The 100,049-nt window shown below is 71.9% G+C and carries 74 protein-coding genes, 1 tRNA gene and 5 pseudogenes (1 of these 80 only partly in view); 44 read left to right on the top strand and 36 right to left on the bottom strand.

The window, feature by feature from the left end:
- From ABZ078_RS02255 to ABZ078_RS02275, 5 genes and pseudogenes are all read right to left on the bottom strand, one after another.
- A protein-coding gene (locus ABZ078_RS02255; protein WP_356570749.1) for a DUF4185 domain-containing protein crosses the window boundary here: on the bottom strand, positions 1-318 show its start. 918 nt of this gene lie to the left of the window's left edge; the window shows 318 of its 1,236 coding nt (coding positions 1-318); its start codon is at positions 316-318; the stop codon falls past the left edge of the window.
- Between the two features lie 19 nt (positions 319-337).
- The gene (locus ABZ078_RS02260; protein ID WP_356570751.1) at positions 338-2,218 is read right to left on the bottom strand and encodes a sialidase family protein; all 1,881 of its coding nucleotides are present in this window, start codon (positions 2,216-2,218) and stop codon (positions 338-340) included.
- Between the two features lie 284 nt (positions 2,219-2,502).
- Positions 2,503-3,366 carry a formate dehydrogenase accessory sulfurtransferase FdhD gene (gene fdhD / locus ABZ078_RS02265; protein ID WP_356570753.1) on the bottom strand — a complete coding sequence of 288 codons (864 nt, stop codon included), beginning with the start codon at positions 3,364-3,366 and terminating at the stop codon, positions 2,503-2,505.
- A gap of 8 nt (positions 3,367-3,374) precedes the next feature.
- Positions 3,375-3,772: pseudogene (locus ABZ078_RS02270) on the bottom strand (2Fe-2S iron-sulfur cluster-binding protein).
- A gap of 64 nt (positions 3,773-3,836) precedes the next feature.
- Positions 3,837-4,034, bottom strand: a pseudogene (locus ABZ078_RS02275) (2-dehydropantoate 2-reductase N-terminal domain-containing protein); the annotation flags it as partial.
- 223 nt (positions 4,035-4,257) lie between these two features.
- Between ABZ078_RS02275 and ABZ078_RS02280 the strand changes: the two are divergent.
- From ABZ078_RS02280 to ABZ078_RS02380, 21 genes are all read left to right on the top strand, one after another.
- The gene (locus tag ABZ078_RS02280; RefSeq protein WP_356570755.1) at positions 4,258-5,589 is read left to right on the top strand and encodes an OFA family MFS transporter; all 1,332 of its coding nucleotides are present in this window, start codon (positions 4,258-4,260) and stop codon (positions 5,587-5,589) included.
- Positions 5,570-5,704 (top strand): hypothetical protein, encoded by a 135-nt coding sequence (locus ABZ078_RS02285; protein ID WP_356570757.1) that lies wholly within the window; start codon positions 5,570-5,572, stop codon positions 5,702-5,704. Before ABZ078_RS02280 ends, ABZ078_RS02285 begins: the two co-directional genes overlap by 20 nt.
- A 150-nt stretch (positions 5,705-5,854) precedes the next feature.
- Positions 5,855-6,793 carry a beta-ketoacyl-ACP synthase III gene (locus ABZ078_RS02290; RefSeq protein WP_356570759.1) on the top strand — a complete coding sequence of 313 codons (939 nt, stop codon included), beginning with the start codon at positions 5,855-5,857 and terminating at the stop codon, positions 6,791-6,793.
- 142 nt (positions 6,794-6,935) lie between these two features.
- On the top strand, positions 6,936-7,613 hold the full coding sequence (locus ABZ078_RS02295) for a GntR family transcriptional regulator (protein ID WP_356570761.1): 678 nt from the start codon (positions 6,936-6,938) through the stop codon (positions 7,611-7,613).
- Between the two features lie 189 nt (positions 7,614-7,802).
- Positions 7,803-8,984 (top strand): ROK family transcriptional regulator, encoded by a 1,182-nt coding sequence (locus tag ABZ078_RS02300; RefSeq protein WP_356570897.1) that lies wholly within the window; start codon positions 7,803-7,805, stop codon positions 8,982-8,984.
- A 138-nt stretch (positions 8,985-9,122) separates the two neighbouring features.
- Positions 9,123-10,643, top strand: coding sequence for a sugar ABC transporter ATP-binding protein (locus ABZ078_RS02305; protein WP_356570763.1), 1,521 nt, complete (start codon positions 9,123-9,125; stop codon positions 10,641-10,643).
- Positions 10,640-11,659, top strand: coding sequence for an ABC transporter permease (locus tag ABZ078_RS02310; RefSeq protein WP_356570765.1), 1,020 nt, complete (start codon positions 10,640-10,642; stop codon positions 11,657-11,659). Before ABZ078_RS02305 ends, ABZ078_RS02310 begins: the two co-directional genes overlap by 4 nt.
- Positions 11,660-11,676: 17 nt before the next feature.
- Positions 11,677-12,714, top strand: a complete 1,038-nt coding sequence (locus ABZ078_RS02315) for a substrate-binding domain-containing protein (RefSeq protein ID WP_356570767.1) — start codon at positions 11,677-11,679, stop codon at positions 12,712-12,714.
- 55 nt (positions 12,715-12,769) lie between these two features.
- The gene (locus ABZ078_RS02320; protein ID WP_356570769.1) at positions 12,770-13,978 is read left to right on the top strand and encodes a Gfo/Idh/MocA family oxidoreductase; all 1,209 of its coding nucleotides are present in this window, start codon (positions 12,770-12,772) and stop codon (positions 13,976-13,978) included.
- Between the two features lie 14 nt (positions 13,979-13,992).
- Positions 13,993-14,991, top strand: a complete 999-nt coding sequence (locus tag ABZ078_RS02325; protein ID WP_356570771.1) for a sugar phosphate isomerase/epimerase family protein — start codon at positions 13,993-13,995, stop codon at positions 14,989-14,991.
- Between the two features lie 106 nt (positions 14,992-15,097).
- Entirely contained in the window at positions 15,098-17,617 is a 2,520-nt protein-coding gene (locus tag ABZ078_RS02330) for a PQQ-dependent sugar dehydrogenase (protein WP_356570773.1), read from the top strand.
- 16 nt (positions 17,618-17,633) lie between these two features.
- Positions 17,634-19,028 carry a ThuA domain-containing protein gene (locus ABZ078_RS02335; RefSeq protein ID WP_356570775.1) on the top strand — a complete coding sequence of 465 codons (1,395 nt, stop codon included), beginning with the start codon at positions 17,634-17,636 and terminating at the stop codon, positions 19,026-19,028.
- 107 nt (positions 19,029-19,135) lie between these two features.
- On the top strand, positions 19,136-20,338 hold the full coding sequence (locus tag ABZ078_RS02340) for an inositol-3-phosphate synthase (protein WP_356570777.1): 1,203 nt from the start codon (positions 19,136-19,138) through the stop codon (positions 20,336-20,338).
- Positions 20,339-20,879: 541 nt separating this feature from the next.
- On the top strand, positions 20,880-21,905 hold the full coding sequence (locus tag ABZ078_RS02345) for a sugar phosphate isomerase/epimerase family protein (RefSeq protein WP_356570779.1): 1,026 nt from the start codon (positions 20,880-20,882) through the stop codon (positions 21,903-21,905).
- Entirely contained in the window at positions 21,902-22,756 is an 855-nt protein-coding gene (locus tag ABZ078_RS02350; RefSeq protein ID WP_356570781.1) for an EboA domain-containing protein, read from the top strand. Before ABZ078_RS02345 ends, ABZ078_RS02350 begins: the two co-directional genes overlap by 4 nt.
- Entirely contained in the window at positions 22,756-23,700 is a 945-nt protein-coding gene (locus ABZ078_RS02355; RefSeq protein WP_356570783.1) for a TatD family hydrolase, read from the top strand. Before ABZ078_RS02350 ends, ABZ078_RS02355 begins: the two co-directional genes overlap by 1 nt.
- A 3-nt stretch (positions 23,701-23,703) precedes the next feature.
- Positions 23,704-24,909 (top strand): metabolite traffic protein EboE, encoded by a 1,206-nt coding sequence (gene eboE / locus ABZ078_RS02360; RefSeq protein WP_356570785.1) that lies wholly within the window; start codon positions 23,704-23,706, stop codon positions 24,907-24,909.
- A gap of 62 nt (positions 24,910-24,971) precedes the next feature.
- Positions 24,972-26,351: a nucleotide pyrophosphatase/phosphodiesterase family protein gene (locus ABZ078_RS02365; RefSeq protein ID WP_356570898.1), complete on the top strand. Its 1,380-nt coding sequence runs from the start codon at positions 24,972-24,974 to the stop codon at positions 26,349-26,351.
- An 89-nt stretch (positions 26,352-26,440) separates the two neighbouring features.
- Positions 26,441-27,499: a sugar phosphate isomerase/epimerase gene (locus ABZ078_RS02370; RefSeq protein WP_356570787.1), complete on the top strand. Its 1,059-nt coding sequence runs from the start codon at positions 26,441-26,443 to the stop codon at positions 27,497-27,499.
- 383 nt (positions 27,500-27,882) lie between these two features.
- Positions 27,883-27,967: transfer RNA gene (locus ABZ078_RS02375), tRNA-Leu, on the top strand.
- 209 nt (positions 27,968-28,176) lie between these two features.
- Complete coding sequence (locus ABZ078_RS02380) at positions 28,177-28,785, top strand: response regulator transcription factor (protein ID WP_356570789.1); 609 nt, start codon at positions 28,177-28,179, stop codon at positions 28,783-28,785.
- A gap of 6 nt (positions 28,786-28,791) precedes the next feature.
- Here the strand turns inward: ABZ078_RS02380 and ABZ078_RS02385 are convergent, their stop codons facing one another.
- The 4 genes from ABZ078_RS02385 to lanKC form a co-directional block, all read right to left on the bottom strand.
- Positions 28,792-30,768, bottom strand: coding sequence for an ABC transporter ATP-binding protein (locus ABZ078_RS02385; RefSeq protein WP_356570791.1), 1,977 nt, complete (start codon positions 30,766-30,768; stop codon positions 28,792-28,794).
- Positions 30,765-32,576: an ABC transporter ATP-binding protein gene (locus ABZ078_RS02390; RefSeq protein WP_356570793.1), complete on the bottom strand. Its 1,812-nt coding sequence runs from the start codon at positions 32,574-32,576 to the stop codon at positions 30,765-30,767. The genes ABZ078_RS02385 and ABZ078_RS02390 overlap by 4 nt, the downstream gene beginning before the upstream one ends.
- A gap of 75 nt (positions 32,577-32,651) precedes the next feature.
- Positions 32,652-32,780, bottom strand: coding sequence for a SapB/AmfS family lanthipeptide (locus ABZ078_RS02395; protein WP_356570795.1), 129 nt, complete (start codon positions 32,778-32,780; stop codon positions 32,652-32,654).
- Between the two features lie 6 nt (positions 32,781-32,786).
- Complete coding sequence (lanKC, locus tag ABZ078_RS02400) at positions 32,787-35,399, bottom strand: class III lanthionine synthetase LanKC (protein ID WP_356570797.1); 2,613 nt, start codon at positions 35,397-35,399, stop codon at positions 32,787-32,789.
- 671 nt (positions 35,400-36,070) lie between these two features.
- On the opposite strand from lanKC, the gene fusA reads away from it, so the two are divergent.
- On the top strand, positions 36,071-38,155 hold the full coding sequence (gene fusA / locus ABZ078_RS02405) for an elongation factor G (RefSeq protein ID WP_356570799.1): 2,085 nt from the start codon (positions 36,071-36,073) through the stop codon (positions 38,153-38,155).
- A gap of 140 nt (positions 38,156-38,295) precedes the next feature.
- A complete protein-coding gene (locus ABZ078_RS02410) occupies positions 38,296-39,957 on the top strand; it encodes an N-6 DNA methylase (RefSeq protein ID WP_356570801.1) in 1,662 nt (553 codons plus the stop codon).
- 69 nt (positions 39,958-40,026) lie between these two features.
- On the opposite strand, the gene ABZ078_RS02415 is transcribed toward ABZ078_RS02410, so the two are convergent.
- The 5 genes from ABZ078_RS02415 to ABZ078_RS02435 form a co-directional block, all read right to left on the bottom strand.
- Entirely contained in the window at positions 40,027-44,073 is a 4,047-nt protein-coding gene (locus ABZ078_RS02415) for a DNA methyltransferase (protein WP_356570803.1), read from the bottom strand.
- On the bottom strand, positions 44,073-47,027 hold the full coding sequence (locus tag ABZ078_RS02420) for a helicase-related protein (protein WP_356570805.1): 2,955 nt from the start codon (positions 47,025-47,027) through the stop codon (positions 44,073-44,075). Before ABZ078_RS02420 ends, ABZ078_RS02415 begins: the two co-directional genes overlap by 1 nt.
- A gap of 29 nt (positions 47,028-47,056) precedes the next feature.
- Positions 47,057-53,320 carry a protein kinase gene (locus ABZ078_RS02425; protein ID WP_356570900.1) on the bottom strand — a complete coding sequence of 2,088 codons (6,264 nt, stop codon included), beginning with the start codon at positions 53,318-53,320 and terminating at the stop codon, positions 47,057-47,059.
- 231 nt (positions 53,321-53,551) lie between these two features.
- Positions 53,552-53,944, bottom strand: a complete 393-nt coding sequence (locus tag ABZ078_RS02430; protein ID WP_356570807.1) for an SCO5389 family protein — start codon at positions 53,942-53,944, stop codon at positions 53,552-53,554.
- A 56-nt stretch (positions 53,945-54,000) separates the two neighbouring features.
- Positions 54,001-54,984, bottom strand: a complete 984-nt coding sequence (locus ABZ078_RS02435) for an ATP-binding protein (RefSeq protein ID WP_356570809.1) — start codon at positions 54,982-54,984, stop codon at positions 54,001-54,003.
- A gap of 178 nt (positions 54,985-55,162) precedes the next feature.
- Here ABZ078_RS02435 and ABZ078_RS02440 point away from each other — a divergent pair, with 178 nt between their 5' ends.
- From ABZ078_RS02440 to ABZ078_RS02460, 5 genes are read left to right on the top strand one after another with little or no spacing between them, the layout of a single operon-like run.
- Positions 55,163-55,699: a GNAT family N-acetyltransferase gene (locus ABZ078_RS02440; protein WP_356570811.1), complete on the top strand. Its 537-nt coding sequence runs from the start codon at positions 55,163-55,165 to the stop codon at positions 55,697-55,699.
- Positions 55,700-55,702: 3 nt separating this feature from the next.
- A complete protein-coding gene (locus ABZ078_RS02445) occupies positions 55,703-57,190 on the top strand; it encodes an ABC transporter substrate-binding protein (RefSeq protein WP_356570813.1) in 1,488 nt (495 codons plus the stop codon).
- Between the two features lie 3 nt (positions 57,191-57,193).
- Complete coding sequence (locus ABZ078_RS02450) at positions 57,194-58,981, top strand: ABC transporter permease subunit (protein ID WP_356570815.1); 1,788 nt, start codon at positions 57,194-57,196, stop codon at positions 58,979-58,981.
- A complete protein-coding gene (locus ABZ078_RS02455; protein ID WP_356570817.1) occupies positions 58,978-60,201 on the top strand; it encodes an MFS transporter in 1,224 nt (407 codons plus the stop codon). The genes ABZ078_RS02450 and ABZ078_RS02455 overlap by 4 nt, the downstream gene beginning before the upstream one ends.
- Positions 60,202-60,211: 10 nt before the next feature.
- Complete coding sequence (locus tag ABZ078_RS02460; RefSeq protein WP_356570819.1) at positions 60,212-60,649, top strand: GNAT family N-acetyltransferase; 438 nt, start codon at positions 60,212-60,214, stop codon at positions 60,647-60,649.
- A 4-nt stretch (positions 60,650-60,653) separates the two neighbouring features.
- Here the strand turns inward: ABZ078_RS02460 and ABZ078_RS02465 are convergent, their stop codons facing one another.
- Entirely contained in the window at positions 60,654-61,415 is a 762-nt protein-coding gene (locus ABZ078_RS02465) for a CDP-alcohol phosphatidyltransferase family protein (RefSeq protein ID WP_356570821.1), read from the bottom strand.
- Positions 61,416-61,523: 108 nt separating this feature from the next.
- Between ABZ078_RS02465 and ABZ078_RS02470 the strand changes: the two genes are divergently transcribed.
- From ABZ078_RS02470 to ABZ078_RS02490, 5 genes and pseudogenes are all read left to right on the top strand, one after another.
- A complete protein-coding gene (locus ABZ078_RS02470; RefSeq protein ID WP_356570822.1) occupies positions 61,524-62,507 on the top strand; it encodes a zinc-binding alcohol dehydrogenase in 984 nt (327 codons plus the stop codon).
- A 179-nt stretch (positions 62,508-62,686) separates the two neighbouring features.
- Entirely contained in the window at positions 62,687-63,085 is a 399-nt protein-coding gene (locus ABZ078_RS02475; RefSeq protein ID WP_356570824.1) for a 6-carboxytetrahydropterin synthase, read from the top strand.
- Entirely contained in the window at positions 63,082-64,290 is a 1,209-nt protein-coding gene (locus tag ABZ078_RS02480; RefSeq protein ID WP_356570826.1) for a glycosyltransferase family 4 protein, read from the top strand. The genes ABZ078_RS02475 and ABZ078_RS02480 overlap by 4 nt, the downstream gene beginning before the upstream one ends.
- The gene (locus ABZ078_RS02485) at positions 64,287-65,324 is read left to right on the top strand and encodes a class I SAM-dependent methyltransferase (protein ID WP_356570828.1); all 1,038 of its coding nucleotides are present in this window, start codon (positions 64,287-64,289) and stop codon (positions 65,322-65,324) included. The genes ABZ078_RS02480 and ABZ078_RS02485 overlap by 4 nt, the downstream gene beginning before the upstream one ends.
- A pseudogene (locus ABZ078_RS02490) lies at positions 65,321-66,385 on the top strand (lysylphosphatidylglycerol synthase transmembrane domain-containing protein); the annotation flags it as partial. The gene ABZ078_RS02485 and the pseudogene ABZ078_RS02490, both read left to right, overlap by 4 nt.
- A 98-nt stretch (positions 66,386-66,483) precedes the next feature.
- Here ABZ078_RS02490 and ABZ078_RS02495 read toward each other — a convergent pair.
- The gene (locus ABZ078_RS02495) at positions 66,484-67,272 is read right to left on the bottom strand and encodes a creatininase family protein (protein ID WP_356570830.1); all 789 of its coding nucleotides are present in this window, start codon (positions 67,270-67,272) and stop codon (positions 66,484-66,486) included.
- 41 nt (positions 67,273-67,313) lie between these two features.
- Here ABZ078_RS02495 and ribA point away from each other — a divergent pair, with 41 nt between their 5' ends.
- The 4 genes from ribA (at position 67,314) to ABZ078_RS02515 (ending at position 71,463) form a co-directional block, all read left to right on the top strand.
- The gene (gene ribA / locus ABZ078_RS02500) at positions 67,314-67,982 is read left to right on the top strand and encodes a GTP cyclohydrolase II (protein ID WP_356570832.1); all 669 of its coding nucleotides are present in this window, start codon (positions 67,314-67,316) and stop codon (positions 67,980-67,982) included.
- Positions 67,983-68,103: 121 nt separating this feature from the next.
- Positions 68,104-69,249, top strand: coding sequence for an FAD-binding oxidoreductase (locus ABZ078_RS02505; RefSeq protein WP_356570834.1), 1,146 nt, complete (start codon positions 68,104-68,106; stop codon positions 69,247-69,249).
- Positions 69,246-70,307 (top strand): saccharopine dehydrogenase, encoded by a 1,062-nt coding sequence (locus ABZ078_RS02510; protein WP_356570836.1) that lies wholly within the window; start codon positions 69,246-69,248, stop codon positions 70,305-70,307. The genes ABZ078_RS02505 and ABZ078_RS02510 overlap by 4 nt, the downstream gene beginning before the upstream one ends.
- Positions 70,300-71,463 (top strand): saccharopine dehydrogenase family protein, encoded by a 1,164-nt coding sequence (locus ABZ078_RS02515; RefSeq protein ID WP_356570838.1) that lies wholly within the window; start codon positions 70,300-70,302, stop codon positions 71,461-71,463. Before ABZ078_RS02510 ends, ABZ078_RS02515 begins: the two co-directional genes overlap by 8 nt.
- Before the next feature lie 4 nt (positions 71,464-71,467).
- On the opposite strand, the gene ABZ078_RS02520 is transcribed toward ABZ078_RS02515, so the two are convergent.
- The 3 genes from ABZ078_RS02520 to ABZ078_RS02530 all read right to left on the bottom strand — a co-directional run bounded on the left by ABZ078_RS02520 (position 71,468) and on the right by ABZ078_RS02530 (position 74,690).
- Positions 71,468-72,700, bottom strand: a complete 1,233-nt coding sequence (locus tag ABZ078_RS02520) for a serine hydrolase domain-containing protein (RefSeq protein ID WP_356570840.1) — start codon at positions 72,698-72,700, stop codon at positions 71,468-71,470.
- Between the two features lie 65 nt (positions 72,701-72,765).
- A complete protein-coding gene (locus ABZ078_RS02525) occupies positions 72,766-74,115 on the bottom strand; it encodes an MFS transporter (protein WP_356570842.1) in 1,350 nt (449 codons plus the stop codon).
- Positions 74,112-74,690: a TetR/AcrR family transcriptional regulator gene (locus tag ABZ078_RS02530; protein ID WP_356570844.1), complete on the bottom strand. Its 579-nt coding sequence runs from the start codon at positions 74,688-74,690 to the stop codon at positions 74,112-74,114. The genes ABZ078_RS02525 and ABZ078_RS02530 overlap by 4 nt, the downstream gene beginning before the upstream one ends.
- Before the next feature lie 162 nt (positions 74,691-74,852).
- Here ABZ078_RS02530 and ABZ078_RS02535 point away from each other — a divergent pair.
- Positions 74,853-75,048 (top strand): annotated as a pseudogene (locus tag ABZ078_RS02535) (VOC family protein); the annotation flags it as partial.
- A gap of 76 nt (positions 75,049-75,124) precedes the next feature.
- Here the strand turns inward: ABZ078_RS02535 and ABZ078_RS02540 are convergent.
- The 9 genes from ABZ078_RS02540 to tkt form a co-directional block, all read right to left on the bottom strand.
- On the bottom strand, positions 75,125-75,790 hold the full coding sequence (locus tag ABZ078_RS02540) for a TetR/AcrR family transcriptional regulator (RefSeq protein ID WP_356570846.1): 666 nt from the start codon (positions 75,788-75,790) through the stop codon (positions 75,125-75,127).
- A gap of 145 nt (positions 75,791-75,935) precedes the next feature.
- Positions 75,936-77,381: a membrane-associated oxidoreductase gene (locus ABZ078_RS02545; RefSeq protein WP_356570848.1), complete on the bottom strand. Its 1,446-nt coding sequence runs from the start codon at positions 77,379-77,381 to the stop codon at positions 75,936-75,938.
- 73 nt (positions 77,382-77,454) lie between these two features.
- Entirely contained in the window at positions 77,455-78,042 is a 588-nt protein-coding gene (locus ABZ078_RS02550) for a histidine phosphatase family protein (RefSeq protein WP_356570850.1), read from the bottom strand.
- Positions 78,043-78,048: 6 nt separating this feature from the next.
- Positions 78,049-78,927: a phosphogluconate dehydrogenase (NAD(+)-dependent, decarboxylating) gene (gene gnd, locus ABZ078_RS02555; RefSeq protein ID WP_356570852.1), complete on the bottom strand. Its 879-nt coding sequence runs from the start codon at positions 78,925-78,927 to the stop codon at positions 78,049-78,051.
- A gap of 1 nt (position 78,928) precedes the next feature.
- Positions 78,929-80,581, bottom strand: coding sequence for a glucose-6-phosphate isomerase (pgi, locus tag ABZ078_RS02560; protein ID WP_356570902.1), 1,653 nt, complete (start codon positions 80,579-80,581; stop codon positions 78,929-78,931).
- A 16-nt stretch (positions 80,582-80,597) separates the two neighbouring features.
- Positions 80,598-81,533 carry a glucose-6-phosphate dehydrogenase assembly protein OpcA gene (gene opcA / locus ABZ078_RS02565; protein WP_356570854.1) on the bottom strand — a complete coding sequence of 312 codons (936 nt, stop codon included), beginning with the start codon at positions 81,531-81,533 and terminating at the stop codon, positions 80,598-80,600.
- On the bottom strand, positions 81,530-83,059 hold the full coding sequence (zwf, locus tag ABZ078_RS02570; protein ID WP_356570856.1) for a glucose-6-phosphate dehydrogenase: 1,530 nt from the start codon (positions 83,057-83,059) through the stop codon (positions 81,530-81,532). Before zwf ends, opcA begins: the two co-directional genes overlap by 4 nt.
- Entirely contained in the window at positions 83,056-84,204 is a 1,149-nt protein-coding gene (tal, locus tag ABZ078_RS02575) for a transaldolase (RefSeq protein ID WP_356570858.1), read from the bottom strand. Before tal ends, zwf begins: the two co-directional genes overlap by 4 nt.
- An 18-nt stretch (positions 84,205-84,222) precedes the next feature.
- On the bottom strand, positions 84,223-86,298 hold the full coding sequence (tkt, locus tag ABZ078_RS02580; RefSeq protein ID WP_356570860.1) for a transketolase: 2,076 nt from the start codon (positions 86,296-86,298) through the stop codon (positions 84,223-84,225).
- A 176-nt stretch (positions 86,299-86,474) separates the two neighbouring features.
- Between tkt and ABZ078_RS02585 the strand changes: the two genes are divergently transcribed.
- Positions 86,475-87,389 (top strand): AraC family transcriptional regulator, encoded by a 915-nt coding sequence (locus tag ABZ078_RS02585; RefSeq protein ID WP_356570862.1) that lies wholly within the window; start codon positions 86,475-86,477, stop codon positions 87,387-87,389.
- A 56-nt stretch (positions 87,390-87,445) separates the two neighbouring features.
- On the opposite strand, the gene ABZ078_RS02590 is transcribed toward ABZ078_RS02585, so the two are convergent.
- Entirely contained in the window at positions 87,446-88,843 is a 1,398-nt protein-coding gene (locus ABZ078_RS02590) for a glycoside hydrolase family 16 protein (protein WP_356570864.1), read from the bottom strand.
- A gap of 210 nt (positions 88,844-89,053) precedes the next feature.
- On the opposite strand from ABZ078_RS02590, the gene ABZ078_RS02595 reads away from it, so the two are divergent.
- Entirely contained in the window at positions 89,054-89,341 is a 288-nt protein-coding gene (locus ABZ078_RS02595; RefSeq protein ID WP_356570866.1) for a DUF1905 domain-containing protein, read from the top strand.
- A gap of 217 nt (positions 89,342-89,558) precedes the next feature.
- Here the strand turns inward: ABZ078_RS02595 and ABZ078_RS02600 are convergent, their stop codons facing one another.
- The 3 genes from ABZ078_RS02600 to ABZ078_RS02610 all read right to left on the bottom strand — a co-directional run bounded on the left by ABZ078_RS02600 (position 89,559) and on the right by ABZ078_RS02610 (position 92,470).
- Positions 89,559-90,314: an IclR family transcriptional regulator gene (locus tag ABZ078_RS02600; protein ID WP_356570868.1), complete on the bottom strand. Its 756-nt coding sequence runs from the start codon at positions 90,312-90,314 to the stop codon at positions 89,559-89,561.
- 179 nt (positions 90,315-90,493) lie between these two features.
- Positions 90,494-91,852 carry an MFS transporter gene (locus ABZ078_RS02605; RefSeq protein WP_356570870.1) on the bottom strand — a complete coding sequence of 453 codons (1,359 nt, stop codon included), beginning with the start codon at positions 91,850-91,852 and terminating at the stop codon, positions 90,494-90,496.
- Between the two features lie 99 nt (positions 91,853-91,951).
- On the bottom strand, positions 91,952-92,470 hold the full coding sequence (locus ABZ078_RS02610; protein WP_356570872.1) for a MarR family transcriptional regulator: 519 nt from the start codon (positions 92,468-92,470) through the stop codon (positions 91,952-91,954).
- Positions 92,471-92,591: 121 nt separating this feature from the next.
- On the opposite strand from ABZ078_RS02610, the gene ABZ078_RS02615 reads away from it, so the two are divergent.
- Genes ABZ078_RS02615 through ABZ078_RS02630 form a run of 4 tightly spaced genes read left to right on the top strand, consistent with a single transcriptional unit; the run spans position 92,592 to position 96,373 of the window.
- A complete protein-coding gene (locus ABZ078_RS02615; RefSeq protein ID WP_356570874.1) occupies positions 92,592-93,509 on the top strand; it encodes an SDR family oxidoreductase in 918 nt (305 codons plus the stop codon).
- 11 nt (positions 93,510-93,520) lie between these two features.
- Positions 93,521-94,396, top strand: a complete 876-nt coding sequence (locus ABZ078_RS02620) for an amidohydrolase family protein (RefSeq protein WP_356570904.1) — start codon at positions 93,521-93,523, stop codon at positions 94,394-94,396.
- Between the two features lie 10 nt (positions 94,397-94,406).
- Positions 94,407-95,909 (top strand): long-chain fatty acid--CoA ligase, encoded by a 1,503-nt coding sequence (locus tag ABZ078_RS02625; RefSeq protein WP_356570876.1) that lies wholly within the window; start codon positions 94,407-94,409, stop codon positions 95,907-95,909.
- A gap of 8 nt (positions 95,910-95,917) precedes the next feature.
- The gene (locus ABZ078_RS02630; RefSeq protein WP_356570878.1) at positions 95,918-96,373 is read left to right on the top strand and encodes a MaoC family dehydratase; all 456 of its coding nucleotides are present in this window, start codon (positions 95,918-95,920) and stop codon (positions 96,371-96,373) included.
- Here the strand turns inward: ABZ078_RS02630 and ABZ078_RS02635 are convergent.
- From ABZ078_RS02635 to ABZ078_RS02650, 4 genes and pseudogenes are all read right to left on the bottom strand, one after another.
- Positions 96,364-97,194 (bottom strand): PaaX family transcriptional regulator C-terminal domain-containing protein, encoded by an 831-nt coding sequence (locus ABZ078_RS02635; RefSeq protein ID WP_356570880.1) that lies wholly within the window; start codon positions 97,192-97,194, stop codon positions 96,364-96,366. The two genes, ABZ078_RS02630 and ABZ078_RS02635, sit on opposite strands and share 10 nt — an antisense overlap.
- Before the next feature lie 24 nt (positions 97,195-97,218).
- A complete protein-coding gene (locus tag ABZ078_RS02640) occupies positions 97,219-98,067 on the bottom strand; it encodes a hypothetical protein (protein ID WP_356570882.1) in 849 nt (282 codons plus the stop codon).
- Positions 98,067-98,465: pseudogene (locus ABZ078_RS02645) on the bottom strand (histidinol-phosphatase); the annotation flags it as partial. The gene ABZ078_RS02640 and the pseudogene ABZ078_RS02645, both read right to left, overlap by 1 nt.
- 41 nt (positions 98,466-98,506) lie before the next feature.
- On the bottom strand, positions 98,507-100,049 hold a 1,543-nt coding region (locus ABZ078_RS02650; RefSeq protein ID WP_356570884.1), incomplete at its 5' end, for a LamG-like jellyroll fold domain-containing protein.

The following is a 100,049-nucleotide window of genomic DNA, read 5'->3' on the forward strand; positions in this document are numbered from 1 at the left end:
GGGCGGCGCGTACACCCGCCCGAGGTAGGTGTCCGAGAACAGCCACAGCAGCCGCCCGTCCGGCAGCCGCACCGAGTGGGTGCCGTCGCCGCCGGTCCAGTCGTCGGCGCGGGTGGGATCGTCGCCGTAGCGGGCGAACTCGGCGGTGAGCTTGTCGTCGGCCGACCAGGACGCGACCGTGCGCGGTGCGCACGCGCCGCCGCCCTCCCGTTCGCCGTCGTCCGGGAGGGCGGTGAGCAGCACGGCCGCGAGAACCAGGGCCAGCAGCAGTCCGAGGCCGGCTCCCGTACGCTGCCGTGCTCGTGTGTCGTCGGGCACCCCTGGGACGGTAGTGGCCTCAGCGCACCCGGTCCATGGGCAGCCACAGCACGGTGTCGCGGGTGGCCGAGGACTTACGGCCGGTGACCTGCGCCGCGGCCTTGACCTCGGTGTCGCCGAGCGCCCGGTTCCACACGCGGACGTCGTCGATCGCGCCGGTGAGGAAGGCGCGGCTGTCCATGCGCTGGCCGATGTGCACGCCGAACGGCGAGTTGCGGCTGACCGAACCGGCCACGTCCGCGGTGCTGATGGCCGTACCGTCGAGGAAGAGCGTCAGCTCGCCGGCGCCGCGCCGCAGGACGAGGTGGTGCCAGCGCCCGTCGTTGTGCGCGCCGTCGGCCCAGACGGAGGCGGTGCGCACGGTCCGGAATCCCTCCCGCGTGGTGATCAGGGCCCGCACCCGGTCGTTGTCGGGCTCGCCGCGCAGCCAGATCTGGGGCTGGGTGCTGCCGATCCCGCCCATCCACAAAAACGGCTGCTCGCCGCCGGTGGCGGAGTAGCGGAAGAAGAGCGAGGCCGTGAAGTCCCCCGTCCCGAGCGGGAGTCGGGAGCGGTACGGCAGGCGTACGGCGTCGTCCGCGCCGTCGAACTCCAGGGCCCGGCCGAACACGCCGTCGGTCGTGGCGGCACCGCCGAGGACGGTCGCGCGGGGCGCGCGCGGCGCGAGGTCGGGGGTGGTCGGGTCGGGGCCGCGGCGGGGACCGAGCCAGTCCTCCGTGAAGCGGGCGAAGCGGATCTCGTCGCGCGCGTCGACGGCGCCGCCCTCGTACATCAGGCCCACCGTGGACGCGTCGATGCCCACCATGTCGGAGTACCCCGACCAGTCCGTGGTCACGACCTTGCCGCGGTCCACGCTGTCCCAGGTGGTGCCCCCGTTCCAGGAGGACCGGACCATCATGGTCCGCCGCCGGTCGGGGTCGGCGGGCGCGGACAGCAGCATGCGGTCGCCCAGGCGGAGCGTGGCGCCCTGCACCTGGGGCGTGTAGAGGTCCGCAAGGCCGCGGAACGGGCCGGTGAAGCTGTCGCCGCCGTCGCGGCTGTACGTCTGGGAGCGGTGCCCGAGATCCGTGCCGTCCTGTTCCCGGCCGCTGATGAGGATCGTGCCGTCCGCGCGCTCGGTGAGGGTCACCTCGGACGGCTTCTGCCGGAAGGTGCCGTCGTCGGCGGCGATGGGCCAGGAGTCGGTGGCGCCGATCCGCCAGTTGTCGCCGCCGTCGTCGCTGACGATGAGGGCGGCGTGGTTGGCGGTGACCCGACTGCCGTCCCAGGTCTCGGTGTTGACGCCGAAGACGAGGCGCCCGGCGTGCTTGCCCCGGGTGAGCTGGATGCCGTGCACGGGGCCGGTGGCGTACCAGGAGTTCCAGTGCGCGGGCAGTATCTCGTCGCTCAGATCGCGCGGCTCGGACCAGGTCCGTCCGTCGTCGTCGCTGTACTGCAGATGCGGAGTGCGGTCACAGGGGACGGAGCAATTCCCGCTGTCCGTACGGCCCGTGTTGTACGTCTCCGCCAGCAGGATGCGGCCGGTCTCGCGGTCCACGATCGGCGCCGGGTTGCCGTGGGTGTCCCCGTCGCCCTCGTTGACGACCTGGAGCGGCCCCCAGGTGCGGCCGCCGTCGGTCGACCGCTTGAGGACGATGTCGATGTCGGCGGCGTCACCGCAGTTGAGCACCCGTCCCTCGGCGAAGGCCAGTAACGTGCCGCTCTTGCTCTTCACGATCGCCGGAATGCGGAAGCAGGCGTAGCCCGGATCCTGACCGGCCCGGAACAGCACCTGTTGCTCGAACGGCGCGGTCCGGGCGGTGGGTTGGGACTGCGCCGGACTCAATGCCGCGGCCGTCGCCGTAGTGGCGACGGCCGCGACGAGGGCAGCTCTGAGACGTGCGCGAACTCTTGACGGCATGATGCGGCCCGCCCTTCATCGTCTGGTCGGGTGTCCAGGCATCTGAACATTCGGACATCCCACGTCCAAGGTGCGCATCACAGACGTTAGTTGGGCTATCGCACACATCACAAGAACCGTGCACGTGTCACTCACGGATGGAGTAGTGGGTGTACGGCGGCATCGCCACCCACGCTGACGGCGTTCACGGCGGCAGAGCTTCTGATCACGGCGGGGCCCCTGCACGGCGCAGGGGGCGCTCCCCGCCGATCCGGGGCCCCGCCGCCGTGTCGCGGGGAGCCTTCTCAGCCCTGGGCGGCCGCGCTCCGCAGGGCGAGCCGGTGTTCGCCCGCGTACACGTTCATGGAGCTGCCCCGTAGGAAGCCCACCAGTGTCAGCCCCGTCTCCGCGGCGAGGTCCACGGCCAGCGACGAGGGCGCCGAGACCGCCGCCAGCACCGGAATCCCCGCCATCACCGCCTTCTGGGCGAGCTCGAAGCTGGCCCGCCCCGAGACCAGCAGGACCGTCCGGGACAGCGGCAGATCCCCCCGCTGCAAGGCACGGCCGACCAGCTTGTCGACCGCGTTGTGCCGGCCCACGTCCTCCCGTATGTCGACCAGTTCGCCGTCCTCCGTGAACAGGGCCGCCGCGTGCAGCCCCCCGGTCCGGTCGAAGACCCGCTGGGCCGCGCGCAGCCGGTCGGGGAGGCTCGCGAGCAGGTCGGGGGCGAGCCGGACCGGGGGAGCGTCACCGCCGTGCGTGTCGTCGACGGGCCAGCGGGCCGTCGTACGGACCGCGTCCAGCGACGCCTTGCCGCACAACCCGCAGGACGAGGTGGTGTACACGTTGCGTTCGAGGGTGATGTCGGGGATCACCACTTCCGGCGCCGTCGTCACGTCCACCACGTTGTACGTGTTCGACCCGTCCACCGTGGCGCCCGCGCAGTACACGATGTTCCGCAGGTCATCCGCCCCGCCCAGCACGCCCTCGCTCACCAGGAACCCCGCCGCCAGCGCGAAGTCGTCGCCCGGCGTGCGCATCGTGATCGCCAGCGGCTTGCCGTTGAGCCGGATCTCCAGCGGTTCCTCGGCGACGAGCGTGTCCGGCCGGGTGGAGACGGCCCCGTCCCGGATGCGGATCACCTTGCGTCGTTCCGTGACTCGTCCCATGTCGCGCCTCAGTCCCGGTTCTGTACGTGCTGGTAGCCGAAACGGCCCTTGATGCAGAGGTTGCCGTGGGTCACCGGGTTGTCGTGGGGAGAGGTGACCTTGACAATCTCATTGTCCTGCACGTGGAGCGTGAGGTCGCAGCCCACTCCGCAGTACGCGCACACCGTGCCCGGCTCGACCCTCCGCGAGCACGCCGGGACCAGGGTCCAAGACCCCTCGACCTCCACCACGCACACCCGGCGGGCGTTCTTGGGCGTGAGCGTGTCCCCTGGCACAGCGTGGGGACGTCCTTCCCGGCGGACCGGCACGCGTCGAGGATCGTCGAGCCCGCGGGGACCCTGGCCTCCTCGCCGTCGACCGTGAACTCCACCGGCCGGCGCGGCACTCCCAGCGGTATCGCGGTCATTCGTACGCCGCACCCGGCCCTTCGAGTTCGGTCGCGGGGTAGACGACACAGCCGACGGCCCGTTGCCGACCTCGGCCGGGTCGTCGGTCGCGTGCGCGCGGGCGGTGAAGTCGCCGCACGGACTGAGCACCCGCACTCCGTGCCACCTCATGGCCGCCAGATGCGGTCCACGGGCGACGAGGTGCACGTCCGCACCGGCGCGACGGAGCGCGGCTCCCACGTAGGCGCCGATGGCACCGGCGCCGAGGACTGCAGCTTTCACTTCGGAACGCTCCGTTCGGTCGAGGGAGTACCGCGGAGGTGGCTGGGAAGCAGTGCGAAACCAGTCGAATCCTGTCGACGAAATATTGTCTACAGTATGGATCGAGGTCGGCAAGAGGTCGCGCACGGCGTTCGACCGTTCGTCGCGTCCTGGATACCGCTCATCGCACACGATCGACGCGGCGGCTTCTCAACTCCCCTCTTCCTCCTTACCGTTCGGGATCATGAGTCCACCGGTCGCACCCCCGGGATGGAGCCGCTGGCTGGTTCCGCCCGCCGCTCTGTCGGTCCATCTGTCCATCGGCCAGGCCTACGCCTGGAGCGTGTTCAAGCCACCGCTCGAATCCGCGCTCGGCCTCAGCGGCACCCAGAGCGCTCTGCCGTTCCAGCTGGGCATCGTGATGCTCGGACTGTCGGCCGCGTTCGGCGGCACGCTGGTGGAGCGCAACGGACCGCGCTGGGCCATGACGGTCGCCCTGGTCTGCTTCTCGTCCGGCTTCCTGCTCTCCGCCCTCGGCGCCGCCACCGAGCAGTACTGGCTGATCGTCCTCGGCTACGGCTTCGTCGGCGGGATCGGCCTCGGCATCGGCTACATCTCGCCGGTCTCCACCCTGATCAAGTGGTTCCCGGACCGGCCCGGCATGGCCACCGGCATCGCGATCATGGGCTTCGGCGGCGGCGCGCTCATCGCCTCGCCCTGGTCGGCGCAGATGCTGGAGTCGTTCGGCGGCGACAGCTCCGGGATCGCGCTGGCGTTCCTGGTGCACGGGCTGACGTACGCCGTCTTCATGCTGCTCGGTGTGCTACTCGTCCGGGTGCCGCGCACCGAGCGGCCGGTCGGTGACGGGCCCAGCGCCTTCGACGGGCCCCAGGTGTCCGCGCGCGACGCCGTGCGCACACCGCAGTTCTGGTGTCTGTGGATCGTGCTCTGCATGAACGTGACCGCCGGCATCGGCATCCTGGAGAAGGCCGCGCCGATGATCACGGACTTCTTCGCGAACACCTCCACACCGGTGTCGGTGTCGGCCGCCGCGGGCTTCGTCGCCCTGCTGTCCGCCGCCAACATGGCGGGCCGCATCGGCTGGTCGTCGACCTCCGACCTGATCGGGCGCAAGAACATCTACCGCCTGTACCTGGGTGCGGGTGCGCTCATGTACGGGCTGATCGCACTGGCCGGCGACTCGTCGAAGCCGCTGTTCATCCTGTGCGCGCTGGTGATCCTGTCCTTCTACGGCGGCGGTTTCGCGACGATCCCCGCCTACCTGAAGGACCTCTTCGGGACCTACCAGGTCGGCGCCATTCACGGACGGCTGCTCACCGCCTGGTCCACGGCCGGCGTCCTCGGACCGCTGATCGTGAACTGGATCGCCGACCGGCAGGAGGAGGCGGGCAAGGACGGCTCGTCCCTCTACACCATGTCCCTGTTCATCATGATCGGGCTGCTCGTCGTCGGCTTCGTCGCCAACGAACTCGTCCGGCCCGTCCACCCCCGCCATCACGTCCCCGCCCCGGCGGTGAAGGAGAAGGAGGCCGCGGATGTCCAGCGCCAGCAGTAGCGGTCCGCCCGGCCGGCGAGGGCTGATCGCCTTCGCTTGGGTGTGGGTGGGGGTGCCGCTCGGCTACGGGCTCTACGAGCTCGTCCGCAAGGCGACGCAGCTGTTCACCGGGTAGGCGTTCGGGAACGCTCCGGGCGACGGACGGCTCTGATGGAAGCCGACAACACGGACCCGCGATTCCTGTGGCATCACATGCAGCCGTACCCACGAGTCACTGATCAGACTGGTGAATCCCGCTACCCGATGTTCGAGGGGATCACCATCGATGAACGGCTCGCGCATCGCCGCAGTCGGCCACTACCAGCCCGCCAAGGTGCTCACCAACGAGGACCTGGCGGGCATGGTCGACACCAGTGACGAGTGGATCAGGAGCCGGGTGGGCATCCGTACCCGCCACATCGCCGGGCCCGACGAGCCGGTCGACGAGCTGGCCGCGCACGCCGCCGCCAAGGCGCTCGCCGCGGCGGGTCTCGCCCCCGGCGACATCGACCTCGTCCTCGTCGCCACCTCCACCGCCATCGACCGCTCCCCGAACATGGCCGCCCGGGTCGCGGCCCGGCTCGGCATCCCCTCGCCCGCCGCGATGGACGTCAACGTCGTCTGCGCCGGCTTCACCCACGCCCTGGCCACCGCCGACCACGCCGTCCGCGCGGGCGCCGCGGGCCGGGCACTGGTGATCGGCGCCGACAAGATGTCCGACGTGACCGACTGGGCCGACCGCACGACCTGTGTGCTCGTCGGCGACGGAGCGGGCGCGGCTGTCGTGGAGGCGTCCGAGGAGGCCGGCATCGGGCCGGTGCTGTGGGGTTCGGTGCCCGAGATGGGGCACGCGGTGCGCATCGAGGGCCAGCCCGCGCGGTTCGCGCAGGAGGGGCAGAGCGTCTACCGCTGGGCGACGACACAGCTTCCGGCCATCGCGCGCCGGGCCTGCGAGCGGGCGGGGCTCGCGCCGGAGGACCTCGCCGGGGTCGTGCTGCACCAGGCCAACCTGCGCATCATCGAGCCGCTCGCCCTCAAGCTCGGCGCGGTCAACGCCGTGGTCGCGCGCGATGTCGCCGAGTCCGGGAACACCTCGGCGGGGAGCATCCCGCTCGCGTTCTCCAAACTCCTGGAGCAGGGCAAGATCTCCAGCGGGCAGCCGGTGCTGCTGTTCGGGTTCGGCGGAAACCTGTCGTACGCCGGACAGGTCGTCCGCTGCCCCTGACCCCTGTCGTGTGAGGTGGCCGTCTCTCCGATTCCCTGGTCCTTGTGCGCCGTAGACTGTAGACGAAAGACAATCGATCTGGCTTTCCGGTGACGGCCGGCTACCGACCGCAGTCGCAGGTGTTCGCCCAGGAGGGGAACCGATGTTGTCGACAGGACTGCCGCAGGGCGCGGTGCCCAAGCTCGAACGGCCCGGTCCGCTGCGTGACCGCGTCTACGAGGCGCTGCTCGAACTCATCACGACCCGTGCCCTCCACCCGGGCCAGCACCTGGTCGAGAGCGAACTGGCCGGTCATCTCGGCGTCTCGCGGCAGCCGGTGCGCGAGGCGCTCCAGCGGCTGAACACCGAGGGCTGGGTCGATCTGCGGCCCGCGCAGGGCGCGTTCGTGCACGAGCCGACCGAGGAGGAGGCCGACCAACTCCTCACCGTCCGCACCCTCCTGGAGGCCGAGGCCGCCCGGCTCGCCGCCGCCCGCGCCGACAGCGCCGGCATCGCGGCCCTGGAACAGCTGTGCGCGGACGGGGAGGAGGCCGTCGCCGCCGACGACGTGGACGCGGCCGTCGCCCTCAACGCCCGCTTCCACGCGAAGATCATGGAACTCGCGGGCAACGCGGTCCTCGCCGAACTGGCCGCGCAGGTCGACCGCCGGGTCCGTTGGTACTACACGCCCGTCGCCCGCCGGCGCGGCCGGCAGTCCTGGATCGAGCACCGGGGCATGATCGCCGCGATCACCGAGCGGGACGAGCAGCGCGCCACGCAGTTGATGCGGGAGCACACCGAGCACACGCGACGGTCGTACCACGCACGCGCCAAGTCCTGAGCACCGCCGCGGCGTTCCGGGTCGCGTCTCTTCTTTGTCCTGTGAGTGGCGAAAGTTGAGGGCAATCTCTGCGCAACTTCTTCCCAGTCCCGACGGCCGCTGCTACGTTCCCCTCGAAAGCAGGCCACTGATGTGGCCGAAACCCGGCGCGCACAGGCCGATTGGGGCGGGGAGGGGCTCGTGAGACGCATGACGGCGCGACCCGCGAACGCCCACCAGGCCCGGCTGCTGAAGCTGCTGCGCGACGGCGGCCCCAACTCCCGTGCCCAGCTGGGCGACCAGATCGACCTCTCACGGTCCAAGCTGGCCGTGGAGGTGGACCGGCTGCTGGAGACGGGCCTGGTCGTGGCCGACGGACTCGCCGCCTCGCGCGGCGGGCGCCGCTCCCACAACATCCGGCTCAACCCGGGGCTGCGTTTCCTCGGCGTCGACATCGGCGCGACCTCGGTCGACGTCGCCGTCACCAACGCCGAACTGGAGATCCTCGGTCACCTCAACCAGCCCATGGACGTGCGCGAGGGTCCGGTCGCGGTCTTCGAGCAAGTCCTGTCCATGGCCGCGAAGTTGAGGGCATCGGGGCTCGCGGAGGGATACGACGGCGCCGGCATCGGCGTCCCGGGTCCGGTCCGCTTCCCCGAGGGCGTCCCCGTGGCTCCGCCGATCATGCCGGGCTGGGACGGCTTCCCCGTGCGGGAGGCGCTCAGCCAGGAACTCGGCTGCCCGGTCATGGTCGACAACGACGTGAACCTCATGGCGATGGGGGAGCAGCACGCGGGCGTCGCACGCTCCGTGGGCGACTTCCTCTGCGTCAAGATCGGCACCGGCATCGGCTGCGGCATCGTCGCGGGCGGTGACGTCCACCGCGGTGTCACCGGCAGCGCGGGCGACATCGGGCACATCCAGGCCGTGCCCGACGGCCGCCCCTGCGCCTGCGGCAACCGCGGCTGTCTGGAGGCCCACTTCAGCGGCGCGGCCCTCGCCCGGGACGCCGTGGAGGCGGCCCAGCACGGACGCTCCGTCGAACTGGCCACGCGGCTGGAGGCGGGCGGCACCCTGACCGCCGTCGACGTGGCCGCCGCGGCCGCCGCGGGCGACGCCACCGCACTCGACCTGATCCGCGAGGGCGGCAACCGCGTCGGCCAGGTCATCGCCGGTCTCGTCAGCTTCTTCAACCCCGGCCTGGTGGTGATCGGCGGCGGGGTGACCGGCCTCGGCCACACCCTGCTCGCCGCGATCCGCACCCAGGTCTACCGCCAGTCGCTGCCCCTCGCGACCGGCAACCTCCCCATCGTCCTGGGCGAGTTGGGCCCCACCGCCGGAGTCATCGGCGCGGCCCGGCTCATCAGCGACCACCTGTTCTCACCCGCGTAGGCCCCAGCTCCACACGGCTCACCAGAACGGCCCGCTGCTCCACCCTGCCTGCTCTGCCCGCTTCTGCCCTGTCCCAACCTGCTCTGCCTTGTCCCACCTTGCCCTGAAACCGGCCCGCACGCCCGCCAAGGGGACCTCATGGCACCAGAACCACCGCTGCTCAGCATGTCCGGCATCACCAAGTCGTTCCCCGGAGTCCGGGCCCTCGACGGCGTCGACCTGGACGTCCAGGCCGGTGAGGTGCACTGTCTGCTCGGTCAGAACGGGGCCGGCAAGTCCACCCTCATCAAGGTCCTGGCCGGTGCCCACCAGCCCGACACCGGCACGATCCACTGGCGCGGCGAGACGGTCACGCTCCGCTCGCCGATCGCCGCCATGCGCCTCGGCATCGCCACCATCTACCAGGAACTCGACCTGGTCGAGCACCTGTCGGTCGCCGAGAACGTCCACCTCGGCCATGAACCCACGGCCGCCGGCTTCGTCGTACGGGGAAAGGCGGCCCGCACCTCGACCGCCGCTCTGCTGCGGCGACTCGGGCACCCCGAGATCGATCCGGCACGCCTGGTCGGCGCGTTGTCGGCGGCGCAGCAGCAGATCGTGTCCATGGCGCGGGCGCTCTCCCACGACGTACGCCTGATCGTGATGGACGAGCCGTCCGCCGCCCTCGACCCGGACGAGGTCGACAACCTCTTCCGCATCGTCGGCGATCTCACCGCCGCCGGAGTCGCCGTCGTCTACATCTCCCACCGGCTGGAGGAGATCCGCCGCATCGGCGACCGGGTGACGGTGCTGAAGGACGGGCGGGCCGTGGCGGGCGGGCTGCCCGCGAAGACGACGCCGACGCGCGAGGTCGTGGCTCTGATGACGGGCCGCACCGTGGAGTACGTCTTTCCCGAGCGGCCGGCCAAGGACGTGACAGCCGGGAAGCCGCTGCTGGAGGTGCGCGGACTCGCCCGGGACGGCGAGTTCGAGCCCCTCGACCTGGCCGTGCGGCCCGGGGAGATCGTCGGGCTCGCCGGACTGGTGGGCTCCGGGCGCTCCGAGATTCTGGAGACGATCTACGGAGCCCGCAAGCCGACCGCCGGTCAGGTCCTCGTGGAAGGGCGGGCGCTCAGGCCCGGCAGCGTGCGGGCCGCCGTACGCGCCGGGCTGGGGCTCGCCCCCGAGGAGCGCAAGGCGCAGGCGTTGCTGATGCTGGAGTCCGTCACCCGCAACGTGTCGGTGTCGTCCATGTCCCGTTTCTCGCGCGGCGGCTGGATCGACCGCGCCGCCGAGCTGAGGGCCGCGCGGGCCGCGACCCGCGAGCTGTCGCTGCGGCCCGACAACCCGTCCGCGCCGGTGCGCACCCTCTCCGGCGGCAACCAGCAGAAGGCCGTCCTGGCCCGCTGGCTGCTGCGCGGCTGCCGTGTCCTGCTGCTCGACGAACCCACCCGAGGCGTCGACGTCGGCGCCCGCGCCGAACTGTACGCGGTGGTCCGGCGGTTGGCGGACGAGGGCCTCGCCGTACTGCTGGTCTCCAGCGAAGTCCCCGAAGTGCTCGGCCTCGCCGACCGGGTGCTGGTGCTCCGCGAAGGCAGCGTCGTCCACACCGCCCCGGCTCGCGAACTCGACGAACACCGTGTCCTCGACCTCGTCATGGAAGGAAGCCCGGCGTCATGACGCAGCACGCCTCCCCGCCCCGGGACAGCACCGGCAAGGTGCCGTCGGCCGGGGGACCGCCCGCCTGGCGCGGCCTGATGGCCCGCGCCGACGTGCGCACCCTCTCCCTGCTCGGCGTCCTCGCCGTACTGATCGTCATCGGCGGCATCACCAAGCCGGACGAGTTCCTGGACACCCGCAACCTCCAACTCGTCCTCACCCAGGCGTCCGTGATCGGCGTCGTCACCGTCGGCATGACGTTCGTCATCACCTCCGGCGGCATCGACCTGTCCGTCGGCGCGATCGTCGCGCTCGCCTCGGTGTGGGCGACGACGGTGGCGACCCAGGAGTACGGCTTCGGCGGCATCCTCTTCACGGCGGTGATCGTCGGTGTGGGATGCGGACTGGTCAACGGGATGCTCATCGCGTACGGCGCGATGGTCCCGTTCATCGCCACGCTCGCCATGCTCGCCTCCGCCCGCGGACTGGCCCTGCAGATCACGGACGGCAAGACGCAGATCGTCACCGTGCCCTCCGTGCTGGACCTCGGCGAGCGCGACGCGTACGTGCTCGGCATCCCGCCGCTCGTCATGGTGTTCGCGGTCGTGACGATCATCGGCTGGCTGATCCTGAACCGCACCACCTTCGGCCGGCGCACGGTCGCCGTCGGCGGCAACGCGGAGGCGGCCCGGCTCGCCGGCATCGACGTCCGCCGCCAGCGGCTCTACCTCTACCTGCTGTCCGGGCTGTGCTGCGGCATCGCCGCCTTCCTGCTGATCGTCCTGTCCGGCTCCGGCCAGAACACCAACGGCAACCTCTACGAACTCGACGCCATCGCCGCCGCGATCATCGGCGGAACGCTGCTCAGCGGGGGCCGCGGCACCATCACCGGCTCGGTGCTGGGTGTCCTGGTCTTCACCACGATCACCAACATCTTCGCCCTGAACAACCTGCAGAGCGACGTCCAGCAGATCGCCAAGGGCGCGATCATCGTCGCCGCGGTGCTGGTCCAGCGCCGTACCGCGAGCACGACCTGAGGAAAGGGTTCACCGCCATGTCAGAGCTCACCAGTCGCAGAGGGCTGCTGTTCGGCACCGCCGCCATAGGTGCGGGCGCCCTCCTCACGGGTTGCACGAGCAACGAGTCCAAGGACGAACCGGCCGCGAACGACCAGCCGGCCGCCGACGACAAGCCCGGCAAGCGGGTCACCATCGGTTTCGCCGGACCGCAGGCCGACCACGGCTGGCTCAACGCCATCAACGACAACGCCAAGAGCCGGGCGGAGAAGTACTCCGACGTGACGTTGGAGATCACCGAGGGCTCCAACGACACCGCCGCGCAGATCGGCCAGATCGAGACACTGATCAACAAGAAGGTCGACGTGCTGGTGGTGCTGCCCGCCGACGGCAAGGCGCTCACCCAGGTCGGCCTGAAGGCGATGCGCGCGGGCATCCCGGTCGTCAACCTCGACCGGATCTTCAACACCCCGCAGGCATACCGCTGCTGGATCGGCGGCGACAACTACGGCATGGGTCTCAACGCCGGGCACTACATCGGCGAGAAGCTCAAGGGGAAGCCGAACGCCCGCGTCATCGAGCTGGCCGGCCTGGACAACCTGGAGCTGACCAAGCAGCGCACCCAGGGCTTCGACGACGCCCTGAAGAACTACCCCAACATCAAGAAGGTCGCCCGGCAGGCCGCCGAGTTCACCGTCGAGTCCGGTCAGGCCAAGATGGCCCAACTGCTCCAGGCCCAGTCGAAGTTCGACGCGCTGTGGAACCACGACGACGACCAGGGGGTCGGCGCTCTGCGCGCCATCGAGCAGGCCGGGCGCGACGACTTCCTGATGGTCGGCGGCGCGGGCGCCCTGTCCGCCTTCCAGGCCATCAAGCAGGACGACGGCGTCCTGAAGGCGACGGTGCTGTACCCGCCGACCATGGCCGCCTCCGCGATCGACCTCGCCCGCGCCCTCGGTCAGGGCCAGGGCATCGACGGTATGGCCGAGTTCGAGATCCCCGCGTCGATCACGCTCTACTCGGCCGTCGTCGACAAGACCAACGTCGACCAGTACATGCCCACCGGCTTCAAGTGATTCCGCCCGCACCCCCCACGTGCGCCACCCCGACCAGGACGAGGAGGACACCCGTATGGGACAGCCGCAGCAGCCAGAAGGGACCGAGGCAGGCAAACCACCCCTGCGCGTGGGGATGGTCGGCTACGCCTTCATGGGCGCCGCCCACTCCCAGGGCTGGCGCACCGCGGGCCGCGTCTTCGACCTGCCGCTGAACCCCGTGCAGGCCGTGATCTGCGGCCGGGACCGGTCCGCCGTCCAGGCGGCCGCCGACCGGCACGGCTGGGCGTCCGTCGAGACCGACTGGCGTGCCCTCGTCGAACGGGACGACGTCGACCTCGTCGACATCTGCACCCCCGGTGACAGCCACGCCGAGATCGCGCTGGCCGCCCTGGCCGCAGGCAAGCACGTCCTGTGCGAGAAGCCCCTCGCCAACACCGTCGAGGAGGCCACGTCGATGGCGCGGGCGGCGGAGGAGGCGTACGGCCGCGGGCAGGTGGCGATGGTCGGCTTCAACTACCGCCGAGTGCCGGCCACCGCCCTGGCCCGCCGGATGGTCGCCGAGGGCCGCCTGGGCGCGCTGCGGCACGTGCGCGTGACGTATCTCCAGGACTGGCTGGTCGACCCCGGCTTCCCGCTGACCTGGCGGCTGCGCAGGGATCAGGCCGGCTCGGGCTCGCTCGGCGACCTGGGCGCCCACATCATCGACCTGGCGCAGTACCTGACGGGGGAGCGGCTGGCGGGCGTCTCCGCCCTGACGGAGACCTTCGTACGCCGGCGGCCTCTGCCCACCGGCGCCACCAGCGGACTGTCCGCCGTCTCGGCCGCCGGCACCGGCCAGGTCACCGTCGACGACGCCGCTCTGTTCACGGCCCGCTTCCCCTCCGGCGCCCTCGCCTCCTTCGAGGCCACCCGCTACGCCACCGGCCGCAAGAACGCCCTGCGCATCGAACTCAACGGCGAGCGCGGGTCGGTGGCCTTCGACCTGGAGCGCCTCAACGAACTGTCCTTCCACGACGGCACGGCACCCGGCGCGGAGGCCGGCTTCCGCCGCATCCTCGTCACCGAACCCGACCACCCCTACCTGGACGCCTGGTGGCCCCCGGGGCACGGCCTCGGCTACGAGCACACCTTCGTCCACCAGGCCCGCGACCTGGTCCACGCCATCGCGGAGGGCCGGCAGCCCGAACCCTCCTTCGCCGACGGGCTGCAGGTACAGCGCGTGCTCGCGGCGGTGGAGGAGAGCGCCGAGAAGAACTCCGTCTACACCCCGATAGCGGTCTGAGGAGGCTGACGCGCATGCCGCGCACGTTCACGCTGTTCACCGGTCAGTGGGCCGACCTGCCGCTGGAGGAGGTCTGCCGGCTCGCCCGGGACTTCGGCTACGACGGACTCGAACTCGCCTGCTGGGGCGACCACTTCGAGGTCGACAAGGCGCTGAGCGACCCCTCGTACGTGGAGTCCAGGCACCAGCTCCTCGACAAGTACGGCCTCAAGTGCTGGGCGATCTCCAACCACCTGGTCGGCCAGGCCGTCTGCGACGCCATCATCGACGAACGCCACCAGGCCATCCTGCCGGGCGACGTGTGGGGCGACGGAGACCCGGAGGGGGTCCGGCGCCGCGCCGCGGACCGTATGAAGGACACCGCGCGGGCCGCGGCCGCCTTCGGCGTCGACACGGTGATCGGCTTCACCGGTTCCGCCATCTGGCACCTGGTCGCCATGTTCCCGCCCGCACCCGAGTCGATGATCGAACGCGGCTACGACGACTTCGCCGAGCGCTGGAACCCGATCCTGGACGTCTTCGACGCGCAAGGCGTGCGGTTCGCGCACGAGGTGCACCCCAGCGAGATCGCCTACGACTACTGGACGACCCAGCGCGCCCTGGCGGCGGTGGGGAACCGTCCCGCCTTCGGTCTCAACTTCGACCCCTCGCACTTCGTGTGGCAGGACCTCGACCCGGTCGGCTTCCTGTGGGACTTCCGCGACCGGATCTACCACGTCGACTGCAAGGAGGCCCGCAAGCGCCTCGACGGCCGCAACGGCCGCCTCGGCTCCCATCTGCCCTGGGGCGACCCGCGGCGCGGCTGGGACTTCGTCTCCGCCGGGCACGGCGACGTCCCCTGGGAGGACGTCTTCCGGATGCTGCGCTCCATCGACTACCAGGGCCCGATCTCGGTCGAGTGGGAGGACGCCGGCATGGACCGGCTCCAGGGCGCCCCCGAGGCGCTGACCCGTCTCAAGGCGTACGACTTCGAGCCGCCGTCGGCCTCCTTCGACGCGGCGTTCGGCAACTGACCTGTCTTCGCGCGGACCTGTCGAGCTCCGCTTCGACTCTCCGGGATGACGGCGCATCCCGGCGCACGCACCCGCCCGTACAACCGGCCCCTTTCTGGAGGCACTCGTGCACGGGAACGACCGCACCACCAGCACCGACAGAAACGAGACCCACAGACGACGGCTGTCCTTCCGCAAGGCGGTGGCGCTGCTCAGCGGCGCACTGCTGGCGGGCGCCACCCTCACCTTCACCGCACCCCAGGCCGGCGCAGCCGTCGCCGCCGAGGGAGCCGCCGCGGCCGCTGCCCGGGCCGCCGCGGCCGAGGACTTCCAGCAGGTCACCCTCGCCAAGGGCGAGCCGGAGGTCGGGGAGCCCATGTCGCTCGCCGTCCTCCCGGACCGTTCGGTCCTGCACACCTCCCGCGACGGCGAGCTGCGCCTCACCGACGCGGCCGGCAACACCAAGCTCGCGGGCAAGCTCGCCGTGTACACGCACGACGAGGAGGGCCTGCAAGGCGTCGGCGTCGACCCCGGATTCGCCGAGAACCGCTTCATCTACCTCTACTACGCACCCCCGCTCGACACCCCGGCCGGCAACGCCCCCGAGACCGGGACGGCGGCCGACTTCGCTTCCTTCGACGGCGTCAACCGCCTCTCCCGCTTCGTCCTGAAGACCGACGGCACGCTCGATGCGGCCAGCGAGACGAAGATCCTCGACATCCCCGCCTCCCGCGGCCTGTGCTGCCATGTCGGCGGCGACATCGACTTCGACGCGGCGGGCAACCTGTATCTCTCAACGGGCGACGACACCAATCCGTTCCAGTCGGACGGCTTCATCCCGATCGACGAGCGCTCCAACCGCAACCCCGGCTTCGACGCCCAGCGTTCCTCCGGCAACACCAACGACCTGCGCGGCAAGATCCTGCGCATCAAGGTCCACGCCGACGGCTCGTACTCCATCCCGGACGGCAACCTCTTCGCGCCCGGCACGGACAAGACACGCCCCGAGATCTACGCGATGGGCTTCCGCAACCCGTTCCGCTTCAGCGTCGACAAGGAGACGGGCATCCTGTACGTCGGCGACTACGGCCCCGACGCCGGCGCCGCCGACCCGGCACGCGGACCGGCCGGCCAGGTCGAGTTCGCCCGCGTCACCGGCCCCGGCAACTTCGGCTGGCCGTACTGCACGGGCGACAACGACGCCTACGTCGACTACGACTTCGCGACCGGCCAGTCCGGTGCTTCCTTCGACTGCGCCGCGCCGAAGAACACCTCCCCGAACAACACCGGCCTGACCGAACTGCCCCCCGCCCAGGCCGCCTGGATCCCCTACGACGGCGGGTCCGTGCCCGAGTTCGGCACCGGCTCCGAGTCCCCGATGGGCGGCCCGGTCTACCGCTACGACGCCTCGCTCGACTCGCCGGTGAAGTTCCCCGAGGCGTACGACGGGAACTTCTTCGCCGGGGAGTTCGGCCGCCGCTGGATCAAGCGGATCGTCAGCGACGACTCCGGAACCGTGCAGTCGATCGACGACGTCCCGTGGACCGGCACCCAGGTCATGGACATGGCCTTCGGCCCGGACGGCGCGCTGTACGTCCTCGACTACGGCACCGCCTGGTTCGGCGGCGACGAGAACTCCGCCCTGTACCGCATCGAGAACGCCACCGACGGCCACTCCCCGGTGGCGCAGGCCGCGGCGAGCAGGACCTCGGGGCAGGCGCCGCTGAGGGTGCGGTTCTCCTCGGAGGGCACGACCGACCAGGACGGCGACGCGTTGTCGTACAGTTGGGACTTCGGCGACGGCGGCAAGTCGACGGCGGCGAACCCGGCGTACCGCTACCAGAGGAACGGCACCTACACCGCGACGTTGACCGCCAAGGACCCCTCCGGCCGCACCGGCAGCGCCAGCGTGCAGATCGTGGTCGGCAACACCGCGCCCAAGGTGACGCTGGAACTCCCGAAGGACGGCCAGCTGTTCAGCTTCGGTGACGCGATCCCGTTCAGGGTGCGGGTCACCGATCCGGAGGACCGGACGATCGACTGCTCGAAGGTCAAGGTCACCTTCATCCTCGGCCACGACACCCACGGCCACCCGCTGACCTCCGCGAACGGCTGCACCGGCACCCTCCGGACCAGCGCCGACGGCGGCCATGACGAGGACGCCAACATCTTCGGCGTCATCGACGCCGAGTACACCGACGGCGGAGGCGGCGGCCAGGCCCCGCTCACCACGCACGACCAGAACGTCACCCAGCCCAGGCACCGGCAGGCCGAGCACTTCGGCAACGGCTCCGGCGTCTCGGTCATCACCAAGGCCACCGCGCACGGCGGCAGGACCGTCGGCAACATCCACAACGGCGACTGGATCTCCTTCACGCCGTACCTCCTCAGCAACGCCACGAAGATCACCGCGCGTGTCTCCTCCGGCGGTGCGGGCGGCACGCTCGAGGTCCGTGCCGGGTCCTCGACGGGCACCCTGCTCGGCAAGGCGACCGTGCCGGTGACCGGCGGCTGGGAGACCTTCCAGGACGTCACGGCCGACCTGACCCGCGCCCCGAGGGGCACTACCACGCTCTACCTCGTCTTCAAGGGCAGCGGCACGGGCGCCCTGTACGACGTGGACGACTTCACCTTCACGACCGGCTGAGAGGGAGGGACCGAAGATGCGTAAGCGTCCAACAGGGCGACTGACAACGGCTGTCGTGGGGGCCGCCGTGCTCCTCGGCTGCGTCTCGGGACCGGCCGCGTCACAGTCCCCGCGGGACTCACATGACGCGCGGGTCCGGGCCGAGGACAAGCGGGTGCTGGTCTTCTCCAAGACGGCCGGCTTCCGCCACGACTCGATCCCCGCCGGCGTCGCCGCGGTGAAGCAGCTCGGCGACACGGGCGGCTTCACGGTCGACGCGACGGAGGACGCCGCGGCCTTCACTGCCGGCAACCTGCGCCGCTACGACGCCGTCGTGTTCCTGTCGACGACCGGGGACGTCCTGAACGCCGCCCAGCAGACGGCCTTCGAGGGCTACATCCGGCACGGTGGCGCGTACGTCGGCATCCACGCCGCCGCCGACACCGAGTACGACTGGGCGTTCTACGGCGGCCTCGCCGGCGCCTACTTCCAGTCGCACCCGGCGATCCAGCCCGCGACCGTGGACGTCGAGGACCACGCCCACCCGGCGACCTCGGGTCTGGCCGAGACGTGGAACCGCACGGACGAGTGGTACAACTACCGCTCCAATCCGCGGGAGCGGGCCCATGTCCTCGCCTCGCTCGACGAGACCTCGTACACCGGCGGCACCATGAACGGCGACCATCCGATCGCCTGGTGCCAGAACTACCAGGGCGGCCGCGCCTTCTACACCGGGGGCGGCCACACCAAGGAGTCCTACGCCGAGCCCCTGTTCCGTGAGCATCTGCTGGGCGGCATCCGCTGGGCCGTCGGCGACGCCCAGGCCGACTGCCGCCCGGAGAACGGCTACCGCCCGATCTTCGACGGCACGCGGGCTTCGCTGGAGGACTGGCGACAGGCGGGCCCCGGCTCCTTCACCCTCTCCGACGCCGGCACGCTCACGACGACCGGCGGCATGGGGATGCTCTGGTACGACGCGTCGAGCTTCGAGTCGTACTCCCTGAAGCTCGACTGGAAGCTGGCCGGCGACGACAACTCCGGTGTGTTCGTGGGCTTCCCGCCCTCGGACGACCCGTGGTCGGCCGTCAACAACGGCTACGAGATCCAGATCGACGCGACCGACGCCGCCGACCGCACCACCGGGGCGGTGTACGGCTTCAAGTCCGCCGACCTGAAGAAGCGCGACCGTGCGCTGAACCCGCCGGGGGAGTGGAACACGTACGAGATCCGCGTGGAGGGCGAAAGGCTCCGCGTCTATCTCAACGGCGTGAAGATCAACGACTTCACCAACACCGACCCCGCCCGGAGCCTCACCGACGGACACATCGGCATCCAGAACCACGGAGCCGACGACGAGGTGTCCTTCCGTGACGTCCGGATCAAGGAACTGCCCACACAGTCCGGCGGAGTGACTGCTTCGCAGGGCGACTGAGCGACGGCGGGCGGGGGACGCCGGACTCCCGCCCGCCGTCTTTTCCCGGCCGGATCCCCCAGGGCCCGGCGGGGTTCCTGTACGACGCGCTCGACAAGGAGGCTGCCATGTCCGCGTCCGTCTGCCCGTCCGTTTCGCGCGTTGGCGTCTGGCTGATCGGGGCGCGCGGCTCCGTCGCCACGACCGTCGTCGCCGGCTGCGCCGCCGTCACCGCGGGACTGCACCCGCCGACGGGCCTGGTCACCGAGACGCCGCTGTTCGCGGACAGCGGCCTGCCCTCCCTGTCGGCCCTCGTCTTCGGCGGCCACGACACGGTGGACTGCCCCCTGCCCAAACGCGCGGAGGCCCTGGCGGCGGGCGGCGTCCTGCCCCCCGGCCTCCCCACGGCGGTCCGGGCCGAACTCGAAGCCGCGGACCGGGAGATCCGTCCCGGCGGCCCGCTCCCGGGGGACACCCGAGGCGAGGAGGAGCTGATCGCCGCCTTCGCCTCCGACATACGGGACTTCGTACGACGGTGTGGGCTCGCCCGGGCGGTCGTGGTGAACGTGGCCTCCACCGAGCCCGCGCCCACCGGCGCCGCCCTGCCCGCGAGTTCGCTGTACGCGGCGGCGGCGCTGCGCACGGGCTGCCCGTACGTGAACTTCACCCCGTCGACGGGCCTGGACCACCCGGCGCTGGCCCCCTTGGTGTCATCGACCGACCTGCCGTACGCGGGCCGCGACGGCAAGACAGGCCAGACCCTCCTCCGGTCCGTGCTGGGCCCGATGTTCACGCAACGTGCCCTGACGGTCCGCGCCTGGTCCGGCACCAACCTGCTCGGCGGCGGCGACGGCGCCGCCCTGGCCGACCCGGCCGCCGCGGCGGCGAAGAACGCCGGCAAGGACAGGGTGCTGGCCGACACCCTCGCCACGCCCCCCGAGGGCCAGGTCTACATCGACGACGTCCCCGCGCTCGGCGACTGGAAGACCGCCTGGGACCACATCGCCTTCGACGGTTTCCTCGGCACCCGCATGATCCTCCAGACCATCTGGCAGGGCTGCGACTCGGCCCTCGCGGCACCTCTTGTCCTCGACCTGGCGCGATTGACGGCACGGGCCCACGAGGCCGGCCTGTCCGGGCCGCTCGGCGACCTCGGCTTCTACTTCAAGGACCCGGTGGGGGAGGCACCGGCGGCGCTGGCGGAACAGCACGCGGCACTGCGGAGGCTCGCGGAGCGGCTGCGGGGGGTTCGCTCCGAGGCGCTGGGGGACCGTGCGGCGGGCCGGGTCGGCGGGGGCGGTGGCGCCGGCCGTCCCGAGGAGCAGCGGTGAAGGCGGGAGGGGGGCGGGGCATGTCCTGGTCGGCCGGCGGGCGAGGTGGACGAGGTGGGCACGGCGGGCGAGGTCGGCGCGGCGGGCGAGGTTGGCGCGGCGGGTGGCCGGGGGCAGCGGCAACGGCCCGGGACATGGAAGCGGGCCAGGACATGCAAGCGGGCCAGGACATGCAAGCGGGCCGGGACAACGATGTGCGCTGGTCGGCGGTTGCGGCCAGGACCACCCGAACCGCGAGCCGGCGGCTGGAGAGTCCCGGGGGACGGGGGCGCCGACACGTGCGCGCCCAGGCCGAACCGCTGAGCGCAGCCGTCTACGCGGTGACCACCGCTCGCCCCTACTCCCACGCCACTCTCACCCCTTCACCCCCTGTCATCACCCCTTCACCCCCTCTCCCCCAGCGAGCCGTCGGTGCGGGCATCCGTGCCGTGATCCCCGTCCGGGCCGCGCTGACCGCCCGCTGCGGAGCCGGCCTCACCGCCCTGCCCGTCGCCGGTCTCGGCCCGCTCGGCAGACGGTTCGGAAGGACGGGGAGCGTCATATGAACCACCCGATACCTGCCCCGGCCCGGCCAGCCGAGGCTCCGAGAGCCGGCGACGGCCCCCACGGCACCAGCGCCGAGCACGCCGCCACCAGCCCCCAGCGACCCGCCGTCACCCCCCTCCGCTTCGGCTACGGCACCAACGGCCTCGCCGACCTCCGCCTCGACGACGCCCTCGCCCTGCTGGCCGACCTCGGCTACGAGGGCGTCGGCCTGACGCTCGACCACATGCACCTCGACCCCCTGGCCCCGAACCTCACCGCCCGCACCCGCCGCCTCGCGCAGCGGCTGGACGCGCTCGATCTGGACGTCACCGTGGAGACGGGCGCCCGCTATGTGCTCGACCCGCGTCGCAAGCACGGCCCCTCCCTGCTGGACCCCGACCCGGACGACCGTGCCCGCCGCGTCGACCTGCTGATCCGTGCCGTCCGCGTCGCCGCCGACCTCGGCGCCCACGCGGTCCACTGCTTCAGCGGGGTCACACCGCCGGGAACGGACCCCGACACGGCATGGCACCGCCTCGCCGGCACCCTCACTCCGGTCCTGGAAGCCGCCGCCACCGCAGGCGTCCCCCTCGCCGTCGAACCCGAACCGGGGCACCTGCTCGCCACGATCGCCGACTTCCACCGACTCCGCCGAGCGCTCGGCGACCCGGAACACCTCGGCCTGACCCTCGACATCGGCCACTGTCAGTGCCTCGAACCCCTCTCTCCCGCCGACTGCGTACGCGCCGCCGCACCGTGGCTGCGCCACGTCCAGATCGAGGACATGCGCCGCGGCATCCATGAACACCTCCCCTTCGGCGACGGCGAGATCGACTTCCCCTCCGTGCTCGCCGCCCTCGCCGCCACCGGCTACCGAGGCCTGACCGTCGTCGAACTGCCCCGCCACTCCCACGCGGGACCTCAGCTGGCCGAACTCTCCCTCCCGTTCCTCCGCGCTGCCGAAGCCTCGGCCACCCGATCACCCGCACTCGTCCCACCTCCTGGCGATCCCTCCGTCACCCCAGAAGGGAGCACCTCATGACCCACCCCCGCACGACTCCGGCCACCCCGGGCGCGGAGACCATGGGCCCTGCGACTCCGGCGACTGGGGACGCGCCGGCTCGGGCAGGCACTGGGCGCGAGGCGAACGCGGATCCGCCGGACGCCGAAAGTCGGCAGGTCGCCCCGGACGCCCAGGGCACCGCCCTCGGCCGCACCCCGCCCGCCGAGCTGCGCGGCCGTCTCACCGCCCGCCTCGATGCCGCCGCTCGCGCATGGCTGCACCGGGCTCTCGACGAGGCCACCGATCACCCGGGAACCCACGGGCCCATCTCCGTCTGGGAGTTGCGCATCGCGGAAGCCGGACGCCGCTGCGGCCCCGAGTACGCCGACGCCGCCCGCGTCCTCATCCTGCACGCGGCCCGCGCCGACACGGACGCCCTCACCCGCGTCTACTTCCAGGGCACCGCCGCCGAACGCCGCGCCGTACTGCACGCGCTGCCCCACCTCGTGCCCGGCCCGCAAGCCCTGCCGCTCGTCGAGGACGCCCTGCGTACCAACGACACCCGGCTCCTCGCCGCCGCCGTCGGTCCCTATGCCGCCCGGCACCTCGACGCCCACCAGTGGCGGCACGCCGTCCTGAAGTGCCTGTTCACCGGTGTCTCCGTCGACACGGTCGCCGACCTGGACCGCCGCGCCCACCGCGACGCCGAACTCGCCCGCATGCTCGGCGACTACGCCGCCGAACGCACTGCCGCGGGCCGCCCCGTACCCGAAGACCTGCACCGCGTCCTGACCCTGACCGACCCCACGGCCACCCCACCCGCGCCCGCCGCCGAGCGCGGCACCCGCGGCACCCGCGGCACCGACGGCACCGACGGCAAGGAGTCCTGATGCGCCTGTTCGACCCCCACATCCACATGACGTCGCGCACCACCGACGACTACGAGGCCATGCACGCCGCCGGCGTCCGCGCCGTCGTCGAACCCTCCTTCTGGCTCGGCCAACCCCGCACCTCTCCCGCCTCCTTCCTCGACTACTTCGACTCCCTCCTCGGCTGGGAGCCCTTCCGTGCCGCCCAGTACGGCATCGCCCATCACTGCACGCTCGCCCTCAACCCCAAGGAGGCGAACGACCCGCGCTGTGTCCCCGTCCTCGACGAACTGCCCCGCTATCTGGTCAAGGACCAGGTCGTCGCCGTCGGCGAGGTCGGCTATGACTCCATGACCCCCGCCGAGGACACCGCCCTCGCCGCCCAACTCCAGCTCGCCGTGGACCACGGCCTGCCCGCGCTGGTCCACACCCCGCACCGCGACAAGCCGGCCGGCCTGCGCCGCACCCTCGATGTCGTCCAGGAGTCCGCACTGTCCCCGGACCGGGTCCTGATCGACCACCTCAACGAGACGACGGTCAAGGAGGCCAAGGACAGCGGCTGCTGGCTGGGCTTCTCCGTCTATCCCGACACCAAGATGGACGAGGAGCGGATGGTCGCGATCCTGCGCGCCTACGGGACCGAGCAGGTGCTGGTGAACTCCGCCGCCGACTGGGGCAGGAGCGATCCCCTGAAGACCCGCAAGGTCGCCGACCTGATGCTGGCCGAGGGGTTCGACGAGGATGACGTCGACCAGGTGCTGTGGCGCAACCCCGTCGCCTTCTACGGGCTGAGCGGCCGCCTCACCCTCGATGTCGCGGCCTCCGAGGCGACCCACGAGGGCAACTCGATCCTGCGCGGCACTCCGAAGGAGCCCGAGGGACCGACCCCGCAAGAGCCACAGGGGCCGTCCGGCACACCCGCGGAGTGGGACGAGTCGGCGGGCGCCCCGGCCCCGGGGGCGTGAGCCATGCGCTTCCGCCACCCCGACGGCTCCACCGTCCACCTCGCCTACTGCACCAACGTCCACCCGGCCGAGACCCTCGACGGCGTCCTCGCCCAACTCCGCGACCACTGCGAACCCGTCCGCCGACGGCTCGGCCGCGACCGCCTCGGCATCGGCCTGTGGCTCGCCAAGGACGCCGCGCACGCCCTCGTCTCCGACCCGTCCGCCCTGCGCGGCCTGCGCACCGAACTCGACCGGCGCGGCCTCGAGGTCGTCACCCTCAACGGCTTCCCCTATGAGGGCTTCGGTGCCGAAGAGGTCAAGTACCGCGTCTACAAGCCGGACTGGGCCGACCCCGAACGCCTCGACCACACCACCTCCCTCGCCCGCGTCCTCGCCGGTCTCCTCCCCGACGACGTCACCCAGGGCAGCGTTTCCACCCTGCCTCTCGCCTGGCGCACCGCCTATGACGACGACCGCGCCGAGACAGCCCGTGCCGCCCTGCGCACCCTCGCCGAACGCCTCGACGCCCTGCAGGAGCTGACCGGACGCGACATCCGCGTCGGCCTCGAACCCGAACCCGGCTGCACCGTCGAGACCACCGCCGACGCCATCGCCCCGCTCACCGCGATCGGCCACGACCGCATCGGCGTCTGCGTCGACACCTGCCACCTCGCCACCTCCTTCGAAGATCCGCACACCGCCCTGGACGCGCTCACCGAAGCCCGCGTCCCCCTCGTCAAGTCCCAGCTCTCGGCCGCCCTGCACGCCGAGCACCCTCACCTCCCCGATGTCCGCGAGGCGCTCGCCGCCTTCGACGAACCCCGCTTCCTGCACCAGACCCGCGCCTCCCCGACCCTCACCTCCGTTCCAGCGGGCGGGGCCACCATCGCCGCCGGTCTGCGCGGCACCGACGACCTCGGCGAGGCCCTCCACAGCGGCGCCCTGCCCGACGCCTCCCCCTGGCGCGCCCACTTCCACGTCCCGCTCCACGCGGCCCCCGCCGCACCTCTCACCTCCACACTCCCCGTCCTCAAGGCCGCACTGACCCGACTCGTCGGCGGCCCGCACCCACTCACCGCGCACCTGGAGGTCGAGACGTACACCTGGCAGGCCCTCCCTGCCGAACTGCGACCCCGCGGACGCAGCCAGCTCGCCGACGGCATCGCCGCCGAACTCACCCTCGCCCGCGACCTGCTGACGGACCTCGGACTGAAGGAGCTGCCATGACCGAACGCCCGGACCCGGCAGTCCCGGCCACCGACCCGGCACCCAGGCCGGACGCCACGGCCATGCGCCGCCCCAAGCCGCTCCTCGTCCTCGACGTGGTCGGCCTCACCCCTCGTCTCCTCGACCACATGCCGCACCTCAAGACCCTCGCCCAGTCCGGCTCCCACGCACCGCTCGGCACCGTCCTGCCCGCCGTCACCTGCGCCGCCCAGTCCACCTTCCTGACCGGCACCCACCCGTCGGAGCACGGCATCGTCGGCAACGGCTGGTACTTCCGCGACCTCGGCGACGTACTCCTGTGGCGCCAGCACAACGGACTGGTCGCCGGCGACAGACTCTGGGACGCCGCCCGCCGCGCACACCCCGGCTACACCGTCGCCAACGTCTGCTGGTGGTACGCCATGGGCGCCGACACCGACATCACCGTCACCCCCCGTCCGATCTACTACTCCGACGACCGCAAGGAACCCGACTGCTACACCCGGCCGCCCGCCCTGCACGACGAACTCACCGACAGACTCGGCACCTTCCCCCTCTTCCACTTCTGGGGACCCGGCGCGGACCTCGCCTCCAGCCGGTGGATCATCGACGCGACCCGCCACATCCTCCGCACCCGCCACCCCGATCTGACGCTCTGCTACCTCCCTCATCTCGACTACGACCTGCAGCGCTTCGGCCCCGACGACCCACGCTCACTGAAAGCGGCCGCCGACCTGGACGCCGCCATGGCCCCGCTTCTGGACGACGCGCGCGCCCAGGGCCGTACCGTCGTCGCGCTGTCCGAGTACGGCATCACCCGCGTGAACCGGCCCGTCGACATCAACCGCGCGCTGCGGCGAGCAGGTCTGCTGGAAGTGCACACCCAGGACGGCATGGAATACCTCGACCCGATGGCGTCACGCGCTTTCGCTGTCGCCGATCACCAGATAGCCCACGTCTACGTACGACGGCCCGAGGACCTCGACGCGACCCGAGCGGCCCTGGAGGGTCTGCCCGGCATTGAGCAACTCCTCGACGACGAGGGCAAGAAGACCCACCGCCTCGACCATCCACGCTCCGGCGAACTCGTCGCCGTCGCGGAGCCGGACGCCTGGTTCACGTATTACTACTGGCTCGACGACGCCCGCGCGCCCGACTTCGCGCGACTCGTCGAGATCCACCGCAAACCCGGCTACGACCCGGTCGAACTGTTCATGGATCCTCTCGACCCCTACGTCAAGGTCAAGGCGGCCACCGCTCTCGCCCGCAAGAAACTCGGCATGCGCTACCGCATGGCGGTCGTGCCCCTGGATCCGTCACCTATTCGCGGCAGCCACGGCCGCCTTCCCACGAGCGACGACGAAGGTCCGCTGTTCATCTGCTCCACCCCCCGTGCTGTCGGCGACCGCGTAGCGGCCACCGACGTGAAGTCCCTGCTGCTCCAACTCGCCGGTCTCACCTGAGTGGTCAGCCCCTCAGCCCTCAGCCCCGACTGGTCACAAGTCAAGCACTCACCACTGACAACGCCCTCCGACACCGAGGAGTTCCACGCATGAGCCGCATCTCCCAGCCCGACCCCGAGCTCACCCACCGCCTCACCAGACGGGGCATGCTCGGCGTGGCCGCGGGCGCCACGGCCGCCGCCCTGCTCGGCACCGCCGCGGGCCCCGCGACCGCCGCTCCCGGCACCGGGTCCGCGGCCGCCACCGCCTCCCGCGGCGTCGGCCGCGGGCGTCCCGTCCTGCCGCCGGGCCGGCTCGGCATCCAGCTCTACAGCCTGCGCGACAAGGTCTCCACGCTCGGCTTCGCCCCCGTCTTCGCCGAACTGGAGAAGTACGGGTACGACGAGGTCGAGTTCGCCGGCTACACCCAGGGCTCGGCGGGCCCCATCACCCTCGCGCAGCTCAGGCGGCTGGCGAGGAACCACGGCCTGAACCCGATCGGCAGCCACGTCGGCTACTACTCCAGCGACCCGAACGCCTACACCTTCGCCCAGAACCTCACCAAGGTGCTCGACGACGCCGAGGCCCTCGGCCTGAGGCACATCGGCACCGCCGCCGGCCCGTTCCGCTACGGCTCGACCGTCGACGCGTGGAAGCGCGCCGCCGAGGACTTCAACACCTACGGAGCGGCGGCCAAGGCGCGCGGCATGAAGTTCTACCAGCACAACCACTCCGAGGAATTCTCCTTCGCCAGCGACAACCCGAAGGTCCGCCTCTACGACGTCCTGCTCGCCGAGACCGACCCCGACCTCGTCTACCTGGAGATGGACATCTACTGGGCGTACGTGGGCCAGTTCCGCTTCTCCAAGCGGCCCGACGGCACGGCCGCTCCCTTCGAACCCCTCGACTACGTGCTCGAGCGGCCCGACCGCTACCCGCTTTTCCACGTCAAGGACGGCGAGAGCGACCCGTCGAACCCGTACGGCTACCGCATGGTCGACGTCGGCGACGGCGACATCGACTACCAGCGCTTCATCTCCGCCGTGACCCGGCTGCGCGGCCACCGGCCGGCCCACCACTGGCAGGCCGAGCACGACAACCCGGCCGAGTCCTTCACCTTCGCGCGCCGCTCCAGCGCGCACCTGCACTCGCTCCGCGAGAAGTGCTGAGCCTGTAGTGACGTGAGGAGCGATGAACGCGTCCAACGGCGCGCTGGTCGCCACGCTGTCCACGGAGTCGTGGGCGGCGGGCTGCTGGTGTGCGCGGTGACGCAGGGGCCGGCGGGGGAGCGGTTGCCCGGGAACTTCCCGGACTGCCACCTCATGCCGTGACGGGACCCGGTGGCGCCCGTCCCGCGTGAGCGCCACCGCGCCCCGTCTCACCCGTGCGTGACCGCGGGGCCACAAGAGGTGAAGCCCCTTCCGGCCACCCCGTCTCTCGGCTCGCGTCGGCCGTCCGACGGACGGATATGCAGGTGAAGGGCACTCCGAAACCTTGGTATTGTTGTCCATGTCGCCGCGGGGAACACCCCGCGCAAGGCGGCAGACACCTAGTCCGGGTGGCGGAATGGCAGACGCGCTAGCTTGAGGTGCTAGTGCCCTTTATCGGGCGTGGGGGTTCAAGTCCCCCCTCGGACACAGCTCAGCTACAGATCATCACCAGTGTGCGGGTCGAGGGTTTCCTCGGCCCGCACAGCTGTTTTCCGCCGGCGCTTCCGGGCGACGGCGGCGTGTGGGCGGGGCGGCTCCCGGCAAATGGGCAGACGGGCGGAGATACTTCGTCAAGGCGTCATCGGAGCGACCGGGGCGCGCTACGTCTGGAGGCCGCGTCCGGCCGGGCAGGAGCGATGTTGATCCGTGTTCTTCTCGTCGAGGAGGCAGACCTGGTGCGCGGGGCGCTCGCGGCCCTGCTGACCCGTGAGAAGGACATCGAGGTGGTCCCGGCGTCACCGCAGCACAGCCACACGGTGTCGCAGGCGCTGTCGTACCGGCCCGACGTGGTCGTCATCGACGTCGACGGCAGCGACGACCGTGCCCTGTGCACCTCGCTGGAGCTGGCCGAGCGACTGCCGGAATGCCGGACCGTGCTGGTGGTCGGCTCGGCGACGCCCGAGTATCTGCGACGGGCGCTGGCCCGTCGCGTCGCGGGCCTCATCGGCAGGAACAGTCCCTGCGACATGTTGCCCCAAGGAGTTCGCACGGTGGCGTCGGGCGAGCGGTTCATCGACCCGGGACTGGCACTGCTGGCGCTGTCCTCGGCGGAGAACCCGCTGACCGAGAGGGAGCTCGAGGTGCTGCGGCTGGCGGCGGACGGCACGCCCACGCGTGAGATCGCCGACCGTCTGTCGCTGCGGGTGGGGACGGTGCGCAATCACCTGAACGCCGTCTCCAGGAAGACCGGGGCGCGCAACCGTATCGACGCGATTCGGATCGCTCGGGAGTCGGGCTGGTTGTAGGCGGGCTCATCCGATGACCGGGGACCCCGCGTCAGCGCCCGGCGTGTCGGCCGTCGCCCGGTCCCAGTGGCCGATCAGATCACGGTAGAGGGCGCAGTCGGCCAGCAGCTGGTCGTGGGTGCCCAGGCGGCAGCGAGGGCCGTCCATGACGAGGACCAGGTCGGCGCGCAGGGCGGAGCTGATGCGATGGGCGCACACGACCAAGGTGGAGGGACGGCGGACGAAGGCACGTTCGGCCACCGCCTCGGCGGCCGGGTCGAGATGGCAGGTGGCCTCGTCCAGCAGGACCAGCGGGGCGGGCGGCAGCAGAGCGCGGACGAGGGCGATCAGCTGACGCTCACCGGCGGAGAGCAGGGCTGGGTTCACGGGTGCCTCGTAACCGCCGAGGCGTTCGACGAGCGGTGTGGCGCCGATGGCCTGGACCGCCGTGTCCAGGGCGGGGCGCGTGGCAGTGGGGTGGAGGTAGGCGAGGTTCTCGCGCAGGGTGCCGGCGAAGACGTACGCCTCCTGCGGGATCAGCACGCGGGACAGGGAGAGCCGGCCGGTGTCCAGGGACCGGACCGGGGCACCGCCCAGGCGCACCTCGCCGGCCCGCGGTGGGAGCACCCCCGCCATGAGCGCCGCGAGTGTGGACTTGCCCGCGCCGCTGGGGCCGACGACCGCCAGGTGGGTGCCCGAGGCGAGGGAGAGGTCGAGATCCTGGACGACCGGTTCGGCGGAGGGGGCGTAGGCGAAGGTGACCCCGCGCAGCTCGACGCGGCCGTCGGAGGGGCGCGGGCCTGCCGGTGGCTCCGTCGTTGCCGGGGGTGGCGGAGCGGTGGCGCGCGGGCTTGCCGACCCGGAGGTGAGCGGAGTGTCCCCTGCGGTCGTGCCCGAGGCCCTGGCGGTGCCAGCTCCGGCGGATGCCCCCGAAGCCCCGGCGACACTGGTTGCTCCGGGTGCCCCCGAGGCCCCGGGGGCACTGGCTCCTTCCGACGGTCCCGAAGCCCCCGCCGCACCGGCTCCGGGATCCCCGGGCGCCCCCGCAACCCCAGGACCGGCCGTCTCCAAGATCCGCCCGACCGTGACCAGGAGCCACAGGCCGCTGCCGCCCAGCCCTTGGACGAAGCCGCGCAGTGCCGGTTGCAGGCTCTGGGCGACGTAGGTCAGCGCACCCATGATCGCGCCGGCCGTCACCCCGCCTCGCACCAGCCAGGGCGCACCGGCCAGGATGAGGACGATCGGCAGCCAGCCTCCGACGCCCAGGGCGGCGGTGCGCAGCGCGGTGAGCCGGGCCAGGGCGCGGGCCGCTCTCGCCGCCTCGTCGATACGGGCGCCGACCCGGTGGCGTACGACATCCTCGGCGCCGCAGGCCGTCACGTCCCGTAGGCCGCCTGCCACCCTGCTCACCTGCTCGGCGATGGCCTCGTCGGCGAGGACGACCGCCCGCTGCCGGGCCGCCATCGCCCGCAGGGCCAGCAGGAAGAGCACGAGCCCCGCCGCGAGGGGCGGCACGACGAACAGCAGGAAGGCGGGGTCCAGCGCGGCGAGCCCGAGCAGCACGCTCACCGCCGTGACCGCGAAGCTCTGCACGAACATCACGACCGCTCCGCAGGACTCGCGGGCGATCTCCACCTGCTCGGTCAACCGTGCCACGCCCGCCGTGTCGACGGCCTCCCCGAGGCGGGCGGAGCGGCGCAGGGTGCCGGTGGTGGCGAGGGTCACCAGGTCGTCGCGGAACGGCTCGACCACCCCGGCGAGCTGGAGCGTGGCCTGCCGGGTGCCCCAGGCACCGACGAGAACGGCGCAGGCCAGCAGGCCCAGCCAGCCGAGGCCCTCGGCGCTGCGGCCGGCGAGGAAGCCGCGGTCGACCGCACGAGCGACCAGCCACCCGGACAGCAGCGCGGGCACGGCCTCGACCAGCGACCAGCCGGTGAGCCGTACGAACTCCCGGCGCCGCGTGCGCACCGTGGAGCGCAGCAGGAGCCCCGGCCCCGGGCTCACCACCCGCCTCCGTCGCGTTCCGGTGCCGGTCGTCCCGGTGCCGGCTGCGGGCGTACGTCCGGTCGCGGCTCCCGGTTCGACCGCGCCACCCCGTCGTCCTCCGGCTCCGGCCGGAACACCGCCCGATACCCCTCCCGCGCCCACAGCTCGCGATGCGTTCCCACCGCCTGCACCCGCCCCGCGTCGAGCCAGACGACGACGTCCGCGCGGGCGGCCGTGGAGGCGCGGTGGGTCACGACGAGTCGGGTGCGGCGGGCGAGCGGGCCGGTGCCGGTCAGGGCCTGGCGGATGTGGTGCTCGGTGACGGTGTCGAGGCTGGCCGTCACGTCGTCCAGGACGAGGAGGCGGCCGTACGGGGCGGACTGGGCGAACGCGCGTGCCAGGCCGATGCGCTGGGTCTCGCCGCCGGACAGCGGGGCGGTGGCGAGCGGGGTGCCGTATCCCTCGGGCATGGTCCGGATGAAGGCGTCGGCGCGTGCCGCGGTGGCCGCCGCGCGCAGTTCCCCGGCCCCAGGTGCGCGCGGCCCGAATCCGATCGCGTCGGCGAAGGTGTCGCCCAGCAGCACCGGGCGTTCGAAGCCGTAGGCGACGGCCCGCCGCAGCTCCGCGCGGTCCAGGTCGCGCACCGGCACCCCGTCGAGCCGTACCTCGCCCTCCTCCGGGTCGGCCAGCCGTCCGGCCAGCGCGGCCAGCAGGGACTTGCCGGACCCGGAGCGTCCTACGACGGCGGTCAGCGTCCCCGTCCGCAGGTCGAGGTCGATGCCGTCCAGCGCGGCGCCGCCCTCGCCGGTGCCCACCGTCACGTCGCGGAATTCCAGCCGGCCGCCGCCCCCGCAGGGCAGGTGCGCGCCGCCGTACGCGACCGGTGGCTCGTCCAGCACCTCGGCGACCCGCCCCGCGGTGGCGCGGGCGAAGGCCAGTCGGTTCACCGAGGCCACCAGCGAACTCACGCCGGTGGCCAGGAGCACGTACCCGCTCGCCGCGAGCATCTGACCCGGTGTGATGCGGCCACGCGCGAGTTCCAGCCCGGCCACCGCCAGCACGGCGACCTCCAGCAGGGGGACGATCGCCGCGTCCCGTGCGGAGACCCGGGCGTACGCGTGCCACATGCCCAGGCCGTGGCGGTGGAGTTCGGGCAGCGGCTCCAGTACCCGCGCGGCCTCGCGGGCCGTGGTCCCGGCGGCCGTGATGGTGCGGATGCCGGTGAGGGCGTCGACGAGGCGGGAGGCGATGCGGCCCTGCACGGCGAAGTACCGGTCGTTGAGGTCGGAGACATCGCGGACGAAGGCGCGGACCACGAGGACGATCAGCGGCAGCCCGGCCACGAAGGTGAGGCACAGCCAGGGGTCGATGAGGGCCAGGGCCACCACGGCCCCGACCGGGGGGATCAGATCGGTCACCGCCCACACCAGTCCGGCCGGGGCGCTGCCGGCCCGGGCGGTGTTGCCCACCAGGCGGGCCACCAGGTCGCCGGGGGGATGACGGCGGGCGGCGGCAGCGCCCAGGTCGAGGACATGGCCGAGCAGGGTGTGCCGTAGCCATGCCGTCGAGTGGGCGTTGGCCACGGCGCCCGCGCAGTCGTCCGCGGCGTCACACACCACCAGCAGCGCGACGGTGACGGCGGTCAGGGTGAGCCACAGCGCCGTGTCCCCGCGCACCAGCATGGCGTCGACCGTGCGGCCCATGACGGCGGGCAGGAGAACGTAGGCCCCTGCCAGCAGCAGGGACGCGGTGGCCTGGACGCCGCCCCACGCACCGCCTCGCCGGACAGCCGCAAGCAGCAGACGGTCCGCTGCGCGTCGGTCCACCGGCGGCTCCCGTCGTCGTTTTCCGTACCGGCGAAGGGGCGGGGGCGCGCGCGGTGCCCCCGCCGTGGCGGTCAGTCAGAGGCTGACACCGCCGCAGAGCAGGCTGAGGATGCTGGCACAACCCCTGCTTGCCCGGCTTCCTGGCGGCGGGCGGTAACCGGCCTCGGACTCGATGGTCAGACCCTGCAGTTCGAGGAGCGACATGCGGGTTCACCTCCTCTCTCGCACTCGCACGGGGACGGGGAGGTCATGAGCGGGCGAGCCCGGTGTCAGGAACGGCAGTCCCGTGGGCCGGGAGTGCAGGGCGGCGCCGAGGGCCAGCAGGACGCCCGCGGTGCCGGTGGCCAGGTCCATGGACAGCCGCAGCAACTGCTCGCCGGGGAAGGCGAGTCGGCCGTCGAGCAGGCAGGCGTGGCGCTCCAGGTGTCGCACGTGGTCCGCGATCACGGGGTCGCGCGCGGCTGCCGTGCCGGGCTCGTGATCGCGGCTGAGGTGGAGGATCATGCCGGCCGTGCCGTCGAAGAGGCCGGGCTCGATGTAGAAGGGCGCCCGCGCGGCCCTGCGGATCGCCTCGGCGGCGGTGGCGAACTGCTCGTCCGGGCGGTGGGCGAGGTACTCGTCGAGGACCATGCCGATCCCGACGCTGCCGTCGGCGAGATAGGGCAGGGTGCGCCAGCCCTCGTTCACCTCCATCGACCCGTCCGGGCGCACGAGGCAGCGGCGCAGGTCCTGACGGAGCGCGGTGGCGGCCAGGTCGAGGAGAGCGGGGTCGCCGCTGTGCTCGTACAGGCGCAGGAACAGCAGTGCGGGACCGGACGAGCCGTACACCAGCCCCGCTCTCGGGTGCGCGCCGCCACTGGTCTCCGGCACGCCGTCGGCCGGGCCGAGGCGGTCGGCGACCGCTTCCGCCACTCGCCGGGCCGCGTCACGGCAGGCCGCGTCGCCGCTCGCCGTCGCGAAGTGCAGCAGGTTGAGCCCGATGCCGGACAGGCCGCCCCTGAGGTCCAGGGCCAGGGCCTCCCAGCGTTCGCCCAGGCACATGTCGAGGATCTTGACGGCCTCCTCGTGGTGCCCGAGGTGCTCCAGGACGTAGGCGACGCCGTGCAGCCCGTCGTAGAAGCCGAGGTGGGTGCCGGGTTCCGGGTGCAGCGCGTGCCGGACCAGCCAGTCCTCATGGTCGGGACGGCGTCCGGCGCCGGTCACCTCCAGCGCGTACAGCACGCCCGCCGCGCCGTGGGCCACGTCGAGGCCGCCGCCCGGGACCGTGAACTGCTCGATGTCGCCCGGGAACAGCCGGTCGTCGCGCTCGGGTGTGGCGGTGGCCCGGATGGCGTCGGCCATCGAGTTGCGGGCGCGCAGCCAGCCGGCGCGGTCCGGCTGGAGGCGGGGCCCGTCCTCCGCCCCGGCGGCCGTCCCGCCGTCGCCGGTGAGCGTACGGACGGCCTCGTCGAGGAACTGACGGGGCACCGGGAACAGCCGGGCGGCCTCCCTGGCGAGTTGCCCCGCCTTGCCGCCGTCCAGTTCGATCAGGCCGGTCAGCGGCATGAAGAGGAAGATCCGCAGACAGGCCAGCGCGTACCGGTCGATGTCGAAGCCGGTGGCCCCGGTGGGCGCGAGGAAGCCCGGCGCCGCGAGGACCTGGTGCCGCGCCCGCGCCACGTCCGAGGCGCCCTCGAAGTCGATCAGCACCACCCTGCCGTCGGGGCGGAGCAGCACGTTGTACGTGTGCACGTCGCCGATGACGATGCCCCGCTCATGGACGGCGGCGACCGCTTCCTCCACCTGCCGGTGCACGTCCAGGGCCCAGGAGGTGTAGTCGGCGAAGGCCGCCGGGCCGGCGTCCAGGGAGGCCGGCGGGAAGCGTTCGACGAACACCTCGTGCAAGGGCCTTCCCTCGACGAACTCCTCGACGAGGAAGTGGTGCCCGCCCACCTCGAAGTGATCGTGCAGTTCGGGTACGCAGGGCAGGCCGCGCAGCCGTTCCAGGGCCGCCCGCTCGCGCTCCAGCCGTGTGACGGCGTCCGCGCCGTCGGCGGTGAGTCCCGCGTGCGGCCGGGCCTCCTTCAGGACGACTCGCTGTTGGGTGCGCGTGTCGATCCCGGCGTACAGTCCACCGCCGTTGGAGAAGTGCAGCGCACGCTCGAACCGGTAGGGCAGGTCCGCCACGGTGGTGCGCCGGCTCTCGGCGAGATGCGGTTCGAGGAACCCGGGCAGCCGTACCCACTCCGGTACCTGGAAGGTGGGGCCGCGTACATCGGGGACCAGACGTCCGGAGGGATCCTCCACGGCCTGTTCCAGCACACCGTCGGCCGAGACGCAGTACCGGTCGGCGAAGGCGCCGTACCTGACGTACAGCGGACCGGTGCCCCAGCGCAGATCGCTGAGAATGTACGGCCCCTGCCGGCCGTCGAGGGCGGTGCCGAGCTCGGTGAGGACACGCTCGCACTGGGCCTCGTCGACGGGGTAGACGGTCACGAACTTCCCGCTGGAGCCGCGGTGCGCGTACTTGGCGTTGGCGAGGAACAGGGTCTCCTTGTCCGGGAGGAACTTGAAGGCGATACGGCGCGGGACGCAGTGGTCCCACACCGCGTCCAGGACCTCCTGCGCGTTGTCCAGGCACGCCGATACGTGGATCTTCCAGCCCTGCGGGGGGAAGGCCGCGCCGACGGGACGCCAGACCACCCAGTCGCCGAGTTCCTCGCGCGTCCATGACGCGGGGGCCGGGCGCGACGTCTGACGGAAGCGGCCGCGTGTACGGCCGTGGGTCGGCGTGTCGTAGAAACGTGGGTGGGTGAGGCAGTACACCTCGTACCGCTTGTCCACGGAAAGCCTCCAGTAGGGCTCGCTGTCCCTCTCAGCGGTGCCTCGCGCGCGGCGGAGCGGGTGGCGGGGACGGGCGGGCCCTGCTGCTGCGGCCGCCTGGCCTGCGCCTTTCTCCTCTCACCATGGCAGAGCAGGGAGGTGTGGACATCGATCGTCTGTCACCGCGAGCCCATGAGATTCGCACGACCCGCCTGGACGAATCACACGCCCCGCGGCGTGCGGACGGGGCGGCGCCCTCCGCGTTCCGCGCCGGGGACGGCCGGTGATCCCGAGTCTCCGACGAAGCGCGCCCGACCGCACCGGCCGGGAAAATCGCGTGCTCCGACCCTGCCCCGCTCCCTACACTCGCGGCATCCACCACGCGCCGCCCACCGATCGGCGGCGCGTCGTCGTGACGAGTCGAGGGGAGCCGGGCCGTGCGTGACCGCACCGCAGCCGTCGTCTCCCTGTGCCGGTACGAGGTGATCCTCGTGTCCTCGTCCGCCCGGTGCCCGCTGCGCGGCCGGCACCGGACGCCCGTGACGAACACCTGAGAGCGCCCGAGTACGTCAACCTGCCTGACCCTACGTCGATCTGACGTGCGGTCAGATCATGCTCGCGTGCGCCGAAGCACCGTCCGGGAATCGCGCTGACCCCTTTCCGTTTCCGGAACATCCGAAAGGCCAAGGGCCGTGCGCACCAACCTCAACCCCCTCGCCGTCGTCCGCAACCTCGGCATCCTCGCCCACGTCGACGCCGGCAAGACCACCGTCACCGAGCGGATCCTGTACGCCACCGGCACCACGCACAAGCGCGGCGAGGTCCATGACGGCACCACCGTCACCGACTTCGACCCACAGGAGCGCGATCGCGGCATCACCATCTTCGCGGCGGCGGTGAGCTGTGCCTGGGACGGGCACCGGATCAACCTCATCGACACCCCCGGGCACGTCGACTTCGCCGACGAGGTGGAGCGTGCGCTGCGCGTCCTCGACGGCGCGGTCGCCGTGTTCGACGCCGTCGCGGGGGTCGAGCCGCAGAGCGAGTCGGTGTGGCGGCAGGCCGACCGGCACGGCGTGCCGAGGATCGCCTTCGTCAACAAGCTGGACCGCGCGGGAGCCGACCTCGACACGGCGGTCGCCTCCATCCGGGAACGGCTGCACCTGGCGCCGCTGGTCGTGCAGTTGCCCATCGGCGCGCAGGACGCGTTCCGCGGTGTCGTGGACCTCGTACGGATGCGGGCGCTGGTGTGGCCGGACGGTGCCGACACGGTCGTGGAACAGCCGGTTCCGCAGGAGTTGCGGGAGGAGGCCCAGCGGCGTCGGCGGCTCCTGGAGGAGTCGGTGGCCGAACTGCATGCCGGCGCGCTGGAGGAATTCTGCGCCCGGTCGGCGCTCTCGCCGGACACCCTCGTCACCGCCCTGCGCGACCTGACCGGCAGCGGCGAAGGCGTGGTCGTGCTGTGCGGCTCGGCCTACCGCAACCGCGGGATCGAGCCGCTGCTCGACGCGGTCGTGGCGTACCTGCCCTCCCCGCTCGACGTGCCGGCCGTGCGTGGCCTGCGCGACGGCGTCGACGAGGAGCGGCCGGCCGACCCGTCGGCACCGTTCGCGGCGCTGGCGTTCAAGGTGACCGCGACGCGGACCGGGCGGCTGACGTTCCTGCGCGTGTACGCGGGAACGATCGAGAAGGGAGACACCGTGCTCGACGCGGGGGCGCGGCGCGGCGAGCGGATCGGGCGGATCCTGCGCGTGCAGGCCGACCGTCACGCCCAGGTGGACCGGGCGGTCGCCGGGGACATCGTGGCCGTGGTCGGCCTGAAGTCGGCGCGCCCCGGGGCCACCCTCTGCGCACCGCACGCCCCGCTCGTCCTCGAACCGCCCGGTGTGGCCGACCCGGTGGTGTCCGTGGCGGTCGAGGCACGCAGGTCCGCCGACACCGACCGGCTGGCCTCGGCGCTGGCACGGCTGGCCGAGGAGGACCCGTCGCTGGCCGTGCGGACCGACGCCGAGACCGGGCAGACGGTGCTGTCCGGCATGGGCGAACTGCATCTGGAGGTCGCGGTGGAGAAGATCCGGCGGGACGTCGGACTGGACGTCAACGTCGGCCGCCCCCGGGTCTCCTACCGGGAGACGGTCGGCCGCGGGGTGACCGGCTTCGTCTTCCGGCACGTCAAACAGGACGGCGGGGCAGGGCAGTTCGCGCATGTCGTCCTCGACGTGGAGCCGCTGGAACGCCGGGACGGTCAGGACGGGCTGGACGCCGACCAGGCATCCGCCGGCTTCGAGTTCCGCTCGGCCGTCGTCGGCGGTCGGGTGCCGCAGGAGTACGTCCGTGCCGTGGAGGCCGGCTGCCGGGACGCCCTCGCCGAGGGGCCGATCGGCGGTCACCCGGTGACGGGGCTGCGCGTCACCCTCACCGACGGGGCGACCCATGTGAAGGACTCCTCCGACACGGCCTTCCGCACGGCCGGCCGACTCGGCCTCCGCGAGGCCCTGCGCACCTGCGCGATGGTCCTCCTGGAGCCGGTCGTCGAGGTCACGGTCACCGTGGCCGAGGACGCGGTCGGCGCGGTCCTCGGCGACCTCGCGGCACGGCGGGGCCGGGTGACGGGCTCGGCCACGCGGGCGGGCGCGTCGATCGTGACGGCGACCGTGCCGCTGGCCGAGCTGTTCGGCTACGCGACCCGGCTGCGCAGCCGGACGCAGGGGCGTGGCACGTTCACGGCCAGGCCGACCGGGTACGCGCCGGCGCCGGTCACCGCGGTGTCGCGGTAACGGGTGGGGCCGCCCGCGGGAGGTGCGGGCACCACGAGGGTGTACACGTTCGTACGACTTTCAATGAATGCGGCGTGTGTACATTGTCAACGCCGTACACCATCGAGGGTCGGTCGCGGACCCCGTGTACGGTTGCCCGCATGGCAGACGAGGCGGCCCCACCAGCCGGCGGACCGCTGGTCACCGGCTCCGAGATCGCTCGGCTCGCGGGCGTCACGCGTGCCGCTGTCTCCAACTGGAGGCGGCGGTACGACGACTTCCCCGCGGCCGCGGGCGGCGGGGCGAACAGTCCGCTGTTCCGGCTGGCCGAGGTGCAGGCCTGGCTCGACAAGCAGCGCAAGGGGCAGGACGTCTCGCAGGAGGTGCGGCTGTGGCAGGCGCTGCGCGGGGCCTACGGCGACGAGATGATCGGTGGACTCGCCGATCTCGCCCAGTTCCTGGCGGGCGGCGGACCTGCGGCTCCGGACACCCTGCCGTCGGATGTGGCCGGACTGGCAAGGGGCCTGGCGGAGAGCGGTTCCGCGCAGGACGTGGTCGACGCCCTCGCCGATCGCTTCACCGACTCCGTTCGCCGGGCCGGATCGGACCAGGTCACCGCACCGCGCATCGTGCGCGCGGTGCGGCACTTCGCCGGTGAGGTGGCGGCCGACGCGACCGTGTTCGACCCGGCCTGCGGTATCGGCAGCCTTCTGCTGGCCATGGGACCCGACCACGGCCCACGACGCTGCGGTCAGGAAGCCGACGGTCGTAGCGCTCGCTTCGCGCAGTCGCGTGCCGATCTCACCGGGCGCGGCGGCGTCGACATCGCGCACGCGGACTCCCTGCGGGACGATCGCTGGGCGGATCTCCGGGCCGATCTCGTGGTCTGTGACCCTCCCGTCGCCGACCCGGACTGGGGGCGTGACGAACTCCTCCTCGACCCCCGATGGGAACTGGGCACACCGTCGCGTGCGGAAGGTGAACTCGCCTGGCTGCAGCACGCCTACGCGCACACCGCGCCGGGCGGCGCCGTGGTGATGGTGATGCCCGCCTCCGTCGCCTACCGCAAGGCCGGCCGCCGTATCCGGGCCGAGCTCGTACGACGCGGGATCCTCACCCAGGTCATCGCCCTTCCGCCCGGATCCGCGGCCTCCCACGCCCTCCCCGTGCACCTGTGGCGGCTGCGCCGGCCGCCCGCTGCGGGTGATGCCGCGACGAGCGTCCGCATGGTCGACCTGACGGCGAACGAGCCGGACGGCCGCCTCGACCCCGAGCCCCATCAAGTGGCGGACGTGCCGCTGATCGACCTGCTCGACGACACGGTCGATCTCACTCCCGGACGCCATGTCGAGGAGTCCCACCGCGACTACGCGACCGAATACCTGGAGGTGCGCAGGGAACTGGCCCACCACGTGCGCCACCTGGCCGAGCTGCTGCCGGCGCTCAGCGCGGGTGACGGCCCCGGCGCACTGGAGGGAGCCTCCATCAGCGTCGCCGACCTCGCCCGCGCCGGACTGGTGGCATACGGGGATCCCGAGCCGGTCTCCGTCAGTGACCAACTGGACACCGATTTCCTCCGGGGATTCCTGCGCGGCACGGCGAACACCCGGCGCTCGACGACGGCCAGTGGCTCCTTCCGACTCGACGCCAGGGGCGCCCGTGTCCCCCAGATGGACATCGCCGAGCAGCGTCGGTACGGCGCCGCGTTCCGCGCGCTCCAGGAGTTCGAGGAACGGGCCCGGCGCGTGGCGGAGCTGAGCGGACGGGCGGCTTCCCTGGCCCGGGACGGCCTCGGAAACGGTGCGCTCTCGCCGGAGGCGTGAGGGCCGGACGCGTGAGGGCCGGACCGGTCGGCGGCGGTGAGGGCGAGGACCCCGGCGCGCGATCGGCTGTCAGGCGGGGTGACGGGGGCCGTGGCCCGGGGGCGGGACGAGGGTGGAGACGTAGGTGTCGCCTTCGACGAGGGGGTTCACCGGAGAGAGGCGGGCGGCGGCCATGCGGTCGTACTCGGCCAGGATCAGCTCCTTGGTGCGGTACGTGCCGTACTTGGCCCCGTCCTTGCGGCGGATGATGGGGAAGGTGCCGAGGATGTGATCGACGTCGTCGCGGGACACTCCGTAGAGGTGGAAGAAGAGGGCGTCGAGTTCGGCGCGGATGTGCTTGCGGCGGGTCTCGTCCCAGCGGAAAGGGCCGCCGGTGTCACCGAGGTCCGTGGCCAAGGGGCGCATGTCGGCAGCGGTGTAGGAGAGTTCGAGAACGCGGGGCGCGATGAAGTCGGCATGGGCTGTCAGCTGCTTGGGGCTCAGCACCGGAAGCTGCTGGGTGATGAAGAAGTTCAGGTGAGTGCCGCCCACCTTCAGCCGTGTGGTGAAGTCGAAGACCAAGGCAGAGGCCAGCGCCGCGAGGCTCGCCGCGTGGACCGCGTCCACCGCGGCGAGAGCGGAGACCGGAAGGTTGTTGCCCACCGCCGCCCGGGGGAACAGTCCGACGATCGCCGTGCGCTCATCGGTGGCCCGGCAGATGTCACGCCAGCCGAGCAGCCAGTCGCGCTTCCAGCCCTTGGCAGCCAACTTCGTGCCCACTTCCCGTTCGTCCACCCAGTAACGGGGCAGCGCCACCGCCGCCGCGTCCTGTTTCTCCCCCGGTGAGAAGTCCCGTGTGGTGCCGTCCGGCCCATAGGTGGCCCAGCGGTGGTCATAGTGGTGCAGCATCTTCGCCTCGTACAGCGGCAGCATCCTGTCCGCACCCTTGGTGAAGACGTTGCCCGTCAACTGCCAGCCAGCGGCTTCCAGTTCCTCCCGGGAGCGGAAGAGGTGGGAGTCGTTGGACATGTGGAACATCGTCATGAACGACACGCCCCACGGGTTTCCGCCCGTCTCACCCTCCTTGATCAGAACGGGGACGCGGCGGTAGATCCCCAGGGTGATCTCCGCGTCACGGCGCGAGCGGAACACCGGGCAGGTGCCCGTGTTGGGGTTGAGGAGGGTGATTTCCTCCGGGGTGAGCCGGAAAGCCTTGTCCGCGTCGTCCAGTTCGGACGGGTCGTGCAGGAAGAAGGCGAAGCGCGCGGCTGGTTCGCGCAGAGAGCGGCCCGCGACGGACAGGATGCTGAACTTGAACGAGCGGTGCACACCCGGGAAGAGGGGCGCGGCGTTCTCGAAGTCGTACAGCGCCGCCAACGCTCCCGTGTGCACCAGCTCCCTGAAGAAGAACTGCGTCGTCGCATCCGTGGCGACACCCGTCGGCACGATGACACCCATGCGGCCGCGCGGGCCCGTCAGCAGTCGGTCGGTCTCGGAGAACACCGCGTACGTGTTGATGTCACCGCGACCCGTCAGCGGGTAGCGGCCACCGTTGCGCAGGAAATGGCTCTCACCCTCCGCCTTGCGCTTGACCGCCTCGAACTCGGCGTACAGTTCCTGCCCGCTCGGATCCTCCTTGAGCTCGGCGATCAGCTTCTTGCGAGCGGCCGCGGTCGTCGCCGTCGCGATCGCCGTGTCGCGCTGTGCGAAGAACTCCTGCTCCTGCAGCTTTATACGCTCCCACGGCGGGTTCCCCACCACGCAGTCGAACCCACCGGCCCACCCGGTGGCGTCGTCGACTCCGGAGGCCGGCGCGCCCGGCTCCGGGACGGAGAACACCTCCGGGAACTCCAGGTGCCAGTGGAAGAACCGGTACCGGTCCCGCAGCCGCACGACCTCGTCGTGGGTCGAGCGTGGCGCGGCGTCGCCCGCCGGGTCCTGGAGGGCGCGGAAGACCTCGTCGGTGACGGCGGGTGGCGCGTCGGCCGTCTTGTGCCACACGAACGCCGCACACCAGGCGTCGGCCACGTGCAGGGCGCGTACGTACTCGGCCGACTCGGCCCAGTCCCGGTATGCCGCCTCCTGCCGACGTACGTCGGCCAGGGTGTCGGAGGAAGCACCCGTGATGCGCCGCAGGCCGGACGCGAAGGCGGTGTTGGCCACCTTCGCCTCCCCGCCCAGGTCGAACAGGCCGCTCTGCCCTAGGCGTTCGGCCCTGTTCTGCTTCTCAAGCGCTTTCGCGAACTTCTTGTCGTCGCCCTCGATCGGCTTCAACGCGGCGTCAGGTACCCCGTCGCCCAGCAGTGCCGGCGTGGCTCCGATGAGCGCGTTGCCGTGCTTGACGTGCGCGTCCAGGAAGCTCAGCGGCTTGCCCGGCTCCAGCGCCTCCAGCCACAGGGACACCTTGGCCAGGTCCACGGCCATGCGGTTGAGGTCGACACCGTAGACGCAGCGGGAGACGACCTCGTGCAGCGCGTGGCGCACCGCGTCCAGCGTGGGCTCCGGATTGCGCTCCCGGACCGCCGCGACCCGCTTGGCGATACGACGTGCCGCCGCCACCAGGAAGTGCCCGGAACCGCATGCCGGGTCGCACACCGTCAGCGACAGCAGCTCGTTCACGATCGCGTCCGCCGGGTCGGTCGCCCCGGACCGCGCAGCCGCGTCCTGGCCACGCTTGACCGCGTCCTCGATCACCGGGTCCAGCGTGGAGTTCAGCAGGCACTCGATGAGCGAGGACGGCGTGTAGTAACTGCCCGTCGTCTTACGGGTGTTGCCGACGACCTCGACGAGCGCGAACGCGCGGTCGGCGGCGCTGTACTTGGGCTCCAGCTCCAGCAGGGACTCGTAGACCGACCCCAGCTCCTCCGCGTCGAGATGCCGGTAGTCCACCGCCCGCCGGCGCCCCGAGCTGCCGTCCCGGACCTGGGACAGGTGCCGTACGGCCGTCAGCAGGGCCTCGTTGGAGAGCTTCAGGTCGCGCAGCGGCGCGTCCGCCTCGGTGTCGTCGAACAGGCCGCCGAGGCCGGGAAGCCCCAGCTCCGGGCGGCCCTTCTCGTCACCGAGTCCCGTGAGGACGATCCGCAGCGCCTCGTACAGGTCGCCGTGCGCCGTGCCCCGCCGGTTCCTGGCGTGGGCGCGCAGGCGGGCCGACGAGAAGTACGTCCGGTACCGCCGGCGCGCGATCGCGTCCGCATCGGGTGACAGCAGTGCGTCACGGTCCTCGGCGACGAAGACGAACAGCAGTCGGTAGACGAGGCGCAGCAGAGCCGCCTGGAGGGCCTTCGGACGGACGTTCTCCCGCAGGGCCGTGTTCTGCGGGTGCCGCAGGAAGCCGGTGCCCAGCGCGGTGATCGCCTCCTGCACGCCCTTGCGGAGCTGGTCCAGGGCGCGCGTGCCCGAGGCGATGGCCTCCGTACGCCACTTCTCCAGCCAGCAGGACGACGGCGCCGGACCCTCCGACACCTCGAACCGCGAGGCGTGCAGCAGCCGGTACAGGAGCACGAACTCGCTGAACAGCTCGCCGTCGAAGATCGATTCGAGGTCGAACTCGACGTACGACGCCGTGGCGAGCGCGTTGGAGTCGCGCAGCAGGCGCAGCCGGCGGCCGTTGGTGAGCAGGCCCCACAGGTGGGCTTCGGTGCGGTTCAGGCACTCCTGGAGCATCGACTGCGGCGGCACCGCGCCCGCGCCCCCCGGCCGCTTGTCGAGGTCGCGGTTCCAGGCCGTCTGGTGGATCAGGGCGTGTTGCCAGCGATGGGAGACCGGGAACCTCTTCTCCGCTTCGGAGTCCGCCGTGATGCCCGCCGCGTCGATCCGCGTCAGCCGGCCGAAGCCGAGCTCCCGCCAGAGCGGGGTCAGCCAGTCGCTCTCCGCCAGACCGGTGGAGTCGGTTGCCGGGACGCCCGTCCGGCGGTCCTCCGGCAGCCGTTCGCGCAGCTCGCGCCACAGCGGCTTGAGGTACTCCCAGCTCCGCTCCGCCTCGTCCCGCACCGAACGCGACGACGGCAGGCCGTAGTCGGCGGGCCTGGAGCCGGGAACGTCCTTGCCCTCGGAGATCCTCAGCAGCATGTCGGCCGGCAGCAGCGCCCCGACGGTGTGGACGGCGGTGAACACCTGGGTGCGGGTGGTGGCGGACATCAGGCGGACGCTCCAGCGGGGACAGTTGCGACGGAGGCGACGGAGGCGGTGGCGGGCAGGTAGACGTAGGTGCCGAGGATGTCGGCCGGCTTCTGGGCCGTGACCGACAGACCCCGGACGATCTCGCCGGAGGCAGCCCGCACGCGGCGGTGGGCCGCGTCCAGCTCGACGGCGAGCTCCTCGCCGTACGCCTCCAAGGGGCCGTGCACATCCGGCAGTTGACCGAGGATGCGCGTCATCGTGCGCTCCCCGAAGTGCGGGTCGGTGTTCTCCGCCGCCGTGGCGTGCAGCAGCTCGACCGCACGCTCCGACGGCAGCCACACCGCGTTCCTCGGCGCTCCCTCGAACGCCAGCAGCCGCGCGTCCTCGGCCACCAGCTGCCGCTCCCCGCTCCGGGAGGGCAGCGTGAGGTGGAAGCGGTACCGGACCAACAGCAACGTCGTCCTCGTCCGCACCGCGTCCGTCGTGATCACCCCGCAGCGGCGTGCCGGGCGTGTGCCCTCCGCCCGGGTGTCCAGGGCCGCGTTCAGGACGTGGGACGCCAGCGCGCCCACCACCGGGTCCGTACGGACCAGCGCCGCCTCGCCGCGCGCCACCGCCGGATCGCTCCGGAACGGGATCGGGCGGTCCTTCTCGATCAGCTCCGCGCCCACGGCCGGCGCGAGGGCGTCCCGCAGACCCGCCGGAGCGCCGCCGACCTGGGCGGTGAAGTCGTCGCCGTCGCCGCGCAGCACCGCTCCCAGCGCGCCCAACGACTCCCGTACGAACGTCCTGATCTCGCCCGCGCCGCCCAGCGCCTGACGGATCGAGGCGACCTCGCGGGCCACCTCCTGCGGATGGATCGAGCGCTGCGCGAACCGGGAGCGGGAGGTGCGCTCCCGCTCGGCCGCCGAGTTCCAGTCGCTGTCCAGCTTCGCCTTGCTGACCTTGAAGGCGTCCGCGCCGAACAGGGCGTCCTCGTTCTCCCGGCCGCGCATCAGCAGCCACTCCACGATCGCGTCCGTCACGCCGGTCGACAGCTCGTCCGGCACGGACACGGAGATGCCCAGGTCCTTCTTGATCTGACGGTGCTTCTTGATGAGCACTTCCAGGACCTTGCCGTCGATGCCGTTGTCGTCGCCGTACAGGGTGATGACCCGGACCTCGTCGCGGCGCTGGCCGTAGCGGTCGACGCGGCCCTCGCGCTGGTCGTGGCGGGTGGGATTCCAGGCGAGGTCGTAGTGGACGACCGCGTCGAAGTGGTGCTGGAGGTTGACGCCCTCGGAGAGGCAGTCCGTGGCGATCAGGACCCTGCGAGCCGCCGCGTCCTCGCCGGCCTCCGCCGCCAGTGCCTCGATCCGCTCGACGCGCTGCTGCGGGGACAGCTCGCCGGTGACCGCCTTGACGACCGTCCTGGCGCCGAGCGGGCCGCGCTTCTTCTTCTCCGGGTCGTTCTCCAGTTGCTCGGCCAGGTACTTCGCCGTCGGGATGTAGCGGCAGAAGACGATCGGGTGGTAGCCGTCGGCCAGCAGCGCCCTCAGGTGCCTGATCAGCGCCTTCAGCTTGAGATCCTTCTCCGGCCCCTCCAACCGCGCGGCCAGCTCGGCCAGTTCGGCCAGGCGGGACTTGACGGGTCCGTCGTCCGTCTGCGCTCCCGGCGCCACGTCCATGCCCTCCAGCGCGTCGCTGTCCGCCGCGTCGCTGTTCAGCGGGGCACCCAGCTTGTCGGCCTCCTCGGCCGACGCGGCGATCGCCGCCGCCGAACGCGTCGTCAGGGTCTGCGCGGCCGCCCGCGGCGACGACACCAGCGACCGCAGCAGCGCGATCGCCGACCACCAGGCGATCCGGGCCTCCCGCCTGCCCCGGCCACCCGCCTCGTCGACCCGTTCACTCGCGTACGCGATCGCCTCGTCCAGCAGGGCCCGGTACTCCGGGGACAGCTTGTACGTCTCGTCCTTGAAATAGCGGTCCGACGGGAACGCGGTCCGCTCCGCGAGCGAGTCGTCCGCCAGGCCGTCCTCCTTCGTGAGGTACTGCCGTACGTCCGCCCGCTTGCGGGCCACGAAGTGCTGGGCGAGCAGCTTCCTGCCCGCCTCCGACTCCAGGTCCACATGCGCCAGCTCCGGCCTGACCAGCCCGAGCAGGTTGCGGAAGGCCGACTCCTTGCCGCTGTGCGGGGTCGCCGTCACCAGCAGCAGATGCCGGTCGGTGTCCTTCGCCACCCGGCGCAGCAACTCGTGGCGCAGCTGGCTCTGCGCGCTCGCGGAGGTGTCGTCGGCGGTCACGCACGTGTGCGCCTCGTCGACGATCACCAGGTCGGGGCAGTGACGCACGAAGTCGTCGCGGTGGCGCGGGGACTTGATGAAGTCCGTGGAGACGATCACGTTCGGGTACCTGTCGAACAGCGACTGGCCCAGGTCCAGGCCCCGCTCCAGACGGGACACCGTCGACGCCAGCACCAGCTCCGCGTCGATGCCGAACTTCCCGCGCAGCTCCTGCTGCCACTGCTCCGCCAGCGCCGGGGAGCACAGCACCGCGAGCCCCGTCGCCTCGCCCTGAGCGAGCAGCTCGCTCGCGATCAGGCCCGCCTCGATGGTCTTGCCGATACCGACGTCGTCAGAGATCAGCATGCGGACCGTCTTCTGGCGCAGGGCCATCAGGAGCGGCACGAGCTGGTACGCGCGCGGTTCCACCGCGATGCCCGCGAGCGAGCGGAACGGGCCCGCGCCCGAGCGGAACCCCACCCGCAGGGCCGTGCGCAGCAGGCCCGCCGCCCGCTGGTCGCCGAGGTCCGTCGGCTCCGGTGGCGCGAAACGCGCCTCCTCGACGGGCTCGAACGGGAACACCGCCGCGATGTCGTCGTCCGAGCCGCCCAGCGGGCGCAGGACGAGCAGGTCCGGCTCGCTCTCGGGGAGCACCACCCACTCGCGGCCACGGGCCTTCACCAGGGATCCGGTGGAGAACGTGAATGCCATAGCGATCGTCAAATCCTCAGGGTGGAAGGTCAGTTCGTGGCCGGGGAGCCGAAGTAGCGGGTGTGGGCGGCGGCGATGGCGTCCCAGTCGGCGCCGTGCGGGAAGCGGACCACGTCCCAGTTGGCGTCGTACAGCCGCTCCTCGGCCGCGGCGTCCCGAGTGGTGTCCGCTGCCGTGCCGGGGGAGTCGACGAACACGGCGACCTTCGCGCCCGGCAGCCGGTACACGAAGTCGGGGACGGCGTTCGCCTCGGCCAGCGGCACGCTCGTCCCGTCCGGCAGACGCAGGCCCCGCGCCTTCGCCCACCCGAGGAAGTCGCCCCGCGCGGCCAGTTCCGCCGCGGATTCCTCCACCGGGCTCGTCCCGGACCGGTCGAGCAGCCGCCGGTACTGCTCCGACCGCGACTCACCGCGCGCCTCGCCCCGCGCCGACGCCGAAGCGAACCGCACCAGCAGGCCGGCCACCGTGTGCCGGTTGATCCGGGCGTGGTCGAGCTGGTTGCCGTACGTGAGGAGGCAGTCGTAGCAGCCGAGGGCGCAGGCGCGGCCCGGGCGGTGTCTCTCGTCGCCCTCGTCCTCGCCGTCCGCGGAGAAGTGGCAGATCTCCAGCGCGCGTCGGGCCGCCCTGGCGAGCGCGTCCCCTTCCGCCTGGAGACGGCGCAGCACACCCGCGCCGCCCTCCGCCGCCTCCATGAAGAGGATGCGGCGCCGCGGGCCGTCGTCCGGCGGCAGCAACTCGCCCGCCAGCTCGGCGTCCTCCAGCTCGAACGCGGCCTCGATGCCCCGCTCCAGGGCGTACATCAGCGTCAGCGCGATCGGCTCGGGCAGCGCCTCGTCGAGGGTGACGACGAGGATGTTGCGCCGGTCCTCCACGTACGGGATGACCCGCTTCCTGCGACGCCGCTCGGTGCCGTCCGCGTCCGCCAGCGGGAGTTCGGTGGAGTCGCCGGACGCCTCGGCCGCGTCCTTGTCGTTCATCCAGCGGCCGTCGGCCAGGTCCAGCCAGTAGCCCGGCGGCTCGTCCGCGCGGGCCCGTACCCGGCCCGTGTTGGTGACGCGGATCGTCGCGGAGTCGCCGTAGGCGATCTCGGCGAGCCGCTCGCCCGACGAGTCCGTGACCGTGGCGTTGCGGCGGCCCTTGCGGGTTCCGTGGTCGTGGAAGCGGTACGAGGTCTGAAGCCGGAAGCCGGCCCGGCGCCGCTCCTCCTCGTCCGAGGAGATCCGCTCCCGGCGCGTGGTGTACACGGTGTGCAGGTGCAGCAGGCCGTACGTCGCCGCCCCGAGCGTCTCGTCGCAGAAGCCGCAGCGGTCCTCGCGCTCCTTCGGGTCGTGGTGGTAGCCGCAGTTCGCGCAGCGCCGCGCCTCACCGGTGGTGAGCTCGCCGGAGGAGTCCGGCGGCAGCTGGATGCGGGTGACCTGGTAGCGGGCGCCCTCGTGGTAGATCAGCGCGCCGGGGCCGAACTCGCGGATGGCGAGGAAGCGGGGGCGCTGGAGGTAGTCGCCGTCGCCGCGGCGGCGGCCGATCGTCGGGATGTACGCGGCGAGCGGCAGGCGCGGGAAGCTGTAGCCGGGCAGGAAGCCCTCGGAGGCCAGGTAGCGGTAGGGGTTGAAGTCGGAGAGGACCGACTTGCTGTCGACGCTCTCGTTCATCAGCAGGTTCAGCTGCGTCTCCGCCTCGCGGCGGCGGGCGTTGGCACGGTTGCGGTCGCCCTCGGTGAGGCTGTAGTCGAGACGCCGCTTGTTCTGGACGTACTGGTCGTCCAGGGCGGAGCGGAACAGGCTGCGCCAGCGGTCGAAGGCGCGGTCGAAGCGCTCGGCGACGGTCCGGACCTTGTCGTCGATCCAGTCGTCGTGCCACCACGTGGTGTCCGCGAAGTCCCTGAACAGCGGGCCGAGGACGCGCAGTGCCGCGTCGACCGTGCGCCGCTGGGCGCCGTCGTCGTGCGCCGCGTCCCGGATGTCCGGCAGCAGGTGCAGGGCCGGGTCCGGGCGGTCGCCGGTGTCCGGGTACGACACGTCGAGCACCTCGGGGATGGATCGGCCCAGGCGCAGCCCGGCCTCGGCGATCCAGATGCCCTGGAGGTGGGAGAGGACCAGGTCCTCGTTGGCGAGGTCCAGGCGCGGCGGGGCCACCGCGCCCGCCACCATCCGCTCGGAGCGGCGGAAGTAGTACTGGTCGTGGCTGTTGCCCGTCGCGCAGTACGTCGTGACCAGGGCGGGCTGGCCGCTGCGGCCCGCGCGGCCCGAACGCTGGGCGTAGTTGGCGGGCGTGGGCGGCACATTGCGCATCATCACCGCGTTGAGCTCGGAGATGTCGACGCCCAGCTCCATCGTGGGAGAGCAGTACAGCAGCTTCAACTCGCCCTCACGGAAGGACTTTTCACGCGCCTCGCGGTCCTCGGGGGACACCTGCGCCGTGTGTTCGCGGGCGTACAGGCCCGACAGGGCGTCGGCGGTCTCCCGGTACAGCCTGAGGAAGAACGTGTTGACGCGCGGGCCGTCGCCGCTCTGGTACGTGCGGGTCAGCGGGTCGTGGGCGCCCGACTCTCCCTTGCCCGCGCGCCACACCAGCGACTGGGCCGCCACCCGGTAGCCGATCGCGGTCGCGGACGACGCCCTGCGGTAGCGGCCGGCGCGCTGCGGGGCGGCCTCCACCTCCTTGACCAGGCCCGCCTTGGTGAGGACCTTCAGCAGCTCCGCGACGATCAGCTGCAGGTCGTCCTGGTCCAGGTCGCGGAAGATGCGGTCCGTGCGCCGCAGGTACTTGCCGAACTTGCCGCGCGCCGACAGGAACAGGCTCGAACGGTCCATGCCGGGCCGGGACGGGTGCGGGTAGGCGGTGCCGACCCGGGGTTTGTCGGCGGAGGACAGCACCCATGGGTCGACCAGCCGCTCCTCGCTCGCGCGCTGGAGGGAGTCGAAGGTGTCGTCACGGAAGTAGGACACGTCGATGGCCAGCGAGCGGCGCATCTCGTCCAGCAGCGCCTTCATGACCTCGGCCCGCAGCGCCGGGTCGGCGTCCCGCAGCGCCTGGTGCGTGCCCTCCCAGCGGTCCTGCCTGGCGGCGACCCAGCCCAGGTCCTCGTAATCGATCTCCAGCAGGCCGGTCTGCTCCAGGTTGGGCATGGTGATGCGCCAGCCGCGTTCGAGGTCGAGATACAGGCGGAAGGCGACCACGTCCCGCAGCGTGCGCGCCGCGTTGCGGGCGAGTGACGGCGGCAGGTCGGACTCGCCCGTGTAGTCGGCGGGGGACACGCCGAGCGCGTTGCTCACCGCCGAGGCCAGCTCCTCGTGGTGCAGGCCGTCCTCACCCGCGTCCAGGGCCGCCCGGTAGAGCGCGCCACGCAGCTGGGTGATCTGCACGAAGTCGTTGAAGTGGCCTGCTTGGAGGGAGGCGTCCTGACGGTTGTCGACGAAGGTGAGGAGTTTGCGTGCCCTGTCGTCGAGGGCTTCGTCCGGTACCGACTTCAGCGAGCGGACGATCGACGCCGAGACCAGCGAGGTCGCGGAGGAACGGCCCTCCTGGTCCAGCGTGGCCAGCTTGGCGAAGTCCCGGCCGCGTGTCTGCTCGTAGGCCACACCGCAGTGCAGGCAGAACAGGAACGGCGACGGGATGAACGCGGCCTTCAGCTCACCTTGGCCCTCCCGGCCGTACGGGTCGACGGTGACGGCCTTCGGGACGCGGTCGCGGTAGGCGCGCTTGACGACCTCCTGGCCCTTGTCGTCCAACTCCAGCCAGGACTCCGGCAGTCGGCGGTCGTCCACGGCGTACTGCGTGTCGGACGGCCACTCCCGCTCGTGGTCGATGTACAGGTACCCGTCGCCCTGCCGGCCGCCGGTCGCGGAGGTGTCGCGGCGGGCCTCGTAGCGGACCTCCCCGTCCTTCTCGGTCCGCCACACCGTCAGGTACTCCTGGCCGCACTCCCGGCAGAACGCCAGCGGCATCAGCAACTTGCCGCCGCTGCCGGGCTGTTCGAGCTGGTAGGAGCGGGTGAGGTGGCGGGAGGACTTGTCCTCCAGGGTGACGTGCACCGTGTCACCCTTGGACAGGAACTGGTGCAGCCGGAACGCGAACAGCGGCCGTTCGGTCACCGGGTGGCGGGCCTGCGAACCCGCTTCCAGCGTGGCGCGGACGGCGGCGACGCAGTCACTCTCGGGCACGCCGGACTGCTCGCTCAGCTCCTTCGCCGCGACCTCGATCTTCGCCGGCCGCTGACGGACCAGTCGGCCCGACTCCGCGTCCTCGACCAGGCCGAAGCGGCCCTCGATCCACCGCGCCAGCGGGTCACGCACCAGGTCCTCGTAGGCGCGCGGGGCGCCGGGGGATGTGAGGCGCTCGGCCGGTACGTACTCGGGCGGCTCGCCGGTCGCGCGGACCAGGGTCTCGCCGATGACGTGCTCGGGTCGCACGGGCGTACCGAACAGGGTGGTGGCCACGTCGGCGACCACCGCCCGCTGGTCCTCCAGCGTGCCTTCCGTCGACATGGTCGCCGACGTCCCGACGCACTGGAGGTTCTCCGCCTGGCACGCCTCGCGGACGCGGCGGATCAGCAGGGCCACGTCGGCGCCCTGGCGGCCGCGGTAGGTGTGCAGTTCGTCGAAGACCAGGAACTCCAGGCCCCGCGCCATCCTGATGAGGCTCGCCCGGTCGGCCGGGCGGGTCAGCATCAGCTCCAGCATCACGTAGTTGGTGAGCAGGATGTCCGGCGGGTTGTCCCGGATCTCCTTGCGCTTTTCGTCGTCCTCCTGGCCCGTGTAGCGGGCGAAGGTGACCGGCTCGCGGCCCGCGCCGTAGCCGTCCCGCAGGTACTTCTCCAACTCCCGCAGCTGGCTGTTGGCGAGCGCGTTCATCGGATACACGATGATCGCCCGCACGCGCTTCGGAGCGTTCGGGCCTGCCTCGTCACGCTCGTGCAGCACCTTGTTCACGATCGGCACGATGTACGACAGCGACTTGCCCGAGCCGGTGCCGGTGGTCAGCACGTACGAGGCGCCCGAGGCGGCGGCGTCGAGGGCGTCGCGCTGGTGGCGGTGGAGGGTGAGCGGGCGGCCGTCGCAGACGGTGCCACCCTCGGTCTTCCTCGCCTGGAAGACGCGGGCGCACTCGGGGTGCAGCACTTCGCGCTGGGCCAGTTCGGCCACGGTGCCGCCGCCCTCGAAGAACGGGTTGAGCGACAGCCACGGGTCCGGCCACTGGGACTTGTCGTCGAGTTCCCCCTCGACGAAGTCCGTGATCCGGGCGTCGCGGATGACGGTGCCGCCCTCCGTGAAGGAGCGGTAGTCCCTGATGAGCGCCCGGTGGACACCGAAGACGTCCATGCCGGCACCCGGGACCGGTGCCGGCGGGGCGGGCTCCTCCGCGTCACCTGCGGGCACGGTTGCCGGTGCCGGGGCAGCCTCGCGCACGGCCACCGTCGGATCGAGTGCCTCCCAGTGGGGGAGCAGCGATGCCCCGGCGTCGGAGACGGCGAGCGGCACCAGCGCGTCCCGGACGGTCACCGCGTCGGCGGGACGGTCCGCGGGGTCCTTGGCCAGCAGACGCCCCACCAGCCGGGCCAGCTCGACCGGAACCTGAGCGCGGATCGCACGGACCGGGGCGGGGTGGTGACGCACATGCCGGTCGGCGAGCTCGTACGCGGACTCACTGGTGAACGGAGGGACTCCGACCAGCATCTCGTACAGCACACACCCCAGCGCGTACAGGTCGGCCGCCTGCGTCACCTGCTTGGCCTGGCACTGTTCCGGGGCCATGTAGCGGGCCGTGCCCACACTGACACCCGTGCTCGTCAGCCGGGTCTGGTCCGGGTCGTCGACGACGCTGCCCATGCCGAAGTCGAGGATCTTGACGGTGCCGCCGTGCGTGAGCATCACGTTGGCCGGCTTCAGGTCGCGGTGCACGACGCCGACGGCGTGCGCGGCGGCGAGCCCGGCGGCGATCTGCGCGCCGATGGCGGCGGCCCACGGAACGGGTAGCTGTGACTCCTCCTCGACGAGGTCCCGCAGGGGCTCGCCGTCCAGGAACTCCATGGCGAGGTAGGGCAGTGCGGCCCGCTCGTCGATGCCGCCGGCCACCAGGCGGGTCAGATTGGGGTGGCGCAGCCGACGCATGATGCGCACCTCACGGGAGAAGCGCTGGGCGGCCTTCGTGTCGCTGCCGGTGTCGATCCGCGTCCCGGTGCGGCGGCGCAGGATCGTCTTGACGGCGACGGTGCGCTCGGGTGCGCCCTCGGGGGCGTGCAGGTCCTCGGCGCGATGGACCTCGCCCATGTTGCCCCTGCCGACGACCTGCCCCATGCGGAACCTGCCGCCGACCAGTGCCTGGCTCACTGCCCCTCGCTCCTTCGCGCCTCGCCCCGTCTCCGCGGACTCATCGTGACAGAGGGAGTGCGATGGCGGCTGACACCGTACACGAGATGGCGAACCAAGGAAAGGCGGCTATCTGTTGACGACGTCAACACGCTGCCGTCTGCTCGGCGCGACGGGCGCCGAGCAGACGGGGCGACGAAAGCCTCATCCGCGGCGCGGTCAGCAGTCCCGGAACTCCGGCGACTGGTTCAGCACCTGCGACCGCACGGACGTGAACCGCGCATGCGTCTCCCCGCCCCGGGCCTCCGGCCGGAACGCCGCCACCCGGTGGCAGTTCTGGAAGGCGAGGGTCACGCCGAAGTGGCGCTCCAGGCTGCCGCGGATGGCATCGCTGGCGAGGGCGCGCAGGAGCTGGCCGCGCTCCCGCTCCGACGGGGGAGGGGTCTGGTTGTCGGTGAACTCGGCCGTGCCCTCACGCAGTTCGGCGGCGAGGGAGGCGACCAGGTCGTAGGCGTACGGCAGCGAGGTGCGGACCGTGTCCACGAATTCCTCCTCGCGGATGTCGCCGTGCTCGGCTTCGGCGAGGAGCTTCGGGGAGACGTCGAGAGACATGTGCGTATGTTCCTGTTCCGGGGTGGTGATGAGTGGGGCTGGGGGGCGCGCTGCCGTCAGGCCGGATCAGCCGGATCAGCCGGATCCGTCGGACCCGCCGCTCCCGCCGGACCCGGGACGAACTCCGGGTCCACCTGCGCGGCCAGGTCGTGGCCCGTCCTGTCGTCCGCCCACGCGCGCGCGTTGCGCAGATGGAACTCGACGGCGTGGCCGTGCGTCGTGGGCCAGTCCTTGGGGTGGGCGTCGACCGCCTCGCGCAGGACGTTCAGGGCGTGGACGTTGTGGGACTCCAGCTCGCCCTGCTCCCGGCCCTGTTCGGCCGCGCGGACCCAGGAGGAGTGGACCAGGTGGGTGAGGAGGTCGTCGCCGACCTCTTCCTTGAGGAAGAGCAGGTCGTCCTCGCACGTCACCTTGTTGCCGATGACCGCGATGCGGATGCCGAACTCCCTCGCGTGGTCCCGGTACTGGCGGTACACCGAGACGCCCTTCCGCGTGGGTTCCGCCACCAGGAAGGTCATGTCGAAACGGGTGAACAGGCCCGACGCGAACGCGTCCGCGCCCGCCGTCATGTCGACCACCACGTACTCGCCGGGTCCGTCGACCAGATGGCCCAGGTAGAGCTCGACAGCGCCGAGCTTGGAGTGGTAGCAGGCCACCCCGAGGTCGCTCTCGTCGAACTCGCCCGTCACCATCACCGGCACGTCCCCCACGCGCCGCACGTGCCGCGCGTGCAGTTCGTCGTCGCCGAGCAGGGTCAGCAGGCGTGAGCCCCTGCCGGGCGGGGTCGTCTTGATCATGGCGTCGGCGGAGGGGATGCGCGGGTTGGTGCCGCGCAGGAACTCCTTGACGTCCCTCAGATGGGCGCCGAGGGGCGGGGCGTCCAGCGTGTCTCCCTCGTGACCCAGCGCCTGCGCGAGGTGCTGGTTGATGTCGCCGTCGATGGCCAGCACGGGAGCGCCGGAGCGGGCCAGGTGGCGGGAGAAAAGCGCCGACAGGGTCGTCTTGCCGCTGCCACCCTTGCCGACGAAAGCGATACGCATCAGCAACCCGCCTTCGCGGCCGGGATAGACTTGTTGAAAATGGATGTCATGTGGCTAGGGTGTCGGCGGCTCGCGATCACTGTCAAATCGCCTGGGCCGTATGGGAGTTACCGGAGGGAGGGGTGGTCGTGAGCGCCTCCGTGATCACCTCCTTCGGCCTGATGCATATGATGTGCAAGTGCATGACTACAGCATCAGGGCGGCCAGCCCGGACGATCTGGACGGTGCGCGAGCCCTGATGCTCGACACCGTCTACCGCGACTTCGGCACCGGCTATGTGCCCCGCTGGCACGCGGACATCATCGACCCGGCCGCCGCCTACCTCGTCCCGCCCCGCCACACCCTCCTCGTCGCGCTCGACCCGCGTGACCAGGCCGTCGTGGCCACGGCGGCCCTCGACTCCCGCGGCCCCGCCCACCCCCCGAACCCGCGCCGTCTCGCCGAGCGCTACCCCTCGGGCGAGACCGCGCAGCTGCGCCGCGTCTACGTCCGCCCCGAGCACCGCAGGCGCGGCCTGGCCGGGCGGCTCGTCCACGAACTGCTCGCCTTCGCGGCCGCGGACGGCGGCTACCGATCCGTCTATCTGCACACCGACCCCAAGGTGCCCGGCGCCGAGAGCTTCTGGCGCTCGCTCGGCAAGGTCGTGCACGACGAACGCGAGGACCTCGACGGCGGCAAGGACGTCGTCCACTTCGAGATACCGATGGGGCGATAGACCGTGCGCCGAATCCGCCCGCTCCTCGCCCTCGTCCTGGCCCCCGTCCTCGCCGGCTGCTTCGCCTCCGGCGGCGGCGATGCCGCGGGCGACTCCCAGGACGGCTCCCGCCTGCGCGTCGCCCTCGCCTTCCCGCCCGCCGAGAGCCTCTCGCCGTACGGCGCCGACGCCACCATCCTCAGCCGCCTCGGTGTCACCGAGGGCCTGACCGCGCTGGACGCCAACGGCGCCGCCGCCCCCGCCCTCGCCGCCTCCTGGCGCCGCGAGAACGACCGCACCTGGCTGTTCACCCTGCGCGAGGCCACCTTCCAGGACGGCACGGCCGTCACCCCGGCCGCCGTCGCCACCGCCCTCACCCGCGCCGCGCAGGCCGAGCCCGCCCCCGCCGCCCTCGCCGGCGTCACCTTCACCGCGAAGGCCGAGGGCGGCACCGGCGTGCGCATCACCACAAAGAACCCCGACCCCGTCCTGCCGCTGCGCCTGTCCAGCCCCTCCCTCGCCATCCTCTCCGCCAAGGCGTACGAGAAGAAGGACAAGGCCGACCCGGTCGGCACCGCCACCGGACCCTTCGAACTCACCAAGGTCACGGGGGCCACCGCGGCCACCCTCGACCGCTACGACGACTACTGGGGCGGCCGCGCCCAGGCCCCCGGCATCGACGTGAAGTTCGTCGCAGACGGCACCGCCCGCGCGAGCGCCCTGCGCACGAACCAGGTCGACCTCGCCGAGGCGATCCCCGTCGCCCAGGCCGCCACCCTCGACAAGGGCACCCGCGAGGCGACCGCCACGACCCGTACCACGAGCCTGCTCCTCAACACCGCGAAGGGCCCCTTCAAGGACGCCGCCCTGCGGGCCGCCGCCCGGCAGGCCGTCGACACCTCCGTACTCGCCGAGGACGTCTACGAGGGATACGCCGACGCGGGCGCGGGCATCTACGGGCCCGCCGTCACCTGGGCCGCCGGCAAGCGGACCGAGCCGGTCGGACGCGCGAAGGCCGGCAAGCCCGATGGGACCCGGATCACCCTCGCCACGTACGACAACCGGCCCGAGCTGCCGGAGGTCGCCCAGGTGCTGAAGCAGCAGTTGGAGAAGGCCGGGTTCGAGGTCACGCTGGAAGTGCGCGAGTACGCGCGGCTGGAGAGCGACGCGCTGGACGGCGAGTTCGACGCGTTCGTCGGCGCCCGCAACAGCCTGGTCGACACCGGCGACCCCGTCGGGGTCCTCGCCGGCGACTACACCTGCGACGGCGGCTACAACCTCGCGCTGCTCTGCGACAAGGACGTCGACCGCGCCGTGGCGAAGGCCGCGGACGCCGCCGACACCGACGAGCGGCAGGACGCGGTCATGGCGGCCGAGGCGCGGATCCTCGGCACGGACGCCGTCGTACCGCTGGTCCACCAGCGCATCATCACCGGCGTCGTGACCTCCGTGCGAGGCGCGCTCCTCGACCCGTACGAGCGCACCCTCGTCGGCATCGGCACCCGGCGCTGACCCGTGCGGCGCCAGGCAGTCACGCTCCTGTGGCGTGCGGGGATCGCGGCCGCCCTGGTGTGCGCCATCGGCGTACTGCCCTGGCTCTCGCACACCGACCCGGCCCTCACCGTGCTCAAGGCCCGCTCGGCGGACCGCGACCCCACGCCCGAGGTGCTGGCGGACATCCGCGCCCAACTCGGCCTGGACGCCGGACCGTTCCCGCTGCTCGGGCAGTGGCTGGGCGGGCTGTGGCGCGGGGACGCCGGACGGTCGTGGATCTCCGGCGGCGAGGTCACGCCCGCCGTGCTCCAGGCCCTGGGCGTCTCCCTGCTGCTGATGGCGGTGGCCCTCGTGGCCGCCGCCGTCACCGCCGCGCTGATCTGCGCCCGCACCCTGTGGCTCGGCGCACACCGGCGGCTCGACGGGCGACGGGCGGGAGGTGGCGGCTCCGCCGTCCTCGCCGCGCTGCCCGAGTTCCTCACCGCGTCCGTGCTCGCCACCGTCGTCGGTGTGCAGCTCGGATGGCTGCCCGCCCTCGGCTGGTACGGCCCCCAGTGGACGGTCCTGCCCGCCCTCGCCCTCGGCCTGCCCGCCGGAGCCGTCCTCGGCAGGCTCCTCGACGACCTGCTGCCCGGCGCCTTCACCGAACCCTGGGCCCTGGCCGCCACCGCACGCGGACTGCCCGGCCACGCCGTCGCCCGGCAGGCCCTGCGCCGCTGCCTGCCCGGGCTGCTGCCCAACACCGGCCTGTTCGTCGTAGGACTGACCGGCGGATCGGTCACCGTCGAGCAGATCTTCGACATCCCCGGTCTGGGCCGCACCACCCTCCAGGCCGCCCTCGCCCAGGACCTGCCCGTCCTCCAGGCCGGCACGCTCGCCCTCGTCCTGCTCGCCGCGGCCGCCGCCGCACTGGCCCACCTCCTCACCCGCCTGCTGATCGGCCCGGCCCTGCGCGACGGCGCGCTTCCGTCCCCGCACCGTCCCGCGCCGCCCGCCCGCGGGATCCTGCCCTTCGTCCACGGCGGTCTGCTCGCGGGCGTCATCGCCCTCGGTCTGCCCCGCGACCCGCTCGCCCTCGACACCGCCGAACGACTCGCGGCCCCCTCCCTCGCGCACCCGTTCGGCACCGACGCGCTCGGCAGGGACGTCCTGGCCCGCGTCGGCCACGGCGCTCTCGACACCCTGCTGCTCGCCCTCGCGCTCACCGCAGTGACCCTGCTCACCGGAGTGGCGCTCGGCCTGCTGCCCCGGCTGTCCGGCCCGCTCGTCGACACCGTCACCGCGCTGCCGCCGGTCCTCGTCGCCCTGCTCGTCACCGCGATCGTCGGCAGCGGAACCGCCGCGCCCGCGCTCGCCGTGGCCGCCGTCGCCTGGGCGCCGCTGGCCGCCCACACCGCCGCCCTCCTCCGGCAGGAGCGCGCCGCCCTCCACCTGACCGCGACCCGTGCCCTGGGCGCCGGCCGCTGGTACCTGCTGCGGCACGAACTCCTCCCCGCCGTGCTGCCGCACGTCACCCGGCACGCCCTGCTCCGGCTGCCCGGCATCGCCCTCGCGCTCGCCTCGCTGGCCTTCCTCGGCCTCGGCGCCCAGCCGCCCTCCCCGGAGTGGGGCCTGCTCCTCGCCGAGAACCAGCCCTACGCCGAGCGCGCGCCCTGGGCGGTCCTCGCCCCCGCGGCCGTACTCGCCCTGCTCGGGGCGCTGGCGGTGACGGCGGCCGGAGGCGTGCGGCGGCGACCCCGCAGGACCGAACCCGCCCCACCGCCGTCCGACGAGCGGTCCCACACCAGGAAGGTGGTCGCCACCCGATGACCTCGTTGGCAGTCAGCCTCGGCAAGGCTCCGGACCGTCCTCGCCTCTCCCCCCTCCTCCGCCTCCTCATCGGCACCCAACTCGCCTTCAACATCGGCTTCTACGCCGTCCTGCCCTTCCTCGCCGAGCACCTGGGACAGGGCATCGGCATGGCGGGCTGGCTGGTCGGATTCGTGCTGGGGCTGCGGACCTTCAGCCAGCAGGGGCTGTTCGTGGTGGGCGGCGCGCTGGCCGACCGGTACGGCATCCGGCCGGTCGTACTCGCCGGCTGCGTGCTGCGGATCGCCGGGTTCGCATGGCTCGGGTACGCACGGGAGACCTGGTCGGTCATCGGCGCGGTGCTGCTGATCGGGCTCGCCGCCGCGCTGTTCTCGCCCGCCGTCGAGTCCGAGGTCGCCCGGCAGGCCGTGATGTGGGAGGAGTCGGGCGGCGGCTCCCGCACCCGCGTCCTCGCGCTGCTGACGGTGGCCGGGCAGGCGGGCGCGTTCGTCGGGCCGCTGCTCGGCGCGCTGCTGCTGTCGGTGGACTTCCGTACGGTCTGCCTGGCCGGTGCCGGCATCTTCGTCCTCGTCCTCGCCGGACACGCCTGGCTGCTGCCGCAGCACATACCCGGGCGCGAACGCGTCGCCGTCCGCGGCGGCATGGGCAAGCTCCTGCGCAACCGCCGCTTCCTCGCCCTGTGCTGCGCGTACGGCGCCTACCTGCTCGCCTACAACCAGCTCTACCTCGCCCTCCCCGCCGAGGTGGAACGCGCCATGGGCTCCCAGGCGCCGGTGGCCTGGCTGTTCGCCCTGTCCTCGCTGCTCGTGGTGGTCGCCCAGCTGCCGGTGACGCGCTGGGTGGGGGAGCGGCTCGACCTGCGCCGGTCGATGACGGCGGGGCTGCTGCTGATCGCCGTGGGCTTCACGGTCGTGGCCGCGGCCCGGCCCGCCGGCTGGACCGGCACGCTCGGCCTGTTGCCCGCGGCCGGCTTCGTCGTCCTGCTCACCCTCGGCCAGATGCTCGTCGCCCCGGTCGCCCGTGCCTGGGTCCCCGACCTGGCCGAGGAGGGCCGGCTCGGCCTCTACACCGGCGCGTTGTCCTCGGTCTCCGGCCTGATCGTCCTCGTCGGCAGCTCGGCGACCGGCACGCTCCTCGACACCGGCCTCCCGGCGGCTGTGCCCTGGCTGGTGCTGGCGGCCGTGCCGGCCGCGGCGATCGGGTTGCTGCCGCGCAGGTAGGGTCCCCGGCATGGACGTTCAGGTGGAGATCGCCCGGGAGACCAGCGCCGAACTCGTGGCCGCCTTCGGCCGGCTGCTGCCGCAGCTGTCCCGGACCGCGAAGCCCCTCGACCTCGCGGCGGTCGACCGCATCGTGCGGTGCGACGCGAACACCGTGCTCGTGGCACGGGCGGCGGGCGAGATCGTCGGCACTCTGACCCTCGTGGTGTTTCCCGTGCCCGCGGGGCTGCGCGCCCGTATCGAGGACGTGGTCGTCGACGGTGCCGCACGCGGTCACGGAGTCGCCGGGCTGCTGATGCGCGAGGCGGTGCGGTTGGCACGGGAGTCGGGGGCGCGGACCGTCGACCTCACCTCGCGGCCGGACCGGGCCGCGGCCAACCGGCTGTACGAACGCCTCGGGTTCACGGCGAGGGAATCGACGGTGTACCGGATGCCCCTCGACGGCTGATCACTCAGGACGCCACCAGCTCCCGTACCTCCGCCACAGGCGCCCGCCGCCGGGTGCGCGACGTCCGATACAGCCACAGGACGTCCCGCCCGAACGACCAGACCAGCGCCGCGAGCGCCGTCGCCGTGACCGCGAACGTCGCCACGTACGGCAGGAGACCGGAGGCGGCCAGCAGCAGGAACACGCCCTGCAACGCGGCGACCGTCTTGCGGGCCGTGCTCGGCGGCAGGGCGGCGTTCAGCCAGGGCCAGACGCGCGCGGCGGCGACGAAGCCGTAGCGCATCGCGCCGATGAGGAGCACCCAGGGACCCAGCGACATCGAGACGTACACGCTCAACACGAGGATCAGGAACGCGTCCACCTCCATGTCGAAGCGGGCGCCGAGGGCCGTGGACGTGCCCGTGCGGCGGGCCACCTTGCCGTCCACGCCGTCCAGGATCAGGGCGACCGCCGTCAGGCCGACGAACAGCGTCACCGGCGGTGAGCTCTGGAAGGAGTCCGCCACCAGGGCCGTCACGCCGCCCACCAGGGTCGCCCGGCCCAGGGTGACCCGGTTGGCCGGGCCGAAGGAGCGCAGCCGGGACCGGTGCAGGGCCCGCGAGAGCACCGCCCAGCTGGCGATGGCGAAGGCGAGGCCGGTCAGCCAGCCCGCCGGCCCCATGCCGATCGCCGAGCCGAGCAGGGCCAGCAGCAGGATCTGAACGCCCGCTCCCACCGCGGTCTCCTGCTGGACCAGCCTCGCGCCGTACGTGTTGTTCAGGGCCACCGCACATTCCTCCGGCCAGGTGACAGAGTCGATCAAGGCCGCGTACTGTGCGCGGCCTGTGCACACCTCGGTACGTGCTCAGCTTCACGATCGTTCAGGAGGATCCCGATGAACCGCACCGCACGCGCGTTCTGGCTCAGCTCTCCGGGTGAAGGAGAGATCCGGGAGACGGCTCTGCCGGAGCCGGGCCGGGACGAGGTGCTGGTGCGGTCGCTGTACTCCGGGGTCAGCCGGGGCACCGAGACGCTGGTCTTCCGGGGCGGCGTCCCGCAGAGCCAGTACGCGGCGATGCGGGCACCGTTCCAGGAGGGCGAGTTCCCCGCCCCGGTGAAGTACGGCTACCTGAGCGTCGGCGTGGTGGAGGAGGGGCCGGACGAACTCGTCGGCCGTACGGTCTTCTGTCTGCATCCGCATCAGACGCGGTACGTCGTCCCCGCGAGCGCGGTGACCGTCGTACCGGACACCGTGCCCGCCGCACGGGCCGTCCTCGCCGGCACCGTCGAGACCGCCGTCAACGCCCTCTGGGACGCGGCGCCCCTGGTCGGCGACCGGATCGCCGTGGTCGGCGGCGGCATGATCGGCTGCTCGGTGGCCGCCCTGCTGGCCCGCTTCCCGGGCGTACGGCTCCAGTTGGTCGACGCCGATCCCGGCCGGGCCGAGGTCGCCGAGGCGCTCGGGGTCGGCTTCGCCTCGCCCGAGGAGGCGCTCGGCGAATGCGACCTGGTCGTCCACGCCAGCGCCACCGAACAGGGACTCGCCCGGTCCCTGGAACTGCTCACCGCCGAGGGCACCGTCCTCGAACTCAGCTGGTACGGCGACCGGCAGGTGACCCTGCCGCTCGGCGAGGCCTTCCACTCCCGGCGGCTCGTCATCCGCAGCAGCCAGGTCGGCACGGTCTCCCCGGCCCGCCGGGCCAGCCGCACCTACGCCGACCGGCTCGCCCTCGCCCTCGACCTGCTCGCCGACCCGGCCCTCGACGCGCTCGTCACCTCGGAGTGCGCCTTCGAGGAACTGCCGGACGTGCTGCCGAAGCTGACCTCAGGTGAGGTTCCCGCGCTGTGTCACCGGGTCCGGTACGCCGACCACGACTGACGTACCCGTTGCGCCCGGAGTCGTTCAGAGTCCTTCGAACCCTGGGACGGCAAAAGCGCCTGACCTGAGAAAAGAGTGAGAGACCGCTGAACACCGGGAAGCGATGAGCCGTACTACACGGCATCCCCGGCAGTGATCAGCGGGGGATGAGGAGCGCACCGCACCTGGAGGGTCGTCCGTTGTTCAGCATCACCGTCCGCGATCACATCATGATCGCCCACAGCTTCCGCGGGGAGGTCTTCGGACCCGCGCAGCGCCTGCACGGAGCGACGTTCCTGGTGGACGCCACGTTCCGGCGTGAGCAGCTCGACGACGACAACATCGTCGTCGACATCGGACTGGCCACGCGGGAACTGGGGGCCGTAGTAGGCGAGCTGAACTACCGGAACCTCGACAACGAACCCGACTTCGCCGGGGTCAACACCTCCACGGAGTTCCTCGCCAAGGTCATCGCGGACCGGCTGGCCGAGCGGATCGAGAAGGGCGCGCTGGGCGAGGGCGCCAAGGGCCTCGCCGGACTGACCGTCACGCTGCACGAGTCGCACGTCGCGTGGGCGAGTTACGAGCGTGCGCTGTGACCGACGTGACGCTCGAAAAGAACGTGGCCCTCGCCCAGCCGGAGCAGCCCTCCCTCGGGTACGTGCCCGTACAGCACTCCGTCCTGAAGAACGCCGAGATCATCCCCATGTCCCTGCGCTCCGTGCACTTCGTGATGCCGGGCGGCGTCGACGATCCGGCCGTGCCGAGCGGCGGCAACGCCTATGACCGGCGCGTGAGCCTGGACCTGCCCGGTTTCGGCTGGCAGGTGCGCAAGCACGCGGTGGACGGCAGCTGGCCCCGCCCCGAGGCGGCGGCCCGCGCGGAACTCGCCCGCACCCTGCGGGAGTTCCCGGACGGCACGGTCGTCCTCCTGGACGGGCTGGTGGCCTGCGGCGTCCCCGAGATCATCGTCCCTCAGGCGCAACGGCTGCGGCTGGCGGTCCTCGTCCATCTGCCGCTCGGCGACGAGACCGGGCTGGAGCCCGCCGTCGCCGCGGAGCTGGACGCGCGCGAGCGCACGGTGCTGCGGGCGGTCCCCGCGGTCATCGCCACCAGCGACTGGGCGGTCCGCCGGCTCGTCTCCCACCACGGCCTCGACCCCGAGCGGGTCCATGTCGCCGCCCCCGGCGCCGACATCGCGCCCCTCGCGTCCGGCACGGACGGCGTGTCGCGGCTGCTGTGCGTGGCCGCCGTGACCCCGCGCAAGGGACAGCACCGGCTGGTGCAGGCGCTGGCGACGGTGACCGACCTGCCGTGGAGCTGTGTGTGCGTGGGCGGGCTGAACCAGGACCCCGAGTACGTGGCCGCGCTGCGGGCCCAGATCGCCGAGCACGGCATCGAGGACCGGCTGGTGCTGGCGGGCCCCCAGGCCGGCGCCGAACTCGACGCCAGCTACCACGCCGCCGACCTCATGGTGCTCACCTCCTACGCCGAGACGTACGGCATGGCGGTGACGGAGGCGCTCGCGCGCGGTGTCCCCGTGCTGGCGACAGACGTCGGCGGCCTCCCGGAGGCCGTCGGCCGGGCTCCCGACGGCGGGGTCCCCGGCATCCTCGTCCCGCCGGAGAACCCCGCCGCGATCGCCGCCGAACTGCGCGGCTGGTTCGGTGAGGCGGACGTACGACGCCGGCTCAAGGCGGCGGCCCGGCGACGCCGGGCCGCCCTGGACGGCTGGGCCACCACGGCCCGCAGCCTGGCCGCGGTACTGGGCCGACTGCCGAACGAACCCCGGAGGACGGCATGAGGAACACGGCGACGACACAGGGCGGGGGGACGATTCCGGCGCAGCCCGGTCCGCGGCGCGGGATCGTTTCGGCGGAGGGTGGCATGAGCGGCATGTCCGTACCGGCGGCGTCCGATGAGGACGCGGTGATTCTCGGTGCCGGTCCCACCGTCCGCCCCGGTGAGCGGGCCACCGTGCGGCTCAGGGACGCCGAGCCGGACGAGGCGCCCCGCTACGCCCCCGAGTGGCTGGAGCTGCGGGAGGGCGTCGATGCCACCGCGCGGGCGCACGAGTTGCTCGACCCGCTGCGGATCCGGCTCGCCAATCTGCCGGGACGCGCCGGCGGACTGGTCATCCACGACGTGGGCTGCGGCACCGGCTCCATGGGCCGCTGGCTCGCTCCCCACCTGGACGGCGCCCAGCACTGGGTCCTGCACGACCGCGACCCGTACCTGCTGCACTTCGCGGCCGTCGGCTCGCCGCGCTCGTCCGCCGACGGCAGTCGCGTCACCGTCGAGACACGCCGCGGCGACGTCGGCCGTCTCACCCCGGACGCCCTCGTCGGAGCCTCGCTGGTGACGGCCTCCGCGCTGCTGGACGTGCTCACCCGGGAGCAGGTCGACACGCTCGCCGCCGCCTGCGCGGGCGCGGGCTGCCCGGCGCTGCTGACGCTCTCCGTCGCCGGCCGCGTCGAACTCACCCCGTCCGATCCGCTGGACGCGCAGATCACTGAGGCGTTCAACGCCCACCAGCGGCGCTCGGGCCTGCTCGGCCCGGACGCGATCACCGCGGCGGCCGAGGCGTTCTCCGAGCACGGCGCGACCGTCCAGGTGCATCCCAGCCCCTGGCGTCTCGGCCCCGCCGAGTCGGCGCTCACCGCCCAGTGGCTGCGCGGCTGGGTCGGCGCGGCCGTCGAGCAGCGCCCCGAACTGCGCGAGCGCGCCGACCGTTACCTGCGCGAACGCCTCGCCGCCTGCCAGGCCGGCGAACTGCGCGTCGTGGTCCACCACAGCGACCTGCTGGCCCTGTGCCGACCGACGGGCGGAGCGTCATGAGCGTGGAGACGGTGGCGAGGTCGCGCGCCGAGCGACGGGGCGCCAGGCCGAGGGAACGGCGTCCGGGCCGTTCGGGCGAGACGCGCGTACCGACGCCCACCGTCGCAGATGCCTCCCCCCGCATCGGCGTCATCGCCGCCGAACCACAATCGGAGGCCGCCCCCAACGCCGCACCGCGCCCCCGCACCCCCCTGCGCACTCCCCTGCGCGCCTCCCTCCGCGCCCTCCTGTCCCGGCTCAACACCCCCGCCTTCCGCACCCACCTGGGCACAGCCGCCGGCGTCGTCATCCTCGGCGTGCTGTTCTGGCGGCTCGGCAGCGGCGCCTTTCTCGACGGGCTGCGGCGGATCGACGGGCCGGCGCTGGGTCTGGCGCTCGTGATCGGAGGCGTCACCACGCTGTTCAGCGCCTGGCGTTGGCAGATGGTGGCGCGTGGACTGCGGATCCGGCTGCCGCTCGGGCCGGCCGTCGCCGACTACTACCGCGCCCTGTTCCTCAACGCGGCCCTTCCCGGCGGCGTCCTCGGCGATGTGCACCGGGCGGTGCGACACGGGCAGAGCACCGGTGACCTGGGGCGCGGTGTACGCGCGGTCGTTCTCGAGCGGACGGCAGGCCAGGCCGCCCTCGCCGTCGTCGGCGCCGTCGTCCTGCTGTCCATGCCGTCACCCGTGCTGAACGAGGCCCGGGACCTCGCCCCCGTCCTGCTGTTCGCCGCGGTGGGCGCACTGGCCGTCACGGCCGCCGTGCGCATGAACCGGGCGTCCTCCCGCCGCGCACGGACGACGCCGACGGCACTGCGCACCACGCTCGACGAGGCCCGGGAAGCCCTGCTGTCCCGCCGCAACGGACCCGGTGTCGCGGTCTGCTCCGTCATCGTCCTCGCCGGCCACCTCGCGATGTTCGTGCTCGCCGCGAGGGTCGCGGGCGCCGCCGCCTCCGTGGCCGTCCTGCTGCCGCTCGCCGTCCTCGCCCTGCTCGCCATGAGCCTGCCCCTGAACGTCGGCGGCTGGGGGCCACGGGAGGGCGTCACCGCCTGGGCGTTCGGCGCCGCGGGCCTCGGCGCGAGCAGCGGACTGGCCGTCGCCGTCGTGTACGGCGTGCTCAGCTTCGCGGCCGCCCTGCCCGGCGCCCTCGTCCTCGTCGCCCGCTGGTACACCGGCTATGCCCTTGCGTCTCCCGTGTCCCGTACGGAATCGTCCGCGGAGGTCAGCAGTGACACATACGCGCCGAAGGAATCCGCGAGGCTCGCCAGCAGCAACTTCCCCTTTTCCGCAGAACCCAGCGAAGGACGGCCTATGACACCCGAATCGGTATAGGCGGACATACCGAGGGTCAGCAGATGGCGGCGGTCGTCCGCCACGAAATCGGAAGTCTCATGACCGGGTCGGATCAATTCGGGATGAGCGTGCAGAAGGATGGAGGTCTCCATTTCCCCCGCGTGCATGTCGGTGAGCAGCGAGGTCTCCACCCCCGCCCGCTCCCGCGCCGCCTCCCAGTCCTCCGGGGCCGGGAACAGCGCCATTCGCTCGCCGCGCGCGGAGGACTCCTGAACGACATTGCCCAGTACGTAGTTTCCGCCGTGCCCGTTGACCACTACCAGGGCGTCGACGCCGGACCGGCGGAGCGAAGCCGCTATGTCCCGTATCACCGCATGAAGGGTCACTGAGGAGATGCTGACGGTCCCCGGCCAGTCCGCGTGCTCGTGCGAGCAGGAGATCGTCACCGGCGGGAGGAGGTGCACCGGGTGCGCGGCCGCTATCTCGCGCGCGACGGCGCAGGCCACGAGCGTGTCGGTGGCCAGCGGAAGGAACGGGCCGTGCTGCTCGAAGCTTCCGACGGGAAGGACCGCGACCTGTCGTGAGACGCCCGCTCCTCGCGTCCGTACGTCCTCGGTGGTGTCCGCCGGCACCAGCGAGTGTGCCGCCGGCCGCGTCTGCGAATCACTCATCTTTTCCCGGCCTTTCGTCTCTGCTTAGGAACTGAAGAATCATGACAGAAAAAGTTGGTGTGCTCGGCAAGAAGTCCGGCCAGCGGACGCAGCGTTCCGGTGCGGAACGCGTCGTGAATGCCCCCCTGCCCACCGTGTACGGGGAATTCCGCGCGATCGGTTACCTCGACCACGACCGAGGTGACGAGCAAGTGGCCCTCGTCTACGGGGAGATAGGCACGGAGAGTGTCCTGGTGCGGCTGCACTCCGAGTGCCTGACCGGCGACGCCTTCGGCTCCCAGCACTGCGAGTGCGGCGACCAACTCTCCTCCGCCCTGCGCGCGGTCGTCGCCGAAGGCAGCGGCATCGTCGTCTACCTGCGGGGCCACGAGGGCCGCGGCATCGGCCTGCTCGCCAAGCTGCGCGCGATGGCCCTGCAGGCGGAGGGCCTGGACACCGTCGAGGCCAACCTCGCGCTCGGCCTGCCGGTGGACGCCCGTGACTACGGTGTCGCCGCCGAGATCCTGCACGACCTGGGCGTACGCAGCGTCCGCCTGATGTCCAACAACCCGCGCAAACGCGAGGCGTTGCTGCGGCACGGCATCCAGGTGGCCGAGCAGGTCCCGCTGCTGATCCCGCCGTGCGAGAACAACATCACCTACCTGCGCACCAAGCGGGAGCGCCTCGACCATCACCTGCCCCATCTGGACGCGGTCGCGCACCTGTCCTGATTGCCACGAGACCCGTCCGGACAGGAAGAGGTCATGACCGATGACGTCCTCTTCCTCTCCGGTTCCTCTCCGGAGAGACAGGCGACGGCATTGGTGTCGGGGCAGTCAGGAAGGTGGTCCAGTGAACACGCATGCGAGCGTCGTCGTCATCGGGGGCGGCGTGATGGGGACCAGCATCGCCTGTCACCTCGCCCGCGCCGGTGTGCGGGACGTGGTGCTCGTCGAGCGGGACGAGCTCGCGTCCGGATCCACGTCCAAGGCGGCGGGCGGGGTGCGGGCGCAGTTCTCCGACGAGCTGAACATCCGGCTCGGGGCGCGCAGCCTGGAGGCGTTCGGGCGGTTCGAGGAGGAGACCGGGTACGACATCGGGCTGCACCGCGTCGGCTACCTCTTCCTGCTCTCGACGCCCGAGCAGGTCGCAGGCTTCGAGGCGAGCGTGAGGCTGCAGAACTCCCTCGGCGTGCCCAGCCGGATGATCGACCCCGCCGAGGCGCGCAGGCTCTCCCCGCTGATCACCACCGACGGCCTGCTGGCAGCCGCGTTCTCGCCCGACGACGGCCACTGCACCCCCGAATCCGTCGTCCACGGCTACGCATCCGCCGCCCGCCGGCACGGCGCGCGGATCCTACGGCACACCGACGTCACCGGCATCGAACTGCACGGCGACCGGATCACCGCCGTGACGACGACCATCGGCCCCATCACCACCGACACGGTCGTCTGCGCGGCCGGCGCCTGGTCGCGAGCCATCGGGGCCATGGTCGGCGTGGACCTGCCGGTGGTGCCGCTGCGCCGCCAGATCGCGGTCACCGAACCGGTCGCCGGACTGCCGCCGAACCTGCCCATGACCATCGACTTCACCACCAGCCTCTACTTCCACGGCGAGGGCCCCGGCCTCCTCCTCGGCATGTCCGACCCCGACGAGCGGCCCGGCTTCGCCACCGACACCCACGACCGCTGGATCCCCCGCCTGGCCGCGGCCATGGAACACCGCGCCCCCGCCCTCCTCGACCTGCGCCGGACCGGGGGATGGGCGGGCCTGTACGAGGTCACTCCCGACCACAACGCGCTGATCGGCGAGGCGACTTCCGTGTCCCGCTTCTTGTACGCGACCGGCTTCTCGGGCCACGGCTTCCTCCAGGGACCGGCCGTCGGCGAGGTCGTCCGCGACCTGTACCTCGGCCGCGTACCCTTCGTGGACGTCAGCCCCTTGAGCGCCGGCCGGTTCGCGGCCGACGCCCCGCGCCCGGAGGCCAACCGCGTATGACCGATCTCCACCTGTGGCTGCGCCACGAGGTCCGTTCCACCGAGCGACGCACCCCGATCGTGCCGTCGGACGCACGGCGGCTCGTCGAGAGCGGAGTGACGCTGACCGTCGAGGAGTCCCCGCAGCGGGTCTTCCCGGTCGAGGAGTACGAGGCGGCCGGCTGCCGTGTCGCCCCCGCGGGCTCCTGGACGCAGGCACCCGCCGCCGTCGTGGTGGTCGGACTGAAGGAACTCCCGGATCAGCCGGTCCGGCTGACGCACAGGCACGTCTTCTTCGGGCACGCCTACAAGCAGCAGCCCGGCGCCGAGGACCTGCTCCGGAGGTTCGCCGCCGGGGCGGGGGCGTTGCTCGACCTGGAGTACCTGGTGGACGACAGCGGCCGCCGCCTCGCCGCCTTCGGATTCTGGGCCGGCTACCTGGGTGCCGCCCTGGCCGTCCTGCAGCACCGCGGGCGGCTCGCGGCGCCGCTGACGCCCACCTCGAAGGAGGAACTGGACGAGGTCCTGCGACCGGCGGCGGGTGACGAGGAGTTCACGGCGCTCGTGATCGGCGCCCTGGGCCGCAGCGGACGGGGCGCTCGGCTCGCGTTCGGGACCGCAGGGGTCGAGGCGACGCCCTGGGACCTGGCCGAGACCCGCGACCTGGACCGCCCGGCGCTGCTGGGCCACGACGTGCTGGTGAACGCCGTCCTCGCCACCACGCCCGTCCCGCCCTTCCTCCGCGAGCAGGACCTCGACGAGCCCGCCCGCCGGCTGCGCACCCTCTGCGATGTCACGGTCGACGTCGGCTCCCCGCTGAACGTCCTGCCGGTCTACGACCGCACCACCGACTGGACCGAGCCCGTGCGCCGGCTGCGCAAGGAACCGCCGCTGGACCTCATCGCCATCGACAACCTGCCCTCCCTGTTGCCCCGCGAGTCCAGCACCGACTTCTCGGCGGCGCTGCTGCCCCAACTGCTCCGGTTCGAGACGGGTGGGCCGTGGGGGCGCTGTCTCGACCGGTTCCATCGGGCCTGCCGTGAACTCGGCATCGACGAAGGGACGTTCGGTGATGTCTGACCGCTCCGCCAGAGTTCCCGCCGGGGGCACCGTCCACTGGGTCGGCGCCGGACTCTCCACGGGCAGCGGCCTGGCGCGGCTGTGCGACGCCACCGACCGCGTACGGCTGTGGCACCGCACCGAGGACCGCGCGGCCGAAGCCCTGGCCCGGCTGGGACTGACCGCACGTGCCGAGCCCCGCGCGTACACGCTCCGGGCGCTCACGGCCGAACTGGCCCCCGGCGATGTCGTCGTATCGATGCTGCCCGCACCGGAGCACGCGGGGATCCTGGCGGCCTGCGTCCAGCAACAGGCGCACTTCGCCTGCTCCAGCTATGTCTCGGACGCGGTCCTCGCACAGGTGCCGTCGGCCGCCGCGGCCGGACTCGTCGTCCTCACGGAGGCCGGCCTGGACCCGGGCATCGACCACCTCTTCGCCCACTGCCTCGTCGGCCGCGCCCGGGAGGCCGTCGGCGACGACACGACCGCCTCGTACAGCCTCACCTCGTACTGCGGCGGCGTCCCCGCCGTCCCGAACGACTTCAGGTACCGCTTCAGCTGGGCTCCCGCCGGTGTTCTCAACGCCCTGCGCACACCGGCCCGTTACGTCCAGGACGGTGCCGAGACCGTCGCCGAGCGGCCGTGGGAGGCGACGCGGCGGTATGTCGTCGACGGGGAGGCGTTCGAGGTCTACCCCAACCGCGACAGCGTTCCGTTCATCGAGCAGTACGGACTGCCGCCCGCCTGGAAACCGCGGACCTTCGTGCGCGGCACCCTGCGCCTGGAGGGCTGGCTGCGCGCTTGGGACGCCGTCTTCGGGGAGCTGAAGAACGGGGACGACGCCCGAATCGCCACGCTGGCGGGGGAGTTGGCGGCCGCCCACCCCACCACGGACGCCGATCGCGACCGTGTCGTCCTCGTCGTGTCGCTGGACGTGCGCGGCGGGGCGGGGCGGACGTGGTCCGGCAGTTACCTTCTCGACCTGGCCGGGGACGCGGAGGAGAGCGCGATGGCCCGCTGTGTCTCCCGTCCCCTCGCCCTCGGCGTCCGCCACATCCTGGACGGCTCCCTCCCGGCGGGCCTGAACCGCGCCGCCGGGACGGCGGCCCGCTCGCAGGAGTGGCTGCGCGAACTCGCCCTGGAGGGAGTGGAGTTCACCCTGCGTGTGGACCAGTGACGGCTCAGGCGTCCTGGACGGCCTCGTGCACGAGCCGCTTGAGGTCCTGGAAGATCGTGTGCGAGGTCTTCGGCCGCACCTGCGTCATGAACTGCACCGTCAGGTCGTGGCGCGGGTCGACCCAGAACGTGGTGGTCGCCACCCCGCTCCAGCCGTAGGCGCCGAGGACGGACGGGGCCTTCGTACGGGTCGGGTCGGTCACGACGGAGACGCCGAGACCGAAGCCGACGCCGTCGTTGCCGGGCTCGTCATGGGCGGGGCGGCTGCCGAAGGAGCGCAGGTCGGCGCCGCCCGGAAGCTGGTTGGACGTCATCAGGTCCACGGTCCCGGGTGCCAGCAGCCGGGTGCCGTCGAGTTCGCCGCGGCGGCGCAGCAGCTCCATGAAGCGGTGGATGTCGTGCGCGGAGGCCGCCAGACCGCCACTGCCCGACAGGAAACGGGGACGGCCGTGCAGCGGGAGGCCGGGGATCGGCTCGATGCCGCCGGTCTCGGTACCGCCGTACAACTCGGCGAGCCGGCCCGCCTGTTCGTCGTTCACGCAGAAACCGGCGTCGGTCATCCCGAGCGGGCCGAAGATCCGCTCGGCGAAGAACTCGTCGAGGGACCGGCCGGAGACGACCTCGATGACCCGGCCCAGGACGTTGCTGGCGACCGAGTAGTTCCACTCGGTCCCCGGCTCGAACTGAAGGGGCAGGCTCGCGTACACGTCGACCGTCTCCGCCAGGTCCGAGCCCGGCAGCACCGCCGACTCCAGGCGGGCGTCGCGGTACAGGGCGTCGACGGGGTGCGTGTGGTAGAAGGCGAAGGTCAGCCCGGCCGTGTGGGTCATCAGATGCCGGATCCGTATCGGCCCCGAGGCCGGGCGGGTCACGGTGTCGGCGCCGGATCCGCTGACGTACACCCGCGGCTCGGCGAAGGCCGGCAGGTGGCGCTCGACCGGATCGTCGAGCGACAGCTCGCCCTCCTCCACCAGCAGCAGCGCCGCGACCGAGGTGACCGGCTTGGTCATGGAGTAGATCCGCCACAGCGTGTCGGCCTCGACCGGCAACCCGGCCGCGATGTCACGGTGGCCGTGCGTGACGAGGTGGGCGACGCGTCCGCCGCGGGCGAGGGCCACCAGGTAGCCGGGCAGCCGCCCCTCGTCGACGTAGCGGGCGAAGTGCTGGTCGAGGCGGTCCAGCGCCTTCGCGTCCAGCCCGACCTCGCCCGGATCGACCTCTTGTCTCAGCAGTGCCATCGCTCTCCTCCGAATGCGTGCGCCGAGGTGCGCTCCGGCATACCCCGCCGGAACGGCCTCCGACCTCATCGTCGCGCAGGAACAGGTGTACGGTCCTCCGATTGGTCATGATCGTCGATCGTGACGTCGGCCCGTCCCGGCAGGGCTCGACCCAGGGCCGCACCGGCCAGAGCGAGCACGGCGAGAACACCCAGCGGCAGCTCAGGGCGACCGCCCGCACCCATGAGCGCGGCCGCGGCGGCGACACCCAGCACCGGCCCCAGGTTCATCGCGGTCTGCTGCAACCCGCCCGCCACCCCGGCCGACTCGACGGCGGCCTCCCGTACGACGACATGGGTCGCCGCCACCATGACCGTCCCGAACCCGGCCCCCACCAGCGCGAACCCCACGCACAGGGCGGGGAACCCCGCCGCGTGGGACAGGGCGAGGATGCCGAGCGCGAGGACCGCCATCGCCGCGCCGCTCGTACGGCGGGCACCGGCCCGGCGCAGCAGCACCGCGCACGAGGGTGCGGCGAGCACCATCAGCAGGGCCAGCGGCAGGCTGACCAGGGCACTGCGCAACGGGTCCAGGCCGAACCCGCCCTGAAGCACGAACGTGCCGACGAACAGCGTGCCGGACAGCGCCGCCGACGCGACCACCAGCATGCCGAGCGCCGAGGTGACCGCCGCCGAGCCCATGACGTCCGACGGCAGCAGCGGGCTCGCGGTACGGCGCTCGTGCCGGACGAAGGCGGCACCGGTGACCACGGCGGTCGCGGCGGTCCAGCCCCGTCCCGGCTGCGCGGCCAGGGCGTGCACCAGGCAGGCCAGGGTCACCGCGAGGAGCAGGGCGCCGGGCATGTCGAGCACGGAGGGAGAGGATCTGCGCGAGGGTCGTACGGCGAGGGCGAGCGCACCGAGGACGAGGGCGGGGACGACGTTGAGGAGGAACACGGCCCGCCATCCGGGACCCGCCACCAGCGCGCCGCCCAGGACCGGTCCGGCGGCGGCCGCCACCCCGATCGCCGCGGTCCGTACCGCGATCGGCCTCCGCAGCCGGTCGGGCGGGAACGCGGCCCGCAGCATCCCGAGCGTGGCCGGCTGCGACAGCGCCCCGAACACGCCCTGCACGACCCGCAGTCCGATCACCCAGCCCACGCCGGGCGCCAGCGCGATGCCGGCCGACGCGGCCCCGAAGCCGAGCATGCCGATGCCGAAGACACGGTGGTGCCCGTACCGGTCGCCGAGCCGCCCGGCGAACACCAACAGGCTCGCCACGGCGATGAGATAGCCGGTGGTGGTCCACTGGACCTCGGCGAAGGAGGCACTCAGGTCGCGTTGCAGGGTGGGCTGGGCGACGGTCAGGACGGTGCCGTCGAGCGCGACGATCGCGGTTCCGACGACGCTGCTCGCCAGGGTGAGCCGTGGGTTCACTCGCCCTCCGGCCCCAGGTGCGCGTCCAGGGCCTCCCGCAGCAGGGGCACGAAGTCGGGGGAACCCGTGGCGAGTTGAAGGCTGCCCCAGCCCCACAGCTGGGCGATCCCGTGCAGGTTGGCCCACAGCGCCCCCGCCACGAGCCGGGCGTCGGCATCCGGGCGCACCCGGCCGACGAGGTCCACCAGGCGACCGAAGAGGGGCAGACTGGTGTCGCGCAGCCCCAAATGTCCGCTCTCCAGCAGGTCATGACGAAACATCAGCTCGTACATGCCGCGATTGCCCAGCGCGAACTCCAGGTAGACACGCCCCAGCGCACCCACCTGCTCCCGCGGGCTGCCCGTGCCGCCACCGACGGCCGCCGTCGCCCGCTCGGCCAGCTCGTCGAAGCCGCGGCGTGCGATGGCCGACAGCAACTCCAGGTGGGTGGGGAAGTGGCGACGCGGCGCACCGTGCGAGACCCCCGCCCGACGGGCGATCTCCCGCAGGGTGAGCGCCTGGACGCCCTCATGGGCGACGAGATCCACACCGACGTCGACGAGCCGGGCCCGCAGCCCGGTTTCGGATTCCCGCATAGGCAGTGTCTACCATGAGGGAGTAGACAGCGTCTACGGCGGGTCGGCGGCACCCAGGCCCAGGACCCGGGGCGCAGGGCGAAGGACGGATGGTCCCGGCGTGCCCGCGCCGCCTGGGCTGCCGAGCGGAACGACACGATCAGCCGCCCCGGGAGGCTCCCCATGCCGGTCGACGGCCGCAGCCACATCCGCATCGCCCGCCCGTCCCGGAACCTGACCGCGGCGGAACGCTTCTGGTGCGAAGGGCTGGCCGGACGCCGACTGGCACCTGGAGCTGGTCCACGAGCCCGCACACCCCGTCGAGCCCCGGCCCACCGAGGAGGACCTCCTCGTGATCTACGTGGACGGTCCCGTGCCACACCTGGGCGGCAGCCCGCCGTGGTCAGGCCGTCACCTTCTCCGGTGGGCGGCGGCAGGAGTCAGGTTCCACGGCCTCAGTCCGCCGCGCGCTCCGCGGTCAGGTAGGCGATCACCATGTCGCCGAGCATCGCGCGATAGTGCTCGCGCTGCGCCGGAGCCACCAGGTCCCGGCCGAACAGGGCGCCGAACGTGTGCCGGTTGGCGACCCGGAAGAAGCAGAAGGAGCTGATCACCGCGTGCAGGTCGACGGCGTCCACGTCGGCCGTGAACAGGCCCGAACGCCGCCCGGACTCCAGGATCCGGTGGATCACGTCCAGGGCGGGTGAGCCGATCCTGCCGAGCTTCGCGGAGGCGGCGATGTGCTCGGCCCCGTGGATGTTCTCGATGCTGACCAGGCGGATGAAGTCAGGGTGCTGCTCGTGATGGTCGAAGGTGAGCTCGGCCAGGCGGCGGATGGCCGCGACCGGGTCCAGATGCTCGACGTCGAGTTGCTGCTCGGCTTCCCGGATCGCGCCGTACGCCCGCTCCAGCACGGCCGTGAACAGCTGCTCCTTTCCGCCGAAGTAGTAGTAGATCATCCGCTTCGTGGTGCGGGTGCGGGCGGCGATGTCGTCGACGCGGGCCCCGTCGTAGCCGAGGCGGGCGAACTCCCGCGTCGCGACGTCGAGTATCTCGTCCTTGGTGCGCGCGGCGTCACGGATCCGCCCGTTGGCTCGTGCCGGCTCGTCGACGCTGGTCATCGGCTTCCTTCGGCGAGGAACGAGCGCGCCCCGACGGCCCACCCGCGTGCCCGCGATTGTAGAAGCCCGGCCGCCCGGGGTGGGTTGTGCGGACGGCGAGCTGCCGACGTACCGCGAGCCGGACATCCCGTACGACCGTGATGACCTACTGGCGATTGACGGTCCGGGTCACACCGGCGATGACCGTCGTGGCCAGGATCCAGCCGGTGAGGACGAGAACGTACGCCAGGGCCTGCTGCCCGCCCCTGGGGGCGAAGGCCGGCTCCTGCCCGAACGAGATCACCGGCAGCAGCAGGTCGAGGGTGTAGAAGACCGGGTTGAACTGCGGTGCCTCGTCCGCCTTCAGCGGCGGCGGCGCGTGCAGCGCGAAGGCGACCGAGCCGACGGCGAGCAGCGAGAGCAGCCAGCCGAGCGCGCGCAGCGGCCGGAACCCGTAGCCGACGGTGGCGTCCTGGACATGGCCCCACATGCGGCCGTACCAGGGCAGGGTCGTGCGGTGGCGGCGTTGCTTGGCGAGCTGGACGAGACGGGCGGCGTGGTCGTCGCCGGTGCGCAGGTAGGAAGTGGTCAACTGCTCGTAGCCGTGCGGGTCGTAGGTGTCGCCGTCCCGCAGCAGCATGGGCAGCCGGCGCTCCACCGGCTCGTGCGGGGTGAGGAAGGTGTAGGTGAGGTCGAGCAGGCGCACCTCGTCCGGCAGCATCTCGGGTTCCAGGTCGAGCTGTTCGATCTGCGAGCGGCGCAGATTGAGCCGGCCGACGATCGGGGAGCCGCCGCGCAGCCAGAGTTCGCCGATGACACAGCTGCTGGCCCGCAGGGCCGTGCCCCCGGGGTTCGACAGCGTCGTCCGCAGCAGGTCGACCCGCCCGGGCACACGGGCGCCACGCATGTCGATCCGGCCGTCCGCGCGCAGCCGTCGGCCGAGCACATTGGCGCCCACCTCAAGGGCCTCCGCGTCGATGACGTTGCCGCCGGGGTTGCGGAGGTCGGCGTCCTCCAGGTCGAGCGAGCCGGCCACGGTGGCGCCCTCCAGCCGGATCCGCCCCCGCGCGCGCAGACCCCGGGCGCACAGGTCGTCGTCGACGGACACCTGGTTGAGCTGGAGGGCGGGCCGCACGGAGTCGCCGGCGGCGACCTCGGCCTGGTCCAGGAACAGCACACCGGCGATCTGCGCGCCGTCGAGGCGTACCGGCCCGCTGAACCGGCAGCGTGTCAGCCGCACACTGCCGTCGATCCGGGCGCGCGTCACCGAGAGGCCGGGCAGCTCGGAGTCCCGCAGGCTGAGGTAGCGCAACTGGGCGCCGACGAAGTCCGGGGCGTCCTCGAAGCGGCAGTGCGTGAGGTGGAGGACGCTGTCGACGGTCGCGTACCTCAGGTCCAGCACACCGGTGACACGCGCCCCCCTCACCTTCAGGGCCGCTATCTCGCCGTCCTCACGCGGGCCATTGAGCAGTAACGCCCGCAACACCTGGGCGCGAAGGGTGCGTCCGGGGCCCTCCTCCTGCTCGGTTCCCTCACGGAAGTCCACCTCCGTGCCCGTGGCGAAGGCCCGCCACACCCGCAGTTCGGCCGGCGTCAGATCGTTGATCTCCATCAGCCGGGACTCTGACGCCGACCGCCTTACCTGTCAACTCACCGGCCCCGCCACGCGATCCGGCTCGCGGGAGTCACGGCCGCGTGTTCCACTCGGCGATCACAGGACGGCCGTGCTCCGCCGACAGACGGCTCACCGTGCCCGTCGCCAGCTGGAACAGCCGCCCGTCCGCGGGTGCCAGCCCCAGCCTGCGGGCCGTGACGACCCGCAGGAAGTGGCCGTGCGCCACGAGGATCACATCACCCTCGGCGAGCGCCGCCGCGACCCGGGACAGCACCCGGTCGGCGCGCGCGCCGACCTCGGCCGGCGACTCACCGGGGTGACCGTCCGGACCGGGCGGCACTCCATCGGTCCACAGATACCAGTCGGGACGGGTGCGGTGGATCTCGACGGTGGTGACGCCCTCGTAGCCGCCGTAGTCCCATTCGTGCAGATCGGGGTCGGGTACGGCCCCTGCCAGGCCCGCCAGTTCGGCGGTGCGGACCGCGCGGCGCAACGGGCTGGTGAGCGCCAGGGAGAAGGTACGGCCGGACAGGAGCGGGGCGAGGGACTTGGCCTGTTCCTCGCCGGCCCGGGTGAGGGGCAGATCGGTCCAGCTGGTGTGCTGTCCCGATCTGCTCCACTCCGTCTCACCGTGACGGACGAGAAGGAGATCCCCCACGACCGGCTACTTCTTCGACTCGACGGCGTGGCCGCCGAACTGGTTGCGCAGCGCCGCGATCATCTTCATCTGCGGGGAGTCGTCCTGGCGGGAGGCGAACCGCGCGAAGAGGGAGGCGGTGATCGCGGGCAGCGGCACCGCGTTGTCGATGGCCGCCTCGACGGTCCACCGGCCCTCACCGGAGTCCTCCGCGTACCCGCGCAGCTTCTGCAGGTGCTCGTCCTCGTCGAGGGCGTTCACCGCGAGGTCCAGCAGCCAGGAGCGGATGACCGTGCCCTCCTGCCAGGAACGGAACACCTCGCGCACGTCCGTGACCGAGTCGACCTTCTCCAGCAGCTCCCAGCCCTCGGCGTAGGCCTGCATCATCGCGTACTCGATGCCGTTGTGGACCATCTTCGCGAAGTGCCCCGCGCCCACCTTGCCCGCGTGGACATAGCCGTACGGCCCCTCCGGCTTGAGCGCGTCGAAGATCGGCTTCAGCCGGTCCACGTGCTCCTTGGCGCCGCCGACCATCAGCGCGTAGCCGTTCTCCAGCCCCCACACACCGCCCGAGACACCCGCGTCGACGAAGCCGATGCCCTTGGCACCCAGCTCCTCGGCGTGCTTCTCGTCGTCCGTCCAGCGGGAGTTGCCGCCGTCGACGACGGTGTCACCAGGGGAGAGCAGGTCGCCCAGCTCGTCGATGACGGACTGGGTCGGGCCGCCGGCCGGGACCATCACCCAGACCACGCGCGGGCCTTCGAGCCTGTCGACCAGTTCGGACAGGCTGCCGACGTCGGAGAGTTCGGGGTTGCGGTCGTAGCCGATGACGGTGTGGCCCGCGCGGCGGATCCGCTCGCGCATGTTGCCGCCCATCTTGCCGAGGCCGATGAGTCCCAACTGCATGTCAGTGCACTTCCTTCAGTTCACGGTAGGCGGCCACGAGGGCGGCGGTGGAGGGGTCGAGGCCGGGGACATCGGCACCCTCGGTGAGGGCGGGCTCGACTCGCTTGGCGAGCACCTTGCCCAGTTCGACGCCCCACTGGTCGAAGGAGTCGATGTTCCAGACGGCGCCCTGGACGAAGACCTTGTGTTCGTAGAGGGCGACGAGCTGGCCGAGCACCGACGGCGTCAGCTCGCGCGCGAGGATCGTGGTCGTCGGGTGGTCGCCGCGGAAGGTGCGGTGCGGCACCTGCTCCTCGGCCACGCCCTCGGCGCGCACCTCGTCCGCGGTCTTGCCGAAGGCGAGCGCCTGCCCCTGTGCGAACAGGTTGGCCATCAACAGGTCGTGCTGCGCCTTGAGTTCGTCGCTCAGTTCGTCGACGGGACGCGCGAACCCGATCAGGTCGGCGGGGATGACCCTGGTGCCCTGGTGGATCAACTGGTAGTAGGCGTGCTGCCCGTTGGTGCCGGGCGTGCCCCACACCACCGGTCCGGTCTGCCAGTCCACGGGGCGGCCGTCGCGCTGGACGGACTTGCCGTTGGACTCCATGTCGAGCTGCTGGAGATACGCCGTGAACTTCGACAGGTAGTGCGAGTACGGCAGCACCGCATGGGACTCGGCGCCGAAGAAGTTGCCGTACCAGATGCCCAGCAGGCCCAGGATCAGCGGGGCGTTGGACTCGGCGGGCGCGCTGCGGAAGTGCTCGTCGACGAGGCGGAAGCCGGCGAGCATCTCCCGGAAGCGGTCGGGGCCGATGGCGATCATCAGGGACAGGCCGATCGCCGAGTCGTACGAGTAGCGGCCGCCGACCCAGTCCCAGAACTCGAACATGTTGTCCGGGTCGATGCCGAAGTCCGTCACCTTCTCGGCGTTCGTCGACAGCGCGACGAAGTGCCGTGCGACGGCCTTCTCCTCGCCGCCGAGCCCGGCCAGCAGCCAGGAACGGGCCGAGGTGGCGTTGGTGATCGTCTCGATGGTGGTGAAGGTCTTGGACGCGACGACGAACAGCGTCTGAGCCGGGTCCAGGTCCCGCACCGCCTCGTGGAGGTCGGCGCCGTCGACGTTGGAGACGAACCGGAACGTCAACTCCCGTGCCGTGAAGGGGCGAAGCGCCTCGTACGCCATGGCCGGACCGAGGTCGGAGCCGCCGATGCCGATGTTGACGACGTTGCGGATACGGCGGCCGGTGTGGCCGGTCCACTCGCCGGAGCGGACGCGGTCGGCGAAGGCGCTCATCTTGTCGAGCACCGCGTGGACCTTGGGCACGACGTTCTCGCCGTCGACCTCGATCACCGCGTCGGCCGGGGCGCGCAGGGCGGTGTGGAGGACCGCCCGGTCCTCGGTGACGTTGATCCGCTCGCCCCGGAACATGGCGTCGCGCAGCCCGAACACGTCGGTGGCGGTGGCCAGTTCCTGGAGCAGGGCGAGGGTCTCGTCGTTGATCAGGTGCTTGGAGTAGTCGATGCGCAGGTCACCGACGCGCACGACGTACCGCTCGGCGCGGGCGGGGTCGGCGGCGAACAGCTCACGCAGCCGGGGGCGCTGGAGCGCGCCCGCGCGATGGTCCTCCAGGGCCACCCACTCGGGACGCCGGGTGAGCTCGGGGGAGCGGGGCAGGGAGCCGGACAGGGGGTCAGACATGGTCAGGGGTCTCCTCGGGGGCCTCGCCGCGCAGGGCGATGGCGTACATCTCGTCCGCGTCGAGGCGCCGCAGCTCCTCGGCGATGAGTTCGGAGGTGGTGCGGACCTTCAGCGCGAGGGTGCGCGACGGCTGGCCCGGCAGGTGCAGCGTGGCCAGCGGGCCCTCGGGACGGTCGATGACGATCTCGCCGTTCTCGGTGCCGAGCCGCACGCCCGTGACGACCGGTCCGGCGGTGACGACCCGCTCGGCGCTGACGTGGAGGCGGGCCTCCAGCCAGCGCGCCAGCAGCTCGGCGGCCGGGTTGTCGGCCTCGGCCTCCACGGCCGCCGAGACGATCGGCACCCGCGCCTGGTCCAGGGCAGCGGCGAGCATGGAGCGCCAGGGGGTGAGCCGGGTCCAGGCCAGGTCGGTGTCGCCGGGCGCGTACGAGCGGGCCCGGGCCTCCAGGTCCGCCAACGGGCTCTCGGTGGTGTACAGGTCGGTGATCCGGCGCTGCGCCAACGCGCCCAGCGGGTCCTTGGACGGGTTCTCCGGCGCGTCGACCGGCCACCACACGACGACCGGGGCGTCCGGCAGCAGGAGCGGCAGCACCACCGAGTCGGCGTGGTCGGACACCTCGCCGTACATGCGCAGGATGACCGTCTCGCCGGTGCCGGCGTCGGCCCCCACCCGGACCTCGGCGTCGAGATGGGAGCGGGTGCGGTCACGCGGCGTGCGGGCGTGCCGCTTGATCACGACCAGGGTGCGCGAGGGATGCTCGTGGGAGGCCTCCTCGGCCGCCTTGATCGAGTCGTAGGCGTTCTCCTCGTCCGTGACGATGACCATCGTCAGGACCATGCCCACGGCCGGCGTGCCGATCGCTCGGCGGCCCTGCACCAGCGCCTTGTTGATCTTGCTTGCCGTGGTGTCGGTCAGGTCGATCTTCATGGCCTGCGCCAGCTCCGTCCGTCTCGTGCGAGCATCTCGTCCGCTTCCTCGGGTCCCCAGCTCCCGGACGCGTACCGCGCCGGCGTGCCGTGCGTGTCCCAGTACTCCTCGATCGGGTCGAGGATCCTCCAGGACTCTTCCACCTCCTGGTGGCGGGGGAACAGGTTGGCGTCCCCGAGAAGGACATCCAGGATGAGCCGCTCGTACGCCTCCGGGCTGGACTCCGTGAACGACTCGCCGTAGGCGAAGTCCATCGTCACGTCCCGGATCTCCATCGAGGTTCCGGGCACCTTGGAGCCGAACCGCACCGTCACGCCCTCGTCCGGCTGGACGCGGATCACGATCGCGTTCTGGCCGAGCTCCTCGGTGGCGGTGGAGTCGAAGGGGGAGTGCGGTGCCCGCTGGAAGACGACCGCGATCTCCGTCACGCGCCGCCCGAGCCGCTTGCCGGTGCGCAGGTAGAACGGCACGCCCGCCCAGCGCCTGTTGTCGACGTTCAGCCGGACGGCGGCGTAGGTGTCGGTCTTCGACCGCGGGTCGATGCCCTCCTCCTGGAGGTATCCGACGACCTGCTCGCCGCCCTGCCAGCTCGCCGCGTACTGCCCGCGCACGGTGTGCCTGCCCAGGTCCTCCGGCAGCTTCACGGCCCTGAGCACCTTCAGCTTCTCGGTGAGCAGGGACGCGGCGTCGAAGGCGGCCGGCTCCTCCATCGCGGTGAGCGCCATGAGCTGGAGCAGGTGGTTCTGGATGACGTCGCGGGCCGAGCCGATGCCGTCGTAGTAGCCCGCCCGGCCGCCGATGCCGATGTCCTCAGCCATCGTGATCTGTACGTGGTCGACGTACGACCGGTTCCAGATCGGCTCGAACATCTGGTTGGCGAACCGCAGCGCCAGGATGTTCTGGACGGTCTCCTTGCCGAGGTAGTGGTCGATGCGGAAGACCTGCTCGGGGTCGAACACGTCGTGCACGATCGCGTTCAGCTCACGGGCGCTCGCGAGGTCGTGGCCGAAGGGCTTCTCGATGACCGCGCGCCGCCAGGAGCCCTCGGGCGCGTCCGCGAGGCCGTGCTTCTTCAACTGCTGGACGACCTTCGGGAAGAACTTCGGCGGTACGGAGAGGTAGAAGGCGTAGTTGCCGCTCGTCCCGCGCGCCTTGTCCAGCTCCTCGACCGTCCGGCGCAACTGCTCGAACGCCTGGTCGTCGTCGAAGTCACCCGGGATGAACCGCATGCCCTCGGCGAGCTGCTGCCAGACCTCCTCACGGAACTCGGTTCGGGCGTGCTCGCGCACCGAGTCGTGCACGACCTGCGCGAAGTCCTGGTCCTCCCAGTCCCGGCGGGCGAACCCGACGAGGGAGAAGCCCGGCGGCAGCATCCCGCGGTTGGCGAGGTCGTACACGGCCGGCATCAGCTTCTTGCGGGACAGGTCACCGGTGACGCCGAAGATGACGAGCCCGGACGGGCCGGCGATACGGGGCAGTCGGCGATCGCGCGGGTCACGCAGGGGGTTGTCCCAGTCGGAGGTCATGCTGCGTCAGCTCCCTTGCCGCTGAGCGACTTCTTGACGGCGTTCAACAGGTCCTGCCACGCCACCTCGAACTTGGCGACGCCCTCGTCCTCCAGGCGGGTGACGACCTCGTCGTAGGAGATACCCAGCGCCTGCACGGCGGCAAGGTCGGCGCGCGCCTGCGCATAGCCGCCGGTCACCGTGTCGCCGGTGATCTCGCCGTGGTCGGCGGTGGCGTTCAGGGTGGCCTCGGGCATCGTGTTGACGGTGCCCGGCGCCACCAGCTCGTCCACGTACAGGGTGGACTTGTACGCCGGGTCCTTCACGCCGGTGGAGGCCCACAGCGGGCGCTGCTTGTTGGCCTTGGCACCGGCGAGGGCGGTCCAGCGGTCGCCCTCGAACACCTCCTCGTAGGCCGCGTAGGCGAGGCGGGCGTTGGCGAGGGCCGCCTTGCCCTTGAGCGCGAGGGCCTCGTCCGTGCCGATCGCCGTCAGCCGCTTGTCGATCTCGGAGTCGACGCGGGAGACGAAGAAGGAGGCCACGGAGTGGATGGCCGACAGGTCCAGGCCCTTGGCGGCGGCCTTCTCCAGACCGCCCAGGTAGGCGTCCATCACCTCGCGGTAGCGCTCCAGGGAGAAGATCAGCGTGACGTTGACGCTGATGCCCTGGGCGATGACCTCGGTGATGGCCGGGAGACCGGCCTCGGTCGCCGGGATCTTGATCATCACGTTGGGGCGGTCGACCAGCCAGGCGAGCTGCCTGGCCTCGGCGATGGTGGCCGCCGTGTGGTGGGCCAGCCGCGGGTCGACCTCGATGGAGACCCGGCCGTCGCGGCCGTCGGTGGCGTCGTACACCGGGCGCAGGATGTCGGCGGCGGCACGGACGTCGGCGGTCGTCATCATGCGCACGGCCTCGTCGACCGTGACGCCCCGCACCGCCAGGTCGGCGAGCTGCTCCTCGTAGCCCTCGCCGGAGCCGATGGCGGCCTGGAAGATGGACGGGTTGGTGGTGACGCCCACGACGTTCTTGTTCTCGACCAGTTCGGCGAGGTTGCCGGACTCGATCCGCCCCCGCGACAGGTCGTCCAGCCAGATCGAGACGCCCTCGTCGGAAAGACGCTTCAGAGTTCCCGCGGTGGCGGTCGCTTCGGTGGTCACAGTGATCATCTTCTTTCTGCGGCTGGATCAACCACGCGCGGCAGCGAGGGATTCCCGCGCTGCGGCGGCTACGTTCTCGGGGGTGAAGCCGTACTCGGCGAACAGGGTCCTGGCGTCGGCGGAGGCGCCGAAGTGCTCGAGGGAGACGATGCGTCCGGCGTCGCCCACGAACCGGTACCAGGTCAGGCCGATTCCGGCCTCGACGGCGACCCGCGCCTTCACGGCCGTCGGCAGGACGCTCTCGCGGTACTCGCGCGGCTGCTCCTCGAACCACTCCACGGACGGCATCGACACCACCCGGGTGCCGATGCCCTCGGCCTCCAGCCGCTCCCGTGCGGCGACGGCGAGCTGCACTTCGGAGCCGGTGGCGATGAGGACGACGTCCGGGGTCCCGGTGGAGGACTCCTGAAGGACGTAACCGCCCTTCGCCGCATCCGCGTTCACCGGGAGCGTCGGGACGCCCTGCCGGGTGAGCGCGAGCCCGTGCGGGGCCGGGTCGGTGGTGTGCCGCCTGAGGATCTCGGCCCAGGCGGCAGCGGTCTCGTTGGCGTCGGCGGGACGGACGATGTTCAGCCCCGGGATGGCACGCAGCGACGCGAGGTGCTCGACCGGCTGGTGGGTGGGGCCGTCCTCGCCGAGGCCGATGGAGTCGTGCGTCCACACGTAGGTCACCGGCAGGTGCATCAGCGCGGACATGCGCACCGCGTTGCGCATGTAGTCGGAGAAGACCAGGAAAGTCCCGCCGTAGACACGGGTGTTGCCGTGCAGCGCGATGCCGTTCATCTCCGCCGCCATCGAGAACTCGCGGATGCCGAAGTGGATCGTGCGGCCGTAAGGGTCGGCCTCGGGCAGCGGGTTGCCCTGGGGCAGGAACGAACTCGTCTTGTCGATGGTGGTGTTGTTGGAGCCGGCCAGGTCGGCGGAGCCGCCCCACAGTTCGGGGACGACCGCGCCCAGCGCCTGGAGCACCTTGCCGGAGGCCGCGCGCGTGGCGACCGACTTGCCCTCCTCGAAGACCGGAAGCGCGTCCTCCCAGCCGTCGGGCAGCTGACCGGCGACGATCCGGTCGAACAGCCGGGCGCGCTCCGGGTTCGCGCCGCGCCACTTGTCGAGCCGCTTGTCCCAGGCGGCGTGCGCCTCGGCGCCCCGGTCCAGGGCTCGGCGGGTGTGGGCGAGGACCTCGCCCGTGACCTCGAAGGACTGCTCGGGGTCGAAGCCGAGGACGCGCTTGGTGGCGGAGATCTCGTCCTCGCCGAGGGCCGAGCCGTGGGACGCCTCGGTGTTCTGGGCGTTGGGCGCGGGCCAGGCGATGATCGTGCGCATCGCGATGATCGAGGGGCGCTCGGTCTCGGCCTGCGCCGCCTTGAGCGCCGCGTACAGCGCGGCCACGTCGACGTCGCCGTTCCCGGCCGGCTCGATGCGCTGCACGTGCCAGCCGTACGCCTCGTACCGACCCAGCACGTCCTCGGAGAACGCGGTCGCGGTGTCGCCCTCGATGGAGATGTGGTTGTCGTCGTAGAGGAAGACGAGGTTGCCGAGCTTCTGGTGGCCGGCGAGGGAGGACGCCTCGGCGGAGACGCCCTCCTGAAGGTCGCCGTCGGAGACGATCGCCCAGATGGTGTGGTCGAACGGGGACTCGCCCTCGGGCGCCTCCGGATCGAACAGGCCGCGCTCGTAACGGGCGGCCATCGCCATGCCGACGGCGTTGGCGACACCCTGGCCCAGCGGGCCGGTGGTGGTCTCGACACCGGCGGTGTGCCCGTACTCGGGGTGACCCGGCGTCTTCGAACCCTGGGTCCGGAACGCCTTGAGGTCGTCGAGCTCCAGCTCGTACCCGGCGAGAAACAGCTGGGTGTACAGCGTCAGCGAGGTGTGACCGGGCGACAGGACGAAGCGGTCACGGCCGGTCCACTCCGGGTCCGCCGGGTCGTGCCGCATCACCTTCTGAAAGATCGTGTACGCCGCCGGAGCCAGGCTCATGGCGGTGCCCGGGTGGCCGTTGCCCACCCGCTGTACGGCATCGGCCGCCAGGAGGCGGGCCGTGTCGACGGCACGCCGGTCGAGTTCGGTCCATTCCAAGCTGTCCGGTGTCCGCGTGCTCATCTTCAAAAGTCCCCGATCGAAGCGAAGTAGCTGGTCCAACGCGTTCAAAACTAAAAGTCTGACTTTTACGAGGGAAGGTCGGTGTGTGTCAGGCTGTGGTGAAAGTGGGACACCGCGGCGAACGCGGCGCACGGCTGAGCGCGAGGCGCGCACGACTGAGACGGCACGAGACAGACATGGTGGACACAACGGTCCAAGGCGACCGTGACGGCGGCGACCCGGGCGGCGACGCGATCAGAACGTTTCCCTTCCCCGTCGATCTGAGCGTCCTCGGCGTCGGCATGCAGGTCGGCCCGATGGGCGCCGGCCGCACCTGGCACGCCGCCGACGCACCGCTGGAGCGCGTCCACCGCATCGACTTCCACGTCGTGATGCTGTTCAGCGAGGGCCCCGTCCACCACATGATCGACTTCGCCGAGTACGAGGCCCGGGCCGGCGACCTGCTGTGGATCCGCCCCGGCCAGGTCCACCGCTTCGCCCGCGCCGACGACTACCGGGGCACCGTCCTGACCATGCAACCGGGCTTCCTGCCCCGCGCCACGGTCGAGGCCACCGGCCTCTACCGCTACGACCTGCCGCCCCTGCTCCGCCCCGACGAACCCCAGCTCACCGCCCTGCGCTCGGCCCTCGCCCAGCTCCAGCGCGAGTACGAGGACACGACGACCCTCCCGCTGACCCTGCACACCGCGGTCCTGCGCCACTCGCTCACGGCGTTCCTGCTGCGCCTCGCCCACCTCGCCACGAGCTCGGCCGAGGCCGCGCGCCGGCAGTCCGACACCACCTTCACCCTGTTCCGGGACGCGGTGGAACAGGGCTTCGCCACCAACCACAGCGTCAGCGCCTACGCCGACCAGCTCGGCTACTCCCGCCGCACCCTCGTTCGCGCGGTCCGCGCCGCCACCGGCCAGACCCCGAAGGCCTTCATCGACCGACGGGTGACCTTGGAGGCCAAGCGCCTCCTCGCCCACACCGACCTGCCGATCGGCCGCGTGGGCGCCGCGGTCGGCTTCCCCGACGCGGCGAACTTCTCCAAGTTCTTCCACCAGCACACCGACATGACGCCGGCGGCGTTCCGGGCGGAACTGCGCTGAGCACGCCGATGTCCCGCGAGGTCGAAGAACCCTCGCGGGACATCACGACTCATCTGTCAGCGGCCGAAGTTGAACCAGTTCACGTTCACGAAGTCCGACGGCTGACCGCTGGTGAAGGTGAGATAGACGTCATGCGTGCCGGTCACCCGGCTGATGTTCGCCGGGATCGTCCGCCACGACTGCCACCCGCCGGTGCTGCCCACCGCGAAACTGCCGACCGGCGCGTTGCCACGGCTGTCCAGGCGCACCTCGACCAGACCGCTGACGCCGCTCGCCGCACCGCTCGCCACCCGGGCGACGAACTGGGTGGCCGCCGTGGAGCCGAAGTCGACACCCTTGTACAGCGCCCAGTCGCCGTTGGCGAGCGAGCCGATGTTCCGTCCACCGCCCGAGTCGGAGGTGGTCTCGGTGCTCACGCCGCCCTGACCGTCGTACGTCTCGGCCTGGATGGCGCTGTAGGCGTCACGGGTGCCCGTCGGCGGGGGAGTGGTACCGCTCCCACCGGCCGACAGCACCTGGACGTAGTCGACGACCATGGCGTGCCCCGGCTGCGTTCCGCTGTCCGGGCCGCCGCCGAAGGCGTCCGGGAAGCCGCCGCCCATGGCCACGTTGAGGATGATGAAGAAACCGTGGTCCGTCGCGTTCTTCCACGTCGTCGCGTCGACCTGGTCGGCCCGCACGGTGTGGAAGTGGGCGCCGTCGAGGTAGAAGCGGATCTCCTCGGTGCTCGTCGAGCGGTCCCACTCCATCCGGTAGGTGTGGAAGCCCGCCTGGCAGGTCGTGCCGGAGCAGGTGGTGCTGCCGCCGATGCCGCTGGTCTCGTTGCAGGGGCCGCCCGGTGAGGTGCCGCAGTGCATCGTGGCGAACACCGTGTTCATGCCCTGCGTGTTCTCCATGATGTCCAGCTCGCCGACGGCGGGCCAGTTCCAGTAGTCGCCCCGGTAGGGCGCGCCCAGCATCCAGAACGCCGGCCAGTAGCCCTTGGCGGCGGCCCCGGTCACGTTCGGCACCTGGATACGGGCCTCCACCCGGAGTTTGCCGCCAGCCGGGGGCTGGAAGTCGGTGCGGTTGGTCTCGATGCGGCCGGACGTCCAGTTGCCGGCGGCGTCCCGGCGCGGGGTGATGCGGAGGTTGCCGTTGCCGTCGAGCGCGACGTTGTCGGTGCTGCTCGTCATCGTCTCGATCTCGCCGGTGCCCCAGTTGGCGGGACCGCCGGGATAGCCCTTGCCGGTCGCGTACTGCCAGTGGGAGGTGTTCACGCCGGTGCCCGCGGCGCCGTTGAAGTCGTCCAGGAAGACCTGCGTCCAGCCCGACGGGGGCGTGGGCGCGGACGCGTTCGCGGACGGCACGGCGACGACGGCGGCGGCCGCCGCCAGGCCGAGCGTGCCGAGCACGGCGACGAGCGCGCGCCTGACGGGGCGTCGGCGGCGGTGTATGCCGGAGGGTTCGCTCATGGGGGGTGCTGCCTCTCGGTGTACGGAGTGGGGAGTTGAGGGCGCGGGTGCCTTTGAGAGCGCTCTCAAAGTGTCGCCAATGTGCTCCCCGCCGTACGGGTCGTCAAGAGGTGAAGCAGAGAAAACCCTTGCGCCGCAGGCAGGTTCACCCTATGAATGCGTGAATGTGCCGGAGCGCGTCGCCCGGGAGAGAGAAGAGGCCCTGACCGTATGGAACACACCTTCACCGGCCGGGTGATCGAATGGCGCGGTCCGGCGCCGTACTACTTCGTCGCCGTCCCGGACGAGGAGTGCGCCGACATCCGTGACGTCGCCGCGATGGCCACGTACGGCTGGGGCGTGGTCCCGGTCGAGGCCCGGATCGGCGAAGTCGCCTTCGAGACGTCCCTCTTCCCCAGGGACGGCGGCTATCTGCTGCCGCTCAAGCAGGCCGTGCGCAGGGCGCGGGGAATCTCGGTGGGTGACGAGGTGCCGGTGGAGATGACGGTCCGCCTCTGACTCCGGCTGGGAACGGCGGTCGGCACGCGGACGTCGGTGTGATCTTGCGGCACACCTCCGGCGGACGCGGCTCGACTCCGCCCGGCTCGGATCCGACCAGTCACCGGGGCACGTCAGCGGGGCCGCAACCCGGCTGCGGGCCGTCACGGGAAGGTCGGGCCGGGGCCATACCGATGCCACCGACGGCACGCGTGTCCGCCGCCTGCCGGCGAAACGCCTACGCCTCCTTCCCCGGCCGCCACCCCAACCCCCGAGAGATCCCGCGCGCCGCCAGCCGCACCGCGGGCACCAGCACCGGCACCTGCGCGTCGGCCTGCGGCACGACGACCGACACGGCGGCGGTCACCGACCCGCCCGGTCCTCGCACCGGAGCGGCCACCGACAGCGCGTCGTCGGTGACCTGACGGCTGCTCACCGCCACCCCCGTGCGGCGCACGTCGGCCAGCACGCGGCGCAGCCGGGCCGGTTCCGTGACGGTGTACGGCGTGAAGGAGGCGAGCGGCCCGGCGCAGTACTCCTCCTGGAACTCCGGGTCGCTGTGCGCGAGCAGCGCGAGTCCGACCCCGGTGGCGTGCAGCGGCCAGCGCGCCCCGACCCGGATGTGCACGCCGACCGCCGACCGCCCCGACAGCCACTCGATGTAGACCACCTCGGGACCGTCCTGGACCGCCAACTGCACGTTCTCGTGCGTCGCCTCGTACAGGTCCTCCAGGTACGGCAGCGCGACCTGCCGCAGCGCCAGCCCACGCGGGGCCAGTGCCGCGACCTCCCACAGCCGCAGCCCCACGTGGTAGAGACCGGACGCGTCCCGCTCCAGGGCGCCCCACTCGGTGAGGGCGGCCACGAGCCGGTGCGCGGTGGTCAGGGTCAGCCCGGCCCGCCGGCTGATGTCCGTCAGGCTCAGCGCCGGGTGTTCGAGGTCGAAGGCCGCGAGCACGGACAGCAGCCGGTCGGGCGCGGAGCGGGTGGTCATGGCCGGGCGTCTCCCGAGGGCGTGCGGACGTCCGCCGGATGGGCGAGGTCGTAGGGGCGGGGGCGGCCCGCCGGTAGGCGCTCGCGGCCGGCACGGGGTTCCGCGGTGCGCGGTCCAGGGCCGCCAGGCCGGTGCGCAAGGACAGTCCCGCCTCCTCCTCGGCGTGGGGATGCGCGGCCTCACCGGAGCGTCTCTTGCGGTGTGGGGGTGGTGGTGTGGGGAGCCAGAGCGTCGAGCGAGTCGGTGTGCGTCTCGCGCAGTCGCCACACCGTGAGCGCGGTGATCGCCGCTCCCCCGCACAGCAGCAGCGAGACGGGCGTACTGCTGCCGCCGGACGAGGCGAGGAGGCTCCCGGCGATGAGTGGCGAGAACCCGGCGCCGAGCAGGGTCGCCGCCTGGTAGCCCAGGGAGGCGCCGGTGTAGCGGACGCGGGTGCCGAACATCTCGGTGAGCAGCGCGCCGAGCGGGCCGTACATCGTGGACTGGGCGACGCCGTGACCCAGCGCGAGGGCGAGGATCAGCAGGCCGGGGGAGCCGGAGTCCACCAGCGCGAGCACCGGGAAGGCGAGCGCGGCCGAGGCGACGGCGCCGGCCAGGACGACCGGGCGGCGGCCGACCCGGTCGGACAGCGCGGAGGCGGTGGGCAGCACCAGCAGGGCCACGCAGGAGGCGACGGTCACCGCGGTGAGCACCTGCGGACGGGTGTACCCGTGCTGGACCGCGTACGAGATCATGAATCCGGTCAGCAGCGACTGGGCCGTGAACGCGCCGATGCCGACACAGGCCGCGAGCAGCACCGGCTTCGGGCGTCGCAGCACCTCCACCACGGGCGGCCTGGCGGGCTTCGGCTCCCGCTCGGCCTGCGCGAACAGCGGGCTCTCGGCGACCTTCAGGCGCACGAACAGGCCGACGCCCAGCAGCACGATGCTCAGCAGGAACGGCACCCGCCAACCCCAGGCGCGGAACTCGTCGTCGGGCAGGGCGGAGACCAGGGTGACCACGCCGGCCGACATCACCGAGCCGAGCGGGGCGCCGAGTTGGGTGAAGCTCGACCACAGGCCGCGCCGCGTGCCCTGGGTGCGTTCGGCGTGCTCGACGACCATCAGGGTCGCGCCGCCCCACTCGCCGCCGATCGCGAGGCCCTGCACCACGCGCAGGGTCACGAGCAGGACCGGTGCCCATACGCCGATCGCGTCGTAGGTGGGCAGGACGCCGATGAGGAAGCTGCCGCAGCCCATCAGGACCATCGTCAGCAGCATCATCGACTTGCGGCCGATCCGGTCGCCGAAGTGGCCGAAGACGATGCCGCCGAGGGGGCGGGCCACGTAGCCCGCGGCGAAGGTGCCGAAGGCCGCGACGGTGCCGACCGCGGGGTCGGCGCGGGGGAAGAACAGGTCGCCGAAGACGAGCGCGGCGACGGTGCCGTAGACGAGGAAGTCGTAGAACTCGACTGCCGTGCCGAGCAGACCCGACAGGGCGACGCGGCGCAACTGCCGGGAATCGGGAGGCGGTTGAGCGGTGGAGGGGGATGGCTGCACGGTGAGCTCCCTGGGGACGGGTCTCGGTTGCTCCGTGAAGCTAGGCATGTGATGTGCGGCCGTCAATTACCTGCACAGCATCAGGTGAGTCCAGTCGAGTCAGTTGAGTCCGTCTTCCGCGATCCGCAGCAGCAGTGCGTGCAGCGCCTCCCGTTCCGCGGCGTCCAGCGGGCCCAGCAGCTCATTGGTCACTCGAAGACCCGCCTCGTCGGTGTCGCGCAGGAAGGAGCGGCCGTCCTCGGTGAGGACGACGATCCGGCTGCGACGGTCGTCGGGGGCGGGGCGGCGCTCGGCGAAGCCCAGCTTCTCCAGGTCGTCGACCAGGCCGACGATCGCGCTGGGGTCGTAACCGAGCCGGGCGCTCAGCTCACGCTGCAACGCCCCTTCGGTCGTGGCGAGGAAGCGCAGCACCGCGTAGTGGCGCAGGCGCAGCCCCGACTCCTGGAGGAAGGCGTTGAAAAGCTGCCCGGAGCGCAGGCCCAGCCGGTACAGCAGATAGCCCGTGTCCGCGTGGAGCCCGCGCATCCACGGCTCGTTCGCGTCGATGGGCTCGGGGGTGACGTGCTGGCGTGTGATGGCGGGCTCCCTGCGCTCGGTGGGTCCTGGAGATTCCAGCATGGCGCACCCGCAGGTCATCAACAACTATTGACGTCACCAATTATTGCTCTTAGCTTCGATCTCGAAGCAGCGCCCGGCACCAGGTGCTCTCAGCCACACCCCACGTGAAGGGACCCCGCCCGTGCCCAGCATCGATCTCACCGGCAAGGCCGCCGTCGTCACCGGCGGCGGCCGGGGCCTCGGCCTCGCCTACGCGCACGCCCTGGCCGCCCACGGCGCCTCCGTGGTCGTCAACGACGTCGACGAGGCCGTGGCCCAGCAGGCCGTGAAGTCCATCACCGAGGCCGGCGGCACGGCCGTCGCCGAGGTCGTCCCGGTCGGCACGAGCGAGGCCGCGGACCGGCTGGTGACCCGCGCGGTCGAGGCGTTCGGGCGCCTGGACGTCCTGGTGACCAACGCGGGCATCCTGCGCGACAAGGTCCTGTGGAAGATGACCGACGACGACTTCGACGCGGTGCTCACCACCCACCTCAAGGGCACCTTCACCTGCGCCCGCGCCGCCGTCGTCCGTATGCGCGAGCAGGGCGAGGGCGGCACCCTGATCCTGGTCGGCTCCCCGGCCGGCCAGCGCGGCAACTTCGGGCAGACGAACTACGCCGCCGCCAAGGCCGGCATCGCCGCCATGGCCCGCACCTGGTCCATGGAACTGGGCCGCGCGGGCATCACCGTCAACGCGATCGTGCCGGTCGCCGCGACCGCGATGACGGAGACCATCCCCGCCTTCGCCCCGTACATCGAGGCCATGAAGAACGGCGAGCCGCTGCCGGACTTCCTGCGCAAGGGCGAGGGCTTCGGCACCCCCGAGGACTGCGCGGCCCTCGTCCCCTTCCTCGCCTCCGAGGCGGCCCGGTCGGTGACCGGTCAGTGCATCGGCATCGGCGGCGACAAGGTGGCACTCTGGTCGCATCCGCAGGAGATCGCGGCGGCCTTCGCCGACGGCGGCTGGACCCCCGACACCCTGGCCGACGTCTGGCCCACCTCCGTCGGCGCGGAACTCCAGTCGGTCGGCATCCCGGCGCCCAGGTTCCCGGAGGCGTGATGGACCCCGTGATGGACCCGCAGTCACTGGTCGCGATCGACGTCCACACCCACGCGGAGGTCTCCTCCCAGGGCCACTCCTCCCTGGACGACGACCTGCACGACGCCTCCTCCGCCTACTTCAAGGTCGAGGGCAAGCGGAAGCCGACCATCGAGGAGACCGCCGCCTACTACCGCGAGCGGAACATGGCCGCCGTGATCTTCACGGTCGACGCCGAGTCGGCCACCGGCACGCCGCCGGTCCCGAACGAGGAGGTCGCCGAGGCCGCCGCCGCCAACGCCGATGTCCTCATCCCCTTCGCCTCCATCGACCCCTTCCGGGGAAGGGCGGGCGTGCGGCAGGCCAGGCGCCTGGTCGAGGAGTACGGGGTGAAGGGCTTCAAGTTCCACCCCAGCATCCAGGGCTTCTTCCCCAACGACCGCTCGGTGGCGTACGACCTCTACGAGGTCATCGAGGAGACCGGCGCGATCGCCCTCTTCCACACGGGCCAGACGGGCATCGGCGCCGGCGTGCCCGGCGGGGGAGGGATCAGGCTGAAGTACTCCAACCCCCTCCACGTCGACGACGTCGCGGCCGACTTCCCGCACCTGAAGATCATCCTGGCGCACCCGTCCTTCCCCTGGCAGGACGAGGCCCTCGCCGTCGCCACGCACAAGCCGGGCGTGCACATCGACCTGTCCGGCTGGTCGCCGAAGTACTTTCCGCCGCAGCTCGTGCAGTACGCCAACACGCTGCTGAAGGACAAGGTCCTCTTCGGCTCCGACTTCCCCGTCCTCACCCCCGACCGCTGGCTCGCCGACTTCGAGAAGCTGCCGGTCAAGGACGAGGTCCGGCCGAAGATCCTCAAGGAGAACGCCGCCCGCCTGCTCGGGCTGACGCAACCGTAAGGGGCGTGACATGCGCAACGAGGGACTGGGGTCGTGGCCCGCACGCCGGGCACGCAAGACCCCGCACCGCACCGCCCTGATCCACGGCGACACCGCCTACACGTACGCGCACCTGCACGACCGCACGACCCGGCTCGCCCACGCCCTGCGCGACCGGGGCGTCCGCCGCGGCGACCGCATCGCCCACCTCGGCCCGAACCATCCCTCCTACCTGGAGACCCTGTTCGCGGCCGGCACCCTCGGCGCGGTCTTCGTCCCCCTCAACACCCGCCTGGCCGGCCCCGAGATCGCCTACCAGCTCACCGACTCCGGAGCCAAGGCCCTCGTCTACGGCCCCTCGCACGCCGGGCTCGTCGCCGGACTGCCGGGCAGCACGGACGTCCGTGCCTACGTCGAAGTGGGCGCCGAGTACGAGGAGGCGCTCGCCTCGGCCGCCGACGAGCCCGTGGACGAACCGGTCGCCCCGGACGACACCTGTGTCATCATGTACACCTCGGGGACGACCGGCCGTCCCAAGGGCGCGATGCTCACCCACGGCAACATCACCTGGAACGCGCTCAACGTCCTCGTCGACACCGACCTGATCGCCGACGAACGCGCCCTGGTCTCGGCCCCGTTGTTCCACACGGCCGGCCTGAACATGCTGACCCTCCCGGTGCTCCTCAAGGGCGGCACCTGCGTCCTGGTCGAGGCCTTCGACCCCGAGGCCACCTTCGACCTGATCGAACGTCACCGGATCACCTTCATGTTCGGCGTGCCGACCATGTTCGACCAGGTGGCCAGGCACCCCCGCTGGTCCGAGGCGGACCTGTCCTCCCTGCGCATCCTGACCTGCGGCGGCTCCCCGGTGCCGACACCGCTCATCGCCGCGTACCAGGACCGCGGTCTGACCTTCCTCCAGGGCTACGGCATGACGGAGGCCGCGCCCGGCACCCTGTTCCTGGACGCCGAGCACGCGGTGAGCAAGGCCGGCTCGGCGGGCGTACCGCACTTCTTCAGTGACGTACGGGTCGTAGGGCCGGACATGGCGCCGGTCGACGTCGGCGAGACCGGCGAGGTCGTGGTGCGCGGCCCGCATGTCATGCCCGGCTACTGGGGGCTGCCCGAGGAGACGGCCGCCTCCCTCGCGGACGGCTGGTTCCGCAGCGGGGACGCGGCCCGCGTCGACGAGGACGGCTACGTCTACATCGTCGACCGCATCAAGGACATGATCATCTCCGGGGGCGAGAACATCTACCCCGCCGAGATCGAGGACCTGCTCCTCGCCCACCCCGACATCGTCGAATGCGCGGTCATCGGCGTGCCGGACGACAAGTGGGGCGAGGTGGCGAGGGCGGTCGTCGTCCCTCGCGAGGGCACCGCGCCCGACCCCGACGAGATCCTCGCGTCCCTCGCCGGCCGCCTCGCCAAGTACAAGATCCCGAAGTCGGTGGTCCTCGCGGCCGAACTCCCGCGCACCGCCTCCGGAAAACTCCTCAAGTCCCGTGTCCGTACCCGGTACGGCAACAGTTAAGGAACCGCATGAGCATCACCGTGAACGGCCTCGACGAACTGAAGAAGCTGGCGGGCAGCGACCTCGGCACCAGCGAGTGGATCGAGATCACCCAGGAGCGCGTCGACACCTTCGCCGACGCCACCGGCGACCACCAGTGGATCCACGTGGACCCGGAGAAGGCGGCCGAGGGCCCCTTCGGCGCCCCCATCGCCCACGGCTACCTCACCCTCTCCCTCTTCATCCCCCTGTTCACCGAGCTGCTGGACGTCCAGGGCGTCACCACGAAGGTCAACTACGGCTTGGACAAGGTGCGTTTCCCCGCGCCGGTCAAGGTCGGCTCGCGCATACGGCTGGTCGGCAGGCTCGCGGAGGTCGAGGAGGTGCCCGGCGGCGTGCAGATCACCGTCGACGGCACCATCGAGATCGAGGGCGGCGCCAAGCCCGCGGCGGTGCTGCGGAGCCTGTCCCGCTTCTACGCCTGACCGTCCCGGACGGGCACGACGTCGAGCAGACGCTCCGCGGCCTCCCGCGCGAGCGGCGTGAACCGCTCGTGCACCGCCCGGAACGTCTTCTCGGCCGCCTCGGCCGGCCAGTCGTCCGGAAGATGCGCGACCGGCAGCCGCGGGTCCTGGCGGATGACACGCAGCCACTCCGCCTGCAGCCTCAGCCGCAGCGCGAGGGCGTCGTCGGCGTCCGGCAGTTCCGTCTCCCACGGCTGCCAGCGCCGCGTGAACCCCTCGTAACGCGCGGCCAGTTCGGGCAGCCCCCAGGTCTCCCCGATCATCGCCCCGATGTCCGTCCCGGCGTCGGCGTGCGCGCGGAACACCTTCACATGGGCGGACAAACCCAGTTCGGCGACCAGCGACGACACGTCGACCTCGCCGGGCGCGATCCACAGCCCGCTGAACAGCGGGCCGAAGCCGTTCCAGGTCAGCTTGGAGCGCAGGTCGTGGCGCTGGCGCTGCCAGGACTCGGGCAGGGAGAAGCCGAGCAGGGTCCAGGTGCCGTCCCAGTGGCGGTTGACGGCGCCGGTCCGCCAGACGCGGTGCTCGCCGTCGCGCAGCACGGCCGCCGAACGCCCGGTCAGACCGAAGTACATCCGGCGGCCCTCGCGCTGGCGGCGCAGCAGACCCCGGTTCACCATGCGGCTCAGCGTCGAGCGGGTCGCCTGCTCGCCGACGCCCGCGCGCGCGAAGACGTCGACGACGCTGCCCGAGTACACGCACACGTCCCGCCCGAGCACCTGGTCGCCCAGGAACGTCAGCATGAGGGACTGGGGCCGCAGCGACTCCTCACCGGTCACGCGGCCCACCGTACCTCCCGTCGATCAGCCCGTGACCTGCTGGTACGAGTAGACGGCCGTCGTCACCGCGCACACCCCGGGCGGGATCATCTGCGCGCGCAGCAGGCCGCTGCTCGCGTCGTAGTCGACGCCCTCCGTCTCGAAGGTGCCCGTGCACACGCTGCGCTGCGGCAGCGCGAGCAGGCTTTTCACCGAGCCGGGGATCGGCCCGCCGTCCAGCCTGCGCTCCAGGTCGACCTGGAGCAGCGGGCGGATCTCCGGGAAGAGGCTCCCCGAGGCGTCGTTCGAGGCGCACACCAGGCGGGTGTCCGTCACGAAGTCGCAGCCCTGGATGTCGCGCACCGGCTTGTCCAGGGTGATCTGCCACGCCTCCTTCAGGTCCCCGCCCGTCGGCGGCGTGGCCGGGTTGAGCAGGGGAGCGGGGAAGACCTGGAGCCTGCGCTGCTCCCCCCACTCGCCCGACACCAGCCACTGCCCGTCGGGCGAGACGGTGGCGAAGGAGTTGTTCAGCTTCTCGCCCGGGTTGAGCCGATGGACGTACTCGTAGCGCTTCCCGGCGGGTGTCGTCACCGCGAACATCTTGGAGGTGGCCGTGTCCGGGCCCTGGTAGGCGTCGAAGGTGTGGCCGCGGGCGATGTCGGGGTCGCCGACGTGGTTCCAGCCCTTGATCCGCAGGTCCAGCGGGATCGAGGCGAGCCCGCGGTACAGCAATGAGCCGTCCGCGCGGCTCGCCAGGCCCTGCCCGCCGCCCAGCGTGTCCGTGTACGCCCTGCCGGTCTCCGCCCAGTGCGGGTCACCGGCGGCGGACGCGGTGCCCGCGCCGAGCGCGAAGGCACTCAACAAACAACCCAGGGTGAGGAGATGACGTCTCATCAGGCTCCTGCCACGTCGACGAATATGGGGTTCGAATAGAACCACGTATCCGCCCACGGGTCACCGTTTCCGGGCTCGTGCGGGATGGACCCGTGCGGGTCGACCGACGCGCCGAGGCAGCCCGCGCCGTGGCGGTTGCCGTCGCTGCCGCGCAGTCGGACGTAGAAGGACTCGTCCCCGGCAGTGAGCGGGATGCGCAGGGTGTACGTCCCCGTGCGGCCGCTGACGTCCAACGCGCGCACGACCTTGGTGTCCGGCGCCTTCCAGGTGTCCCGGTCGGCCACCGGGCCGCGCACCGCGCCCCGGATGACGTCGACGTGCGCCAACTCCGGCAGGATTCCCTGGGGTTGGGACGGGAGGCGGTGAGGGCGGCGCGGGAGACGGACGGGTCCGCCCAGGAGGGCAGTCGCTGCTCGGTCATGGTGGTCCTGGAAGGGCGTCAGCGGTTCATGAAGGACGTGACGGGCAGCGCCCGCGCGACGATCCGGACGTCGCCGAGGCGGCCGTGGAGGATCTGGTCGATCCTGCCGCCGTACTCGTAGCCGCCGAGCAGCCAGGGCAGGCCGACGGAGGTGATGCCGACCGCCGGCGCCTTGGGGTTGCGGACGACGGGGCAGCCCTCGACGTACATCGTCGTGTGCTTGCCGTCGTTGACCACCGCCAGGTGCCACCAGGTCTCCAGCGGTGTCTCCTGGCCCCAGTTGGTGGCGATGCCCTGCTGGTTGAGCGGGCGCATCGCCCACTGCGGCTCCCGGTCGTTCGACAGGGAGAGGGTGGCGAGCGGTTCGTCCGGGTCGTCGGCGGTCTTGCCGGCGGCGCCGCCCGTGCCGGTGCGGCTGACCAGGCCCGACCAGGCGTTGTGGGAGGGGTCCCAGTCGGCGGGGAGGCGGTAGAACGCCTCGATGGTGTAACCGTTCGCGAAGGTCGCCGAGTTGAGCGGAGCACCGTCGACCGTGCGCAGGTACGCGCCCTTCAGCGGAGACTTCAAGCCCTGGAACTCCAGGCTGCCGTGGCCGGGCTGGTCGGGGTGATGGTCGTCCGACCAGCGAAGTCTGCCGCCGCCCACCGTGACGAGCGTGAGGTCGTTGCCGCGTCCGGACAGGTCCCGGACGGTGTCATCCACCGGCTCCTCGAAGCGCCAGTAGGCCACCGTGCCCGGGATCAGCATGCGCGAGGCGGGCCGCGCCGGGCGGGCGGGCACCGGATCGAAACCGGAGAAGCGGTCCGCGAAGTCGATCTCGACGCTGAACCGGTCGGCGTCACCGCTGAGTTCGATCTCCTGCCGCTCCAGCTCGTTCAGCCCCTTGCCGGCCCGGCCCAGGATCCACGGGGAGACCGTCTCCACGTCGATGACGTTCCGGTCGAGGTCGAACCGGTAGAGGCGGATCATCGCCGCCCCGCCGAAGTAACGGTTCTGGTAGTTCGTCAGATGCAGGTGTACGTCGTTCCCCGCCGCGTTCTTGCGGGTCGCCCGAGCGGCGGGCCAGTAGTGCCCGTTGAGGGTGAGGAAGATCTGGTCGTGGTCCTCGATCAGCCGGTCCCACAGCTGCTGCCCGTACGCCGACAGGGAGTCGTCCTCGACGACCAGCTCGTGGGTGGTGAGGATGACCGGCGTCTTCGGGTGCCGGGCGAGGACGTCCTCGGCCCAGGCGTATCCCGTCGCCGACAGCCGCCAGTCCAGCGCGAGCACCATCCACTCGCGTCCGGCGGCCCTGAAGAGATGGAAGGTGTTGTAGCCGTCCTCAGACGCACCCCCGAACGTCTTCCTGCCCCGGAACCTCTCGGGCCCGAAGGCGTCCAGATACGGCGTCGCACCACGCTGGTCGTTCGTCGACGACTTCACGTCGTGGTTCCCGGCGAGGATGCTGTAGCCCACGCCCCGCCGGTCCAGGACCCGGAACGCCTCGCTGATCGCGGCGACTTCGGGCCGGGTGCCGTTCTGGGTGAGGTCGCCGAGGTGGGACAGGAAGACGATGTTCTCC

The organism is Streptomyces sp. NPDC006385 (genome assembly GCF_040612485.1).
GTDB lineage: Bacteria > Actinomycetota > Actinomycetes > Streptomycetales > Streptomycetaceae > Streptomyces.

Coding starts and splice junctions, on each gene's coding strand:
- ABZ078_RS02395 (WP_356570795.1), bottom strand. CDS start 32,780: ATGTCGCTCCTCGAACTGCAGGGTCTGACCATCGAGTCCGAGGCCGGT.
- fdhD (WP_356570753.1), bottom strand. CDS start 3,366: ATGGGACGAGTCACGGAACGACGCAAGGTGATCCGCATCCGGGACGGG.
- ABZ078_RS02460 (WP_356570819.1), top strand. CDS start 60,212: ATGGACGTTCAGGTGGAGATCGCCCGGGAGACCAGCGCCGAACTCGTG.
- ABZ078_RS02545 (WP_356570848.1), bottom strand. CDS start 77,381: ATGGAGATCAACGATCTGACGCCGGCCGAACTGCGGGTGTGGCGGGCC.
- ABZ078_RS02610 (WP_356570872.1), bottom strand. CDS start 92,470: ATGCTGGAATCTCCAGGACCCACCGAGCGCAGGGAGCCCGCCATCACA.
- ribA (WP_356570832.1), top strand. CDS start 67,314: ATGACAGAAAAAGTTGGTGTGCTCGGCAAGAAGTCCGGCCAGCGGACG.
- ABZ078_RS02310 (WP_356570765.1), top strand. CDS start 10,640: ATGACGCAGCACGCCTCCCCGCCCCGGGACAGCACCGGCAAGGTGCCG.
- ABZ078_RS02425 (WP_356570900.1), bottom strand. CDS start 53,320: ATGGGGCAGGTCGTCGGCAGGGGCAACATGGGCGAGGTCCATCGCGCC.
- zwf (WP_356570856.1), bottom strand. CDS start 83,059: ATGACCTCCGACTGGGACAACCCCCTGCGTGACCCGCGCGATCGCCGA.
- ABZ078_RS02540 (WP_356570846.1), bottom strand. CDS start 75,790: ATGACCAGCGTCGACGAGCCGGCACGAGCCAACGGGCGGATCCGTGAC.
- ABZ078_RS02470 (WP_356570822.1), top strand. CDS start 61,524: ATGAACCGCACCGCACGCGCGTTCTGGCTCAGCTCTCCGGGTGAAGGA.
- ABZ078_RS02320 (WP_356570769.1), top strand. CDS start 12,770: ATGGGACAGCCGCAGCAGCCAGAAGGGACCGAGGCAGGCAAACCACCC.
- ABZ078_RS02590 (WP_356570864.1), bottom strand. CDS start 88,843: ATGAGCGAACCCTCCGGCATACACCGCCGCCGACGCCCCGTCAGGCGC.
- ABZ078_RS02345 (WP_356570779.1), top strand. CDS start 20,880: ATGAACCACCCGATACCTGCCCCGGCCCGGCCAGCCGAGGCTCCGAGA.
- ABZ078_RS02365 (WP_356570898.1), top strand. CDS start 24,972: ATGCGCCGCCCCAAGCCGCTCCTCGTCCTCGACGTGGTCGGCCTCACC.
- ABZ078_RS02315 (WP_356570767.1), top strand. CDS start 11,677: ATGTCAGAGCTCACCAGTCGCAGAGGGCTGCTGTTCGGCACCGCCGCC.
- ABZ078_RS02495 (WP_356570830.1), bottom strand. CDS start 67,272: ATGAGTGATTCGCAGACGCGGCCGGCGGCACACTCGCTGGTGCCGGCG.
- ABZ078_RS02430 (WP_356570807.1), bottom strand. CDS start 53,944: ATGTCTCTCGACGTCTCCCCGAAGCTCCTCGCCGAAGCCGAGCACGGC.
- ABZ078_RS02295 (WP_356570761.1), top strand. CDS start 6,936: ATGTTGTCGACAGGACTGCCGCAGGGCGCGGTGCCCAAGCTCGAACGG.
- ABZ078_RS02600 (WP_356570868.1), bottom strand. CDS start 90,314: ATGACCACCCGCTCCGCGCCCGACCGGCTGCTGTCCGTGCTCGCGGCC.
- ABZ078_RS02435 (WP_356570809.1), bottom strand. CDS start 54,984: ATGCGTATCGCTTTCGTCGGCAAGGGTGGCAGCGGCAAGACGACCCTG.
- ABZ078_RS02620 (WP_356570904.1), top strand. CDS start 93,521: ATGGACCCGCAGTCACTGGTCGCGATCGACGTCCACACCCACGCGGAG.
- ABZ078_RS02595 (WP_356570866.1), top strand. CDS start 89,054: ATGGAACACACCTTCACCGGCCGGGTGATCGAATGGCGCGGTCCGGCG.
- ABZ078_RS02410 (WP_356570801.1), top strand. CDS start 38,296: ATGGCAGACGAGGCGGCCCCACCAGCCGGCGGACCGCTGGTCACCGGC.
- ABZ078_RS02530 (WP_356570844.1), bottom strand. CDS start 74,690: ATGCGGGAATCCGAAACCGGGCTGCGGGCCCGGCTCGTCGACGTCGGT.
- ABZ078_RS02350 (WP_356570781.1), top strand. CDS start 21,902: ATGACCCACCCCCGCACGACTCCGGCCACCCCGGGCGCGGAGACCATG.
- ABZ078_RS02380 (WP_356570789.1), top strand. CDS start 28,177: ATGTTGATCCGTGTTCTTCTCGTCGAGGAGGCAGACCTGGTGCGCGGG.
- opcA (WP_356570854.1), bottom strand. CDS start 81,533: ATGAAGATCGACCTGACCGACACCACGGCAAGCAAGATCAACAAGGCG.
- ABZ078_RS02300 (WP_356570897.1), top strand. CDS start 7,803: ATGACGGCGCGACCCGCGAACGCCCACCAGGCCCGGCTGCTGAAGCTG.
- ABZ078_RS02485 (WP_356570828.1), top strand. CDS start 64,287: ATGAGGAACACGGCGACGACACAGGGCGGGGGGACGATTCCGGCGCAG.
- gnd (WP_356570852.1), bottom strand. CDS start 78,927: ATGCAGTTGGGACTCATCGGCCTCGGCAAGATGGGCGGCAACATGCGC.
- ABZ078_RS02305 (WP_356570763.1), top strand. CDS start 9,123: ATGGCACCAGAACCACCGCTGCTCAGCATGTCCGGCATCACCAAGTCG.
- ABZ078_RS02335 (WP_356570775.1), top strand. CDS start 17,634: ATGCGTAAGCGTCCAACAGGGCGACTGACAACGGCTGTCGTGGGGGCC.
- ABZ078_RS02520 (WP_356570840.1), bottom strand. CDS start 72,700: ATGGCACTGCTGAGACAAGAGGTCGATCCGGGCGAGGTCGGGCTGGAC.
- tkt (WP_356570860.1), bottom strand. CDS start 86,298: ATGAGCACGCGGACACCGGACAGCTTGGAATGGACCGAACTCGACCGG.
- ABZ078_RS02355 (WP_356570783.1), top strand. CDS start 22,756: ATGCGCCTGTTCGACCCCCACATCCACATGACGTCGCGCACCACCGAC.
- ABZ078_RS02585 (WP_356570862.1), top strand. CDS start 86,475: ATGGTGGACACAACGGTCCAAGGCGACCGTGACGGCGGCGACCCGGGC.
- ABZ078_RS02340 (WP_356570777.1), top strand. CDS start 19,136: ATGTCCGCGTCCGTCTGCCCGTCCGTTTCGCGCGTTGGCGTCTGGCTG.
- tal (WP_356570858.1), bottom strand. CDS start 84,204: ATGATCACTGTGACCACCGAAGCGACCGCCACCGCGGGAACTCTGAAG.
- ABZ078_RS02260 (WP_356570751.1), bottom strand. CDS start 2,218: ATGCCGTCAAGAGTTCGCGCACGTCTCAGAGCTGCCCTCGTCGCGGCC.
- eboE (WP_356570785.1), top strand. CDS start 23,704: ATGCGCTTCCGCCACCCCGACGGCTCCACCGTCCACCTCGCCTACTGC.
- ABZ078_RS02370 (WP_356570787.1), top strand. CDS start 26,441: ATGAGCCGCATCTCCCAGCCCGACCCCGAGCTCACCCACCGCCTCACC.
- ABZ078_RS02630 (WP_356570878.1), top strand. CDS start 95,918: ATGAGCATCACCGTGAACGGCCTCGACGAACTGAAGAAGCTGGCGGGC.
- ABZ078_RS02285 (WP_356570757.1), top strand. CDS start 5,570: ATGTCCAGCGCCAGCAGTAGCGGTCCGCCCGGCCGGCGAGGGCTGATC.
- ABZ078_RS02415 (WP_356570803.1), bottom strand. CDS start 44,073: ATGTCCGCCACCACCCGCACCCAGGTGTTCACCGCCGTCCACACCGTC.
- ABZ078_RS02455 (WP_356570817.1), top strand. CDS start 58,978: ATGACCTCGTTGGCAGTCAGCCTCGGCAAGGCTCCGGACCGTCCTCGC.
- ABZ078_RS02290 (WP_356570759.1), top strand. CDS start 5,855: ATGAACGGCTCGCGCATCGCCGCAGTCGGCCACTACCAGCCCGCCAAG.
- ABZ078_RS02515 (WP_356570838.1), top strand. CDS start 70,300: ATGTCTGACCGCTCCGCCAGAGTTCCCGCCGGGGGCACCGTCCACTGG.
- ABZ078_RS02420 (WP_356570805.1), bottom strand. CDS start 47,027: ATGGCATTCACGTTCTCCACCGGATCCCTGGTGAAGGCCCGTGGCCGC.
- ABZ078_RS02325 (WP_356570771.1), top strand. CDS start 13,993: ATGCCGCGCACGTTCACGCTGTTCACCGGTCAGTGGGCCGACCTGCCG.
- ABZ078_RS02625 (WP_356570876.1), top strand. CDS start 94,407: ATGCGCAACGAGGGACTGGGGTCGTGGCCCGCACGCCGGGCACGCAAG.
- ABZ078_RS02510 (WP_356570836.1), top strand. CDS start 69,246: ATGACCGATCTCCACCTGTGGCTGCGCCACGAGGTCCGTTCCACCGAG.
- ABZ078_RS02280 (WP_356570755.1), top strand. CDS start 4,258: ATGAGTCCACCGGTCGCACCCCCGGGATGGAGCCGCTGGCTGGTTCCG.
- ABZ078_RS02640 (WP_356570882.1), bottom strand. CDS start 98,067: ATGAGACGTCATCTCCTCACCCTGGGTTGTTTGTTGAGTGCCTTCGCG.